Genomic DNA, 115,343 nt, shown 5'->3' on the forward strand with positions numbered 1-115,343 from the left:
GTGGCCGGTGAGTTCACGGGTCTGAGTGCCCGTGGTCAGGTCCCACACCCGCACCGTCCTGTCGTCGCCGCCGGTGATGGCGTGTGGCCGGCCGTCCAGCTCCACCACCCCCACCGCCCGCACCCCGTCGGAGTGGCCGGTGAGAGTGCGGACCAGTGCGGTGGAGACCTGGCTTCCGGTTGCCCAGCGCACCTGCCAGTCTGTGTCGCCGGGCAGTTCCGCTTGCAGCGGTGTGTTGCGGAAGCGTGCCGCGTCCAGGGCCAGGAGCTGGCGGCGTGCAGCGGGTGGAAGCCTCTGGTGAACGCCCCAGGATGCCCGGTAGACCGCGGCGTTGAGCCTGGCCTGCTCGGAGTGGGCGTGCCGGAGGGCGTCCGCGAGGGTGTGGGGGTCGGCGTGCTGGAGGTAGCCGCCGTCGTTGAGGAGTTCGTCCAGGCGTCCGGCTCTGATGGCGTGCTGGGCTGTGTGCCGCAGCAGGTAGGGGGTGGCCAGGTGCCACTGTCTGCGGCCCGAGGCGTCGCGGGGCACGGAGTCCAAGAGTCGCTCGTACAGAGGCCCGGCCGGGTCGAGCGGGGGTAGTGCTGCGGTGGGGGTGTCCTGATCGGGTGGCTGGTTGTCGGGGACGCGCAGCCATTCGGCGAGGCCCTCGTGGAAGAGCCGGTAGAGGGTGGTTCCGTCGTCGTCGACGTCGCGGCGCAGGTAGAAGCGGGCTTCGCCGTCCAGGAGCGAGTACAGGTCGGGCAGGGCCAGCGGGGTTGTGCTGTCGACGGGTGTGGTGAATGCCGTAGTGGTGTGGGCCAGGACGCTTTCCGGCATGCCGCGGCCCTGGGCGAAGGCGAGGGCGGTCAGCACGGGCCGCAGGAGAGGCTCCTGGTGGCGTTGCAGGTCGAGTTCGAGGAGCGCGGGCAAGCTGCGGGGTACGGCCCGGCCCAGCTCGGCGGCCTCCTCGGCGGTGCCGGGGGGTGGGCTGGCGAGGAGGTAGTGGGCGTAGAGTCCAGCGGTCAGGAACTCGCCCCAGTGCAGGGCATCGGTGTCCTGGGCTGGTCGGTCGCTGAGGCCCGGCCCGGTGAGTGTGTCGGCGATTGCCCTGGCCAGGGTGTCCCGGACCGGCCGTAGGGCATCTACGGCGTAGGGGCCGTCGGCCGCGAGGAGCTGTCTGACGTAGTCGGCCACGTCCTGGCAGACGACCTCGGGCACGATGGCGCTGAGGTCCGTGCACCCACTGGCGTCCCGCGCGAGGGCCAGCAGGCCGCGAAACCGCTCGTCGTCACGGGTGCCGACCAGCAGCCGCAGCCGGCTGCCCGGCCTGTGTGCCTTGCGGGCGAGGGGGAGCAGCAAGGCGGTGGTGATGTCCTGGGGCTGCAGGGCCTCGTCGAGGGCGTCGACGATCAAGGTGACCGGGCTCTCGTCATTGGGGAGTAGGCCCAGCAGATAGTCCGCCGGATTACCCACAGCCTGCTCACTCATCTCGCTCACATCACCACTGTCGTCTCGGCTGTGGATGTGCCGCAACTGGCGGGCGAGGGAGTGGACGATGTCGTCCAGGGCCAGGCGGCGCGCGTGGACCACCGCGAGTCGGTCGTTTTCCCCCGGGGCTCGGTCGCCCAGGCCCGCCCACAGGGCCCTGGTGTAGCGACGTAGGGCCGGGTGCGCGGCGCAGACCAGGACGCCGAGCAGTGCCGACTTTCCCGCGCCGGGCTTGCCCGTCACCACGCGCAGCCCAGGGGCGGCTGCTTCGTCGTCGAGCCAGCTGGCGAAGGTGTCCAGTTGTGCGGTTCGGCCGCTGAAGTAGCCCTCGGCCCAGGCGCGGTGCACCGGCTCAGCACCGCCGGCGCGCCGCATGAAGTGCATCGGGTCCGCGGCCCAGTCCGCCAGCCGAGCGACCTCCGGCGGCAGGCCCGGGGCCACGGCGGAGGAGCCACGATCAGGGGCATAGGATGGGTTGGGGAAGAACGTGAGGTGGGACAGGTCGGCGTGCCCGGGAACGAGGCTGGTCAGGACCGTCTGTGGCAGTCCGTCGGCCTGGTCGGCCAGCTCGTTGACTGTACGTCCGATGTCTCTCCAGACCGTGTGCGCCGGGATGTAGCGCACGGAGGGGTCGAAACGCACCTTCAAGTCACGGTATTTCTCCAGGACCTGTACCAGGGCCCGGCTCAGGCGGTAGCCGAACGCTTTCTGCCCGGGCCCAGTAGCGGCCAGCACCCAGGCCCGGCGCCGGTCCACGTCCATGCGAGCGTGCCAGGCGGTCACCGCGGCTTCGCCCGCATAGCAGACATCGAAGATGAAGAGTGTCATCGGCCGGTGCCGCTGCGGGTGGTCCTCGATCAGGTCGATCCATGCTCCCACCGGCCGACTCAGGCGCTGTCCATCGCTGTCCAGGACATACAGCTTTTCGCTACTGCCCTCGGCCAGTTCGCCGTGCCCAACGATGTGCACAATCAGCACATCGACGTCCTCGGCCACCACCGCCGCCTCGACCAGCCCCCCGTACCCACCCCCATCGTCTGACACGGTGGCCGGAAACGGCTTGTACTGAAACCCCGTCAGGATCTCCGCGACTCTCCCGGCATGAACGGGAGCCTCCTCCAGCACATCCAGCCCTGCCCGCGGAGAGTCACCGTCCTCGGTACGGGTCAACGCGATCCCCAACGACAGCGCTGCATGCCGTTGCGCCCCGCTCGCATTCCCCACCGGCTGTCCACCCGCTGCCAACTCCCTCATCGGCCCTTCCCCCAGCACTCATCCCGATCAGTGGTCCGGGACCGACACTAGACACCTCGGGCTGTCCGGATGACCACATCATCAGGAACTTGGCGGACCTCCACGATGGGCAGCATGGTGGCAGTGGTGGGGAAACCGAGTTCCCGTGGTGTGGGGCCGGAGGGTGTGGGGGTGTCAGTAAGCCGGGCGAGGAGCGCCTCGATGGCGGTTTGGCCGTCGTCGACCGCAGCGCGTTCGTCATCGCTCAGGGGGATGGAGGCGAGCATGTGCTGCAAGTTCGACTTGGCTTCGAGGAGTTGAGCTCTGCTGGAGCCCTTGGGTGTGTAGAAGTCGCAGCGAGCGCAGGCCATCCGGTGCTGGCATTGTTCGAAGAAGGTGTAGGTGCACCAGCCGTGGCCCAGGTCGTAGTACTGCCAGGGCTCGCCGGCGGCCGCCGCCCCGGAAGCAACGGCGTCGCGGTCGACGAGAACCTCGATGGTGCGCACGTTCCGGGCAAAGTAGCCGGCTTCGCTGTACGCCTTGGCCAGCGTCTTGGGAGAGATCTTCGCGTAGAACTGAGTGGAGCTAGGTGACCGGTGTCCGAGCCATGCCTGCAGCTCGAATAGAGTCATCGGTTCCTTGGCGTTATAGAGCTGGCTGGCGATGGTGCTCCGGGCCCGGTGGCTGGTGATTTTGCCGCGAACGTCGCTGGCGGGGACCCCAGCCTTCGTGCACAGCGCCGGGATGATCGTGCGGTTGATGTAGTCCTTGGAGACGCGTTTGGCGCGGTGGGCGAACAAGAACTCCACGCGCTCGCCAGTCTTGGCGTCCAGCATCACCGGCTGCTCGGGGCGGACGGCCTGCCAGACCTCGATGGCCTGTCCGAGCAGGGGGTCGACCGGCTTGGTGAAACTCGTACCGGTTTTATGGGTCGGGACGTCCAGCAGGCAGACGGCGTCGCGTGCGAGGACGTCGGCGGCGTCCGGGCTGACGGCCGTGCCGTCATGCTGCCAGCGTACGCAGCCGGTGCGCAGGCGGCGGATCTCGTCGCTGCGCTGGCCGCTGAACAGCCAGGTTAGCGCCACGGCTCGGGAGAGTTCGAGGGGATAGCGCGGGCCGCTGCTGGTAGTGGGCAGGTCCTCGGAGGTGAGGTTGATGCCGGCCCACAGCAGCTTGGCCCATACCTCGTCGGCGATGACACGGGGATTGGGGCCCAGCAGGGCGCGGATGCTGCGGGGCGTCTCCAGCGCGCGCCCGGGATCGAACCGGCGTGGAATCCACTCCCATTCCTGAAGGTCGCGGAAGAACGCGCGGCTGGCGGTGAGCGCACTGTCCTTGGTGGAGGGGGACATCGGGTCGCCGAACACGCCGCGGGTGGCGGTGCGCTCGACGTAGTCGCCGATCCGCATCCGGTCCACCGTTGCCACCCAGGCCACGCAGGTCGCCCGGGTCCAGTGGGCAGGCTCGGTGATCTGCGGGTGCTCGGCGGCAAGCCACCGGCCCATGCGGGCCAGCGGCCCTTCGCCCCGGCCGTACTCGCCGAGGATTTCGCCACCTACTTCGGCCCGGAACCGGCGGTGTACTTCATGGAGCGCACGCTGCCGGTGCGGGACGAGGCGCGGAACCTCATCCCGGCCGCAGTCCACATCGACGGCACCGCCAGACCTCAGACCGTGACCGTGGACACCAATCCGCTCTTCCACCGGCTGATCACGAGATTCCGTGACCGGACCGGCGTCGCCGCGGTCCTCAACACCTCGTTCAACCTGGCAGAGGAGCCCATCGTGTGCAGCCCCCAAGACGCGATCCGCACCTTCTACTCTTCGGGGCTGGACTTGCTCGTCATGGGGAATCGGGTGCTGACCAAGTGACTACGACGATGGGCGCGGCGGAGCTGTCCGCGTGCCTGCGCCAGTACGGATTACAGGTGAGCGGACCTGCGCGGCTGCTTTCCGGCGGGCACGTCGGACAGTCCGCCGTGGTGCCCACGGCCCAGGGGCTGCTCGTCGTCAAACGGTGCAACCGGCGGTTCGACCCGGCACGCGTTCAACTCGCGGCTCAGGCTCATCAGCACGCGGCCCGGGGCGGCCTCGCCCCGCCCCTGAGACTGACTCGCGATGGCCAATGGACCGCCCAGGTCGAAGACGCCACGTACACCGTGGCCGAGTACGTCGATCATGCGGAGCGGGCTGGGCCAGCTGGCTTTGCCTCCGCTCTCGCCGCTCTGCACAACCACTTCGAAGGCTTCAGCCCGCAGGGTCGCTGCCCCAACTTCATTCAACTGCCCGACCCTCCCGCGGCAGACTTGGAGAGGATCCGGCGGCAGACTGACGATGCAGCCAGCCAGGAAGCGATCGAATGGCGAATCAAGATCCTCGCGGAGTTCGGGCTCGAAGCGCAGTCGCTGGCTGCCGCACCCCGAAGCTGGGTGCACGGCGACGCACGTCCGGACAACCTGCTCATCACGCGCGGCCCGGACCGTCGCCTGTTCATCGACTTCGATCAGGTCTCCCGCTTCCCGCGGCCCTATGAGATCGTCCGGGCCTTCATGGCCTGCATCAGCCCACGGCTGTCCGCGCACCTGTTGTGCTCGACGTTCCGGGACTATCTGAACGCGTACCACGCCGTCGCCCCGATCCGCGCAACGGACCGCGCAATCATGATCGACCTATACCTCACTGTTCAAGCGGCGGAGACGCGCACCTTCACCACGCCCCAGGGCGAGATCCGCGGCATGCCGGCTTTTGCGCGTGCCCGCCACCAGCAGTTGACCTGGATCATCGAACACCGCGGCCTCCTGCGCAGGGTCGCAGAGGAGGCTCAGCCGTGACCACCCTCGCGCTCTTCGGCGGGCCACCCATACGGGCCCGTGCCTTCCAAGCCTGGCCGCATTCCGACCAGGCGGAGCTCGGTGCGCTTGCCGGTGTCCTCGCCAGCCGCCGCTGGGGAGGGATCCACAGCGGATCACAAGGTGAGGTGTTCGAAAGAGCGCTCGGCGAGTACCTCGACGTGCCGCACGTGGCGGTGGTCTCGAGCGGCACTGCTGGACTGATGATCGCTCTGCGAGCACTGGGCGTCCGGGCCGGTGACGAGGTCGTCGTCCCCGCCATGACCTATGTGGCGACGGCCACCGCGGTGTCCGTGCTCGGCGGTGTGCCGGTGTTCGCGGACATCGACTCTGACACCCACACGATCGACCCTTCGTCCGTGGAAGCTGCGATCAGCGAGAAGACGAAGGCGATCATCGCCGTTCACCTGGGCGGGCACCCTGCCGACATGGACCGCCTCGGTCTCATCGCCGCCGAACACGGTGTCCCGATCATTGAGGACTGCGCCCAGTCTCTCGGCGCGACCTGGAACGGCACCCACACCGGATCGCTTGGTCGGGTCGGCGTGTTCAGCTTCGCCAGTACCAAGAACATATCCGCCGGAGAGGGTGGAGCGGTTGTCACACAAGATGGGGAGCTCGCGGCACGTATCGCATCGCTACGCGACCACGGGCGCCCCCTTGGTGTCACCGGTCACCACCCCGAACTGGGCTGGAACCTGCGGCTCAGCGAGTTTCAGTCCGCCATACTGGGCGTCCAGCTCGAACGCCTGGACCGCCAACTCGCAGCGAAGACAAAGGGCGCAGCGTTCCTCACCAGCGGACTGTCCAGCGTGCCAGGATTGCAGCCTGTGCCCGCCGATCTCGATCCACGGGTAACCAGACACGGCCGGTTCTCCCTCGCGTTCACCATCGGCGCCGAAGCATTCAGCAACATTTCGACCAACTCCTTCCGCTCCGCGCTGAGAGCGGAAGGCATCCCTGTCGGTCTCCGCGACCTCGTCGCCTGTCCCGACGAGCCGATCTACGCCGACGACGCAGCCCGGGACTATGGGCACTCACGAACCGTGTCGTGTACGCAGGCCCGTGCTGCCTGCACCAGGCTGGTGCTGTTGGGACAGGCAGCCGGGTCGGGCATGCTGCTCGAAGACCCATCGGAACTCGCCGATGTCGTACGTGCAGTGGAGAAGGTCCACGACAACTGCGGCCAACTCCGCGAAGCGGAACATCAGCGCGCCACGACCCGTATTCCATCCGATTCCTAGCCAAGGAGAGTCACATGCCCCGAGCACCATTCCAAATCCTCGTCGTACCCTTCCGCCATGTCGGCGAGCAGATCGAATACGCCGTTCTGCGCCGCCAGGACATGAATGTCTGGCAGGCAGTCGCCGGCGGCGGTGAATCAGGTGAGAGCCCGCAGCAGGCTGCCGTCCGCGAGGCGCGTGAAGAGCTCGGCCTCGATCGGACAGTTGCGCTCTACCCGCTCCAGACCACCGCCAGCATCCCAGCACGGTTCTTCGCTGATCGAGACAGCTGGCCGGCGGGAACCTACGTTGTGCCTGAGTACTCGTTCGCCGCGGACCTGACCGATGAGGAGATCAGGCTCTCTGACGAGCACACCGACCTCCAGTGGCTGGACTACAAGGCGGCCAGCGACCTGCTGCGATTCGACAGCAACCGCACAGCCCTGGGTGAGCTTCACGAGCGTCTGCTGGGCGCCGACCTGCCCCGACCGGTCGAGTGACAATGATCGACGCCCCCTCCGAACCGCTGCGCACGGTGATACTCGGCCAAGGCTACGTCGGCCTGCCGCTGGCCATCCGGGCAGCCCAAGTCGGCCACCAAGTCGTGGGATTCGACACCGACGCAGACCGCGTGAAACGGCTGCAAGCCGCAGAGTCATCGAGTCCTGACGTGCCGGCGGAGCTGATAGCGACAGCTCTGGCGAACGGGCTCTACGCGCCAACCACGCGCCCAGAAGACTTGGCCGGATTCGATGTCGCAATTATTGCGGTACCGACTCCGCTACACGACGGCGCACCAGATCTTTCCGCGATCGAGCATGCCGGTCTGGCGCTCGCGCCACACCTTCAGCCGGGCTGCGTCATCATCCTGGAATCCACCACGTATCCGGGAAACCGAATATGGACCCTCCAAAACACGCCGAAGATCGTCTCCGGGGTAGACGATGCGTCTCTGAAAGCCGTGAGTGACTTCTACCGGAGCCTCGTCGACACTGTCGTCGAAGTCGCCGCGGTGCGCGACGCCGAACTGGCGAAACTCCTGGAGAACACCTTCCGCCAAGTCAACATCGCCTTGGTCAATGAAATCGCTGTCCACGCCCAACAGCTCGGCACCGACATCTGGGCGGCACTCAATGCCGCATCCACCAAGCCCTTCGGTTTCATGCACTTCACACCCGGCCCCGGCGTTGGCGGGCACTGCCTTCCGGTCGACCCCACCTACTTGTCCTGGCAAGTCCGGAGGCAGACAGGCCAGGCACTGCGGCTGATCGAGGCGGCCGACGAGGTCAACTCCGCGATGCCCGCCTATATCGTGAAGCGCCTGACCGATGCACTCAACCGGAAGGGCCTGCCGGTCAACGGCTCACGCATACTCCTGCTCGGCATGGCCTACAAGCCCAACACCGGCGATACCCGGAACTCCCCAACGATCACCATCGCCAGGCTCCTGGCCGGACTCGGAGCTCACGTTGAGATCGTCGACCCTCACGCCGACGATCCGGTCGGCCTCGATGTCCGAGTGCACTATTCCCAGCCCACCGCGAACAATGCGGCGACGTCCGACGCGGTTGTCCTGCTGACCGACCACGATGCGTTCGATCTCCAACTCATCGAGGACCATGCGCCGTACGTCTTGGATTGCCGAGCACGCCTCAGCGGCGCGAACGTCGAACGTCTGTGACCTGTTGTCCGACTTGCTCCTACTCCGAGGACATGGCCATGCCCCACGCACCCTCAACATCGAGGGATTTCGCTTCGAGTGACCGCTGCCTGGTGAGCCTGCCGAAAGCCGACCTGCACCTCCATCTCAAGGGCGCCATGCGGCCCGGAACTCTCGCGGAACTGGCAAGCACCTATGCCAAGCCGATACCGCAGGTCGACTCCTACCGCTCGTTTGACGAGTTCCAGCACTGCTATCGAGCAGTCGTCAAGCTGATTCGAACACGAGGTGATATTCGGCGCCTGGTACGAGAGGTCGTCGAGGATGCGGCAGCCTCGGGAGCCGTCTGGATCGAGCCACATTTCAATCCGACGACCTACGCTCCAGCGCTCGGCTCGGCCCAAGACGTGCTTGACCTCGTCTTGGACGCCGGAACTGCATCGGGCAGAACCCTCGGCATCGGCTTCGGACTCATCCTCAGCGCAAGCCGCAACCGCGATCCGCGAGATGCCACTGTTCTCGCGAGACTCGCCGCCGACTATGCCGGCCGCGGCGTAGTTGCCTTCGGTCTTACCGGTGATGAAGCTGCCACTACTCCGGAAGCATTCAGCGAAGCCTTCGCAATCGCCCGGGACGCAGGACTGATCATCGCACCGCATGCAGGGGAACTCATGGGCGGACCGAGTATCCGCAGCACACTCGACGCATTGTCCCCCGATCGGATCGCCCATGGAGTCCGCGCCGCCGAAAACCCGGCACTCATGGAACACCTTGCCAACAAACGGATCGCCTTGGACGTGTGCCTGACGTCCAACCGCGTCCTGGGAGTCGTCAAGCACCTCGAAGAACATCCCCTACTGCACCTCCTGGAGAGCGGGGTGCCATGTTCCCTGGGTTCGGACGACCCTCTGCTGCTGAAGACCAGCATGCTCACGGAGTACCAGATCGCCCGGACCCAACTGTCGGTGACGGACTCGCAATTGGCAGCTATAGCCAGCACATCGATCCAATCCTCCGGGGCACCCACCGAGTTCATCACACACGCCTTGATCGGAATCGAGCATTGGATGAAACGAGATGCCCCAGATCCTGCCGAAGGACACCCCCACCGTGCCCGCGAGGACTGCGCCTCGCGTTGAATCCACGGAACCTCCAGGGACGTCAGTATGGCGCCCGCCTGCTGGGTCGGGATGTGCCGCACATTCCGGGTCCAGGCCGGCCGATGTCCTACGAGCCAGACGTGCCGGTGCGGAAGGTGGGCGACCCAGCTCCGCAGGGCGTACCGGAGCTGTTCGTTCGCCGCGCCTACCCTCACCGGCACGACGATGTCGACCTCGGGTGTGGTCATCGCCGGGCTCCGGTCAGGCCGACGCGCCGCACAACGCCGGCGTGTAATCGCACACCGGGTCGGGCGGCGCGACGGAGGTGACGAGAGTCCGGCGGTGGCACGTCGGGCCGAGCGGGGTGAGGAGCGGGCCCGGCGTACCGGCCAGGTTGGTAGGCATGACGTTGTAGGGGCCGCGGCCCCAGCCGCCGCCGGCCCGCGTCGCTCCGTTCAGTGTGAGGCTCACGGCCTCGTTGCCGATTTCGAGGTCCCCGAGCATCCCGTTGATGACCCACGGCAGGAGGAAGTAAATCCACGCCCCCTCGCCGCCGTCCGAGTCGCACACGTCCTCGCCCAGCACCTCGGCCCACAGCTCCAGCGCGAACCCCGAATCGCACTTCAGCGAGCAGTCGTCGTAGCCGATCGGCTTCCCGTCGAAGCCGTACACGACCGGGTTGCCCGTCGTGATCTCGATGAACTCAGGGCTCACAGAGAAGAAGTTCAGCTCGATGTCGTAGCCGTTGTCCTCGCCGCAGACTGGCCTGCCGCAGCGGTCGAGACGGGTCACGCGGATCGCGTCCGCGTTGGCGATCAGGGGGCAGGGCATCTGGGCCTCCAACACACGGCGTGGTGTCGGCCCGGCCCACAACCAGCGGCTACACAGCAGTCTATCCACGGGGAAGCGGCCACCGGGCGGTGACGCTACGCCGAAGAGGAAATGGTTCCCTCAAGTTCAGCACGAACCGCAGCGATGAATTCCATGCGTTCAAGGGCAAGTTCACCGCTCCGGCGGTGATAGCTCTCATCGAGAATGAGGTCCGGCGTCAAATAGTCAAGCAGCACATTGATCTCAGAGGTCTCGTACAAGGCGGTGGCAATTAGGGCACCTGACGCCGCCACCTTAGTCCGCTCCATCGCGCCACGAGACTCGGCAGTTTGCGCCTCGTCATACATCCATGCCGCGTACTCAAACTCCCTAAGTGCAGTGAGAGCGACGCTTTGCACAGGTACGGAAACATCGAGCTTCTCCCGAAAGATAAATCGAAGCTCAGTAGCCTGGGCACGGTGCCTATCCTAAAATCCCTTGAAACCCGCATGATCACAGATGCTCTGCGCGATCCGCGCAACCCGATCCGGGCCTTCCAACTCAACGATGACGGTTGCGGAGAGCATTGCCTGCTCAGCGTCCGCGAAAGCAGCCATTAGCTCCGCCATTCTCTCTTCTCCAGGGGCGTCTTCGCTCTCCTTGAGGAGCCGTTCAGAAGCGATGACGAACCGTTGCAGCGCCAGCAGAAATGTCGCATACGCCTCTCGCTGCACTTCCCGACGCCACTGCCTTTGAGCAGCGGACGCTTCAGTACGTACCGCATCAACGGCAGCCTTGTATGTGGCCTCGGCTTGTTGGATTCCAGACCGGGCGGTTGCCTCGGCCTGAGCGACCCCTGCCCGCCCAGTCTCATCTGCCGACCGCACAGCCGCCTTCATCTGCCAACGCCCCACCAGTAGCGCGGCCGGAACGCCTACAGCGGCAACACTGGCGGCGGCAATCGCGCCGATCCCTTGCGAGTCCACGGCACGATGATGTCCGAGCAGGGGGTGCTGCGCTGGGGGTTCTGCTGCAAAGCCGGTGATTCGCGCGAGATCGGCTCATGGTTCCGCCCGACCTCGTCCTCTGCTTGCTGCGGAGACAGCTATCGCGTTTGGTGGACCTGGCGACGGCGGGTTTTCACCGCGCTCGTTTTTGAAGCCCCGAAGCGCAGTCCGAGCACTCCAGCTATCCCGACGCCTCGTCGACCGCAGGGGCCGTGTCCCTGCTGTCTCCTTCAGGAATGGCGGCAGGCTCAGGCGGCTGTGGCGGTGTCGGCACAGGGGTGTTCGCCGACACGGGGACATCCGCAGCGGGTGTGCCCGGGTTGCCCTCGGCATACTTGCGGTACTTGTTCACCCCATACGCCACCCCCGAGACCGCAGCGAAGCAGGCCATGTACGCGACCGCCGACTTCTGCCCCTGCGCCCGGTAGAATGCCCTCAGGGCATCAGGGCCGCCGCGTTCTCCCGCTTCCTGAGTAAGCCTCGTCCAGGCGTTGCCCATGCGTCCATTCCGATCCCCGAGATAGCCTTCGGCTCCGCGCCACGCCGGTTGATGCTGCGGTGCCCGCCGTCGGCTGGATGCTACTGACATCCGGTGCGCGCTGACCGCCACTTCGCGTACCTGGGGAAGCCGCAGGCGGTCGGCCGGGGGCCGGCCACCCCCAAAGGCTCGCTCACACCTATTCGACGGAGTAGACCTCCGGCTTCGGATGACCCACGGGATGACGCCACTGGTGCCGTTGGGCGTTGTACTCCGTGTCGGCCCTGATGTCAGAGCCGCGAGACTTAGCGCCGCACTCGCAGCGCCAGCTGTAGATCATCGGGTTGCCGGGGCGGTTGGACGCGGTGTCTGGCTGCTGTGATGCAGCCCTGGCGAGGCCACGCAAAATGTTCTTGATCACGGTTGGTCTCCCGCTTCCCAAACCAAAGGTCGACAGCCCGGCAACGCAGCACATGTGTGCCGACGCCCCCTATGGCCGCTCCCGCCACCGGTCAACCTTCAGTGGCAGAAACCTAGTGGCCGTCAAAGTTCGGTGGCAAACGATCCAGATTCGGTGTCACAGGATACCCAGCCGCTGCTGTCCCGTCTCCGTCGATATGGTCCGCGTCTCAAGTGATCTGGTCCGATTCGCCTCTGTTCTCAGGTGATCCGGTGCATCAGATTGATGGAGACACCGGTTCTGGCCCCGTCTCAAGCAATCCGAGGTAACACGCCGTTTCCGGACGGAGAGGGCGATCGTGGTCGGGCGCTCGCGTCAGAGCCGTCCGTGAACCTGCGCTTCGGGGAGCCTTGGCCATCGGTTGCCATGGATCTGGCGGTGGGCCGATGCTCCGGTGTGGGGCTGGGGCTTGTCGTCGACAGAAGGAGTGCCGCGATCTGGGCCGCACAGGGCTGTCATGCCCAATGTGGGGAGCGCAGTCGGCAGCAGTTCGCGGGGATCGTGCCCGAGCCGCGGGAAGCGGTGACCAGGAGTCCAAGGGCCGGTGTCCTGCCCGCCATCACGGCATTCTCAAGTCGCGGGGCACGTCTTCCTCTTGAGGATGGGTTATTAGAATGACGCCTCATGCTCCGCAAACTCTTCTGGCTGCTCTGCGGCATCGTGGCGCTCCTCCCAATCGTGGCCGCACTGCTCGCGCATTACCGCCTCGTGGACGGCGACACGTCCAGCACACTGGTCATAGTCGCTCTGATAGCCGAGGGCCCCGTGATCCTTCTCTCGTGGGCCCTCTCCCGCCAGAGGACTCGCGAGCGCCACGCTCGATACAAGCGGGCGTAACCGACCCGCGAGGCGGTCCTGCAAGCCGTGGACAGTGCGGCTGTCCGCGATGTCCGGGACAGCAAGGGCAGCGCGCACGCCGTGCGCATGATGCGCAAGCAGGCCCCCGAGATCCCACTCGCCGAGGCTACGAAGCTGGTCATGAGCCTCTAAAGCGTGTTGCAGAAGTGTGAGCGTGGGCAGGCCAGGGGTGGGGTGGTCCCTGGCCTGCCCACGCTCACACTTCTGCAAAGCCCCGTCGTTCGCCCGCAGGGCGGGCCTCGCGGCGTCTGGTGCGTGCGATCGCAAGGCGGAGGGTCGTCCGCGTAATGGGTCTACGTGGGCGATCCCGACAACGCAGCGAGCGTGCGTGCCAGACGCCGCGAGGCAGACGGGACTTTGAAGACAGGCCCTACGGTCTTAACGCCGAGGACATCGACAGCGCCGTATCGGTGATCTTGAAGTTACGCGGTGAGACCTGCGACATCGCCTGTCTGCTACGAGAAAAGCAAGGAGGCCCCGCGAGGAGCCCGGATCGGCGCCAGCCAAGTGCGTCGGCTCGCCGAGCTCTTCCAGGGGCGTCCGCTCGCCGTGGGGCTTCATGACGGTGAACCGCTGACCCGCGGGCCGCGACCACGTCGCCAACGTCCTGCGCGAGCTGGCCACTCAGCCCAGAGTGGTACGCCTCTCGATGCAGACGAACGGCGTACTGCTGAACGAGCAGTGGCGGGGACTTCTTCGACGCCCTCCCCCAGTGGCACGAGGCGATCGAGGCCGGAGTGCGGCGCCTGGTCGACGCCGTCACCCGCATGTGGGGACTGGTCACGTACGACAGCTGCCAGGTCACCCCTACGACGGCCTTGACCTGACGCCCGCCGAACGCAGGGTGGGGTGAGTCCTCCCACGCGACCTGGCCGAGTACGCCCAAATCTCTCCAGATGCCCGCCTGTGACACCGCGTGATCACTTCGCTCCTTTCGCGCAATGCCCGTCCGCCACACCACTACCGCCCAACCCTGCGGCCGCATCGACGCTGCAGAGCGCTTCGATGGCACGCTTCGGCGCCCCATCGTCAACAACGCAACTCAGAGCCCTCCCCCAAGTTGCCGCGTAGCCAAATCATCAACCCGAGCCCTCATTTGGCGCGGCCGGAATTCCGAGCTACAACAACACACCCTGGCGGGAAGACCCGTCGGTGACGCTCGGACGGATTGGCGCGAGATTTGGCGACGGTAGTAGACAAAGGCGTTGGGGCGCCCGGTAAGCGATGGCTCGTACGGTACCGGGAGCCCGGTGGGCGTAGCGCTCGGCAGCGTGAGAAGTCGTTCGACCGCAAGAAGGACGCGGTGGATTTCGCCACCAAGATGGAGAACGCCAAGCGGGAGAACAGCTACGTCGATCCTTCTGCCGGCAAGGTGTCGGTGCGGCGCTATTCGGCCGACTGGCTCGCTCTGAAGCCCATGGCGGCCGGCACGGAGGAGTCCTACGAGCGCATCATGCGTCTACACGTCCTCCCGCAGCTGGGGAAGAAGACCATCTCCCAGGTCACCGCGGCCGACGTGGAAGAGCTGTACGCGCTCTGGCGCCGGCAGGGCGCGATGCCCAACACGATAGATTCCCGCCGCATTGCTCTGTCAGGGATGTTCTCCCACGCAGTTCGCCACAAGAGGATCCGTGAGAATCCGGTCAAACAGGCTGAGAAGCCTGCCAACCCCATCATGCAAGTGGATGAGAGGGCGCTTCCCAGTTTCGATGAGATCTCAGCCTTGGCCAAAGAGATTGGTCCCCGCCTGGAGCCTGCTGTGTGGCTCATGGCGTGCTGCGGATTGCGTATCGGAGAGTCACTGGGAGTCTTTCCAGAGGACACCTTCGACGGCACGTTGCGTTGCCGGCGGCAGGTTGTGCGTATCAAGAATTCCTCAGGTAAGTACGTTGCCCGCTATGCTCCCTTGAAGCATCGAAAAGAGGGCGAATGGCGCGACATGCCGGCGCCCGCCACCCTGGAGCCGCTTGCCGAACGGCTGCCCATTCGGAATCAGGCCGGAGGCATGATCTACCCCGAGCTTTTCCGTAAGTCCTGGTACCGCGCCCTCAAGCGCCTCGGACTCCCCCGCTACAAACCCCACGACCTGCGGCACAAGTGGGCCACCGTAACCCTGAGCAATGGCGTGCCCATCCACGAGGTCTCGCGATGGATGGGCCACAGCTCCATCAAGATCACGGTGGACCGGTACGGCCACCTCACCTTCGACGGCAGTGACCGCTGCCGTCAGGTCATCGAGGCCACCTTCGGGGTGCACATGCTCAGCGGATTCCCAGCTCCGCGAGAACTCGGTGCTGAGTTGGTGCTGGCTTAGCCGGGAAGTAGAGGTAACAGACCCCTCCCGAACCGCTCCTGACCTGGCCGTTTGCATCGTGGCGCTTGGTGCGCAGCCAAATGTTTTCAAACTGCCGGCGCCTGTAAACGCGCCGGACCGCCGCGTCGTCGGGCGAGGCCGGGTCGTTGGCGATGATGTCGCCGTCCTTGGTGAAGCCGACGACGGTCATCAGGTGGCCGGCGGTGCCGTAGCCCGCGCCGTCGAGTTCGGTTTTGAGGAAGGACTGGGAGGTGATGACGGGAATGCCCGCGTGGATGAGGCGTTCGGCGTCCGTGAGGGAGGCGAGGCGGGTGACGACGCCCTGGAGGTCCCGGTAGGTGGCGGCGTAGGCGGCGTTGAAGGGCCAGTTGCCGCAGCCTTCGTACTGGTAGTCGAAGGTGTAGCGGGCGGCGTGGCAGACCTGGGGATCGGCGTAGTCGGGGTTGACCCAGGAGAGCTGGTCCCGGGTGGGCTTCCGGCCCCAGGATTCGATGATCATCTGGGACGAGGTGGGGCTGCACCAGGCCTCTCCCCCGTTGTCGTACTCCGGGTACTGGCCCTTGTGGATCTCCTGGGAGTAGTGCGGGACGACAAGCTCACGGCCGACCTGGCCGGGCCGCGACGCCGGCACCTCGAAGCGGTCGGGGAGGTCCGAGGCCATGGCGCCCAGCCGCCAGACGGTGGGGGTGAGGGCGGTGCCGGGCTTGCGGTGGAGGGTGACGCGCAGCTGGTACGAGGCCAGGCGGAGGCCGCTCGCGGGGGCGTCGATGGCGAAGGTGTCGGTCGAGATGCTGCTCTTGCCGTCCTTCTGGCCGTCGACGGAGGTACGGCGGATATCGGCGTCGCCGTCGCCGGCGGTCCAGCGGCCCATCACGTACCAGGGGGTGCGGCCGCCGTCCGAGTAGGTGCCGCGCAGTTCGACGGCGATCCAGGTACCGGGCGGGGTGTGGGCGTTCCAGGAGGCGACCGCCTCGGTGGCCGGGACCTTGAGGGAGTGCGCCGGGGACGTCCAGACGGCGTACTCCCAGGAGGTGGTCCGGCCGGTGTGCGGATCCTTGTAGTCGAGGGTGCCGACCGGGTGAACGAGGCGGATGCCGGGCCGGGCGCCGTGTGTGATGCCGGTGCCCTGGGCGTGGCCCTTGTTCCAGTCGGCGGTGGTGGTCCAGGCGTGATAGTTCACGAGGCTCTTCGATCGGCGCGCGGCGGCTTCCGGGGTGGCGGCGGCCGCGGACGCTTCGGGCGTACGGGCGGCGTCGGCCTGCGCCGAGGGGGTGGCGGCACCCGCCGCGGCGGCGAGCGCGGCGGCCAGGACGGTGCGCCGGGGTGCGGAGCTGGTCATGGTGGAGGTCCCCCAGTGGGATGCGGACGAGCGGGCGGGGAGTCGGGCCGGGGCGGCGGACGGGCGGCTGAGCAGTGGCTCAACTATTCCCGTTCCGGGCCTGCTTCGGAAGGCGGTGCGGGGCGCGTCGCGGCACCAATATTGGTGTGGACCACCGGCGTCGGAGTGGTGGGGCCGGCGGCGTACGCTGGCGCAATGGACCGTGATCTGGCCTCCCTCGCCGCCCGGCTGCGCACCGTGCCGCCCTCCTGCGGCCCGGTGCGGCTGATCGCGGTGGACGGACACGCCGGCTCGGGCAAGAGCACCTTCGCCGAGCGGCTGGCCGGCGCGCTGGGCGGGGTGCCGGTGGTGCACACCGACGATCTCGCCACCCATGAGGAACTGTTTGCCTGGAGTGAGCGCTTCGACGCCCAGATCCTCGGGCCGCTGTCCCGGGGCGAGACGGCGCACTACGGCGTTTACGACTGGGTGCGCGGCGAGTTCACCGAGGAGCGTGCGCTGGCGCCCGCGCCGCTGGTGCTCGTCGAGGGCGTGGGCGCGGGCAGGCGGGCGCTGCGGCCGTTTCTGGCGTGCCTGCTGTGGATGGAACTGACGAGCGAACACTCCTGGGAAAGGGGTCAACTCCGGGACGGGCCGGGGCTTTCCGCGTTCTGGAGTGGCTGGATTCCGGCGGAGCGCGCGCACTTCACGGCGGATCCTTCGCGCCCCTTTGCCGATTTCCTGGTCCACCAGGGGCAGATGGGGTACGAGGTAGTCGTGGGACCTTCCGCGGCACCGTGATCCGCCCCGCTTCTCACGCTCCGTAGTGGACCATGGCCGAGGCACTCGGCAACGCCGACAGGGTCCCGCCGAGTACCTCAACTCGGCTTGACCTGGGGGGCGTACAGGACTTACGTTCTCAATGTGCGGTTCAACGGACCGCCCACAGATGCGAAGCCCCCGGTTGTTCCCCCGTGATCGGGGGCTTCGTTCTGTCTGAAACCGCCCCGCACCGCCGCCGGGCGCCCGCTCTCCCTCACCCTGGGTCACCGCATTCTTCGCGCCGCCGCGCCCTGCCCGGTCGCCCACTGTTGCCCGGTACCGCCCTCTACGGCCTGCACCGATCCCGCAGGTACCATGCGAGTCCGTGCCACCGCAGGCCAGGACCGAGGTGCGCGCGGAGACGGTCAACTCCCGCCCGCGCCATGCCGGTTAGGGAGCCGCCGCCGGGCACCGCCCGGCGCCGCACGGGGGACGCTTTGTGGGGGGACGGGATGGATTTTGGCACTCAGGGTTCGCCCGCCCCGGCCGAGCTCGCCTGGCTGCGCGCGGTCGACGCCTACACCGTGGGCGCGTATCCGCAGGCCGAGGAGGAGTTCCGGGCCGCGGTACGACTCGATCCGACGATGGCCGACGCCTGGCTCGGTCTGCACGCGCTGCGCGCCGACACCTCCATCGCGCTGCTGCGGATGCACCGACACCGCGACCGCTTCGGTGAGATGCGCGCGCGTCACCGACGCACCCTCAACTCCTGGTACTGGCTGGGCTGGTGGGTTCAGCCGGTGCTGGAGACCGGCCGCGATCTGCTGCTCGCGCACGCCTCCCACTGGCTCGACGGCCGCCATGTCGCCGAACTGGACCAGGCACTGGCCGGCTGCCCGCCGGTCGACACCGACCCCCAGGTGCGGTTTCTGCACGCCTGCCGCGCCTATCTCGTCAAGGACTGGGACCAGCTCGTACGGCAGACCGAGCCGCTGCTCGCCGATCCGGTGCTGGGCATCGAGGCGGGGCTGTTCGGCGGGATGGCGCGGGTGCGGCTGGAGATGTACGGGCAGGCCGAGCCGCTGCTGTCCGCCGCGCTGATGCGCTGCCGCAGTGAGCAGCCGCAGCGCAAGGAGCTGCGCTACTGGCTCGCCCGCGCCCATGAGGGCACCGGCCGCAGCGCCGCGGCACTCCCCCTCTACCGGGCCGTGCACCGGGTCGACCCGGCGTTCATGGACACCGCGGCGCGGCTCGCCGCCATCGCGGAGGGCGACGGCCTGGACGAGGGCTCCGACCTCGCGACGGTCTCCGCCGCCGGCCTCGGCCAGGAGGCGGGCGGCGATCCCGATCCGCTGGCCCCGCTCGATCCGGTCGACGGGCGTGAGCTGCTGGTGACCGGCGAGGCGGACGGGCCGGAGGGCGAGCCGGGTGGGGTGCCCGCCGGGGGCGACGCGGCGGCGCGGGTCAAGGCGACGGCCCCGGTGCCGCGCGGCGCCGAGCGGCTGCCCGCCGGGCCCGCCGATCCGGTGCTGCTGGAGAAGGCGCTGGCGGAGCTGGAGCGGATGGTCGGCATGGAGCCGGTCAAACGACAGGTGCGGGCGCTGTCGGCCCAGCTGCGGATGGCCAGGCTGCGGGCGAGTCAGGGACTGCCGGTGCAGCCGCCGAAACGACACTTCGTCTTCTCCGGGCCCTCCGGCACCGGCAAGACGACCGTGGCCCGCATATTGGGGCGGGTCTTCTACGCCCTGGGGCTCCTCGGCGGCGACCATCTCGTGGAGGCCCAGCGGTCCGATCTGGTCGGCGAGTTCCTCGGCCAGACCGCCGTCAAGGCCAATGAGCTGATCGACTCGGCACTGGGCGGAGTGCTCTTCGTCGATGAGGCGTACAGCCTCTCCAACTCCGGCTACAGCAAGGGCGACGCCTACGGCGACGAGGCGCTTCAGGTGCTGCTCAAGCGTGCCGAGGACAACCGCGACCGGCTCGTGGTCATCCTGGCGGGCTACCCGGAGGGCATGGACCGGCTGCTGGCCGCCAACCCGGGCCTGTCCTCCCGCTTCACCAGCCGCGTCGACTTCCCCAGCTACCGGCCGCTGGAGCTGACCGCCATCGGTGAGGTGCTGGCCGCGGAGAACGGCGACCGCTGGGACGAGGAGGCCCGCGACGAACTGTGCAGCATCAGCGGTCATGTCGTCGAGCAGGGCTGGATCGACGAGCTGGGCAACGGCCGCTTCCTGCGCACCCTGTACGAGAAGAGCTGCGCCTACCGCGACCTGCGGCTCGCCACCTGGCTCGGCACGCCCACCCGCGACGACCTCGCCACCCTCCGGCTGCCCGACCTGATGCAGGCCTACGGCGAGGTGCTCTCCGGGCGCGGGCCGGATCCGCAGGGGCGGCCGGAGTACTGACCGTCGCGGGCCGAGCCCCGGCCGGCCGCCGCCGTCGGCGCCTCGGGGCAGCGCGTCAGCCCCTCGGCGCCCCGGCCCGGCGCCGCACGCTCAGCCCGCCATCGCCCGGTTCTCCGCCGGCAGCGAAGCCTCCTCGCGGGGCTCGCTGACCCGCTCGTCGGGCTCCCGCCGGCCGGTGCGGGCCGCCGGGGTCCGCCGGTGGGCCGGGTCGCGGACCTCGCCGACCAGCATTTCGAGGACGTCCTCCAAGGCGACCAGACCGAGCACCCGGCCGGTCGCGTCGGCGACCGCTGCCAGGTGGGAGGCCGCCCGGCGCATCGCCGTCAGGGCGTCGTCCAGGGGCAGCTCGGCGCGCAGTGTGGTCATCGGGTGCCAGATGCGCTGGGGTACCGCACGGTCCCGTTCCTCCAGGTCCAGGACGTCCTTGACGTGCAGATAGCCCATGTACGCACCGCCGGGGGCGCACACCGGGAAGCGGGAGTAGCCGGTCCGTACGGTCAGCTCCTCCACCTGGCGGGGCGTCACGGTCGGTTCGACGGTGACCAGCGCCGCCCGGTCGAGCAGGACATCCGTGACGGGGCGGCTGCCCAGTTCCAGGACGTCCGAGAGCTGTTCCTGTTCGGCCGGCTCCAGCAGGCCCGCCTGCCCCGCGTCCTCGACGAGGTGGGTCAGCTGCTCGCTGGTGAAGACCGCCTCGACCTCGTCCTTCGGCTCCACCCGGAAGAGCCGCAGCACGCCGCGGGCGCAGGCCCCGAGCAGCGCGGTGACCGGGCGGCACAGCCGCGCGAAGGCGACCAGGCCGGGGCTGAACCACAGGGCGGTCTTCTCCGGCGCCGCCATCGCCAGGTTCTTGGGCACCATCTCGCCGATGACGAGGTGGAGGAAGACCACCAGCGCCAGGGCGATGACATAGCCGAGGGGGTGGACCAGGGCGGCGGGGAGGTGCACCGCCGCGAAGAGCGGTTCCAGCAGATGGGCGACGGTCGGCTCGGCGACCGCACCGAGCGTCAGGGAGCAGACGGTGATGCCGAACTGCGCGGCGGCCATCATCTGCGGGAGGTTCTCCAGACCGTGCAGCACCTGCCGGGCCCGGCCGGAGCCCTCCGTCGCCAGGGGTTCGATCTGGCTGCGGCGTACGGAGACCAGGGCGAACTCGGCGCCGACGAAGAAGCCGTTGGCGAGCACGAGCAGTACCGCGAAGAGGAGCTGGACCAGCGTCACCGGGCCACCTCCGCGCCGACCACGACGGGTTCACGGGGCGCTCCGGGGGCGGCGGGCGCCGTGACGGTCGCGGTCCGTACGAGCCTTATCCGCTCGGCGCGGTGGTGCGACACCAGCCGCACCCGCAGCCGCCAGCCGTCGAGTTCCGCGATGTCGCCGGGGGCCGGGATCCGGCCGAGTATGTGTGCCACCAGTCCTGCCACCGTCTCGTACGGTCCTTCGGGGGCGTCCAGGCCGATCCGCCGCAGAGTGTCCACCCGGCAGCCGCCGTCGGCGTCCCAGGCGGGGCGGCCCTCCTCGGGCGGGGCCTGGCCCAGTTCGGGCAGGTCGACCCCGTCGTGCTCGTCGCGGACCTCGCCGACCAGCTCCTCGATGATGTCCTCCAGGGTGACCACACCGGCCGTGCCGCCGTATTCGTCGACGACGACCGCGATCGGCTGTTCGCTGCGCAGCCGCTCCAGCAGCGGCTGCACCGGCAGCGTCTCGGGCACCAGCAGCGGCGGTACCGCGATCCGTCCAGCCGGGGTGCGCAGCCGGTCGTGCTCCGGGATGGCCAGCGCGTCCTTGAGGTGCACCATGCCGACGATCTCGTCGAGGCGGGTGCGGTAGACGGGAAAGCGGGAGAGGCCGGTGGCGCGGGTGAGGTTGACCACGTCCTCGGCGGTCGCGGAGGACTGGAGGGCGCTCACCCGCACGCGCGGCGTCATGACGTTCTCCGCCGTCAGATCGCCCAGCGAGAGGGTGCGGACGAACAGGTCCGCGGTGTCCTGCTCGATCGCGCCCGCGCGGGCGGAGTGCCGGGCGAGCGAGACCAGTTCGCCGGGGGTGCGGGCGGAGGCCAGCTCATCGGTCGGCTCCACGCCGAGGGCGCGCACCAGGCGGTTGGCGACGGTGTTCAGCAGGGTGATCACCGGGCGGAAGAAGCGGGAGAAGGCCCGCTGCGGGCCGGCCACGACGCGGGCGACGGGCAGCGGCTTGGAGACCGCCCAGTTCTTGGGGACCAGCTCACCGATCACCATCTGGACGCCGGAGGCCAGCAGCATGCCGGTCACCACGGCCGTGCCGGGGACCGCGCCCCGGGGCAGACCGGTGGCCAGCAGCGGGCCGGACAGCAGCTCGGCCAGCGCGGGCTCGGCGAGCATACCGACCACCAAGGAGGTGATCGTGATGCCGAGTTGGGTGCCGGACAGCTGGAAGGAGAGTTCCCGGAGTGCGGAGACGACGGTGTGGGCGCGGCGGTCGCCGTCGGCCGCGGCGCGCTCGGCGTCCGCCTTCTCGACGGTGACGAGTCCGAACTCGGCGGCGACGAAGAAACCGTTGGCCAGGATCAGGACGAGTGCCGCGGCGAGCAGCAGCAGGGGGCCGGTCATGCCGCCGCCTCCGTGGTATGCGGGGGTTGGGGAGGGGCGGCGCAGGTACTACAGGACGATCCGTCCATTGCCGGAGGGAGTCACTCCTCGGGTCGCAGTGGTCCCACTGAGGGGCGGGGCGCAGGGTGCGTCCCGGAGAACAGAGTAAACAGCGGGGCCCGGATTAGGGCAGGCTCACCCGGCCGTGTGGTCGACAGCACCATGCTTCTCGGTGAGGTCGCGCAGCGCACGGGCGTCCCGGATGGCCTGGTCCCGGGCGATGCCGGGCTGGATGCCCATGGCGGGCAGGCTGGTGCCGTCGGCGAGGTCGAGATGGACCCAGGGGTCGCCGGCCCGGAGGTTGACGCGTACGACCTGAGCCCAGGCCAGTTCGCGCTTGGTGGTGAGGTTGACCACCGTGACGCCCTCCTGCCGCGCGACCACCTTCGGGCGGGCGAGCAGCAGGAGGACGGCGAGCACCAGCAGTCCGGTGAGGACGAAGCTCAGCCGTTCGCCGCCGCTCAGCTTGGGCAGCGCCAGCGCGATCGCCGTGAGGGCGGCGAGCTGGGCGAGGCCCACGGAGTACAGGACGACCCGGGTGCGGGTCGGCCGGAAGGTCACCGGCAGGCTGGGCAGGGGCGCGGACACGTCGTCGGTCTTCCGTCGTGGTGATGCGGTGCGTACGGGTGGGTGGCCGGGGGCCGCGGGTCAGAGCCGGCAGGCGTGGATGCCGGTGGTCAGGATCGCGCGGGCGCCGAGGTCGTAGAGCTCGTCCATGATGCGCTGGGCGTCCTTGGACGGGACCATCGAGCGGACCGCGACCCAGCCCTCGTGGTGCAGCGGGGAGACGGTCGGCGACTCCAGCCCCGGGGTGAGGCCGACGGCCTTCTCGACGTGCTCGACCCGGATGTCGTAGTCCATCATCACGTACCGGCGGGCCACCAGGACGCCCTGCATACGGCGCAGGAACTGGCGCACCTTCGGGTCGTCGTCCGGCGCGCCGGTGCCGCGGATGACGACGGCCTCGGACTTCAGGATCGGCTCGCCGATGATCTCCAGTCCGGCGTTGCGCAGAGTGGTGCCGGTCTCCACGACATCCGCGATGATCTCGGCGACGCCGAGCTGGATGGCGGTCTCCACCGCGCCGTCGAGGTGGACGACGGAGGCGTCCACGCCGTTGTCGGCGAGGTGCTGGCGGACCAGGCCGGCGAACGAGGTGGCGATGGTCATGCCGCCGAACTCGCTGACGTCCTTGGCCGTGCCCGGCCGGGTGGCGTAGCGGAAGGTGGAGCCGGCGAAGCCGAGCTGGAGGATCTCCTCGGCCGGCGAGCCGGAGTCCAGCAGCAGGTCACGGCCGGTGATGCCGATGTCGAGCTTGCCGGAGCCCACGTAGACCGCGATGTCGCGCGGGCGCAGGAAGAAGAACTCGACCTCGTTCTCGGCGTCGACCAGGACCAGTTCCCTGCGGTCCTTGCGCTGGCGGTAGCCGGCCTCATGGAGCATCGCCGACGCAGGCTCGGACAGTGAACCCTTGTTGGGGACAGCGATGCGCAGCATGAGAGCGAGTTCCTTTGCAGGTGAAGGGTGTTGGGGTGCGGTGGTGGATCAGAGGTGGGCGTAGACGTCGTCGAGGGAGATGCCCTTGGCGACCATCATGACCTGGAGGTGGTAGAGGAGCTGGGAGATCTCCTCGGCGGCGGCCTCGTCGGACTCGTACTCGGCGGCCATCCAGACCTCGGCGGCCTCCTCGACGACCTTCTTGCCGATCGTATGGACACCTGCCTGCACCAGCTCGGCGGTACGGGAGGTGGTGGGGTCGCCGGTGGCGGCCTTCTGCTGGAGCTCGGCGAAGAGCTCCTCGAACGTCTTCTTGGACATGATGGTGACCACCCTACGCGGTTGCCCCCTCGGCTCAGCGCCAGGGCTCGGACACGGTCCGCAGCGTCGCGGCGGTGGCGACGGCCGCGGTGACCGCTTCGTGGCCCTTGTCCTCGGTGGAGCCTTCCAGGCCCGCGCGGTCCAGGGCCTGCTGCTCGGTGTCGCAGGTCAGCACGCCGAAACCGACCGGTACGCCGGTGTCCACCGAGACCTGGGTCAGGCCCTGGGTGACGCCCTGGCAGACGTAGTCGAAGTGCGGCGTGCCGCCCCGGATGACCACACCGAGGGCGACCACCGCGTCATAGCCGCGGCCGGCCAGGACCTTGGCGACGACAGGCAGCTCGAAGGTGCCGGGCACCCGCAGCAGCGTCGGCTCGTCGATCCCGAGCTCGGTGAGGGCGCGCAGCGCGCCGTCCACGAGGCCGTCCATCACTTGCTGGTGCCACTGCGCCGCGATGACGGCCACCCGCAGGTCGCCACAGTTCTTCACGGTCAGTTCGGGTGCGCCCTTGCCGCTCACGGTTCTCCTCGTTCGGGTGATGGTGCCGGTTGGTGGTGACGTGGTGCCGGGTGGCTACTGGTTGTCGCAGGTGGTGGCGGAGGCGGGCCCGGTGTGGGCCGCTCCGTTGGCGCCGGGGTCCAGCCAGGGCAGGTCGTGCCCCATCCGGTCCCGCTTGGTGCGCAGATACCGCAGATTGTGTTCCCCGGCCTGGACCGGCATCGCCTCCCGGCCGGAGACCCGCAGGCCGTGCTGTACCAGGGCGGCGGTCTTCTCGGGGTTGTTGGTCATCAGGCGCACCGAGCGCACCCCGAGGTCCTGGAGCATCTGGGCGCCGGCCGCGTAGTCGCGGGAGTCGGCGGGCAGCCCCAGTTCGAGGTTGGCGTCGAGGGTGTCCCGGCCGCGCTCCTGGAGTTCGTAGGCGCGCAGCTTGGACAGCAGGCCGATACCGCGTCCCTCGTGGCCGCGGAGGTAGATCACCACACCGCGTCCGGCCTCGGCGATCCGCCGCTGCGAGGCCTCCAGCTGGGGGCCGCAGTCGCAGCGCAGCGAGTGGAAGATATCGCCGGTCAGGCATTCGGAGTGCACCCTGACCAGGACGTCCTCGCCGTCGCCGAGCTCCCCGGCGACCAGCGCGATGTGCTCGACGCCGTCGACGGTGGAGCGGTAGCCGTAGGCGGTGAACTCGCCGTGGGCGGTGGGCAGCCGGGTCTCGGCCTCGCGGCGGACGGTGGGCTCGGACGACTGCCGGTAGGCGATCAGGTCCTCGATGGAGATGATCGACAGTCCGTGCTTACGGGCGAACGGCACCAGCTCGGGCAGCCGCAGCATCGTGCCGTCCTCACCGGCGATCTCCACGATGGCGGCGGCCGGGCGCAGTCCGGCCAGCCGGGCGAGGTCGACCCCGGCCTCGGTGTGGCCGTTGCGGACCAGCACACCGCCGGGCCGGGCGCGCAGCGGGAAGATGTGGCCGGGCCGGACGAAGTCACCGGCGGTCGATTCCCCGGCGGCGAGCAGCCGCAGGGTGGTGGCGCGGTCGGCGGCGGAGATGCCGGTGGTCACGCCGTGCGCGGCGGTGGCGTCGACGGAGACGGTGAAGGCGGTCCGCATCGACTCGGTGTTGTGCTCGACCATCTGCGGGAGTTCCAGCCGGTCCAGCTCCGGGCCCTCCATGGGGGCGCAGATCAGCCCGCGGCACTCGCTCATCATGAACGCGATGATCTCGGGGGTGGCCTTCTCCGCGGCGATGACGAGGTCGCCCTCGTTCTCGCGGTTCTCGTCGTCGACGACGACCACGGGGCGGCCGGCGGCGATATCGGCGATGGCCTGCGCGACGGGGTCCAGCGCCAGGGCCGCGGCGTCCTCGTCGTACCAGCTCTGCAGTGCGGTCATGCCGCTGCTCCTTCCAGGACGGGGCGGCCGCTCGCACGCGAGCGCAGCCACCAGTCGCGCAGTCCCCACACGACGAGGGCGAGATAGACGACGTAGACAAGGCCGGAGAAGGCGAGCCCGCTGCTGAAGGCGAGCGGGACGCCGACGATGTCGACCAGCAGCCAGGCGAACCAGAACTCGACCAGTCCGCGGGCCTGGGCGACCATCGCGGCGAGCGTGCCGACGAAGATGTAGGCGTCCGGCCAGGGGTTCCAGGACAGCTGCGGGATCAGGGTGAAGAGGGTGCCGACGGCCGCGGTGCCGACGGCGGTGCCGCCGAGCAGCAGGCCGCGCTCGCGCCAGCCGGCGAAGCGTACGGCGATGGAGCCGTCCTGGGCCTGCTGCCGGCCGCGCTGCCACTGCCGCCAGCCCCACAACGCCACGCCGATGACGAGCAGTTGCTTGCCGACGCCGCCGCTGAGATGGGCGGAGGCGTAGGCGGCGACGAGGACGACACCGGAGAGGAGCTGGGCGGGCCAGGTCCAGAGGGAGCGCCGCCAGCCGAGCGCCAGCGCGGCCAGACCGATGGTGTTGCCGATCATGTCCGACCAGATGACGTGCTGCCCGAAGGCCGTGAAGGCCTCGCCGTTCAGCGTGTCGAGGACGCTCACCGGTCCATCTCCTTGATCTCCGCAAGGTCCCTGAGGTCCGCGCCGGTGCCGGCACCTCGCCCGAGCAGCCGCTCGACGTACTTGGCGAGGACGTCGACCTCCAGGTTGACGGGATCGCCGGCCTTCTTGATGCCCAGCGTGGTCAGGGCGAGGGTGGTGGGAATGAGGCTGATGGTGAAGTAGTCGTCCGCCGCGTCGACGACGGTGAGGCTGACACCGTCGACGGTGATCGAGCCCTTCTCGACGACGTAGCGGGACAGCGCGGCCGGCAGCGCGATCTTGACGATCTCCCAGTGTTCGCCGGGGGTGCGTTCGAGGATCGTGCCGGTGCCGTCGACATGGCCCTGGACGAGGTGCCCGCCGAGCCGCCCGCCGAGCGCCATCGGGCGCTCCAGGTTGACCCGCGAGCCGGCGGCCAGCGCGCCGAGGCTGGAGCGGTTGAGGGTCTCGGCCATCACATCGGCGGTGAATTCACCGTCGGCGGTGTCCACGACGGTCAGACAGACGCCGTTGACGGCGATCGAGTCACCGTGCTTGGCGTCCTCGGTGACGACGGGCCCGCGGAGCCGGAACCGGGAGGCGTCACCGAGGTTCTCCACGGCGACGACCGCACCCAGCTCTTCGACGATTCCGGTGAACACTTCAGTTCTCCTCGTGGAGGGCGTGGCGGATGGGAGTGGCGGTGATGCGCAGGTCGGGGCCGAGCCGTTCGGTGTCGGTCACGTCGAGCCGCAACGCCTGGGCGATGGTGGTGATTCCGGCGTCGCCGACGGCGGCCGGTCCGGCGCCGAGCAGTACCGGCGCGAGGTAGCCGACGACCTTGTCGACGGCTTGGGCGGCGAGGAAGGCACCGGCGAGCGTGGGGCCCCCTTCGAGCAGCACGGAGCGCACCTCGCGCTCGTACAGCGCCTGGAGCAGTGCGGGGATGTGCAGTCCGCGCCCGTCGGCGGCGCGCGGCAGCCGGACGATCGGGGCGAGCCCTTCGAGGTGGCCGGTGTCGGCGTCCTCGGCGACCGCGATGAGGGTGGGCGCGGTGCCGTCCAGCACGCGGGCACCGGCCTTGACGGCGGTGGCGCCGGAGTCGACGACGACCCGTAGCGGCTGGCTGATCTCGTCGTCGGACAGCCCGCTGATCCGGGCGCCGAGCTGCGGGTCGTCGGCGCGGGCGGTGCCGGAGCCGACGATCACGGCGTCCGCGGCGGCGCGCAGCCGGTGCACATCGGCCCGCGACTGGGGCGAGCTGATCCAGCGGCTGGTGCCGTCCTCGGCGGCGATCCGGCCGTCGAGGGTCGCGGCGTACTTCCACAGCACGAAGGGGCGGCGGCGCAGCACCGAGGTCAGCCAGGCCTCGTTGCCGGCGGCGGCCTCGTCGGCGAGCAGTCCGCCCTCGACGTCGATCCCGGCCTCGGCCAGGGTGACGGCGCCGCCGGTGGCGGTCGGGTTGGGGTCGGAGACGGCGTAGACGACGCGGGCGATGCCGGCGTCGATCAGCGCCTGGGCGCAGGGGCCGGTGCGGCCGGTGTGGTTGCAGGGTTCGAGGGTGACCAGTGCGGTGCCGCCCCGGGCTCGTTCGCCCGCGGCACGCAGGGCATGGATCTCGGCGTGCGGCCCGCCGGCCCGCTGATGCCAGCCCTCGCCCGCCGTCCGGCCGGCGGAGTCGAGGACGACGCAGCCGACCACGGGGTTGGGGCTGGTGTGCCCGAGCCCGCGCGCGGCGAGCTCAATGGCTCGGCGCATCGCCGCGATCTCGACGGGGGCTGCGGTGGCCACCGGGTCCTCCTGCCTCTCAGGGCACGGACTCCGGGGCTGTCTGGACGACAGAAGCGGAAACGACGCCACGGGAACACCGCGGCCGGAAATACGCGGACCGTCCGGGAAACAGCCGGACGCGCCGCCGACGGCGGTGTACCGAAGCTCGCCCGCCGCGCACTGCCTCCCATCCGGACTTTCACCGTCGGTGCAGGAATTTCACCTGCTCAACCGGCCGCTGGCTGCGGACGGGTCGCGGACTGTTACCGCCGGTTCGGAATTACACCGACCCCGGAGTGCGCTGCTGCTTTTATGTCAGTACAGCTTCAGTGTGCCACGCCGGGTCGTGGCCCATGCGAGCGAAGCCCTGTGGGCTGCCTCACAGCCCCCGGCGCGCCGCCCGTGTCACACACGGCGTGCGTAAGGCGTCATAGCGGGGACGCACCGTCCCTTCTCCTCTCAAGGACTGATCCGCGATGGCGACAATTCTGGTGACCGGCGGCACGGGCACACTCGGGCGGCCCCTGGTGCACCGGCTGCTCGACGACGGCCATGACGTCCGGTCACTGAGCCGGCGTCCGCACACCGGCGCGGAGCGCCCCCGGCCGCAGTCGTACGCGGTCGATCTGCGCGACGGCACGGGGCTTCCCGAGGCGCTGTCGGGTGTGGACGCGATCGTGCACTGCGCCACGACACCGGCCGGCGGCGACATGGAGGCGGCCGGCCGGCTCGTCCAGGCGGCGAAGGCGGCGGGCGTCCCGCACCTGGTGTACATCTCGATCGTCGGGGTGGACCGGGTGCCGCTCGGCTACTACCGCACCAAGCTCGCCGTGGAGCGGCTGATCGAGGACTCCGGCATCGGCTGGACGGTGCTGCGCACCACGCAGTTCCACCATCTGGTGCTCCAGCTCATCAAGGCGGGCGCCCGGTCTCCGGTACTGCCGGTACCGACCGGGGTACGGGTCCAGCCGGTCGAAGTACGCGAAGTCGCCGCCCGCCTCGCGGAGTTGGCAGCCGCCCCACCGGCCGGCCGGGTCCCGGACCTGGGCGGCCCCGAGGTACTGACCGCCCGGGAGCTCGTACGGACCACACTGGAGGCGGGCGGACGGCACCGTCTCCTGATGCCGCTCCGGCTACCGGGCCCCACCGCCGCCGCACTGCGCCGGGGCGAAAACCTGACACCGGAGCATGCCGAGGGCCGGCGGACTTACGCGGAGTTCCTGGCGGAGCGGGTGGGCGGGGACCCAATGGGCGGCTGAGACAGGCCCGTTCGCGTGCCGGGCGCTGGCGCGAGCCCTCGTCCCGCCCGTTCGGGTGCCGGCGGCTGGCGGGAGTCCTCGTCCCGCCCGTTCGCGTGCCGGCCGCTGTCGGGAGTCCTCGTCCCGCCCGTTCGCGCGTCGGCCGCTGCCGGGAGTCCTCGTCCCGCTCCGGCGCCCGCGCCCGTCGGGAACACCGTTGTCCCCGGGGCTCGTCGGGAACATCCTTGCCCCCGGCGCTCGTCGGCACCCTTGCCTCGGTGCTCATCGGGACCACCCCGGCCTGACTCTCGTCCGGGAATCCCCCCGGCCCCCTGGCCTGACTCTCCTCATCCGGGAATACGCCCACCCCCCGGCACGTTGTGGCCCGCAAGGGGCGCCCGTACCCCCTACGGGATCTGTTCCCACCCCCCTGAAGGGACGCCTCAGGGTCGAGGCACCGCCTCCGGGCCCGCGGCTCCGAACAGGTCGTTCTGGGCGGCGTCCCGTGCGGCGAGCACCGCGCCGAGCAGTACCGCCCGTCCGCCCACCGCCCCGGCGCGTACGTCGGTACGCAGCGGGGAGAGCCGGGCCAGATGACCGGTGACCCGGTCGGCGAGCTCGGCGCCGCCGCCGCGGCCGACCTCACCGCCGAGCACGACACACCCGGGGTCGAGTACGGCGCTCACGGCCGCCACGCCGAGGGCGATCCGTGCGGCCAGCGCATCGAGGAAGGCGGCACCGGCGTCGCCGGCGGCCACGGCGGCCCGGACGAGGGACTCGGCGGGCGGGCCGTCGGTGGCCTCGGCGCCGGGCGTTGGCTCGTGCATCCCGTCGGCCCCGGCGGCATTGCGGGACGACGGCTCGTTCGCCCCGTCGGCCCCGGCGGCATTGCCGGACGACGGCTCGTTCGTCCCTTCCGACCCGGCGGCATTCCCGGGCGACGGGTCGTTCACTCCGTCCGCCGGCCGGGTGGCGTCCCCGGGCGACAGACCGTGTTCCGCCGCGAGGGCGCAGATCGCGGCGGAGCCGGCCAGGGAGTGGAAGCCGCCGTCGCAGCCGCTCGCGGAGGGCAGCGCGCCGGTGCCGGGGACCGGCAGAAAGCCGATCTCGCCGGTGCCGCCCGAGGCGCCGCGCCGCAGCGCGCCGTCCAGGACCACGGCGGCGCCGGTCCCATGGCCGAGCCAGAGCAGGACGAAAGTGTCGCGGTCGCCGGCCGCGCCGTGGCGCTGCTCCGCGATGGCGGCGAGATTGACCTCGTTCTCCAGCAGGACCGTTACGCCCGTGCGTGCGCGCAGCGCGCCGACCAGTCCGACGTGCCAGGACGAGGTCCAGTCGGTGCCGGCGAGCCGCCCGGTGGCGGGGTCGACCAGGCCGGGCGCGCCGACGGCGATGGTGTGCGGCGCGTGTGCGCCCGCCGTGGCGAGCGCCTTGTCCACGGCGGCGAGGGCGGTGGCGACGGCCGTATCGGGGGTACCGTCCGGGCCGATGGCGACGGTGTGCTCGGTGCGTACCCGGCCGAGGAGGTCGGCGACCGCGACGGTGATGCTGTGCGTCCGCAGATCGAGGCCGACGAGATGGGCCCGGTCGGCGACGATCCCGTAGAGCCGGGCATTGGGCCCGCGCCGCTGCGCACCGCTCTCGCCGACCACGGCGATCAGCCCGGCCTCCTGGAGACGTTCGACGAGATCCGCCACGGTCGGCCGGGACAGTCCGGTCAGCGACTTGAGCTGACCTGCCGTCAAGGGACCCTCGGACTGGAGGAGTTGGAGCGCGAGCCGATCGTTGATCAACCGTGCCGTGGTCGGGGAGGCGGTGCGGCCGGCCGCTGCCGCGCGCGGTGCATGCATGGCGGGATTCTTTCATTCGGTCGGACCAACCCCCTTATTATCAGGCAGGGTTCCTGATAATTTACCGCGCATGGCTGGCATCAGCGTCCCCGACGGCGCCAACCCACTCCCCCGCACCGAGCTGCGCCGGGCGCGCCGGTCCGTTGCCGCCGTGTTCCTCATCCACGGCTCGGTCACCGGAAACTTTGCGACCCGCATCCCCTGGATCCAGGACCACACCGCCATCTCACCGGGCCAACTCGGTCTGGCGCTCGCCTTCCCCGCGATCGGCGCGTCCCTGGCGATGCCGCTGGCCGGCCGGATCAGCCACCGCTTCGGCGCCCGCACCGCGCTCCGCGGCCTGCTCGCCCTGTGGACCCTGTCGCTGATCCTGCCCGCCCTCTCCCCCGGCCTCTACGCCCTGTTCCCGGCGCTGCTGATGTACGGCGCGGCCTCCGGGATGTCGGACGTCGCAATGAACGCGCTGGGCGTGGAGACCGAGGACCGGCTCGGCAAACCGATCATGTCGGGGCTGCACGGGATGTGGAGCGCGGGCGCCCTGCTCGGCTCGGCGGCCGGCACCGTCGCCGCGCACGCCGGCTGGGACGCCCGGCTCCATCTGGCCGGCGCCGCCCTCGTGTTGACCCTGCTCGGCGCGCTCGCCTGCCGGGGCGTACTGGATCTGCGCAGCACCCCCGAGGAGCATCCGCCGCCGCGCTTCGCGCTGCCGCCGAGGTCGGCGCTGATCATCGGGGCCATAGGGTTCTGCGCGGTGTTCGCCGAGGGCGCCGGCCTGGACTGGTCGGCGGTCTACCTCCGCGACGAACTGGGCACCGACGCGGGCCTGGCGGCCGCCTCGACGACCGCCTTCGCCTGCACGATGACGGTCGCGCGGCTGGCCGGGGACAAGGTGGTGGCCCGGTTCGGTGCGGTGCGTACGGTGCGGGCCGGTGGCGTACTGGCCACGGCCGGCGGTCTGCTGATCGTCACGGCGCGGCATCCGGCCATGGCGATGGGCGGGTTCGGCCTGATGGGCCTCGGCATCGCGGTGGTGGTCCCGCTGGCCTTCGCGGCCGCCGCGCGCAGCGGCCCCGCCCCCAGCCAGGCGATCGCGGGCGTCGCCACGATCACCTACACCTCCGGCCTCATCGCCCCGTCCGCGATCGGCGGCCTGGCCCAAGCGACCTCGCTGCCGGTGTCGTTCATGCTGGTCACGACGCTGGCATGCGGGCTGGTGGCGGGCGCGCGGGTGCTGGGGATGCCGAGTCGTACGGCGTCGGGGAGCGCTCCGGCGGTGGCTGGGGAACTGGAGAAGTCTTGAGCGGCGGGTGGTGAGCACGGGGGGCGGGCGGGGAGGTCGTGAGTGCCGGGCACGACGGCCGGCCGGCACGGAGGGGCTGAGCAACGACTCGCCGACGGCCGGCGTGTGCCGTCGGCAGCGATCAGCCTGCGTGTGCCGCCAGCGGCGATCAGCCTGTGCGTGCCGGCGTCGGCGGTCAGCCTGTGTGGGCCGCCATCGGCGATCAGTCTGTGTGGGCCGCCGTCGGCGATCAGCCTGTGTGGGCCGGCGGCACCGGCCGGGCCTCGCGGTCGACGGAAGCACCCCGGGCAGGAGCGCCCACCCACGGCCCGGCGAGGCTCAGGCCGCCTCCGCCTCCGCCTCCCTGCCCGTCTCGGTGCCCGTGTCCACGGCCTCCGGCCGGAGCAGCCGGCCGGCGATGGCGCGGGCGCGGTCGGACCACGGGGTGGGGCGCAGCGTCTGCGCGTCGACGCGGACGAGCACCCTGTGGCCCTGGGCGAAGGTCTCGGTGCCGTCGGCCGAGCAGAGCCGGAAGCCGTAGGTGAGGCCGGTACGTCCGAGGCGTTCGACCCAGAGGTGCGCCGCGTAGCGGCCGGGCCGGGTAATCGGGCGCTCGTAGGAGACCTTCATCTCCTTGATGACGTTGCACATATCGCCCGCGGCGGCCCAGTCACCGTCGAAGGTGAAGCCCTGACCGTGCCAGTACTCCGCCCAGGCGCGCTCGGCGAGCAGCGGGTAGCGGGAGTTGTGGAGCATGCCGAGCGCGTCGAGGTCGTCGAAGTGGACGGTGACGGGCACCAGTTCGCCGTACGGGACGGTGCTGGCCTGAAGGGGTTCGACGCTCACGAAAGGTGCTCCTGGTGTTCTCGCGCTGCCGGCGCTGTTGGTGCGAATGGTGCTGTAGGGGCGGGTGAGGCCCGCATGGCGAGCCGGGGCAATGGTAAGCGGCTGCTTAGAATGCCCGTTCGCCGGGATACCCGGAGGGAGCGGAGGACCGCGAGTGGCCTCCCACCGTACGCATCAGCCGCGAGCGATCGGCCTCCCCGAGGCCGCATGGGCCGAAGGGGTGCGGCGCCGCCCCGGCCCCTTGGAATCCCATCGGGTCTGCACGCCGACGACACCCGGAGAGTCCCCCCAATTCCCCACCCCATCCCGGCCTTTGACTCAGACTTGCTCTCGTCTCCCACTCAGGAACGGACGGTGAGCAAGCATGGCGAACAGCGCCCTCCTCGTGATGGACGTCCAACAGGACATCGTCGATATCGCCGATGACGGCTCCGGATATCTGCCGCGCCTGCGCAGAGCCATCGACGGTGCCCGGGCGGCGGGCATCCCCGTGATCTACGTGGTCATCGGCTTACGGCCGGGCCATCCTGACATCGACCCTCGCAACAAGGTGCTCAACGCCATCGTGCAGGCCGGCCTCTTCACCGAGGGCGCCCCCGGCACGGCGATCCACGGGGATGTCGCGCCCCGGCAGGACGACATCGTGGTCACCAAAAGGCGGGCGAGCGCGTTCTCGGGCAGCGACCTCGATGTGGTGCTCCGGGCTCGCGACATCGACAGCCTCGTTCTCACCGGCATCGCCACCAGCGGCGTGGTGCTGCACACCCTGTGCCAGGCCAACGACCAGGACTTCGGCCTCACCGTCCTGGCGGACGCCTGCCTCGACACCGACCCCGAGGTCCACCAGTTCCTCACCGAGCGGCTGTTCCCGCAGTGGGCGGATGTCGTCGCCGTCGAGGACTGGGTCCAGGCCATCGCGCCGTAGTAGCGGGAGACCGCACGGGCCTCGCGCGGTCTCGCAGGCGGCATCGCCTCCGCCTGCGAGACCTTCCCGGAGCAGGATGAGCCCACCGGAGCGGTCGCCCCCGCCCCGGAAATTGCGTCGAACGCGGAGTCGATCCTTGAGAAGGTCATGGGCGTCCCGGATCCACCGCGAAAGGAATGCCCGTGCCACGCGCCGTCACGTTGATTCGCTCCGCATCGCTGTCCGACGTTGCCGAGTACGCCTATGCGGCCACAGCCCCGGCCGAGGCGCGGCTGATCTTCCTCGCCGGTGCATGTCCGCTGAACGAGGACGGCTCCACCGCGGCGATCGGGGACGTCGCGGGGCAGGCCGCCAAGGCCGTGGAGAACCTGCGGACCGCTCTGGCGGACGCCGGTGCGTCACTGCACGACGTCATCAGCACCCGCGTCCTCGTGGCTTCCACCCGGCAGGAGGACCTGGTGACGGCGTGGGAGGTGGTCCGGGACGCGTTCGGTGACCATGACGTGCCCAGCACGTTGATGGGAGTCACCGTGCTCGGCTACCACGACCAGCTGGTAGAGATCGAATCCGTCGCCGCCGTACTCGATTCCTGAGCCGCCGGAACGTCGTTGCCAGGACGGCCGACCCTCCTGAACGTGCAGGACGGCCGGCGGCGGCATCAGCCCTCCCCCTCACCACGCTCCCCGTACTCGCTGGTCCCGGCGTCGAGGAGTGGTGTGCGGGGCCGGCCCGCCGCGCTGGAGAGCCAGCGCAGGGAGTGGTAGCCGGTGAGCACGGTGAGCGTGCCCAGCGCGATGCCGCTGAGTTCGAAGTTGTCGGTGAACTTCAGCGAGACGCCGCCGATGGCGATGATGATCCCGGCCGCGGCGGGGATGAGGTTCAGGGGGACCGAGAAGTCCACCTTGTTCCGCACCCAGATCTGGGCTCCCAGCAGGCCGATCATGCCGTACAGGATGACGGTGATACCGCCCAGCACCCCGCCGGGGATCGCCGCCACCACCGCGCCGAACTTCGGGCACAGGCCGAAGAGCAGGGCGAAACCGGCCGCCGCCCAGTAGGCCGCGGTGGAGTAGACCCTGGTGGCCGCCATGACGCCGATGTTCTCGGCGTAGGTCGTGGTGGCGGGGCCGCCCACCGCGGTCGACAGGACGGTCGCCGTGCCGTCGGCGACGATGGCCATGCCCATTTTGTCGTCCAGGGGGTCACCGGTCATGGCGCCGACCGCCTTGATGTGGCCGGCGTTCTCCGCGATCAGCGCGATGAGGACGGGCAGCGCGACAAGGATCGCGGAGGCCGAGAAGTTCGGTGCGTGAAAAGTGGGAACGCCGATCCAGTCGGCCTTTTCGACGCCGGAGAAGTCGATGCGCCAGTGGTCCGTGAGCTTGCCCGCGCCATTGACGGAATGAATCTTTCCGACGGTGCGGTCGAGAATCCAGGACAGTGCGTAGCCGAAGACCAGGCCCAGGAAAATGGCGATCCGCGACCAGAAGCCCCGGAGCACGACGAGCGCGAGTCCGGTGAACATCATCGTCGCCAGGGCCGTCCACTGGTCCTGGGGCCAGTACGTGGAGGCCGTGACGGGGGCGAGGTTGAAGCCGATCAGCATCACGACCGCGCCGGTCACGGTCGGCGGGAGCACCGCGTGGATCACCCGGGCCCCGACGACATGAATGGCGATGCCGCAGCCGGCCAGGCAGGCACCCACCACAAGCATCGCGCCCGTAAGGGTGCCGGCGTCGCCCCCCTGGCCCGCGATCACGACGGAGACGCCCACGAAGGAGAGCGAGGAGCCGAGGTAGCTGGGGATGCGTCCACGGGTCATCACCAGGAACAGCGCGGTGGCGACGCCCGACGCCATCAGGGCAAGGCTGGGGTCCAGCCCCATCAGCACGGGGGCGACGAAGCACGCCCCGATCATCGACACCACATGCTGGGCGCCGAGCGCGATCGTCCGGCCCCACGTCAGGCGTTCGCCGGGCCTGACCACCTCGCCGGGCTTCAGATGGCGCCCGTCCCCATGCAGTTTCCACCCGAAGCCGGCCATGATCACTCTCCACTCTGCAACGCCCTGCACGTCACAGAGCCGAGGTGATTCATAGTCGAACGACTGCGTCTGGACAAACTGAAGCGAGGGGCCTTCGGGCGGCTGGGGGGAGGTACGTATTTCAGCCGCTCTCCGCGCGGGGATTCCGCGGTATGCGGAGGTCGCCGGAATCTGTGCGAGAAGAGCTGACCGGCCGGTTTCCGGGGCGCGGCGGAGCAGGGCACGCCACAAGCGGGCGCGCCGCCGATTACCCCGTTTCGGTCATCGCCGACCGGCGTACCTCACTATCCGCAATTCCACTGTCACGCTGAGTCGATGACGACAACTCAGGAATACGGCGGTCCCGGCAGCCGTACGGACCCGGCCGGGGAATCCACCGCCCGCCCCCCGACCGCCGCGGGGCCCGTGGCGAACACGGGTGTGGCAGAGGTGCTGGCCCGGATGCGGGCGCTGGCCGCGGGGCTGCCCGCCGATGACGGGGTGGCGGTCTTCAACGAGGTCTATCTCGCCGTCACCGAAGCGGTGGCACGGCGCATCGGGGACGGTATGTTCCAGGCTCCGGCGGCCACCGGCGAGCTGGACATCCGCTTCGCGCGGCGCTATTTCGACGCGGTGGAGGCCGCCGCCGCCGGACTGCGGCCACCGGCCTGCTGGCGGCCGCTCTTCCAGCTCCGCCGCCACCCGGGGGTGCGTCCGCTCCAGTTCGCACTGGCCGGGATCAACGCCCACATCGGCCACGATCTGGCACTGGCCGTAGTGGACACCTGCCGGGCGCTGGAGTGCGAACCGGCGGCGCTGGAGCACGACTTCGACCGGGTCGGCGGAGTGCTGACGAGCCTGGAGGAGCGGATCCGTGAGCTGCTGATGCCCGGCCCCGATGCGCTGGACGTCGCCGATCCGCTGACGCATCTGATCGGGTCATGGAGCCTGGACAAGGCCAGGGACGGTGCCTGGGTGGCGGCCCGGGCACTGTGGAGCGTACGCCGCCTGCCGGATGTGACGGAGGAGCTCACCGAACGGCTGGACGCCGGGGTGGGGCTGGTCGGGCGGATGCTGCTGACTCCGCTGCCGGGCTGATCCGGGCCCCGGCCATCGGCGCCGTCCCACCCCCGCACGGGCCGCCGCCGCGCCGCGCTCCGGCCGTACGAGCAGGCAGGCTTCCGCGAACGGTGCGGCTACCGCACCGCGGGGTGAGCCGAAGGCGCAGGAGTGGATCACCGCGGGGTGACCCACTCCTGCCATACGCCCTAGTCCTCCGGCAGTTCCACCGGTGCGATCTCGTCGTAGACATCGCCCGGGCCCGGGTTGGTGGCGTCCGTCGTGCCGCCGAAGTGGTGCATCACGCCCCACACCGCGTTCAGTGCGGTCTGCACCGCGCCCTCGGCCCAGCCGGCCGTCCAGGAGATGTCGTCGCCCGCGAGGAAGAGACCGCGCTTGTCCTCGGGGAGGCGGTCCTGCATGAAGTGCGTGAACAGGCGTCGCTGGTAGCGGTAGTGGCCGGGCAGGTTCGCCTTGAAGGCGCCCATGAAGTACGGCTCGTTCTCCCAGGAGACGGTCACCGGGTTGCCGATGATGTGCTTGCGGATGTCGACCTTCGGATAGATCTCCGAGAGCGACTTCAGCATGACCTCCATCCGCTCGTTCGCCTCCAGCGGCAGCCACTTGAGGCTGTCGTCGCACCAGGTGTAGGAGAGGCAGATGACGGCGGGTTCGTCCGGGCCGTTGTCGAGCAGGTAGGTACCGCGGGTCATCCGGTCGGTCAGCGTCATCGACATGACGTCCCGGCCGGTGTCCTCGTCCTTGTCGAGCCAGAAGGGCCGGTCGACGGGGACGAAGAGCTTGCTGGACTCCATGTAGTGGGTGCGCTCCATCGCCGTCCAGTGGTCGATGGGGAAGAGCGAGTCGTCGCAGGCGATCTTGCTCAGCAGCATCCAGGACTGCGCGGTGAAGACGGCGGCCTCGTAGGTGCGGATGTCGCCGTGGGCGTCGGTGACGGTGATGCGGTTGCCGGCGGTGCGGTTCAGGCGGGTGACCGCGGGCCGGGGCGTACCGTCGTGCAGCGACGACAGCGAGGTGCCCGGCGCCCAGTGCACGATCTTCGCCGGCTCGCGCTCCCACAGGCGCAGCGGCAGCTGCTGGCTGCCGCCGACGATGCCGCGGTGGTGGTCGTCGGCCTCGGTGTAGACGACCCGCAGGATCTCCAGGATGGAGTTGGGGAAGTCGGTGTCCCAGCCGCCGGTGCCGAAGCCGACCTGGCCGAAGATCTCCCGGTGGCGGAAGGACTTGAAGGCCGTCGAGTCGCAGAGGTAGCCGTAGAAGGTCTGGTTGTCGAGCTTCTCGACGAGCCGGGACCAGATCTCGCGGATGCGCGGGACATCGCGCTCGCGGATCGCCTGGTTCATGTCGGAGAAGTCCGCGCCCTCTTCCAGGCAGGCGTTCCAGGCGTCCATGACCTGGTGGTAGACCTCGGGAAGGTCCTCGACGGTACGGGCGTAGTGCGACTCGCCCTTGAGGTCGACGACGGTCGACGGGGTGTCCGCGGCCAGCGGGTTGGGGAACGGCGTGGTTTCCAGGCCCACCAGGTCGATGTAGTGCTGGAGCGCCGTCGAGGACGGCGGGAAGCGCATCGCGCCCATCTCGGCGGTCAGGCCCGCGGCATCGGCCGGGGTGCCCTCGAAGCCGACGGTCCGCAGCCGGCCGCCTATTCGGTCCGCCTCGTAGACGACGGGCTTGAGGCCCATCTTCATCAGCTCGTAGGCGGTGACGATGCCGGAGAGGCCGCCGCCGATGACCGCGACCTCCTTGCCGTGCTCGGTCGCGGGGATCTGGCCGAGGCCCGCCGGGTGGGCGAGGAAGTCGTCGTAGGCGTACGGGAAGTCCGGGCCGAACATGGTGATCGGCGGCTGGGCATCCGCGTGGTGGGCGGCGGTGGGCACCGTGGACGTCATCGGGGACGAGCTCCTTGCAGACAGGGCACAGCAGGCAGGGCAGCGCAGGCCGGGTGGGCCGGCCTGCGGCGGATCGGTGGGGGCGGGGGGTCAGGTCACGTCAGCGGGCCGTACAGCTCCGGCCGGCGGTCGTGCAGATACGGGTTGTCCGCGCGGGACTGCTTCAGGAAGGCGGCGTCGACCTCGGCCCGGACCAGCTGCTCGGTGCGGCCGGCGCGGGTGCGGACCACACCGTCCGGGCCGGCCAGGCAGCTGAGGCCGACGAACTCGAACTCGCCCTCCGCGCCGACCCGGTTGACGTACGCGACGTACATCTGGTTCTCGAAGGCGCGGACCGGGATGACGGACTCGGCGACGAACTGGAAGGGGTGCATCTGCGCGGTGGGCACCAGCAGCAGATCGGTGCCGGCCAGCGCATGCGCCCGGACGTTCTCCGGGAACTCCACGTCGTAGCAGATCAACAGACCGACCCGGAGGCCGGCCAGCTCGGCCTGGACGACGGTCCGCTCGCCCGGGGTGAACCATTCGTGCTCGAAGCAGCCGAAGAGATGGGTCTTGCGGTAGTTCGCGAGGCGCTCGCCCGAGGGGCCGATGAGCTGCGCGGAGTTGTACACGGCGGCGCTGTCGGGCTCGTCGTGCGCGGCGCGCTCGGGGTAGCCGTAGAGCACCGCGATGCCGTGCTCGGCGGCGATCTTCCCGATGGCCTGCGCGCTGTCGCCGTCGGCGGTCTCCGCGAGGCGGTGCACGTCGCCGCCGATGGCATAGCCGGTGAGGAAGAGCTCGGGGCAGGCGAGCAGTCCGGCGCCGGTGGCCGCCGCCGAGCGGGCCGCGTCCTCGATCACCCGCAGATTGTGTGCGACATCGCCGGGCCGGCCCGAACTCTGGAGCAGGGCGGTGTGCAGCGACGTCATGGGACCCCTCGGCGAGACGGTGCGGGCGGACGCATTGACGGTACGGGCCGCCGGTGATCCGGGACAAGGCGCCACCGTTGCGCGCCGATGGACGATTCGTTGCGCGTTCAAGGGGCTGTGCGGTGATTCGTTGCGCCGGCGCCGGGGCGGCTCGGGCGGGGCACCGGGGCTGCTCGGCGGCCGCTCCCCGGAGGGTGGATACCAGCCTGGTCAGCGCCCGGGTCAGGTTGCTCGTGCGCACCCGGGGTCAGGTTGGCGGTCATCCGGTCGAGGACGGTCACGGTGCGGAGGTAGTCGTCGTCGGTCAGCCCGCGCATCAGGCGGGCGCGGCCGGCCTCGACCAGGCTCGCGACCTCGGCATGGGTCCGTCGGCCGGCCTCGGTGAGCGTGAGGGTGTCAGCGTCGGCGGCGAGCAGGCCATGCGTGATCAGCACGCCGGCGACCTCGTCGAGGGTGCGCGCTCCGGGCTCCCAGAAGGGCCGCAGCAGCCGGCTCAGCGCCGGCCGGGTGAGCGGTCCCTGGAGCGCCAGGCTGTTGAGCACCTGCCAGTCACGGCGGGTCAGTTCATACGCGGACAGGGTGCGGGCGAAGTCCTCGGTGATCAGGGCGTCAAGGGCCTTGAGGTAGTAGCCGATGGGTTTCAGCGGGGTGGTCATGACGGCTTCCTCGGAAAGGCTGGCGAGAGCGGGCTGCCGCTCCGGCGAGAGCGGGCCCCAGGGCAAGTGCATGCACAATGACAAGTACTTGTCTCTGAGTATCCTTCTGCCCGGGTCGAGGGACAAGACATTTACGGCGAGGAGCGGGAGGGGGGGCCGGGTGCGATGAGCGAGAGGGAGTGCGTACCGATGCGCAAGGCAGAGCAGGACAAAACGGATGCCGACGCGGACGTTGTGGCGATCGAGCGCGCCATGGTGGCCCTGCGCCGGAGCGCCGCCCGCCGCACGCTGGCCCGGCAGGCGGCGCGGGAAGGCGGGCGGCCGGTGCCGGAGGGCGCCGCGTTCGAGGTGCTGGATGTCGTGGAGGCCGCCGGGGAGCGCGGGGAGCGGGCGGGGGTACGGGAGGTGGCGGACGCCCTGCGGGTGGACCAGCCGCGGGCGAGCAAGCTGGTGGCGGCCGCCGTACAGGCCGGACATCTGCGCCGCGAGGCCGACCAGGCGGACGGGCGGCGCACCCTGCTGGCCGTGACGGCGGACGGACGGGAGCTGCTGGAGGCCGCGCATGCCTTCCGCCGCTCCGTGGTGGCGCGGGTGACCCGGGACTGGCCGGCCGCCGAACGCACCGCGTTCGCCCGGCTGTTCACCCGCTTCATGGACGATTTCGGCTCGGTGAACGGGCCCTCCGGGGAGGACTGACCGGCGGCGGGCCACGGCGCCGCGCGGGTCAGCCCTCGTCGGGCGGCACGTCCCGCAGGCTCTCCTGCACCGTCTCCCGCACCACCCCGCGCAGCCAGCGGTGTCCCGCGTCGGCCTCCTGGCGCGGGTGCCAGGCCATCTCCATGGTCATCGGCGGCAGTTCGAGCGGGATCGGCAGCGTGCGCAGTCCCAGACCGCGGACCGTCGCCATGCCGGCCCGCTCGCCGGTCAGCCCCACCGCGTCGCTGTCGCGGACCATCATCAGCGACGCGGCGAAGGTCGGGACGGTGGCGATCACCTTGCGCCGCAGTCCGCGGGCCGCGAGCGCCGCGTCGACCGGCCCGGTCAGCCGGCCGCGGCGGGAGAAAATGAGGTGTGACGCGTCGGCGAAGCGGCGCGCGGTGAGTTTCCCGGTGGTCAGCGGGTGGCCCTCGCGCACCACCGCGACACTGCGGTCGACGAACAGCTCCTCCCTGCGGATCTCCGGCTCACGGCTGTCGATGACACCGAGCTCCAGGTCCGCGGCGCCGTCCCGCAGCAGCGGCACATCGATATGGCTCTCGCCGATGAAGCGCAGCACGACCTGCGGCGCCTCCTCGGCGACGCGGGCGACCAGGCGCGGCCCGAGGGAGGTGACGAAGAGGTCGTTGGCGTTGATGGTGAACACCCGGGCCAGCTGGGCCGGGTCGGCCGGCGCGGTCGGGGCCAGGATGTTGTGTGTGGCCTCCACCAGCCGGCGCACCTCGGCCCTGATTTCCAGGGCGCGTGGGGTGGGCACCATATGGCGGCCGGCGCGTACCAGGACGGGGTCGCCGATCGTGCGGCGGATGCGGCCGAGGGCGCGGCTCATGGCCGGTCCGGAGAGCCCGAGCCGGTCGGCGGCCGCGGTCACACTCTGCTCTTCGAGCAGGGCGTCCAGCGCCGTCAGCAGATTGAGGTCGATGTTTGCGTTTCGCGCAATCATGGAGTGCACCCCTTGCATTTGAGGTCAACTGAACGGGACCTTAGCGTCCCGGTCATGACCTCCACCGTTTCCCCTCCGGACTCCCCTCCCGCGTCCGCCGGCCCCCTGGCCCGACGGCGCTCGGTGACGGCCGCGATGTGCGCCTGTGTGCTGGTGGCGCAGTCGCTGGTGGCCGCGATGAACCTGGCGATACCCAAGATCGCCGCAAGCGCTCTGCACCCCTCCCCCGCCCAGCTGTTGTGGATCGTCGACACCTACGTGCTGGTCTTCGCGGGGCTGTTGATCCCGGCCGGCGCGCTCGGCGACCGGATGGGCCGCAAGGGGGTGCTGCTCACCGGGCTCGGTGTGTTCGCCGCGGGCGCGCTGCTGTGCGCGCCCGCGACCACGCTGCCGGTGCTGCTGGCGGGCCGGGCCCTCTCGGGCGCGGGCGCCGCGCTCCTGGTCCCCGCGACCATGTCCGTACTCCTGCACGCCGCGCCGCCCGACCGCCGGGCCGGGGCCGTCGCCGCCTGGAGCACGGCGGTCGGTATCGGCGGGCTGGCGGGCAATGCCGGCGGCGCGCTGATCCTGCAATTCCTGCCGTGGCAGGGGCTGTTCTGGGCGTATGTGCCCCTCGCCCTGGCCCTGTCGGCCTGGGTGGCGAGGGTCGCGCCCCGGGTCCCCCGGCAGACCGCGACGCTCGATCTGCCGGGCTCGGCGCTGCTGGTCCTCGGGGCGGCAGCGCTGCTCTTCGGCATCATCGAGGGCCCGGGGCGCGGCTGGACCTCGGCCACGGTGACCGGCGCGTTCGCCCTGGCGCTGGTGGTGTTCGCGCTGTTCGTCCGGCACGGGCTGCGGGCCGCGCACCCGGTGCTGGATCCCGGGCTGTTCCGGCTGCCGCGGCTGCTCGCCGGGAGCCTCGGTATCGCCGTCACCTTCTTCGGGATGTTCGCGCTCTTCTACGTCAACGCCCAGTTCCTTCAGTACGTGAAGGCGTACTCGCCCCTCCAGACGGGCTGCGCCATCGCGCCCCTCGCCCTCGGGATGATGGCGGTGACGAAGTACGGCATGCGCTGGGCGCAGCGGGCCGGCGAGGCCAGGACGGTCGGTGCGGGGCTGGCGCTGATCGCGGCCGGTCTGCTGCTGCTCGCCACCGCGGACGCCCGCACCCCCTACCTCTGCTACCTGGCGTTCCTGCTGGTGATGGCGGCCGGTGCGGGGCTGGCGATGCCCACGCTGTCGCATGCGATCGTGGCGTCCGTACCGGCCCACCGCTCCGGGATGGGGTCGGGACTCCAGGGCGCGGCGCGGGAGTTGGGCGCGGCACTGGGTATCGCCGTGGTGGGCACCGTGCTGTCCGTGCGCTTCGCCGCGGGGACCGGGTACGGCGCCACGACGGTCACCGCGTTCGCCGACGCCACGGCGCTGGGCTACCGGATCGCGGCGGGGGTGGTGCTGGTGGTGGGATGTGCCGTGGTGTGGGGTCTGCGGGCCGGGGCCCGGGCCGGACGCGGCGGGTCCTGAGCGGGGGGCTAGCCCGGCGCTCCGGAGCTGTAGCGCCGCAGCAGCGGGGAGAGCACCAGCACGGACTTCGTCCGCTCCACGAACGGCTCGCCCGCGATCCGCTCCAGCACCCGCTCGAAGTGCCGCATGTCGGCGGCGAAGACCTGGACGACGGCGTCCGCCTCACCGGTGACGGTGGAGGCGGACGCCACTTCCGGGTAGCGCGACAGGCCGCGGTGGATCGCCTCGGGCGAGGTGTTGCGGCGGCAGTAGATCTCGATGAACCCCTCGGTCTCCCAGCCGAGCGCGGCCGGATCGACCCGTACGGTGAATCCGGTGATCGCGCCGTCCGCCCGCAGCCGGTCCACCCGGCGTTTGACGGCCGGTGCGGACAGCCCGACCTCCTGGCCGATGTCGGCATAGCTGCGGCGGGCGTCCTCGGCGAGGGCGTGGACGATGCGTTCGTCGAGATCGTTCAGTCGCACTGCGGGTGGATCACTTCTCTGCGGTGGCCAATCGGGAGCGGCGCATGCCGTATCCGAAGTAGACCACAAGGCCCACGGCCATCCAGACACCGAAGACCACCCAGGTCACGGCGCCGAGGCTGCCCATCATGTAAACGCACAGCACGAAACCGATCGCCGGGAAGAGCGGCGAGAGCGGGGTGCGGAAGCTGCGGGGCATGTCGGGCCGGGTGCGGCGCAGCACGATCACCGCGACATTGACCAGCGCGAAGGCGAACAGGGTGCCGATGCTGGTGGCGTCGGCCAGCTCGCCCAGCGGCACCGCCGCGGCGAGCACCCCGCAGAACAGCGAGACGATGATGGTGTTGGCACGCGGCGCACCGCTCTTCGGGTGCACCTTGGAGAACACCTTCGGCACCAGCCCGTCCCGGGACATCGCGAAGAGGATGCGGGTCTGGCCGTAGAGCACGGTCAGCACGACGCTGGCGATGGCGATGACCGCGCCGAAGGCGAGCAGCACGGCCCACCAGCTCTGTCCGGTGACCGCCTTCATGATCCCGGCCAGCGCGGCTTCCGAGCCCTCGAACTTCTGCCAGGGCATCGCGCCCACGGCGATCGCGGCGACCAGGCAGTACAGCGCCGTGACGATCACCAGCGAGAGCATGATCGCGCGCGGCAGGTCACGCTGCGGGTCCTTGGCCTCCTCACCGGCCGTGGAGGCGGCGTCGAAGCCGATGTACGAGAAGAACAGGGTCGCGCCCGCGGCGCTGACGCCCGCCATGCCCATCGGCATGAAGTTCGCGTAGTTGCCGGACCGCACGCCCTGGACGGCGACACCGCAGAACAGCAGCAGCGCGGCGATCTTGACGACGACCATGATCGTGTTGGCGCGGGCGCTCTCCTTGGCGCCGCCCAGCAGGAACACCATCGCGAGCAGCACGACCAGCAGGGCCGGCAGGTTGAACACGCCGCCGTCACCGGGCGGCTGGGACAGCGCGTCCGGGATGGTGAAGCCGAAGACGCCGCTGAGCAGCTCGTTCAGATACTGGCCCCAGCCCACGGCGACGGCCGCGACCGAGACGCCGTACTCCAGGATCAGGCACCAGCCGCAGACCCAGGCGACCAGCTCACCGAGGGTGGCGTAGGCGTAGGAGTACGACGATCCGGAGACCGGGATGCTGCCGGCCAGCTCCGCGTAGGACAGTGCGGAGAACAGGGCGGTGACCCCGGCGATCACGAAGGCGAGGATGACCGCAGGACCGGCGTCCGGGACGGCCTCGCCGAGGACCACGAAGATGCCGGTGCCGAGCGTGGCCCCGATGCTGATCATGGTCAGCTGCCACATGCCCATCGAGCGGCGGAGCGTTCCCCCCTCCCCCTTGCCGCCCTCGGCGACCAGCCGCTCGACGGGCTTGCGCCGCATCAGCCGAGTGGCCAGGCCTCCTGACGAGGGGGGCCGGGGGTCGCTGGCCCCTGCGGGCGGGGCTGCGCCGTGCTCCAACACTGGGGTGGCTCCTTTATCGCTGCCGATCACATGACGGGTACGGATGACGGCGACCGGCAGCGGTCGGTACAGGGCATGCCGGAGCACACCGCAGCAGGAGACCGCCGAGCAGACGGTCTCCGCCACTCCACGTACAGCGCTTGACCTTACGGCCCGCCGCTGACCTGCCGTAATGCAGGTTCCTTGCGCAACAGTGCACGATCGTTGCGCACCGGCGCGGCGGGCGGTCGTTCGTTGCGCGCCAGGTTCCGATCGTACGGGTTCCCCCGCGTGGCACCGACCGGGACCCCGGGTTCCACTTGCGCGAACGGCCCCGCACCGAGTCGGTGCGGGGCCGTTGAGCGGCGGTGACGACGGCCGATGAGCGGCCGTGTGCGCGTCAGTTCCAGCTGTCGTGCAGCGGCTTCCCCTCGGCGTAGCCGGCGGCGCTCTGCACACCGACCACGGCCTTCTCGGCGAACTCGGCCAGGGAGGCCGCGCCCGCGTAGGTGCACGAGCTGCGGACGCCCGCGATGATCGAGTCGATCAGGTCCTCGACGCCGGGACGCGCCTGGTCGATGAACATCCGCGACGTGGAGATGCCCTCCTCGAAGAGCCCCTTGCGGGCCCGGTCGTAGGCGGACTCGTCGCTCGTACGGTTGCGCACCGCACGGGCCGAGGCCATCCCGAAGCTCTCCTTGTACGGCCGGCCGTCGGCGGTGTGCTGGAGATCACCGGGCGATTCGAGGGTGCCGGCGAACCAGGAGCCGATCATGACGTTGGACGCGCCCGCGGCCAGCGCCATCGCGACATCGCGCGGGTGCCGGATACCGCCGTCGGCCCAGACGTGCTTGCCGAACTTCTTGGCCTCGGCGGCGCACTCCAGCACCGCGGAGAACTGCGGCCGGCCGACACCGGTCATCATCCGGGTGGTGCACATCGCGCCCGGTCCGACACCGACCTTGATGATGTCCGCGCCGGCGTCGATCAGATCGCGGACGCCCTCGGCGGAGACGATGTTGCCCGCCACGATCGGGACCTGCGGGTCCAGCGCCCGGACCGCCTTGATCGCGCTGATCATCGACTCCTGGTGACCGTGCGCGGTGTCCACGACGAGGGTGTCCACACCGGCCGCCAGCAGGGCCTTGGCCCGGCCGGCCACATCGCCGTTGATGCCGACGGCGGCCGCGATCCGCAGCTTCCCGTCGGCGTCGGTGGCGGGGGTGTACAGGGTGGCGCGGAGCGCGCCCTTGCGGGTGAGGATGCCGATCAGCATGCCGTCCGCGTCGACCGCGGGCGCGAGCTTGCGGTTGGCGGCGTCGAGACGGTTGAAGGCGTCCCGCGGGTCGATGTCCGCGTCCAGGACCAGCAGGTCCCTGGACATGACCTCGGCCACCTGGGTGAAGCGGTCCACCCCGGCCAGGTCGTGCTCGGTGACGACGCCGACCGGGCGGCCGCCCTCGACGACGATGCCCGCGCCGTGCGCCCGCTTGGGCAGCAGCGCCAGGGCGTCCGCCACGGTCGCGACGGGGGACAGCACGATCGGCGTGTCCAGTACCAGATGACGGCGCTTGATCCAGGTCACGACGTCGGTGACGACATCGAGCGGGATGTCCTGCGGAATCACGACCAGGCCACCGCGGCGGGCCACGGTCTCGGCCATCCGGCGGCCGGCGATCGCCGTCATGTTGGCGACCACGAGCGGGATGGTGGTCCCGGTCCCGTCGTGCGAGGACAGGTCCACGCCCTGGCGGGAGCCGACGGCGGAGCGGCCGGGCACCATGAACACATCGTCGTAGGTCAGGTCGTAGGGCACCGAAGAACTCTCTTCGAGCGCGCCGTTCTTCGGGTTCAGGAATCGCATATGGCCAGGATACGGGCCCTGACCAGGGGTCATATGATTGTCCGAGCGTCTTGTCGGGCGTGTGTGCGATCCCCCAAGCCGCCTCGCGGCGCCCGGTGCGTCCCTGCGGCGCGGGGATGCTCCGCGCGGGCGGCCGGCCGCATGACATCGTGGCTGGTCGGGCCGCCGCGGCCGCCGCTACGCGCCCTGCCGGGCCCGCCCCCTGGCCATGATCACGGCCAGTCCGGCGTCCGTGTCACGCCAGTAACCCACCGCATCCGCCAGCACCCCCTCGACGATGCTCCACTCGTCGGGCGCCGCGGCCGCGTACCCCTGCCAGCCCGTCACCACGAGCAGCCGGCCGCGGTCGGCCGGGCACCAGGACAGATCGGTGAGGCAGTCGGCGAGCGCGTCCCAGTTGCGGCCGAACCACTCCGGCAGCCGCAGCGCGCGGGCACACCGCTCCATGAAGGCCGCCTTGTCCGCGACCCCGTCGAGATCCAGGGATGAAGCGGTCCAGCCGGCGTCCCGGGCGGCGGCCAGCGCGTCCGCCACCGCGCGCTCCGCGGGCCAGGGCAGCACCCCCGGGGGAGTGCTGCCGTCGAGCACCGCGGCGAGCGGCCGGGGTACGGGAGCCGTCATCGGAGCACCGCCTTGAAGGACCGGTAGTGATCTTCGGTGTAGTACGTCTCCTGGCTCCGGCCGGTGACCAGCCGGCGGGCGCCGCGGTCCGGTGCGCCCGGCGTGGGAACGGTGTACTCGTGGTAGTAGCCACGCGGCTGACGGGGCAGCAGTCGCTCCCGGTTGCCGAAGACCGTGCCGTCCTGGGCGTACGGGAAGGGGCCACCGGCGTCGATGAGGCGCAGGGTGTCCCGTGCCTGGGAGGGCAGCTCGCCGACCGGCACGACCGGCATGCCCTGCGACCGGTCCGGTACGCCGGAAGCGCGGGGCGTACCGTCCACGGCCGTGGCGGTGGACCGCGGCACCACCGGTGAACTCCCGTTGACGCCACCGTCCGTGGAGCACCCGGTCAGCACCAGGAGCAGCCCGGCGAGCAGCGCGCCGACGACGACGGCCGCGCGGCGCGGGGAGGAGCGGATCACCATGCGCCGATGCTGTCACAGGGCCGCGCAGGCTGCTCGTCGATGACCGCGCCCCGGGTGCCCGCCGGGGGCCGCGGTCCCGGGCTCACGCGGGCCGCCCCGCGCGGCCTCCGGCTCCGGCCCGGCGTACGTCACGCACCGGGTCCGGCTCCGGGTCCGGCTCCGGCTCCGGCTCCGGCTTACGTCATGCCCCGTCAGGGTCCGCCCGGTCCAGTGCGGGGCGCGGCCCCGGGCCGGTCTCCAGCAGCAGATGGTCGGCGGCGGCGGTGTCCGTGACCAGGCTCGTCACCAGCCCGGAGCGCAGCACCGCACCGATCGCGGCGGCCTTGCGCCGGCCGCCCGCGATGGCGACGACCTCCGGGATACGGCGCAGCCGGTCCGCCTCGACCGTGATGCACCGCTCGCCGAGGTCCCGGCCGATCCGCCGCCCCTCGGCGTCGAAGAGGTGAGCCGACATCTCGGCGGCGGCACCCAGCGAGGCGTAGTGCTCCCGCTCCTGGTCCGTCAGCATGTCGTAGACGGTCGAGACGCCCGGCTCCCAGGAGCCGATGGAGACACAGGCGACGGTGACCTTGTCGAAGTAGTCGAACGCGCGGGCGATGCCGGTCTGGCGGCGCAGCGCCTCGGCCGTCGCCGAGTCGGGCAGCAGCATCGGCGCGTAGATCGGGTGCGCCTCGCCACCGGCGACATCGGCCGCGCGGCGCACCGCCTCGACGGAGCCGCGGTCGGCGGTCCCCGCGTCGTAGACACCGGTCAACTGCACGACGGTGCACGGCGGGAGGCGGTGCAGCGCGGCGGCCATGTGAATGGTCGACCGGCCCCAGGCCAGCCCCAGCACATCGCCCTCGGCGACCAGCTCGCCCAGCAGGTCGGCCGCGACCTCGCCGAGGTTCTCCGGGTCGGCGGCGTCCTCCGGCGGGGTCTGGCCGCCGAAGGCGGGGGGAGCGTCGGCGGGCGACTCGACGACGACCGCGTGCCGCAGGCCGTAGCGGGCCCGCAGGGCGTCGGAGCGCTCGGCGTCCAGCTCGGAGGGCACCCGGATCTCGATCCGTACGAGATCACGCTCCAGCGCCGTCTCCAGCACCCGCGCGACCTTGAACCGGCTGACGCCGAATTCCTCCGCGATCTGAATCTTCGACTTGCCCTCAAGATAGAAACGGCGGGCCATGGCCGCGGCCTGCACCAGCTCGGCAGGGCCCATTCCGGACTGTGGGCGGCTGGCTACCACGAAATTCTCCCCTTTTGCGCATCTGATCGAGTCTTTGCTCATCCTTTCAGAAACCCGGCGGCAACGGGGACCATCAGCGCCCCGACCCTCATGAACGCTCGGTGGCGCCACGCACAAGGGGCGGCGCGGCCGCGCCACGAGGAGATTCCCGTGGCCGGAATGGGCCGGGCCGCCCGCGTCCCCGCTCCGGAACTCAGTGCGCGCAGCCCCAGCCCGCCGCCGCGGTCGCCGTCTCGGCCTTCTCGCGCAGGTCCCGGACCGCCTTCGCCGGATCGTCCGCGCCGTACACCGCGGAGCCCGCGACGAACACATCAGCGCCCGCCTCCGCGCACCGCTCGATGGTGGCCGCCGAGACGCCACCGTCCACCTGAAGCGCCAGCTGAAGGCCGTGCCGGGAGATCAGCTCACGGGTACGGCGGATCTTCGGCAGCATGATGTCCAGGAAGGCCTGGCCGCCGAAGCCGGGCTCCACGGTCATGATCAGCAGCATGTCGAGCTCGGGCAGCAGATCCTCGTACGGCTCGATCGGCGTGGCCGGCTTCAGCGCCATCGACGCCCGCGCCCCCTTGGCCCGGATCTCCCGCGCCAGCCGCACCGGCGCGGCCGCCGCCTCCACATGGAAGGTCACGGAACCGGCCCCGGCCTCGATGTACTGGGGCGCCCAGCGGTCCGGGTCCTCGATCATCAGATGCAGATCGAGCGGGGTGTCCGTCGCCTTGCTCAGCGACTCGACCACCGGCACACCAAGGGTCAGGTTCGGCACGAAGTGGTTGTCCATGACGTCGACGTGCAGCCAGTCGGCGCCCTCCACCGCCTTCGCCTCCTCGGCGAGCCGAGCGAAGTCCGCGGACAGAATGCTGGGGTTGATCAAGGCCATGCCCCCAGTATGGCGTGCGGTCCGGGGGGCCAGGGAGGCGGGACGGCCGTCCCTCAAGCCACCCGGCGCAGCAGGGCCAGGTACATCGCGTCCGTGCCGTGCAGATGGGGCCACAGTTGGACGTCCGGGCCGTCGCCGAGGGCCGGGACGCCGGGCATCAGGGGGCGGGCGTCGATCCATTCCGTCTCGAACGGTTCGCCGCCCCGGCCCTTGAGGACGTCGTCCACCACGGCGCGGGTCTCGGCCGGATGCGGTGAGCAGGTCGCGTAGCCGACGACGCCGCCGATCCGGACCGCCGCGAGCGCCTGCCGCAGCAGCTCGCGCTGGAGGGGGGCGAAGCCGTCCAGGTCCTCGGGGCGGCGGCGCCAGCGGGCCTCCGGGCGGCGGCGCAGCGCGCCCAGGCCGGTGCACGGCACGTCCACCAGGACCCGGTCGAAGGCGCCGGGCCGCCAGGCGGGGCGGGTGCCGTCGGCCGCGATGACCGCGTACGGGCCGGGGTTGCCCTCCAGCGCCCGGGCCACCAGACGGGCGCGGTGCGGCTGCTTCTCCGACGCCAGCAGGGCGGCGCCACGCTCCGCGGCGAGCGCCGCCAGCAGCGCCGCCTTGCCGCCGGGGCCGGCGCAGCCGTCGAGCCAGGCACGGTCGGGGCCCTCGACGGGCGCGTTCGCCAGCGCCAGGGCGACGAGCTGGCTGCCCTCGTCCTGCACCCCGGCACGCCCCTCGCGCACCGGGTCCAGCGCGCCCGGCTCACCGCCCTCCGCGAGCCGCACCGCGTACGGGGACCAGCGCCCGGGGAGCGCGCTCTCCTCGCCGGCCACGGTCAGCAGTTCCTCGGCGGTGCTCCGGCCGGGCCGGGCGACCAGGGTCACCTCGGGGCGCTCGTTGTCCGCCTCCAGCAGGTCCTCGATGCCGGCCCGGCCGCCGCCGAGCGCGTCCCACAGGGCCGAGACGATCCAGCGGGGGTGTGCGTGCACGAGGCCGAGGTGGTCCTCGGGGTCCTTGTCGTACTCCGGGGCGACCCGCTCCAGCCAGCCGTCCAGGTCATGGGCCGCGACCTTGCGCAACACCGCGTTGACGAACTTCGCCCGGCCGTCGCCGAGCACCACCCGCGCCAGTTCGACGCTGGCGCTGACCGCGGCGTGGCTGGGGATACGGGTGCCGAGCAGTTGGTGCGCGCCGAGCGTCAGCACGTCCAGGACCGGTGGGTCCACCTCGCGCAGCGGCCGGTCCACGCACTGCGCGATGATCGCGTCGTACGTGCCCTGCCACCGCAGCGAGCCGTACACCAGCTCCGTCGCCAGCGCCGCGTCCCGGGCGTCGAAGTCACCGCCCTCACGCGCCTTGCGCAGCAGGGGCGGCAGGACCAGATTCGCGTAGGCGTCGCGCTCGTCGACGGCCCGCAGCGCCTCGAACGCGAGGATCCTGACCGGGTCCTTCTGCGGACGGCGATAGGGCTTGCTGGGGCGACGGCCTGGCTGCTGACTCACAGAAAAGGTGCTCCGGATACGGGAAGAAGGATCCCTCCCAGCCTACGCGGACCCGGTGGCGGCGTCCCCGGGGGAGGGATGGGGGTGCAGTGGGCGGCACGGCGGCCGCCCCTCGGGAATACCGGCCCGCCCCCGTCACGTTGTGGGCCCGTAGGGGGCGCTTGCACCCCCTACGGGATGTGTTCGCCCGCCCCCTAAGGCCTGTCCCCCAGCCGCTCCCCGCCCTCGATGCGCACCCCGCGCGCCCAGTCGGCGGCCTTCATCGGCTTCTTGCCCTGCGGCTGGACCCAGATGAGTTCCACGGGGTGGCTGCCCGTGCCGACGTGCACCGCCTTCTTGGTGACGGCGAGTTCGCCCGGCGCCAGGCCCAACTCCGCGTGGTCCGCGGCGGAGACGGCCGACATCAGCTTGAGGCGCTCACCGCGGAAGACCGTCCAGGCGCCGGGCGCGGGCGCGCAGCCGCGGATCACCCGGTCGACCCGCAGTGCGGGCGCCGCCCAGTCCACCTTGGCGTCCTCGACCTCGATCTTGGGGGCGAGCGTGACGCCCTCGGCCGGCTGCGGCACCGCCTGGAGCGTGCCGTCCTCGATGCCGTCCATCGTCGCCACCAGCAGCCCGGAACCGGCGAACGCCAGCCGGGTCAGCAGATCGCCGCTGGTGTCCGTCGGCCGGACCTCCTCGGTGAGCACCCCGAAGACCGGGCCGGAGTCCAGGCCGGTCTCGATCTGGAAGGTCGAGGCGCCGGTCACCTCGTCCCCCGCCAGCACCGCATGCTGCACGGGCGCCGCGCCCCGCCAGGCGGGCAGCAGCGAGAAGTGCAGATTGACCCACCCCTTGGCGGGAATGTCGAGCGCGGCCTTCGGGAGCAGCGCACCGTAGGCGACCACCGGGCAGCAGTCCGGCGCGATCTCCCGCAGCCGGGCCAGAAAGTCCTCGTCGCGTGGCTTGGCGGGCTTGAGCACCTCGATGCCCGCCTCCTCCGCCCGCTCCGCGACGGGGCTGGCGACCAGCTTCCGGCCGCGTCCGGCGGGGGCGTCGGGCCGGGTCACCACGGCCACGACCTCGTGCCGGTCCGAGGCGATCAGGGCATCGAGGGCGGGTACGGCGACCTCGGGGGTGCCGGCGAAGACAAGCCTCATGGGTGGCGAACTACCTCTCACACGCAGCGGAACGACGCACCAGTCTATGGGTCCAGCAGGAGGCCATGGGCGGTGGTTCGAGGGGGCGTACACGATTTCCCGCGCCTTGTAGGAAAGCTCGTACGCCCCCATACCGTGACCAGAGCCGCTGCTGTCGCGTTGGTCAAACAGCATTGACCCGGGCCGGGCCGCTCTGGCGGCCCGCTCGTATCACTTCCTTCCTATTTCACGCCGGTTCGAGAGGCTTGCTCATGGCCGACCACGCAACCCACGACGCCCAGGCGCGCGCCAGCCTGCATCTCCTGGTGCGGGACATCGAGCGGGTGCGCCGGCAGGTGGACGCACTGCGCACGCTGACCGCTCAGCTCGGCAACGTCTACCGGCCTCGGCGCACGGGCCCTTCCGCGGGCTTCGTCGTCTACGGACGCGCGCCCGCTCCGACGGTGCGCCTCGCCCAGGAACTGCGGGACAGCATCGAAACCCTCGTCACGGCCGCGGTCGACTTCGACCGTTCGCTGGGATTCTCGTGGGACGCGGTGGGTTCGGCGCTCGGCGTCACCAAACAGGCGGTACACCGTCGTTACGGTGCCCGCAGAGCCGCGGCCCAGCCCGCCGCGGAGGCCAACGGCGCCGAGCCGACGGTGCGTTCGCCCGAGTCCACCGCGACCCGTGCGGTGACCGTGGCCGCGGGGCTGCCCGGCGCGCCGTCCGTCCCGGCCGCCCGGTCCATGCCCGCCCAGCCCTCCGCGGCCGCCCGCGACGAACCGGCCCGGCCGGGCGCCTTCCCCGGCCCCCGCAACGGCTGAACCACCCGCGACACCGGGCGCCTTCGCCCCCACGCCGCTCGCCAACGCCCCGGGACGCCGCCCTCGGTCCCGGGGCGGCGCCATGTCCGGGGTGGGGGCTTACGACGGCTCACCCAGGCGGACGCTCACCCCAGGTCGGGTGGATCGATCCGGACCCGTACGGCCTCCCCCTCCCGCTTGACCAACCGGGCCGCGCGGGCGGCCTTGAGCGCGGCGGCGAGGGCCGCACCCTGACCGGGGCGGACCCGGACCAACGCACGCTCCCACTGCTCGCCCGGCGGCGGGTCACCCGGCCGGCGCGGGCGGGCGGGGTCCGGCACCGGAAGCGGTACGGGGCCCAACACCTCGGCGCCCGCAGGGAGTTCGGCGGAGTTCAACAGCTCGGTGACATCCTCGACGCGGCCCGCCACGGAGGCCATCCGCGACACCGGCGGGAAACCCAGCTCGGCCCGCTCGGCCAGCTCACGGACCGCATGGCCGACGGGATCCCAGCGCACCAGCGCCTGCACCGGCCGCAGTGTCGGCTCCGCGATCACCGCGACCGTGCCGCCCGCCGCCTGGCCGCGGACCAGCGCGGCGGCACCCAGCCAGCGGCGCAGCGCCTCCTCCCCCGCCCGCAGGTCCGGCCGCCCCAGCAGCGCCCAGCCGTCCAGCAGCAGCGCGGCCGCATACCCGTCGCCCTCGGCCACCGGCTCCGCGCCCGGGGTGCTCACCACCAGAGCGGGGACACCGGGCACCGTGGCCAGCACATGGTCCCGCCCCGAGGTCCGCACCGGCACCGCCGGGAACACCCGGCCCAGCTCCTCCGCCGTCCGCCGCGCGCCCACGATCTGCGCCCGCAGCCGCGCGCCGCCGCACTCGGAGCAGTGCCAGTCCGGCTCCGGGCGGCCGCACCACGCGCAGCACAGCTCGCCGGCCTCCCGCGCCTCCAGCGGGCCCGCGCAGGACCGGCAGCGCGCGGGGGTACGGCACCGTTCGCACGCCAGCCGGGGCGCGTATCCCCGGCGCGGGACCTGGATGAGCACCGGTCCGCGCTGAAGGCCCTCCCGCACCACCTGCCAGGCCATCGACGGCAGCCGGGCGGCCCGCGCGGCGGCATCCCGCGCCTCGTCACCGTCGCCGACCGTACGCACCAGCGGCGCCGCGGCCCGCACCTGTTCGCGCTCGGCGGTCAGCGGGCGCGCCCAGCCCGTCTCGACCAGCTGGGCCGCCTCGACCGTGCAGCTCAGCCCGCCCAGCAGAAATCCCGCCCGCTCATGGACCGACCGCTGGATGAGCACCTCACGGGCATGCGGCTGCGGCGCATGCGGATCGCTGTGGCTGGCGTCCCCGTCGTCCCAGAGGGCGACCAGGCCCAGGTCGGCGACCGGCGCGAACATCGCCGCCCGGGTCCCGACCACGGCGCGCACCGCGCCCCGGCTGACCGCCAGCCAGCGGCGATAGCGCTCCTCGGGCCCGGCGTCGGCGGTCAGCAGCACATGCCGACCGGCACCGATCAGCTCGCCGAGCGCCGCGTCCACCCGCGCCGCGGCCCGCCCGTCCGGCACCACCACCAGCGCACCGCGGCCGCCCGCCAGCGCCGCGGCCGCCGCCCGCGCCAGCTCCTGCGGCCAGGTCGCCCCGGGCAGCGCCGTCCACACCGCACGCGGCGCGTCCCCCCGGGTGAGCGCCGCGAGGAATCCGGCGCCGGCGCCGTAGCGCTCCCAACTTCCGGCTTCCGGGGGCGGGTTCGGCGGCAGAGGGGCGGGCGAGGGCTTGGCCTCCGCGCGTGCCCGTCGGGGCGGGACCGCCAGCTGCACCACATCGGCGAGCGTCCCGGCATAGCGGTCCGCGACCGACCGGCACAGTGCCAGCAGCTCGGGCGTCAGCACCCGCTCGGACGACAGCACCTGCGCGATCGGGGCGAGCACCCCCCGGTAGTCGCTCTCCGCGACCCGCTCCACGATGAATCCGCTGACCAGCTTGCCGCCCTCGCGCCGACCGCCCTTCTCCCCCGCCCCGAAGCGCACCCGGACCCGGACCCCGGGCTGTGCCTCGTGATCCATCGCCGCCGGGACCGCATAGTCGAAATACCGGTCGAGGTGCACCAGCCCCTTGTCGACCAGCACCCGCGCCACCGGCAGCTCGGCGGCCAGCTCGGCCCCCCGCCAGGTCCGCGGTCTGGCCCGCTCGGCCTTGGTCTCCCGCACGGCCTCCCGGATGAGGGCCAACTGCTCGCCCGCATCCGCCGCCCCCGCCTCCGGTCGCCCGTTCTCCCTGCTCACAGCATCAGTCTTAGCAGACCGCACGGACAGTGCCCGGCGGGCTGTGGACAACCGACGGCCCCGGACCGCCGAGCGGTCCGGGGCCGTGGTACCTCACACGGGCGCTACGGGACTTACAGCCCCGCGGCCGCCTTCAGCGCCTCCACGCGGTCCGTGCGCTCCCAGGTGAAGTCCTCCAGCTCACGGCCGAAGTGGCCGTAGGCGGCGGTCTCCGCGTAGATGGGACGGAGCAGGTCGAGGTCGCGGATGATGGCCGCCGGGCGGAGGTCGAAGACCTCGCCGATGGCCTGCTCGATCTTGTCGGTGTCGACGGTGGCGGTGCCGAAGGTCTCGACGAAGAGACCGACCGGCTCGGCCTTGCCGATCGCGTAGGCGACCTGGACCTCACAGCGGGCCGCGAGGCCGGCCGCGACGACGTTCTTGGCGACCCAGCGCATCGCGTAGGCGGCCGAGCGGTCGACCTTGGACGGGTCCTTGCCGGAGAAGGCGCCGCCACCGTGGCGGGCCATGCCGCCGTAGGTGTCGATGATGATCTTGCGGCCGGTCAGACCGGCGTCACCCATCGGGCCGCCGATCTCGAAGCGCCCGGTCGGGTTGACCAGCAGACGGTAGCCGTCGGTGTCCAGCTTGATGCCGTCCTCGACCAGCTGGTTGAGGACGTGCTCGACGACGAACTCGCGGATGTCGGGCGCGAGCAGCGAGTCCAGGTCGATGTCGCTGGCGTGCTGCGAAGAAACCACGACGGTGTCGAGGCGGACGGCCTTGTGGCCGTCGTACTCGATGGTGACCTGGGTCTTGCCGTCGGGACGGAGGTAGGGGATGGTCCCGTTCTTGCGGACCTCGGACAGACGGCGGGAGAGCCGGTGCGCGAGGTTGATCGGGAGCGGCATCAGCTCAGGGGTCTCGTCGCAGGCGTAGCCGAACATCAGGCCCTGGTCGCCGGCGCCCTGCCTGTCCAGCTCGTCGTCATCGCCCTCGACGCGGTTCTCGTACGCGGTGTCGACACCCTGGGCGATGTCCGGGGACTGCGCGCCGATGGACACCGAGACGCCGCAGGAAGCGCCGTCGAAGCCCTTCTTGGACGAGTCGTAACCGATGTCCAGGATCTTGTTGCGGACGAGGTTGGGGATGTCGGCGTACGCCTTCGTCGTCACCTCGCCGGCCACATGCACCAGGCCGGTGGTGATCAGCGTCTCCACGGCGACCCGGGACGTCGGGTCTTCCTTGAGGAGAGCGTCGAGGATGGTGTCGCTGATCTGGTCAGCGATCTTGTCGGGGTGGCCCTCGGTGACGGATTCCGAGGTGAACAGGCGGCGGGACACATCGCTCCCTGGGGTTGCAGCGGCTGCTGGCTGATCATTGGCGGACGGGCCGAGAGCTGCGCTCGGCCCGATCCACTCGCCAGTTTATCGGTCGGATGCGGCGTTCGGGCACACGGTCTCGATTTATGGACCCCCCGTGACCTGGGACACCGCGGCTTACGCTAGGACGATCACCTTGAGAATGGTCCGGGTCAAGGGGACATGCCCGATTTTGCAGGGCTGACGGAGTGATTCCGGGGCCGCTTCGGCGCTTCAGCGACGAGTCTCGGCCAGGCGGGGTGCGACCAGGTCCCAGACCGTGTCGGCCAGGGTTTCTTTGGGCCCGTACGGCACCGGGGTCTCGGTTCCGTCGGCCGCGAGGATCACCGCTTCGTTCTCCGCCGAGCCGAAGGCCTTGTGCTCGCCGACCTCATTGACGACGAGCAGGTCACAGCCCTTGCGGGCGAGTTTGGCGCGTCCGTTGGCCAGCACGTCGTCGGTCTCCGCGGCGAAGCCGACCACGAGCTGGCCCGGGTGGGCCCGCTCGGCGGAGAGCTCGGCGAGGATGTCCGGATTTCGCACCAAGGCGATGGGTTCCGGATCCTGGCCCTCGACCTTCTTGATCTTGCCGGAGGCGTAGACGGCGGGACGGAAATCGGCGACGGCGGCGGCCATGACCACCGCGTCGGCATCCGCGGCGGCCTTCACCATCTCCTCACGGAGCCGGTGGGCCGTACCGACGGGGATCACGTCCACACCGGCCGGATCGGGCAGCTCGGTGTTGCCGGCGACCAGGGTGACCCGGGCACCGCGTGCCACCGCCGTACGGGCGAGCGCGTAGCCCTGCTTGCCGGAGGAGCGATTGCCCAGGTAGCGGACGGGATCCAGCGGCTCGCGGGTGCCGCCCGCGCTGATCACGACATGGCGCCCGGCGAGATCCTGCTCGGTCGCCCGGGCGCCACGGGCCAGTACCTGGCGACAGAAGGCGAAGATCTCGACCGGGTCGGGGAAGCGGCCCTTACCGGTGTCGACGCCGGTCAGCCGGCCCACCGCGGGGTCGATCACCAGCGCGCCGCGGCGGCGCAGGGTGGCGACGTTCTCCTGGGTGGCGGGGTTCTCCCACATCTCGGTGTGCATCGCGGGCGCGAAGATCACCGGACAGCGGGCGGTGAGCAGCGTGTTCGTCAGCAGATCGTCGGCGAGGCCGTGCGCGGCCTTGGCCAGCAGGTCGGCGGTGGCGGGCGCGACCACGACGAGATCGGCGGCCTGGCCGATACGGACGTGCGGGACCTCGTGGACGGACTCCCAGACCTCGGTGCCGGCCGGGTTCCCGGACAGCGCCGACCAGGTGGCCTCCCCGACGAAGTGCAGCGCCGAAGCGGTCGGCACCACGCGTACGTCGTGGCCGGACTCGGTCAGCCGCCGCAGCAGTTCGCACGCCTTGTACGCGGCGATCCCGCCGCTGACCCCCAGGACGACCCTGGGCCGCTCCCGCTCCCGCTTGTCCATCGCTTCGCCGCTCCCCGGGCTAGGTCCCTACGTATGCCCCTATGACACACCAAGGGCCCGGCTGGGCCCCTCCCAGCGTTAGCTGGAGGAGCTCCGCCGGGCCCTTGGTATCTCGCTGCGCTGCTTACTGGGCGGGGCCCTCGATGGCCTCCGAGGTCAGCAGACCCGCGTTGATCTCGCGGAGCGCGATCGAGAGGGGCTTCTCGTGGACGTGCGTGTCCACGAGGGGACCGACGTACTCGAGCAGGCCCTCGCCGAGCTGCGAGTAGTACGCGTTGATCTGGCGCGCGCGCTTGGCGGCGTAGATCACAAGGCTGTACTTCGAATCGGTGGCCTCGAGAAGCTCATCAATGGGCGGGTTGATGATGCCCTCGGGTGCAGTGATGGAAGAGGACACTCTCTACCTTCCGAAGGGGGATGAAGCGTGGGTGTAACGCAGAAGTCCTGGTCGTCCGGGGAGCTGCGCGGTCAGCCGCTGGTGTTCCGGTCCCCGGATCGATTCAGCATCAAGGCTAGCAGCTCGCGGCTGACGTCCTCGACGGAGGTGTTGACAAGCGTCACATCGAACTCTTTCTCCGCTGCCAGCTCGACCCTGGCAGCGGCCAGCCGGCGCTCGATGACCTCCGGCGCCTCCGTGCCCCGTCCGGTGAGCCGGCGGACCAGCTCGTCCCAGCTCGGCGGGGCCAGGAAGACCAGCTCGGCCTCCGCCATGGACTCGCGGACCTGGCGGGCGCCCTGGAGATCGATCTCCAGCAGGACCGGTTCCCCGGACGCCAGACGGTCCAGCACCGCCTTGCGGGGGGTGCCGTAGCGGTTGCCCGCGAACTCGGCCCATTCGAGCAGCTCACCGTTGGCGATGAGCTTGTCGAACTCCTCGTCCTCGACGAAGAAGTAATGGATGCCGTGCCGCTCCCCGGGCCGTGGCTTGCGGGTGGTGGCCGACACCGAGAGCCAGACCTCGGGGTGGACCTTGCGCATATGCGCGACGACCGTGCTCTTGCCGACCCCGGAGGGGCCGGAGAGCACGGTCAGCCGCGGCTGTCTGGCCGGGGGCGCGGGGGTCGTCCCCCGGGAGACGTCAGAACTCATGCAGCGATTATTCCAGCTTCCCGGTGATGCCGGAAAATTCAGGAAGCGGTGCTGCCGAACTCGCGCTCCAGCGACGCGATCTGGTTGGAGCCAAGACCCCGGACTCGGCGGCTTTCGGAGATGCCGAGCCGCTCCATGATCTGCTTGGCGCGGACCTTGCCGACGCCCGGCAGGGACTCCAAGAGGGCGGAGACCTTCATCTTGCCGATGACGTCGTTCTCCTGGCCCTGCTTGATGACCTCATGGAGGGAAGCACCGGAGTGCTTGAGCCGATTCTTGACCTCGGCGCGCTCCCGGCGAGCCGCGGCGGCCTTCTCGAGCGCGGCTGCGCGCTGTTCAGGGGTAAGGGGCGGAAGAGCCACGCCTACGTCACCTCGGATGTCGAACTGTCGGATACGGACCAGTGTGGAACCTAGTCACCCCACACGTGCGGAGCAACGAGCAACGCGCTTACGTGCAGTGCTCTCGACGGAGACTAGCGGCCGAGGGCGCCAGAGTCAGCGAGAACAGACGAAAAGTCCTGGTCAGACTCTGCTGACCAGGACAATTCGGGACTAAAGTCCCCGTCTTTCGAGTCCTAGGCGAGCGCGGTGCGCACTTCGTCGGCGAATCGGTCCGCCGCCGCGCGCAGCGCAGCGGGGTCCGGACCGTGCCGCAGCACCCCCCGGCTGACGCTCGGCACGACGTTGTGCACGGCGTTTCCGAAGACCTTCGGCAGGTCGGCGGGCGTGGCGCCCTGTGCGCCGATGCCGGGGGCGAGCAGCGGACCGTTGATCGCCAGATCGAACGAGGAGAGATCGCCGAGCGTGGCGCCGACGACCGCGCCGAAGGAACCCAGCGGTTCGGCTCCGGCGTTCTCGGCGGCAAGATGGCCGAGCATCGTCGCCGCGAGGGTGCTGCCGTCCTCGCGCACCGCCCGCTGGACCTCCGCGCCCTCCGGGTTGGAGGTGAGGGCGAGGACGAAGAGGCCGGCGCCGCTCTCGCGGGCCAGGTCGACGGCCGGCCGGAGCGAGCCGTATCCGAGGTACGGGGAGACCGTCAGCGCGTCCGAGAACAGCGGGGAGTCCTGGCGCAGGAAGGTCTCGGCGTAGGCGGCCATGGTGGAGCCGATGTCGCCGCGCTTGGCGTCCATCAGGACCAGGGCACCGCGTTCGCGCGCCTCGACGACGGCGGTCTCCAGGACGGCCAGGCCGCGCGAGCCGAAGCGCTCGAAGAACGCGGACTGCGGCTTGAAGACGGCGACCGTCTCGCCGAGGGCCTCCACTACCGTGCGGGTGAAGCGGGCCAGGCCCGCGACATCGTCGTTCAGGCCCCAGTCGGCCAGCAGCGAGGCATGCGGGTCGATCCCGACGCAGAGCGGGCCGCGCTCGTCCATGGCCCGACGCAGGCGCGCGCCGAAGGGGGCGGCCGGCTGGGCGGCTTCCCGGGTCATCCGGTCACCTTCTTGTGCTCGGCGCCGACCGCGTCGGCGAGGGTGGCGTAGGGGCTGTTGCGCAGGCGGGCGGCCAGCCCCTTGTGGATCGCGCGGCACCAGAACGGGCCCTGGTAGATGAAGGCGCTGTAGCCCTGGACCAGGGTGGCGCCGGCGAGGATGCGCTGCCAGGCGTCCTCGGCGTTCTCGATGCCGCCGACCCCGATGAGGGTGATCGTGTCGCCGACGCGGGCGTAGAGGCGGCGCAGGACCTCCAGGGAGCGCTCCTTGACGGGCGCGCCGGACAGTCCGCCGGTCTCGGCGATCAGCTTCGGGTCGGAGGTCAGCCCGAGGCCGTCGCGGGCGATGGTGGTGTTGGTGGCGATGATCCCGTCCAGGCCGAGCTCGACGGCGAGGTCGGCGACCGCGTCCACGTCCGCGTCGGCGAGGTCCGGGGCGATCTTGACCAGCAGCGGGACCCGGCGGTCGGTGACCGTACGGTCGGCGGCCTCGCGGACCGCGGTCAGCAGCGGGCGCAGATGCTCGACGGCCTGGAGGTTGCGCAGCCCCGGGGTGTTCGGGGAGGAGACATTGACGACCAGGTAGTCGGCGTGCGGGGCGAGCCGCTCGGTGGAGGTGACGTAGTCCGCGGTCGCCGCGTCCTCCGGTACGACCTTGGTCTTGCCGATGTTGACGCCGACGGTGGCCGGGAACACCGGGTTACGGGCCGCCAGACGGGCCGCCACGGACGCGGAGCCGTCGTTGTTGAAGCCCATCCGGTTGATCAGCGCGCGGTCCGGTACGAGCCGGAACAGCCGCTTCTTGGGGTTGCCGGGCTGCGGCTGCGCGGTGACCGTGCCGATCTCGACATGGTCAAAGCCGAGCATGGTCATCCCGTCGATGGCGACGGCGTTCTTGTCGAAGCCGGCGGCCAGGCCGAAGGGGCCGTGCATCCGGCGGCCCAGGGCCTCGGTGCGCAGCTCCTTGTAGCGGGGCGCGAGGGCGGCCGCGAGGAAGGTGCGCAGCACGGGGATGCGCACGGCCAGCTGGATCCAGCGGAAGGCCAGGTGGTGGGCCTTCTCGGGGTCCATGCGCTGGAAGATCAGTTGGAAGAAGAGGCGGTACATCGTCGGTGGTGCCTTCCGCACGGGGGAGGGATGGGGGCTCATGAAGAGGGGGACACCGTTTCGGTGTCCCCCTCCTGGCCGCTACTCCTGGCGGGCCGCGGTGAGATGTTCGGCGTGTTCCTGGAGGGAACGCACGCCCACGTCTCCGCGGGACATGGCCTCGATGCCCTGCACGGCGGCGGCCAGCGCCTGGACCGTGGTCAGGCAGGGGACGCCGCGGGCGACGGCGGCGGTACGGATGTCGTAGCCGTCCAGCCGGCCACCGGTGCCGTAGGGGGTGTTGACGATCAGGTCGACCTGGCCGTCGTGGATCAGCTGGACGATGGTCTTCTCACCGTCCGGCCCCTCGCCCTCGGACTGCTTGCGCACCACGGTGGTGTTGATGCCGTTGCGGCGCAGCACCTCGGCGGTGCCGGAGGTGGCGAGCAGCTCGAAGCCGTGGGCGACCAGCTCACGGGCCGGGAAGATCATCGAGCGCTTGTCCCGGTTGGCGACCGAGACGAACGCGCGGCCCTTGGTGGGCAGCGCCCCGTAGGCGCCGGCCTGGGACTTGGCGTACGCGGTGCCGAAGACCGAGTCGATGCCCATGACCTCGCCGGTGGAGCGCATCTCCGGGCCGAGGACGGTGTCCACCCCGCGGCCGTGGATGTCACGGAACCGCGACCAGGGCATCACGGCTTCCTTGACGGAGATCGGCGCGTCCAGCGGCAGGGTGCCGCCGTCGCCGGTTTTGGGCAGCATGCCCTCGGCGCGCAGCTCGGCGATGGTGGCGCCCAGCGAGATCCGGGCGGCGGCCTTGGCGAGCGGTACCGCGGTGGCCTTCGAGGTGAAGGGCACCGTACGGGAGGCGCGGGGGTTCGCCTCCAGGACGTAGAGGATGTCCCCGGCCATCGCGAACTGGATGTTGATCAGTCCGCGGACGCCGACGCCCTTGGCGATGGCCTCCGTCGAGGCGCGCAGCCGCTTGATGTCGAAGCCGCCGAGGGTGATCGGGGGCAGCGCACAGGCGGAGTCGCCGGAGTGGATACCGGCCTCCTCGATGTGCTCCATGACGCCGCCGAGGTAGAGCTCGTGGCCGTCGTAGAGCGCGTCGACGTCGATCTCTATGGCGTCGTCGAGGAACCGGTCGATGAGGACCGGGTGGCGGTCGATCAGGCCGGCGTGCCGGGTGAGGTACTCCCCCAGCGAGGGCTCGTCGTAGACGATCTCCATACCGCGGCCGCCGAGCACGTAGGACGGGCGGACCATGACCGGGTAGCCGATCTCGGTGGCGATCTGCTTGGCCTCGGCGAAGGAGAACGCGGTGCCGTACTTGGGGGCCGGCAGTCCGGCCTCGGTCAGCACCCGGCCGAAGGCGCCGCGCTCCTCGGCGAGGTCGATCGCCTCGGGCGAGGTGCCGACGATCGGCACACCGTTGTCCTTGAGCGCCTGTGCCAGGCCCAGCGGGGTCTGCCCGCCGAGCTGGACGACGACACCGGCGACCGGACCGGCCTGGGTCTCGGCGTGCACGATCTCCAGGACGTCTTCCAGCGTCAGCGGCTCGAAGTACAGACGGTCGGAGGTGTCGTAGTCCGTCGAGACGGTCTCCGGATTGCAGTTGACCATCACGGTCTCGTAGCCGGCGTCGCTGAGCGCGAACGAGGCGTGGACGCAGGAGTAGTCGAACTCGATGCCCTGGCCGATGCGGTTGGGGCCGGAGCCGAGGATGATCACGGCCGGCTTCTCGCGCGGGGCGACCTCGGTCTCCTCGTCGTAGGAGGAGTAGAAGTACGGCGTCTTCGCGGCGAATTCGGCGGCGCAGGTGTCGACCGTCTTGTAGACCGGGCGGACCCCGAGGGAGTGCCGGACCTCGCGGACGACGTCCTCGCGCAGCCCGCGGATCGCGGCGATCTGGGCGTCGGAGAAGCCGTGGCGCTTTGCGTCCGCGAGGATCTCCGGGTCGAGCTTGTCGGCCGCGGCGATCTCGTCGGCGATCTCCTTGACGAGGAAGAGCTGGTCGACGAACCACGGGTCGATCTTCGTGGCGTCGAAGACCTCCTGCGGGGTGGCCCCGGCCCGGATCGCCGCCATGACCGTGTTGATCCGGCCGTCGGTCGGGACCTGGGCCTTCTCCAGCAGCGCGGCCTTGTCCCCCGGCTCGGAGACGAAGTCGAACTGGCTGCCCTTCTTCTCCAGGGAGCGCAGGGCCTTGTTGAGCGCCTCGGGGAAGTTACGGCCGATGGCCATGGCCTCGCCGACCGACTTCATGGTCGTGGTCAGCGTGGCGTCGGCGGCCGGGAACTTCTCGAAGGCGAAGCGCGGCACCTTGACGACGACATAGTCGAGGGTCGGCTCGAAGGAGGCCGGGGTCTTCTCGGTGATGTCGTTGGGGATCTCGTCGAGGGTGTAGCCGACGGCGAGCCGGGCGGCGATCTTCGCGATCGGGAAGCCTGTGGCCTTGGAGGCCAGCGCCGAGGAGCGCGAGACGCGGGGGTTCATCTCGATGACGATGACCCGGCCGTCCTCGGGGTTGACCGCGAACTGGATGTTGCAGCCGCCGGTGTCGACGCCGACCTCACGGATCACCGCGATGCCGATGTCCCGCAGGATCTGGTACTCGCGGTCGGTGAGCGTCATGGCCGGCGCGACGGTGATCGAGTCGCCGGTGTGCACGCCCATCGGGTCGAAGTTCTCGATGGAGCAGACGACCACGACGTTGTCGTTCTTGTCGCGCATCAGCTCCAGCTCGTACTCCTTCCAGCCGAGGATGGACTCCTCCAGGAGCACCTCGGTGGTCGGCGAGAGCGTCAGGCCCTGGCCGGCGATCCGGCGCAGCTCCTCCTCGTTGTGGGCGAAGCCGGAGCCGGCGCCGCCCATGGTGAAGGAGGGGCGGACGACGACGGGGTAGCCGCCGAGCTCGTCGACGCCCTTCAGGACGTCGTCCATGGAGTGGCAGATGTACGAGCGGGCGGACTCGCCGTGGCCGATCTTGCGGTTGACGGCCTCGACGACCTCCTTGAAGAGGTCGCGGTCCTCGCCCTTGTTGATCGCCTCGACGTTGGCGCCGATCAGCTCGACGTCGTACTCGGCGAGGGTGCCGGACTCGTGCAGCGAGATCGCGGTGTTCAGCGCGGTCTGGCCGCCCAGGGTCGGCAGCAGCGCGTCGGGGCGCTCCTTGGCGATGATCTTCTCGACGAACTCCGGGGTGATCGGCTCGACATACGTCGCGTCGGCGATCTCCGGGTCGGTCATGATCGTCGCCGGGTTGGAGTTCACCAGGATGACGCGCAGGCCCTCGGACTTGAGGACCCGGCAGGCCTGGGTGCCGGAGTAGTCGAACTCGGCGGCCTGGCCGATGACGATCGGGCCGGAGCCGATGACCAGGACGGACTGGATATCGGTGCGCTTAGGCACGCTGGCCCTCCATCAGGGATACGAAGCGGTCGAAGAGGTACGCGGCGTCGTGCGGACCCGCTGCTGCTTCGGGGTGGTACTGGACGCTGAAGGCCGGCTGGTCGAGGAGGTGCAGACCCTCCACCACGTTGTCGTTGAGGCAGACGTGGGAGACCTCGGCACGGCCGAAGGGGGTGTCGGAGACCTTGTCGAGCGGGGCGTCGACGGCGAACCCGTGGTTGTGCGCGGTGACCTCGACCTTGCCGGTCGTACGGTCCTGCACCGGCTGGTTGATGCCGCGGTGGCCGTACTTGAGCTTGAAGGTGCCGAAGCCCAGGGCGCGGCCCAGGATCTGGTTGCCGAAGCAGATGCCGAACAGCGGCGTCTTGCGCTCCAGCACTCCGCGCATGACGGAGACCGGGTGGTCGGCCGTGGCCGGGTCACCGGGGCCGTTGGAGAAGAACACGCCGTCCGGGTTCACCGCGTAGACGTCCTCGACGGTGGCGGTGGCGGGGAGCACGTGCACCTCGATGCCGCGCTCGGCCATCCGGTGCGGGGTCATGCCCTTGATGCCCAGGTCGATCGCGGCGACGGTGAACTTCTTCGTACCGATCGCCGGGACGACGTAGGACTCCTTGGTGGCGACCTGCGTGGACAGGTCGGCGCCCTGCATCTCGGGGGCCTGGCGCACCTTGGCCAGCATCGTGCCCTCGTCGGGCAGCGCCTCGCCGGAGAAGATGCCGACCCGCATGGCGCCGCGCTCCCGCAGATGCCGGGTCAGCGCGCGGGTGTCGACGCCGCTGATGCCGACGACGCCCTGGGCGACCAGCTCGTCGTCCAGGGAGCGCACCGAGCGCCAGTTGGACGGGAGCCGGGCGGGGTCACGGACGACGTAACCGGCGACCCAGATCCGCTGCGACTCGGGGTCCTCGTCGTTCACACCGGTGTTGCCGATGTGCGGGGCGGTCATGACGACGACCTGGCGGTGGTACGAGGGGTCGGTCAGCGTCTCCTGGTAGCCGGTCATGCCGGTGGAGAACACCGCTTCGCCGAAGGTCTCCCCCACGGACCCGTAGGCGCGGCCGCGGAAGGTGCGGCCGTCCTCCAGGACGAGTACGGCGGGGATCTTGGCGGTCCCCCTGGTGGAGGTCGTCATCGTGCGCCTTCCGTTTCGGTGTGCTCGGTGGTGCTGGTGTGGTGCTCGGTGGTGCTGTGCTCGGTGGTGCTCAGCCGGTCGATGGCCGCGACCCAGGCCGGGTGCTCGCCCGCACGGTCGGAGCGGAAGCCGGAGTCGATCTCCTTGTCCCCGTGCCGCCAGGTGACGATCAGCAGGCCGCCCTCGGGGAGGACCTTGCCGGCGATGCCCTTGTCGAGGCGGGCGCCGCGCAGTGCGGCGGCCGGCACGAAGAAGTCCTGGGCGCCCGGCCGTACGACGTCCAGGCCCTGGTCGGTCAGGGTCAGCTCGACGCGGCTGCGGGTGCCCAGACCGCGGGCCACGATCCGGTCGAGCCACTGCCCGGCGGTGGTGGAGCCGTGGTAGCGGCCGCTGAGGGTCAGCTCGGGCCTGCCGGGGTCTTCCGGGGTGGCCGGCAGCTCGGGCAGATCACCCTGGAGCGTGCCGCGCCACTTCCAGCCCTGGCGCATCAGCCAGTAGACGAAGGCGACGAAGGCCAGCAGGCCGACGACCCAGGAGATCCGGGCGGCCCAGTCGGTGACCGGCGCGGATTTCTGCGCTTCGGCCAGGTGGATCAGTGGAGGAATCACGCCAGCTTCCCGTCGACGACCGTTGCCCGGCCCCGCAGGAAGGTGTGGGTGACGCGTCCCGGCAGCTCACGGCCCTCGTAGGGGGTGTTGCGGCTGCGGGAGGCGAAGCCCGCGGGGTCCACCTCTCCACGGTAAGCGGAATCGAGCAGCGTGAGGTTGGCGGGCTCACCAGCCGAGACGGGACGGCCGTGGCCCTTGGCCTGCCCGATCCGCGCGGGCGCGTAGGACATCCGGTCCGCGACGGCCGCCCAGGTCAGCAGGCCGGTCTCGACCATCGTCTGCTGCACGACCGACAGCGCGGTCTCCAAGCCCACCATGCCCATGGCGGCCGCGGCCCACTCGCAGTCCTTGTCCTCGTGCGGGTGCGGGGCGTGGTCGGTGGCGACGATGTCGATCGTGCCGTCGGCGAGGGCCTCGCGCAGGGCCATCACGTCGCGCTCGGTGCGCAGCGGCGGGTTGACCTTGTAGACGGGGTTGTAGGTGCGCACCATCTCGTCGGTGAGGAGCAGGTGGTGCGGTGTGACCTCGGCGGTGACGTCGATGCCGCGGGACTTGGCCCAGCGGACGATCTCGACGGAGCCGGCGGTCGACAGGTGGCAGATGTGCACCCGCGAGCCCACGTGCTCGGCCAGCAGGACATCCCGGGCGATGATCGATTCCTCGGCCACCGCAGGCCAGCCGCCGAGCCCCAGCTCCGCCGAGACGATGCCCTCGTTCATCTGGGCGCCCTCGGTGAGCCGCGGCTCCTGGGCGTGCTGCGCGACGACGCCGCCGAAGGCCTTCACATACTCCAGCGCCCGGCGCATGATCACGGCGTCGTGCACGCACTTGCCGTCGTCGGAGAAGACGGTGACCCCGGCGGCGGACTCGTGCATGGCGCCCAGCTCGGCGAGCTTGCTGCCCTCCAGGCCGACGGTGACGGCACCGATGGGCTGCACATCGCAGTAGCCGTGCTCCTTGCCGAGGCGGTAGACCTGCTCGACCACGCCGGCGGTGTCGGCGACGGGGAAGGTGTTGGCCATGGCGAATACCGCGGTGTAGCCACCGGAGGCGGCCGCCCGGGTACCGGTCAGCACGGTCTCGGAGTCCTCGCGGCCCGGCTCGCGCAGGTGAGTGTGCAGGTCGACGAGGCCCGGCAGAAGGATCTTGCCCTCGGCCTCGATGACGTCGGCGCCCTCGGCGGACAGCCCGGCGCCGACGGCCTCGATGGTCTCGCCGTCGATCAGGACGTCCTGGGCCTCGCCGCCGAGCACCTTCGCACCACGGATCAGGATCTTGCTCATGTACTTACTTCTCCTCGGTACGGGTGTGGGTCACGGCGGGCTCGTTGCCACCGAGCAGCAGGTACAGGACGGCCATGCGGACGGAGACGCCGTTGGTCACCTGCTCGACGACCGTGCAGCGGTCGGAGTCGGCGACCTCGGCGGTGATCTCCATGCCGCGGACCATCGGGCCGGGGTGCATCACGATGGCGTGCTCGGGCATCCGCGCCATCCGCTCGCCGTCCAGGCCGTAGCGGCGCGAGTACTCCCGCTCGGTCGGGAAGAAGGCGGCGTTCATCCGCTCGCGCTGCACCCGCAGCATCATCACGGCGTCGGTTTTCGGCAGGACGCGGTCGAGGTCGTAGGACACCTCGCACGGCCAGGTCTCGACGCCGACCGGCACCAGGGTGGGCGGGGCGACGAGGGTGACCTCGGCGCCGAGGGTGTGCAGGAGGTCGACGTTCGAGCGCGCGACGCGGCTGTGGAGCACGTCGCCGACGAGGGTGATGCGCCGCCCGCTCAGGTCCTGGCCGAGCCCGGCGTCCGGGCCGGTCAGCCGGCGCCGCATGGTGAAGGCGTCGAGCAGGGCCTGGGTGGGGTGCTGGTGGGTGCCGTCGCCGGCGTTGATGACGGGAGCGTCGATCCAGCCGGAGTTGGCGAGCCGGTAGGGGGCGCCGGAGGCGCTGTGCCGTATGACGACGGCGTCGACGCCCATCGCCTCCAGGGTCTGGGCGGTGTCCTTGAGGGACTCTCCCTTGGAGACGCTGGACCCCTTGGCGGCGAAGTTGATGACGTCCGCGGAGAGCCGCTTCTCGGCGGCCTCGAAGGAAATCCGGGTCCGGGTGGAGTCCTCGAAGAAGAGATTGCAGACCGTGCGTCCCCGCAGGGTGGGGAGCTTCTTGATCGGCCGGTCGGCGACCCGGGCCATTTCCTCGGCGGTGTCGAGGATCAGGACGGCGTCGTCGCGCGTGAGGTCGGCGGCCGAGATGAGGTGACGCTTCATCCGGTGTTCTCCGTGGGTGAAGGAGGTGTACGGGAATGTCCGTTGAGCGGGCATGCCTGCGGGCCCGGGGTCACCGGGTCCGTGCGCGGTGCGCTATCGCTCGCCGGCCGGGGCGGTGTGCTTCACGCCGAGCAGCACGGCGTCCCGGCCGTCCTCCTCGGTGAGCTGGACCTTGACCGTCTCCCGCAGCGACGTGGGGAGGTTCTTGCCCACGTAGTCGGCGCGGATCGGCAGTTCGCGGTGGCCCCGGTCGACGAGGACCGCCAGCTGTACGGCGCGCGGCCGGCCGATGTCGCCCAGCGCGTCCAGCGCGGCGCGGATCGTGCGCCCGGAGAAGAGGACGTCGTCGACGAGCAGGACGACCCGGCCCTCGATGCCGTCGGCGGGGATGTCCGTGCGGGCGAGCGTGCGGGCGGGGCCCAGGCGCAGGTCGTCGCGGTACATCGTGATGTCGAGCGAGCCGACCGGGACCGTACGGCCGGTGATCTCTTCGAGCTTCTCGGCCAGTCGCCGGGCGAGGAAGACGCCGCGGGTGGGGATCCCCAGGAGCACCACATCGTCCGCGCCCTTGGCGCGCTCGACGATCTCGTGGGCGATACGGGTGAGCATGCGCGCGATGTCCGGGCCTTCGAGCACCGGCCGCGCGGGGAGCTGAACCCTCGTGTCGGAGTTGCTTGCGTCCATACGAAACGGACCTCCTTCTCCGCCTCACGGGACGGACCTTAAAGGACGTCGGAATTACGCGCCCCAGGCTACCAGGGGGCCCGCCACGGCCCGTCCGCACCCCTGACGGGTGAGGGTCTGCCCCGTTCCGCTTGACGAAGTCAGATTACGCTGCGTAACCTCACAGTGAGTTACCAGCCCGCGGCGGAGCCGCATGTCGATAGAGCCGTCTGGGGAGTTTTATGTCCAGCGAATACGCCAAACAGCTCGGGGCCAAGCTCCGCGCCATCCGCACCCAGCAGGGCCTTTCTCTCCATGGCGTCGAGGAGAAGTCCCAGGGCCGCTGGAAGGCCGTGGTGGTGGGTTCGTACGAGCGCGGCGACCGCGCCGTGACCGTGCAGCGCCTTGCCGAGCTGGCGGACTTCTACGGCGTCCCGGTGCAGGAACTGCTGCCGGGCACGACACCGGGCGGAGCGGCCGAGCCGCCGCCGAAGCTGGTGCTCGACCTGGAGCGCCTCGCCCATGTCCCGCAGGAGAAGGCCGGCCCGCTTCAGCGCTACGCCGCCACCATCCAGAGCCAGCGCGGTGACTACAACGGCAAGGTGCTCTCGATCCGCCAGGACGATCTGCGCACCCTCGCGGTCATCTACGACCAGTCGCCCTCGGTGCTGACCGAGCAGCTGATCAGCTGGGGCGTGCTCGACGCCGACGCACGCCGTGCCGTGTCACACGAGGAGCTCTGACCCCTCGCACCGCAGAAACGTACCGCCGCTCCGGGCTTCCGGGGCGGCGGTTCTGTATTCCGGGGCCTCTCCTGACCACTCCGGACGCGCCGGTCGCCTGCGAGGTACCCCCACGAGGCCGCTGACGGCGTTCTGCGGGCATGCGAAGGGCCCGGAGCCCAACCCTTGGCTCCGGGCCCGTTCGCACGCTCTGCCGACCGCCTGCTACGCCTCGCGCCGCAGGCTCGGCTTCAGCTCCTTGAGCCGGCCGAGGAGGCCGTTGACGAAGGCCGGGGAGTCGTCCGTGGAAAACTCCTTGGCGAGCTGCACGGCTTCGTCGATCGCCACCGCGTCCGGCGTGTCGTCCACCCAGAGCAGCTCGTAGGCACCGAGCCGCAGGATGCTGCGGTCGGCCGCCGGCATCCGGTCCAGGTCCCAGTCGACCGCGTAGGTGGAGATCAGCTCGTCGATGCGGGTGACATGGTCCGCGTATCCCTCGACCAGCTCCAGGGTGTATTCGTTCACCGGCGGCTGTCGTGGATCGGTCCGGGCGTGCCGCATCCAGTCCGCGAGCACGGACTGCACATCGGCACCGCGCTGGTCGGCCTCGAAGAGTATCTGGAAGGCGCGCTTACGGGCCTTGGTGCGGGCAGCCACGGTTAGCTGTTCACCCGGCCGAGGTAGTCGCCCGTGCGGGTGTCGACCTTGATCTTCTCACCGGTGGTGATGAAGAGCGGCACCTGGATGGAGTAGCCGGTCTCCAGCTCGGCGGGCTTGGAGCCGCCGGTGGAGCGGTCGCCCTGCACACCGGGCTCGGTGTGCTTGATGGTCAGCTCGACCGCGGCCGGGAGCTCGACGTAGAGCACCTCGCCCTCGTGCTGCGCCACGACCGCCTCGAAGCCCTCGATGAGGTAGTTCGCGGCGTCACCGACGGCCTTGCGGTCGACGTGCAGCTGGTCGTAGGTGTCCATGTCCATGAAGACGAAGTAGTCGCCGTCCATGTACGAGAACTGCATTCCGCGCTTGTCGACGGTGGCCGTCTCGACCTTCACGCCGGCGTTGAAGGTCTTGTCCACCACCTTGCCGGACAGCACGTTCTTGAGCTTCGTGCGGACAAAGGCGGGGCCCTTGCCGGGCTTGACGTGCTGGAACTCGACGACGGACCAGAGCTGGCCGCCTTCGAGCTTGAGCACCATGCCGTTCTTGAGGTCGTTCGTGGATGCCACGGTTGCGGAATCTCCTGGACTGCCAGTGGTGGGACCCCGGAGCGGCGCACGCCGAAACCCTACGGCTCAGAGTGCGAGCAGCTCCTTGGTCGTGATCGTGAGTAGCTCGGGCCCGCCGTCCGCCTCGGGGCGGACGACGAGTGTGTCGTCGATCCGGACACCCCCACGGCCCGGGATGTGAACCCCCGGCTCGACGGTGACCGGCACGCAAGCGTCCAGTTTACCCATGGCGGCAGGGGACAACTGAGGGTCCTCATCGATTTCGAGTCCCACACCGTGCCCGGTCCACGGTCCGAGCCGCTCCCCGTACCCCGCGGCGTCCAGGACATGGCGGGTCACCCGGTCCACCTCGCGGCACTCCACACCCGGCGCGAGCGCCTCGCGGCCGGCGCGCTGGGCTGCGAAAACGAGATCGTACAGCTCGATCTGCCAGTCCGAGGGCGTGGTGCCGATGACGAAGGTCCGGCCGATCTCGCAGCGGTAGCCGCGGTAATTGGCGCCGAGCCCGACGCTGAGGAAGTCGCCCTCCTCGACCCGCCGGTCGGTGGGCAGATGCCCGGGGCGGCCGGCGTTCGGGCCGGTCGCGACGGAGGTGGGGAAGGCCGGGCCGTCCGCGCCGTGGTCGACCAGCCGGCGCTCCAGCTCCAGCGCGAGATGCCGCTCGGTACGGCCGACCAGGATCGATTCCAGGAGCTCCCCCAGGGCCTGGTCGGCGATCTCCGCGGCGATCCGCAGACAGGCGATCTCGTCGTCGTCCTTGACCAGCCGCTGCGCCTCGACCGCGCACGCCATATCGGTCAGCCGCAGTTGCGGCGCGACCTGCGAGAGCGCCCGGTGCCGGGTGACGGTGAGGTGGTGCTCCTCGACGGCCAGGGTGTCCGCGCCGGCCTTCGCGGCCAGGTCGGCGCCCGCCACCACCGGGTCGCCACCACGGGTCGGCAGCACCGAGACCCGTACGTCCTCGGCCGGGCGCCCCTCGGAGGGATCACCGCTCAGCGGGCTGCCACAGAGCAGCACATCGTCGGCCGGTCCCAGCAGCAGCGCGGCGCCCGGCGGGGCACAACCGGTGAGGTAGCGGACGTTCGCGGGGCGCGAGATCAGTGCGCCGGCGCTTCCGGCCCCGGCTACGCGGTCCCGCAGACGCGTGCGTCGGGCCGCGTACAACTCGGACATATCACGAGCGTACGGCGACTCCCCCGAGGCGGCCGGTCGAGCGGGGCCGCCCGGGGTACCGGTGCCGTCCTACCAGTTGGGCGGGCTGGCGATGCTGCGGGCGACGACGTCGTCCAGCACCCGCACCGTGGTGGCGACGTCGTGCTGGGAATTGTCGATGATCGGCAGGCCGGAGCCGTACCAGCCGGCCATCCGCCCGTGGATCCTGGCCACCTCTTCGTCGGAGAGCCGGCGGTTGCCGCTGCGCCGGGCGTTGCGCTCCAGCACGATCTCCAGGCCGGGCAGCAGCACGATCGGCAGCAGCCCGGGGCCCACATGCCGCTTCCAGCCGCCGAGGCCGACGACCGGCCGGTCGGGGAAGACGGCGTCGTCGAGGATGCAGGAGATGCCGTTGGCGAGGAAGTTACGGGCCGCGAAGCCGCAGGTGCGGCGGGCGAGGCGGTACTGCGCCTCGGAGTGGTCGTTCCAGCCGGACTGCGGGTCGGCGAAGCCCGAGCGGACCCATTCGCGGACATCGTCGAGGCTGATGTGCGCGGTCGGCACCCGCCGGGTGTCGGCCCAGTGGCGCGCCACGCTCGTCTTGCCGGCCCCGGCCGGGCCGATGAGCAGCACCGCGACGGCCGCGTGCGCGGCGTCCGGTGCGGCATCGGTGGGCGGGCTGGGCAGCGGCACCGGGGCGCCCGGGGGCAGCGGCACATGGCCGGTGACGTCCATGCCGTGCTGAGTGGGCGGGGCCTGCTGGGGTGCGGGCCCGTGCCAGCCCTGGCCGGCAGCCGGGGCGGGCTGCTGCACGGGCGGCTGCGGAGCGGCGGGTGCCTGCGGCGGGGGCGAAGGGGCCGGGGGCGAGGCGGGCGGATTGTGCCCACCCGGTGCGTGCCCTCCCGGGTGGGGCGTCCAGTGCATGGATGCCCCGGGTCCTGATGCCTGCCCGCGGGGCGGTGGCAGCGGAGCCCCCACTGCGTACTGCATCCGGTGGCTCTCCGTCTCGTGCGGTCGACGTGGTGCGGTGCTCCCGGCTCACGCCGGATGGCGCCCGGGCGCCGGGCTCGGCTGCCCGGTGCCCCGTGCGGTAACCCACCGGCCCGGAGGGGCCGTTGTGCCCCACAGCCGTCGGCGTGGGTGGTGCTGCTGCGAACGGTACCCTCCCGGACACGGCCGGTGGGTCTCCTGCCCCCGGCGCTCGCTGCGGGAACGGCCGGGGGCGCCGTACGAGCCGAGAGGCGTCAGTCGCCCAGTTCCTCGGCCAGCGCGCGGAGCGCGAGCCGGTAGGAGCCGATACCGAAGCCGGCGACCGTACCGCTGGCGATGGCCGCGATGACCGAATTGTGGCGGAACTCCTCGCGGGCATACGGGTTGGAGATGTGCACCTCGATCAGCGGGGCGGTGCGCTGGGCGGCCGCGTCCCGCATGCCGTACGAATAGTGCGTGAAGGCACCGGGGTTGATGATGACCGGAATCGATCCGTCGGCGGCCTCGTGCAGCCAGCGGATCATCTCGCCCTCGTCGTTGGTCTCCCGGACCTCGGCGTCGAACCCCAGCTCCTTGCCGAGCCCGGTGCACTCCTCGACCAGGCCGGTGTAGGAGGTGGCGCCGTAGACATCGGGCTCACGGGAGCCCAGCCGGCCGAGGTTGGGCCCGTTGAGGACGAGCACCCGACGGGGCTTGCCGCGCGCAGCACTCATGCCGCTCACGCCGCGATCTCGGCGTGTGCGGCGAGCAGCATGGCCGGGTCCGGGCCCTCCAGGACGGTCGGCTTGGCGAGGCCGTCCAGGACGATGAAGCGCAGCCGGTCACCGCGGGACTTCTTGTCGACCTTCATGGTCTCCAGCAGCTTGGGCCACTGGTCGCCCCGGTAGGTCAGCGGCAGCCCGACGGACTCCAGGACGGAGCGGTGCCGGTCGGCGGTGGCGTCGTCCAGGCGGCCGGCGATCCGGCCGAGTTCGGCGGCGAAGACCATGCCGACGGAGACGGCCGCGCCGTGCCGCCAGTTGTAGCGCTCGTTCTTCTCGATGGCGTGCGCGAGGGTGTGGCCGTAGTTGAGGATCTCCCGCAGTCCGGACTCCTTGAGGTCCGCGGAGACCACCTCGGCCTTGACCCGGATCGCCCGCTCGATCAGCTCGGCGGTGTGCGCACCGTCCGGGCGCTTGGCGGCCTCCGGGTCCGACTCGATCAGGTCGAGGATCGCCGGGTCGGCGATGAAGCCGGCCTTGATGACCTCGGCCAGCCCGGAGACGTAGTCGTGCACCGGCAGCGAGTCCAGCGCGGCCAGGTCGCAGAGCACCCCGGCCGGCGGGTGGAAGGCGCCGACGAGGTTCTTGCCCTCGGCGGTGTTGATGCCGGTCTTGCCGCCGACCGCCGCGTCCACCATGCCGAGCACGGTGGTCGGTACGGCGATCCAGCGCACCCCTCGCAGCCAGGTCGCGGCGACGAAGCCGGCCAGGTCGGTGGTGGCCCCGCCGCCGACGCCGACGATGACATCGCTGCGGGTGAAGCCGGACTGGCCGAGCGCCTTCCAGCAGTAGGCCGCGACCTCGGCGGTCTTGGACTCCTCGGCGTTCGGCAGCTGGATGGCGATCGCCTCGTAGCCCTGGGAGGCCAGGTCCTCGCGCAGCGCCTCTCCGGTGGCGGCCAGCGCCTCCGGGTGCAGCACCGCGACCCGCCGGACACCCTCACCGATCAGGCCCGGGAGTTCACCGAGCAGCTGCCGCCCGACGAGCACCTCATACGGATCGGTGCCCGCCGTGCCGCCTACCTGGATCCGGGTGGCCTGCTCCGTCATGCCTGTTCCTCCCTGTGGGCGGCCTGCGGGGCGTCTCCCGCGGCCTGGCGTAGCTCCAGCGCGTCCAGGATCGCCTCGACGACCTGCTCGGGGGTCCGCTCCCCCGTGGCGATCACGGCGCGCGCGACCTCGGTGTACAGCGGGCGGCGGCGCTCCATCAGCTCGCGCCACTGCTTGCGCGGATTGACGGCCAGCAGCGGGCGGGGCGCGTCCAGGCCCACCCGCTTGACGGCGTCCGCGAGTTGGACGTCCAGGAAGACCACCGGCAGTCCGGTCAGCAGCTTGCGGGTGCCCTCGTCGAGGATCGCGCCGCCGCCGAGCGCGAGCACGCCCGGATGGCCGTCGAGCGCGTCACGCACCGCGGCCCGCTCCAGCTCGCGGAAGTGCGGCTCGCCCTGGTCGATGAAGATCTCGGCGATCGGCCGGCCGGCCGTGGCGACGATGTCGGCGTCGGTGTCCCGGTAGCCGACGCCCAGCCGCTCGGCCAGCAGCGCGCCCACCGTCGACTTACCGGCCCCGGGCGGGCCGATCAGCACGACGACCGGGGACGTCATTTGATCGCCAGGTTGTCGAGGAAGTTCCGCACATTGCGGCGGGTCTCCGGCACGCTGTCGCCGCCGAACTTCTCCACCACCGCATCCGCCAGCACGAGCGCCACCATGGCCTCGGCGACGATACCGGCGGCCGGCACGGCGCAGACGTCCGAGCGCTGGTGGTGCGCCTTGGCCGCCTCGCCGGTGGTCACATCGATGGTCGCCAGCGCCTTCGGCACCGTCGCGATCGGCTTCATGGCGGCACGCACCCGCAGCAGCTCGCCGGTCGTCAGCCCCCCCTCGGTGCCGCCGGAGCGGCCCGAGCTGCGCTTGATGCCGTCGTCGGTGGCGACGATCTCGTCATGGGCCTTCGAGCCCGGCACCCGCGCCAGGTCGAAGCCGTCGCCGACCTCGACGCCCTTGATGGCCTGGATGCCCATGAGGGCGGCGGCCAGCCGGGCGTCCAGACGCCGGTCCCAGTGCACATGCGAGCCGAGGCCCACCGGCACGCCGTAGGCCAGCACCTCGACCACACCGCCGAGGGTGTCACCGTCCTTGTGGGCCTGGTCGATCTCGGCGACCATCGCCTTGCTCGCGTCCGCGTCCAGGCAGCGCACCGGGTCGGCGTCCAGCTTCTCGACGTCGGAGGGCTTGGGGTGGACGCCGTACGGGGCCTTGGCCGAGGCCAGCTCGACGACATGCGAGACGATCTCGATGCCGGCCGTCTCCTTGAGGAAGGACCGGGCGACCGTGCCGAGGGCGACCCGGGCGGCGGTCTCGCGGGCGGAGGCGCGCTCCAGGATCGGGCGGGCCTCGTCGAAGCCGTACTTCTGCATACCGGCGAGGTCGGCGTGGCCGGGGCGGGGACGGGTCAGCGGCGCGTTACGGGCCAGCGCGGCCAGCTCCTCCGGGTCCACCGGGTCGGCCGCCATCACCTGCTCCCACTTGGGCCACTCGGTGTTGCCGACCATGATCGCCACGGGCGAGCCCATCGACAGACCGTGCCGCACCCCGCCCAGGAAGGTGACCTCGTCCTGCTCGAACTTCATCCGGGCACCGCGGCCATAGCCGAGCCGGCGCCGGGCCAGCGCGTCCGCCACCATCTCCGTGGTGATCGGCACGCCGGCCGGAAGGCCCTCCAGCGTCGCCACGAGTGCGGGGCCGTGCGACTCCCCCGCCGTCAGCCAGCGCAACCTGCTCAACGGTGCTCCTCATGTACTGCTCATCCGCGTACGGTCTCTCCCTGATCCTCCCACGTCGCGCGGGACGACCGGCGCCCAGTCCAGGGTGCGGACCGGGCGCGCGGGGACGGACGGGACGGACCGGGCGGAAGGGTCCGGTGCGGAGGGTCAGCGGGCGGTGAGCGCCGCCTCGCCCGCCGTGCGCATCGCGGCCAGCGGCGCCGGGGACCGGCCCGTCATCCGCTCCACCTGGAGCACGGCCTGGTGGACCAGGAGGTCGAGGCCGCCGACCACGGCGCCGCCGCGGTCGGACCAGGCCGTGGCCAGCGCCGTCGGCCAGGGCTCGTAGAGCACGTCGAAGAGCGTGCCGGGCCGGTCGGGGACCGCGGCGGCGAGCGCGTCGGTGGTCCCCGCCGGGGTGGTCGCGATGGTCAGCGGTGCCTCGAAGGCCGCGGCGGCGTCCTCCCAGGCGGCGGTGCGGACCGTGACGCCGAGCCGCTCGCCCCAGCCGCGCATCTCGTCGGCACGCGCCGCGCTGCGGACGTACGCGGTGACCTCGCCGGTGCAGATCCGGGAGAGCGCGGCGAGCGCGGAGGAGGCGGTGGCACCGGCCCCCAGGACCGACGCCCGCTCGACCTGTTCCACCCCGCGCTCACGCAGCGCCGCGAGCATGCCGGGGATGTCGGTGTTGTCGCCGACGCTCCGGCCGCCCTCGGTGAAGACCACCGTATTGACGGCCTCCACCGAAGCAGCGACATCGCTGACCTCGTCCAGCAGCGGAATCACCGCGCGCTTGAGCGGCATGGTCAGCGACAGACCCGCCCACTCGGGGCCGAGCTTCTCCAGAAAACCGGGCAACGCCGCCTCGTCGACCTCGTAGCGGTCGTACGCCCAGTCCTCCAGCCCCAGTTCCGCATACGCGGCGCGGTGCAGCACCGGGGAGAGGGAATGGGCGATCGGGGAGCCGAGTACCGCAGCCCGACGGGTGGTGCTCATTGCTTGGCTTTCTCTTGTTCCTTGAGGTAAATGCGGCGGTTGCGTTCGTGCTCTTCGTTCGTCTCGGCGAACAGCGTCTTTTCCGGATTGATCGAGACGAAGTAGTACCAGTTGCCCTTGGTCGGGTGGATCGCCGACTTCAGCGCCTCTTCACCCGGGTTACCGATCGGTCCCGGCGGCAACCCCTTGAACTTGTAGGTGTTGTAGGGATCGTTGAAGTTCCGCAGGTCGTCGACGGAGCCCGTGTCGAGCGTGCTCTGGGACCTGGCGTAATTCACCGTCGAGTCGAAATCCAGCAGACCGTAGGTCTCGGTGTTGTTCGGCTTGAGACGGTTGTAGACGACCCGTGCGACCCGGTCGAAGTCGTGCTTGTACTTGCCCTCGGCCTGCGTGAGGCTGGCGACGGTGAGCAGCTGCGTCGGCGAATCGAGGTGCAGCTTCCGGGCATTCCCCTCCAGGTCGTACTTCCCGTAGACCTGGTTCGCGCGCGCCACCATCTGCTTCAGGACCGCCGCCGGCTTCGTGTTCTCCCCCACGCTGTACGTCGACGGATAAAGGAACCCCTCCAGCGGGTCCTTTATCTTCGCGGAGGCGTTGGCCCACGAGGGCAGGCCGAGGCTCTTGGACTCGGTCTTGGCGATGCCCTTGGTCGTGCCCGTCTTGAGGTGGAGCTTTTTGTCGATGAGTTTGTAGACGTCGCCGGAGCGCAGCCCTTCACGGATCGTGAGGCCGTTGCGGCTCTTGGGGTCCGCCATCAACTCGACGGCCGAGGCCGCGGACATGTGCTTGCGCAGGGAATATGTCCCCGGCTGAAGGACTTTGTCCTTCTTGCTGTCGACGGCCGCCTCGGAGAACGCGTCGGCGCTCTTGACCACACCGGCTTTCTTGAGGGCCAGACCCATCTGAAGGATCGTGGAACCGTCCGGGACCTCGACCTGGACCTCACCGGTTCCTTCGCCCTCGTAGTCGGGGGCCGAACCGAGGTGGCTCATGATGAAGTCATAGCCGAAGTAGCCGACGACACCGACGGCTCCGGCGAAGAACAGGGTGACGACCAGGCAGGTCCGGCCGCTGTGCCGTTTGTTCTTCTTGTCCTTCTTGTTCTTCTTGCCGCGGCGTTCGCGGCCGCCGCGGCCCTCCTCGCGCGGGTCGTGGTCGTCGCGGTCGTCGTCATCGCCGTGGTCCGCGAAGAACGCGTGCTCCGGCTCCGGCTCGCGCGGCTCCGGCTCGGCCCGCCAGTCGTCGCCGGCCCCGGTGCCCTCGTCGTAGTAGGGCTCCCGCTGCTGGGGATGCGGCGGCTGCTGGTACTGCTGTTGCTGATGCAACCCCTGCTGGGCCTGCTGCCGCGGATGCTGGGGCTGCGGCGGATAGGCCTCGGGAGCGGCGTAGTAGTCGGGGCTCGCCCCGCCGTACGGGTCGGCCGGTGGCTGCTGCCCGTAGGGGTCGTACGGGTCGTAGGGCGCCTGCCCGCCCTGCGTCCCGTCCCAGCCGCCGTTGTAGTGCTGCTGGGCGTACGGGTCAGCCTGCTGCTGGGGATACCGGTGGGCCTGCTGTCCGTCCCACTGAGGCTGCTGGTCCTGGCCTCTGGAGGAACCGTCTCCGTAGAGCGGGTCCTCGGGATGCCACGGTTCGGAGCCGTAGCCCCGGCCATACTCGGTCATCGATCCCCTAGAGCCAAGAGGCGGTGCACTCCGGCCCGGCAGTGCGCTTGCGGTAACCCGGTCCGCCTCTACTTGCACGCGCGGCTGTTCGAACGCCGCACATCGCGCGGAACGTTACCGTACCGCGATCAGATGACCACTTCGACGCTCTCGCCAGGAGGTTCCCCGGAGACGCGTTCGGTCTCCAGCGCGCTCTGCAGGATCACCACCGCGGCGGCCTGGTCGACCACCGAGCGGCCCTTCTTGCTCCGGACCCCGGAGGCCCGCAGCCCCTGGGTGGCGGTGACCGTCGACATCCGCTCGTCGACCAGCCGGACCCCTACGGGGGCGATGTTCCGGGCCATCTCCTGGGCGAAGGCCCGGACCTTGGCCGCGGCCTGCCCCTCTCCCCCACTGAGGGAGCGGGGCAGGCCGACCACGACTTCGAGGGGCTCGTACTCCTCGACGATCGCCTTGAGCCGACGGTGTGCTGACGGGACATCACGTCCCGGCACGGTCTCGACGGGGGTGGCGAGGACCCCGTCGGGGTCGCACGAGGCGACCCCGATACGGGCGTCCCCGACATCCACGGCGATGCGCCGGCCGCGTCGCATCTCACTCACGCGCGTCAGGCCGCCTCGGCGACGAGGCGCTCGACGGCCTCGATGGCCTCGGGCACCGCGGCGGGGTTCTGACCGCCGCCCTGGGCGACGTCCGGCTTGCCGCCGCCACCGCCGCCGAGCGTCTTGGCGGCCGTACGGACCAGGTCACCGGCCTTGATACCGCGCTCGCGGGCGGCCTCGTTGGTGGCGATGACCGTCACCGGGCGGCCGTTGGCGACCGAGAACAGCGCCACGACGGCGGCACGGTCGCCCTGGATCCGGCCGCGGACGTCCAGCACCAGCTTGCGCAGATCGTCGGCGGAGGTGCCGTCCGGGACCTGCCCGGCGGCCAGCGCCACCCCGCGCACGTCCTTGGCGCCCTCGGCCAGCCCGGCGGCGGCCTGGAGCACCTTCTCGGCGCGGAACTTCTCGATCTCCTTCTCGGCGTCCTTCAGCTTGGCCAGGACACCGGAGATCTTCTCCGGCAGCTCCTCCGGGCGGCCCTTGACCAGCTCGGTGAGCTGGGAGACGACAGTGTGCTCCCGGGCCAGGAACTTGTAGGCGTCCACGCCGACCAGCGCCTCGACCCGGCGCACGCCGGAGCCGATGGACGACTCGCCGAGCAGCTTCACCAGGCCCAGCTGAGCGGTGTTGTGGACGTGGGTCCCGCCGCACAGCTCCTTGGAGAAGTCGCCGATGGTGACGACCCGGACACGGTCGCCGTACTTCTCACCGAATTCGGCGATGGCGCCCTGCTTCTTGGCGTCCTCCATGCTCATGACCTCGGCATGCACATCGAGCTCACGGGCGAGGACGTCGTTGATCTTCTGCTCGACGTCGGTCAGCACCGTGCCGGGCACGGCGGCCGGCGAGCCGAAGTCGAAGCGGAAGCGGCCCGGGGAGTTCTCCGAACCGGCCTGGGCGGCCGTCGGGCCGAGGGCGTCGCGCAGCGCCTGGTGGGTGAGGTGGGTGGCGCTGTGGGCGCGGGCGATGGCGCGGCGGCGGCTGACGTCGATGGTGGCGAACGCGGCCGAGCCGAGCACCACCTCGCCGACCTGGACGACGCCCTTGTGGACCGTCACGCCGGGCACCGGCTGCTGGACGTCGCGGACCTCGACGACGGCGCCGGAGTCCAGCTTGATCCGGCCGGTGTCGGCGAGCTGGCCGCCGCCCTCGGCGTAGAAGGGGGTGCGGTCCAGGACGACCTCGACCTCGTCGCCCTCGTGGGCGGCGGGGGCCGGGGCGCCGTTGACCAGGAGGCCGACGATGGAGGACTCGCCCTCGGTGGCGCTGTAGCCGGTGAACTCCGTGCTGCCGGACTTGTCGGCGACCTCACGGTAGGCGGACAGGTCGGCGTGGCCGCTCTTCTTGGCCTGGGCGTCGGCCTTGGCGCGGTCCCGCTGCTCCTTCATCAGACGGCGGAAACCGTCCTCGTCCACCGAAAGGCCCTGCTCGGCGGCCATTTCGAGGGTGAGGTCGATCGGGAAGCCCCAGGTGTCGTGGAGCAGGAACGCCTTGTCGCCGGGCAGGACCGAGGAGCCGGCGGCCTTGGTGTCCGTGACGGCGGTGTCGAGGATGTTGGTGCCGGCCTTCAGCGTCTTGACGAAGGCGGCCTCCTCGGCGAGGGCGACCGTCTCGATGCGGCGGCGGTCCTCCAGCAGCTCCGGATACTGCTGGCCCATGGTCTTGATGACCACGTCCAGCAGCTCGCCGATGACCAGCCCGGTGGCGCCGAGCAGCCGCATGTTGCGGATGGCTCGGCGCATGATGCGGCGCAGGACGTAGCCACGGCCCTCGTTGCCCGGGGTGACGCCGTCGCCGATGAGCATCGTGGACGTGCGGATGTGGTCGGCGACGACGCGGAGCGAGACATCGGTGGCGTCGGAGTCGCCGTAGCGCACCCCGGAGAGCTCGGTGGCCTTGTCGATGACGACGCGCAGGGTGTCCGTCTCGTACATGTTCGGGACGTCCTGGAGGATCATCGCCAGGCGTTCGAGACCGAGGCCGGTGTCGATGTTCTTGCTGGGCAGCTCGCCGAGGATCTCGAAGTCCTCCTTGCCGGTGCCCGCCCCCCGCTCGTACTGCATGAAGACCAGGTTCCAGATCTCCACATACCGCTCGTCGTTGACGGCCGGGCCGCCCTCGACGCCGAACTCCGGGCCGCGGTCGTAGTTGATCTCGGAGCACGGGCCGCAGGGGCCCGGGACGCCCATGGACCAGTAGTTCTCCTTCTTGCCCAGGCGCTGGATGCGCTCCTTGGGCACCCCGATGACCTCGTGCCAGATGCGCTCGGCCTCGTCGTCCTCGAGGTAGACGGTGATCCAGAGGCGCTCGGGGTCGAGGCCGTAGCCGCCGTCGGCCTGCGAGCCGGTCAGCAGCTCCCAGGCGTACTTGACGGCGCCTTCCTTGAAGTAGTCGCCGAAGGAGAAGTTGCCGCACATCTGGAAGAACGTGCCGTGCCGGGTGGTCTTGCCGACCTCTTCGATGTCCGGCGTACGGACGCACTTCTGCACGCTGGTGGCGCGCGGGGCGGGCGGCTTGACCTCACCGAGGAAGTACGGCTTGAAGGGGACCATGCCCGCGTTGACGAGGAGCAGCGTCGGGTCGTCCGCGATGAGCGACGCCGACGGCACGACGGTGTGCCCGCGCTCCTCGAAGAAGCGCAGCCAGCGGCGGCGGATTTCAGCCGACTCCATCAGTGGTCCTCTTTTCCAGTCGGTCCGGTCAGACCGGTGTGTCCGGTTGTTCTCGTGGTTCGGTACTGCGGTTCGAGCACCGCACGGCGCGGTGCCGGCAGCTCGCGCACCCCGTCCGGCTCGCCGAGCCCCAGGGCGTCGTGCAGCTGCTCTTCACGGTCCGCCATTCCGGTGCGTACGTCCAATGCAAATTGGCGCAGCCGGTGTCCGGTCTCGACGGCCTTGTCCGCGGCCTGTGCGGCGAGGCTGTCGGGCTGTAGCTTGCGCAGCTTGCGGTGGACCTTGTTGGTGGCCCACACGCCGGCGGCGGCGCCGGTGGTGAACCAGAATGCGCGGCGGAACATCGCTGTGATCAGTCCTTGGAGCGACGGTTGCGGCGCCCGCCGCGGCGGGCGCCGGGCAGGGTACGGCCGAGGACGACGGTGCGCTTCGGCTCCGGTTCGCCCTTCTTGCCGATCGCGCGGCGCACGCCGTAGCCGAACGCCGCCACCTTGACCAGCGGGCCGCCGAAGGCGGAGGACACGGTCGAGGAGAGCGCGGAGGCGTTGGCGGTGACCTCTTGGACGTCGGCGGCGATGGCATCGACGCGGGCCAGCTGGGTGTGCGCGGAGCGGACCGTTGCGGAGGCGTCGGCGAGGAGTGGCACGGCCTTCTCGGACACCTCGGCCACCATCTTGGTGGTCGCCTTGAGCGTCTGTGCGAGCCTCACCAGCACGAGGGCGAGGAACGACACAAGGATCGCCCAGAAGACGGCCACGAGGATCCCGGCCACCTCTCCACCGGACACGTTGGCACCACTCTCCGACTGGTTTGGTCTGGTTCTCGTCCTGCTCGAACGGCAACCTTGACCTTATCGCGCCGTGACTGTCCGTCCGTACCCCGTTCCCGGTCACACGGGGCGGGCGCCGGGGGAATCCCGCGGGGTGATTGTACGGTCCGCATCCTGCCGAGTACGCTCCGTGTGCCATGCGACGCCTCACGCGCCCCGGTCCCCTCTCCCGCCCTTCCCCCGAGCGTCTGCGGGCACCGGGCGGGCCGGGGAACCTTCCCGCGGAACTCAACCGCTTCATCGGCCGCGACGACGAACTGGCCACGCTGGCGCGGCAGCTGGAATCGGCCCGGCTGGTGACGCTCACCGGGCTCGGCGGCATCGGGAAGTCACGCCTTGCCCGCCAGGGCTCAGCGATCTTGCAGGATCGCTTCTGCGATGGGGTGTGGCTGGTCGAACTCGCGTCCCTGCGCGAACCGCACCTCCTGGACCACGCCGTCGCCGAGGCGCTGGCGCCGGCCGACCGCGGCGGCCGGCCGGTGCGCGCCGCGCTCTGTGACCACCTCGCCGGCCGTGAACTGCTGCTCGTCCTGGACGGCTATGAGCACCTGGTCGACGCCTGTGCCGAGCTGACCGCGGAGCTGCTGCGCCGCGCGCCCGGGCTGCGGGTGCTGGCCGCCGGACGACGCCCGCTCGGACTCCCCGGCGAGCAGAACATGGCGCTGGCACCGTTGAACACCGCCGATGCGACCGCCCTGTTCGCCGACCGCGCGGCGGCGGTGCTCGGTGCCTTCACCGTCGAGGAGGCCAACGAGGCCGCGGTCACCGAGCTCTGTGAGCGGCTCGACGGGATTCCGCTCGCGCTGGAGCTGGCCGCCGGGCGGCTGCGCGCGCTCTCCGTCGACCAGGTGCTCCAGCGGCTCGACGACCGCTTCCGGCTGCTGACCGGCACCGGCCGCGGTGCCCTGCCGCGCCACCAGACGCTGCGTACCGCGATCGGCTGGAGCCATGAGCTGTGTACGCCCGGGGAGCGGCTGCTGTGGGCGCGGCTGTCGGTCTTCGCCGGGCAGTTCGACCTGGAGGCGGTGGAGTACGTCTGCTCCGGCCCGGAGCTGCCGGCCGGGGAACTCCTCGATGTCATCGCGGAGTTGGTCGCCCAGTCGGTGCTGGTGCGGGAGGAGACCGCGGCCGGGGTGCGCTACCGGATGCTGGACACCGTACGGGCCTACGGCGCGGACTGGCTGGCGGCGACGCACGACGGTGACCGGCTGCGGCGCCGGCACCGCGATTGGTACCTGGGGCTGGCCACCTGGTGCGAACTGGACTGGTTCAGCTCCCGGCAGGCCGAGATCGCCGCCCGGATCGAGGCCGAGCTGCCCAATCTGCGGGTGGCGCTGGAGCAGAGCCTGGAGTGCCCCGCCGATACCCATCTGGGCCAGTATCTGGCGGGCACCCTGTGGTTCTACTGGGTGGGCTGCGGCCGGCTCTCCGAGGGCCGGCACTGGCTGGACCGGGCCCTGGAGCTGGAGAGCGACCACGACGACGCACGGCTGAAGGCGCTGTGGGTGACCGGCTATGTCGCGGTGCTCCAGGGGGACACCATCGGCGCGCTGGGGGCACTACAGGAGTGCCGGGACGAGGCCGAGCGGACCGGCAACGCCACCGCGGCCGCGTACGCGCTGCACCGCACCGGCTGTCTGGCGCTGGTCTGCGACGACATGCCGCGCGCCGAGGAGCTGCTGCGCGGGGCGCTGCGGCGCTACCGGGAGATCGGCGAGCTCAACGGCACCGTGCTGCTGGCACAGGTCGAGCTGGCGATGGCGGTGGCCTTCCGGGGCGAGCCGGCGGACGCGGTGCGGCTGTGCGAGGACGTCGTGGAGGTGTGTGCGGACCACGGGGAGCGCTGGACGCGGGCGTACGCCCAGTTCGTGCTGGGGTACGCGGCCTGGTCACGGGGCGACGGCGAGCGGGCCCGGGCCCTGCTGGAGGAGTCGCTGGCCGTCCATCACACCTTCCACGACCTGCTGGGCGTGGTACTGGCGCTCGAACTGCTGGCGATGGTGACGCTCGGCGAGGGGGACGCGGAGGCGGCGGCGGTGCTCCAGGGCGCCGCGGGGCGGATCTGGCCGTCGGTGGGGCTGCCGCTGTTCGGCTCGCGCCACTTCCGCCGGCCGCACGTGCTGTGCGAGGAACAGGCGCGGCAGCGGCTGGGGGCCGAGCGCTACGAGCGTGCCCGGCGCAGGGGCGAGCGCCTCGGCCTGGACGCGGCGGTGGCCCGGGGGCTGCGGACCGATGGTCCGGCGCCCACCCGGCCCCGGACGGTGCGGATCGCGCCGCCGGGCACGAGCGAGCCCGCCGCCTCCCCCTCCGCGAGCGGCGGGGAGACGGCGGGCTGAGCGTGGTGCTGCGCCTGCGGTGGTGCTTAGCGGGCGTAGTACTCGACGACGAGCTGCTCGTCGCAGATCACCGGGATCTCCTTGCGGTTCGGGTCCCGGTCGAGGCGGAACGCCAGAGCCTGGAGGTTGACCTCGAGGTAGCGCGGGGTCTCGCCGTCGGGGGCGTAGCCACCCTCACGCGCGACCTGGAAGGGGTGCTTCTCGCGGCTGCGCTCGCGGACCATCACGACGTCGCCGGGGCGGACGCGGAAGGACGGCTTGTCGACCTTGCGGTCGTTCACCGAGATGTGGCCGTGGACGACCATCTGGCGAGCCTGGTAGATCGTGCGGGCGATGCCCGAACGCAGGACGAGCGCGTCCAGACGGCGCTCAAGCTCGATGATCAGCGCTTCGCCGGTCTTGCCTTCGACCTTCCGAGCGCGGTCGTAGGCACGCGCCATCTGGCGCTCGCTGATGTCGTACTGCGCACGCAGGCGCTGCTTCTCGAGCAGACGGACCTTGTAGTCACTGGTCTGCTTGCGGCCACGGCCGTGCTCGCCGGGCGGGTAGGGACGGGCCTCGAAGTACTTGACGGCCTTCGGCGTCAGCGCGATGCCGAGCGCGCGGGACTTCTTGACCTTGGGACGCGACTGGTTCACGTGGAACGGACCTCCGTGTAAGTTAGGTGAGGCTTACCTTAGCGCGAGGAGAACGCATGTTTCGACCTGGGATCCCCCTGCCCAGTGCACACCGCACCGAGGCGGGTCAGCCGCGTCCCGTGGAAGGCGCCCAGCAGCCCACTGCCGCCGAGCGCATACGAACCCTCGTCGAATCCAATGGTATGGCGTCTCTGAGCATCCCCGGTGTCGAGGACCCCGACGAGACCGGACTCTCGGCACCGGTCTGCCGGACCGTGACACCCGACGGAGACGTGCTGTTGCTGGTTTCCGGGGACTCTGCGGCGGCTCGGGCGGCGGCACACGCGCAGGACGACGACCTCACGGTCGTGATGGAGATCACGGATGTCGCGCCCGTTTCGGTGCCCCATCGCATCCGCGGACGGGCCTGGGTGGCCGGCTGGCTCACCCCCGTCCGCAATGAGCAGCGGGCCGAGGCGGCGCTGCTGCTCGCGGAGCGGCACCCGGTGGGCGAGCTGCTCGGCCTCGGGGAGGCGCTCCAGCCGGACCCCGCACCGGGCCTGTACGGGCGGACCGCCTGGATGATGCTGCGCCTGGAGGTCGGCGAGGGCGCGGTGGACGATCTGTGGGGCGCCGAGTCCGTCGAACCGGACGACTTCGCCGACGCGGCCGCCGATCCCCTCGTCGCCCACGAGGCGGAGCTGCTCCAGCATCTGCACGCCGCGCACAGCGACCAGGTACGCGGGCTGTGCACCCTGCTCGGCGACCGCAGGGACGTCTGCGGGCTGCGCGGCCGGGCCGTGCCGGTGGGCCTGGACCGCTTCGGGCTGCGGGTCCGCTTCACCGACGCCGAGGAGCACACCTTCGACGCGCGGTTCGACTTTCCCGAGCCCGTGCGGGACGTGGCGGAGCTGCGGCGGGCGATGCATCTGCTCTTCGAGGCGGCGGCCGAGTAGTCACCGGGCGCCGTCCCGCGGAGGGCTACTCGGCGGCGTTCTCACCGGAGTCGGCGCGCAGGCGCGTCCGCACCCGCTCGACGACATCGGCGTAGCGCGCCTCCGCACCATGGCGGGTGGGCTCGTAATAGCGCTTGCCGTGCACCTCGTCCGGCGCGTACTGCTGGGCGGCGATACCGCCCGGCAGGTCGTGCGGATATTGATAGCCCTGGCCGTGGCCGAGCTTCTGAGCGCCCTTGTAGTGGCTGTCACGCAGATGCAGCGGCACCGCCCCCGCCTGACCGGCGCGGACGTCCGCCAGGGCGGCGTCGATGGCCATATACGCGGCGTTCGACTTCGGCGCCAGGGCGAGCGCGATGGTGGCCTGGCTCAGCGTGATCCGCGCCTCCGGGAATCCGATCATCGCCACGGCCTGGGCGGCGGCGACCGCGGTCGGCAGCGCCGTGGGATCGGCCAGGCCGATGTCCTCGCTCGCCGAGATCATCAGCCGGCGGGCGATGAACCGCGGGTCCTCCCCCGCCTCGATCATGCGCGCCAGGTAGTGCAGCGCGGCGTCGACGTCCGAGCCACGGATGGACTTGATCAGCGCGCTGGCGACGTCGTAGTGCTGGTCACCGTCCCGGTCGTACTTCACCGCCGCGCGGTCGACGGACTCCTCCAGCGTCTGGAGGGTGATCTCCTTCTCGCCCTTGGCCAGCGCGGAACCGGCACCGGCCTCCAGGGCCGTCAGCGCACGCCGGGCATCGCCGCCGGCGATCCGCAGCAGATGCCCCTCGGTGTCCTCGGGCAGGGTCACCGCGCCCGCCAGCCCGCGCGCATCGGTCAGCGCACGCCGCAGCAGCCCGCGCAGATCGTCGTCCGTGAGGGGTTCGAGCGTCAGCAGCAGGGAGCGGGAGAGCAGCGGCGAGATCACCGAGAAATACGGGTTCTCGGTCGTCGCGGCGATCAGGGTGACCCAGCGGTTCTCCACGGCGGGCAGCAGGGAGTCCTGCTGGGCCTTGCTGAAGCGGTGGATCTCGTCGAGGAAGAGGACGGTCTCCTTGCCGTAGCCGCCCGAGGCCCGCCGTGCGCCGTCGATGACCGCGCGGACCTCCTTGACGCCCGCCGTGATCGCCGAGAGCTCCACGAAGCGCTTGTTCGTCGCCTGGCTGACGACATAGGCGAGGGTCGTCTTGCCGATTCCGGGCGGCCCCCACAGGAACACCGAGGACGGCCCGGCGGGCCCTCCTCCGCCCTCGCCGACGAGGCGGCGCAGCGGCGAGCCCGGCTTGAGCAGATGCTGCTGGCCCACGACTTCGTCGAGGGTGCGCGGGCGCATCCGGACGGCGAGCGGGGACCCCGCGGGGTCCTTCTCCTGGCGGTCTTCGGCAGCGGCGGTGAACAGGTCGGGCTCCACGATCACGAGCCTAAGCCACCCCACTGACAACGCCCCGGCCGCCGTCATGGACGGGGCCGGGGCACGGGCAACGCGGCGGGCGGGACCTCAGATCAGGCTGCTCCAGTACGACCACCACTTGGTGAGGATCAGCAGCGCGATCACGCCGTACCAGAGCACCGGCACGACCCAGTGGAACTCCAGCACGGTCCGGCGCAGCCCCGCGGGGGCCGGGATGATGCCGTGCTTGAGGTTGTGCACGGTGGTGTACCAGAACATCAGGATCGTGATCATCCAGGTCAGCGTGCACCACAGACACAGGGAGTTGATCACGTACAGCGACTGGGACATCAGCCACATGCAGAAGACCGTGCCGAGCAGCGTGCCGATGTTCAGCCCGATCCAGTACCAGCGGCGGAAGCGGCCGCCGGCCAGCAGGGCCACGCCGATCGCGATCACCACGCCGAAGCAGACCAGGCCGGCGAGCGGGTTCGGGAAACCGAAGGCCTCCGCCTGCTTGCTCTGCATGACGTTGCCGCAGGAGACGATCGGGTTGAGGCTGCAGGCGGGCTTGTAGTTCGGGTTCTTCAGCAGCTCGAACTTGTCCAGGGTGATGACCCAGGCCGCCAGCAGACCCAGCGCGCCGGTGATCACCAGGAGCAGGGCGTATCCGCGACCCGAGCCGATGGTGCCCGGGCCGCTCGCGCGGTCGTCGTCGGTGGACACGTCGTCAAGCGCTGTCGTCGTCATATCGCCGTTCCGTCGATCCCTGCTAGTAGGGGCTGAGCGCGGGCCCGATCGCGGCCACGCCGTTCATTCTGCCCCAACTCCACCATGCCCCACCGTGCGATGAGCATAAAGAAGAGCCGCCCGCACACAGCGTTCTCTCAGTATTCGCCGGGCCACCGCCCCCTCTGCCGCCCGCCACCACCGGTGCGGCCGTGCCGGAAACCCTTCGCCGGGATGACGGCGCCGCAGCCGTTGACACCGGGCGCCCGGCGGCACGGAGGACCCGGCACGCACGAAGGGCCCGGCCGGCCGATCGCCGTCCGGGCCCCTCGGGGTCCGCCGTCCCGCGGCCTCAGCCCAGCGTGCGCCGGACCTCGTCGGCCACGGTGTCCAGCGCGACCGCGGTCTGCTCACCGCTCTCCAGGTCCTTGAGCTGGACGACGCCCTCGGCCAGGTCCCGCTCGCCCGCCACCAGCGCCAGCCGCGCGCCGGAGCGGTTGGCCGACTTCATGGCGTTCTTCAGGCCCTTGCCGCCGAACGCGAAGTCGGTGGCGACGCCGGACCGGCGCAGCTCGGTGACCACGCCGAACAGCACCCGGCGGGCCTCCTCGCCGAGCGGTACCGCGTAGACGGCCGTGGCGGCGGGGATGTCGAGCGTGACGCCCTCCGCCTCCAGCGCCAGCACCGTGCGGTCGACGCCCAGCGCCCAGCCGACGGACGGCAGCGCGGGGCCGCCGATCATCTCCGAGAGTCCGTCGTAGCGGCCGCCGCCGCCCACCGCGGACTGCGAGCCGAGGCCGTCGTGGACGAACTCGAAGGTGGTGCGGGTGTAGTAGTCCAGGCCGCGGACCAGCTTCTCGTCGTCCTCGAAGGCCACGCCCGCCGCGGTCAGCAGCTCACGCACCTGCTCGTGGTACGCCTTGCAGGCCTCGCAGAGGTAGTCGCGGAGCTTGGGCGCCCCGTCGAGCTGCTTCTGCACCGCCTCGCGCTTGTCGTCCAGGACGCGCAGCGGGTTGATGTCGACCCGGCGCCGGGTGTCGTCGTCCAGGTCGAGGCCGCGCAGGAAGTCCTGGAGGGCGGCCCGGTAGACGGGGCGGCACTCCTTGTCGCCCAGGGAGTTGAGCAGGATGCGGAAGTTCCGCAGCCCCAGTGCGCGGTAGGCCTGGTCGGCCAGGATGATCAACTCGGCGTCCAGCGCCGGGTCTTCGGCACCGATGGCCTCGGCGCCGACCTGGGAGAAGTGGCGGTAACGGCCCTTCTGCGGACGCTCGTAGCGGTAGTACGAGCCGGAGTACCAGAGCTTGACCGGGAGGTTGCCCGCCTTGTGGAGGTTGGCCTCCAGTGCGGCACGCAGCACGGACGCGGTGCCCTCGGGGCGCAGCGCGAGCTGGTCGCCGCCCTTGGTCTCGAAGGCGTACATCTCCTTGGTCACGATGTCGGTGGACTCACCGACACCGCGCGCGAACAGCTCGACATTCTCGAAACCGGGCGTCTCGATGTAGCCGTACCCGGAGTTCTTCAGCGGCGCGGCGATCGCCTCGCGCACCGCGAGATAGGTGGCGGACTGCGGCGGAATCAGGTCGTACGTGCCCTTGGGGGCCTTGAAGGTGCTCACGGAAGGTCTCGTCACATTCCTCGTCGTGGAGCGGCGCTGAAGCCGTCTCCGAGGCCGGCGGCCACCTCCCGCAGGAAGGGGTTGGTGGCGCGCTCGCGGCCGATGGTGGTCTGGGGGCCGTGGCCGGACAGGACGACGGTCGAGTCCTCCAGCGGCAGGCACACGCGCGCCAGCGACTGGAGGATCTCGGCGTGGTCGCCGCCCGGCAGGTCGGTGCGTCCGATGGAGCCGGCGAAGAGCAGGTCGCCGGAGAAGAAGACCGGCGGAATATCGGCCTGCTCGGGCATCCTGAACGTCACCGACCCCTTGGTATGGCCCGGGGCGTGCGCGACGGAGAACTCCATCCCGGCGAGTTCCAGGGCGGCACCGTCGCTCAGCTCCTTGACGTCGTCCGGCTCCCCCACGGTGAGTTCGCCCATGAGCTGCTGACCGATGGAGATGCCCAGGGCCTTCTCCGGGTCGCTCATCATGAAGCGGTCCTCGGGGTGGATCCAGGCCGGGACGTCGTGCGCGCCGCACACCGGGACCACGGAGGCGACATGGTCGATGTGGCCATGGGTGAGAACGACCGCGACGGGCTTGAGCCGATGCTTTGCGACCGCGTCCTCGACGCCTTGGGCCGCCTGGTGGCCCGGGTCGATGATGACGCACTCCTCGCCGGCGGCGGGGGCGACCAAGTAGCAATTGGTGCCCCAGGCCCCGGCGGGGAACCCGGCAATCAGCACGTTCGTCCTTAAAGGTCGGTGGTGGGACTCGGTCCACGGGACCGCTCCCGGAACATCTCGGCAGCTCCAGAGCCTACCGGCGGGACTCCCGGCAGAGCGAACCCGTATACGGTACGGCCACGGCGACGACAGCGATCGGTGATCGGACGAAGGAGACGACCGGTGGTCAGCAGAGATCAGCGGCGGCGGCAGCTCGCCAGGGAGAAGTACGAGCGCCAGCAGCAACGGCGGTCCGCAGCACAGCGGAAGACCAAACGCCGCAATGTGGTCATCGCGTCCGCCATGGCCGTCGCCCTGGCCGCCGGCGTCACCGCGTATGCCACCACCGGGCTGGCGGGCGCCGGCCAGGACGCCGACCGGGCTGCTCCCCCGTCCCCCTCCAAGGCGCCGGACCCGTGCGGCAAGCCTGCCAAGGGCACCCCGTCCACCAAGACCTGGAAGAAGGAGCCGGCGATGTCCGTGGACACCTCGGCCTCCTACTCCGCGAAGCTGGCGACGACCTGCGGCACGATCGGGCTGAAGCTGGACGCCGGCAAGGCACCGCACACCGTCAACTCCTTCGCCTTCCTGGCCGGTCAGGGCTACTTCGACCACAGCAAGTGCCACCGCCTGGTCGACCAGGGCATCTACGTCCTTCAGTGCGGCGACCCGAAGGGCACCGGCCAGGGCACGCCCGGCTACACCATCCCGGACGAGAACCTCAAGGACCCCCGGCTCAAGGGCGGCGTCTATCCGGCGGGCACGGTCGCGATGGCCAACCGCTACGACGGGCAGAGCGACAAGACCCGGGACTCCGGCGGCAGCCAGTTCTTCCTCGTCTACCAGGACAGCAAGCTGCCCCCCAACTACACACCGTTCGGCACCGTCACCGGCGGTATGGACGTGCTGCGGAAGATCGCCAAGGCCGGTTCGACGCCCGACCCGCAGACCGGCAACACCGCGCCGAACGCCACCGTCGTGATCGACCGGGCAACCGTCAAAAAGTCCTGACCTGCCGGGCGACCTGGGGCGGTGCGGCGGCCCCCGCCACGCGAACCGCGGAATTTCGGTCGTGCTGGATGCGGACAGCCGACCGCCGGTCGCCTAGATTGGCGTTGGGTAGGGTGCCTGCTCCGACGGCTGCCACCCTCACCCGCAATTCAGCCCGTCGGACCGGTCAGGGCGCGGCTCTGCCGGACAGAAACTGTGGACGATGCCGGGGGGCCGCACGCCCCCGTCGGCATCATGTGGAGGAGGCGCTGTGAGCAGCGACCCATGGGGCCGCGTCGACGAGACGGGGACCGTGTACGTGCGTACCGCCGATGGCGAGCAGGTCGTCGGATCGTGGCAGGCGGGCACTCCCGAGGAGGCCCTCGCCTACTTCGAGCGCAAGTATGAGGGCCTGGTCGTCGAGATCGGCCTCCTCGAGCGCCGGGTCAAGACCACCGACCTGTCGGCGAAGGACGCCACGACCGCGATCGAGCATCTGCGCACCCAGGTCGACGAACACCACGCGGTGGGCGACCTGGACGCGCTGAAGAAGCGGCTCGACAAGCTCGTCGAGGCCGTCGAATCGCGCCGCGAGGAGCGCAAGGCACAGAAGGCACGGCAGAGCCACGAGGCCCGGGAGGCCAAGGAGAAGCTGGTCGCCGAGGCCGAGGAGCTGGCCGCCAGTGAGCAGTGGCGGGCGGCCGGTGAACGGCTGCGCGCGCTGGTCGACACCTGGAAGAGCCTGCCGCGGCTCGACCGCAAGGCGGACGACGAACTCTGGCACCGCTTCTCGCACGCCCGCTCGGCGTTCTCCAAGCGGCGCAAGGCGCACTTCGCGTCGCTGGACGCGCAGCGCGAGGAGTCCCGTAAGGCGAAGGAGAAGCTGGTCGCCGAGGCCGAGGCGCTGTCGAACTCGACGGACTGGGGGGCCACCGCGGCCCGCTACCGCGAGCTGATGGCGGACTGGAAGGCGGCCGGCCGCGCGCAGCGCGAGCACGAGGACGATCTGTGGAACCGCTTCCGCGGCGCCCAGGACATCTTCTTCCAGGCGCGCGGCGAGGTCTTCGCGGAGCGCGATGCCGAGCAGCGGGAGAATCTGACCCGCAAGGAGGAGCTGGCCGTCGAGGCCGAGAAGCTGCTGCCCGTCTCGGACCTCAAGGGCGCGCGGGCCGCGTTCCGCTCGATCAATGAGCGGTGGGAGGCCATCGGCCATGTGCCGCGGGACGCCCGCCCGAAGATCGAGGGCCGGATGCACGCCGTCGAGCGGGCCATCCAGGAGGCCGAGGAGAGCGAGTGGCGCCGGACGAACCCTGAGGCGCGGGCCCGCGCCGCGGGGCTGACCGGCCAGCTCCAGGACGCGGTCGACAAGCTGGAGAAGCAGATCGACACGGCGCGGGCGGCGGGCAACAACGCCAAGGCCGACAAGCTCGGCCGGGAGCTGGAAGGCCGCAAGGCGCTGCTGGACCAGGCGCTCAAGGGCCTGGAAGAGTTCGGCGGATAGCACGGAACAGCGGGCGGCCCCGGTACGGATTCCGTACCGGGGCCGCCCGCTGTGTACGCCGTTACGGCCTTCTGGCCGACGTCACCCGGTACACGTCGTAGACGCCCTCCACGCTCCGTACGGCCTTCAGGACGTGGCCCAGGTGCTTGGGGTCGCCCATCTCGAAGGTGAAGCGGGAGGTGGCGACGCGGTCGCGGGAGGTCTGGACGGCGGCCGACAGGATGTTGACGTGCTGGTCGGACAGGATCCGGGTGACGTCCGACAGCAGGCGGGAGCGGTCCAGCGCCTCGACCTGGATGGCGACCAGGAAGACCGAGGACTGGGTGGGCGCCCACTCGACGTCGAGTATCCGCTCCGGCTGCCGGGACAGCGAGTCGACATTGACGCAGTCGGCGCGGTGCACCGAGACGCCGTTGCCGCGGGTGACGAAGCCGATGATGGGGTCGCCCGGCACCGGAGTGCAGCAGCGGGCCAGCTTGACCCACACATCGTCGACGCCCTTGACGACCACCCCGGGGTCGGCGCTGGAACGGCGCTTGGAACGCGGCCGGATCGGGGTCGACTCGGCGATGTCCTCGGTGGCCTCGTCCTGGCCGCCGAGCGCCTGCACCAGCTTCTGGACGACGCCCTGCGCGGCGACATGGCCCTCGCCGATGGCCGCGTAGAGCGAGGAGATGTCGGGGTAGCGCATCTCGTGCGCGAGGGTGACCAGGGAGTCGCCGGTCAGAATCCGCTGGATCGGCAGGTTCTGCTTGCGCATGGCGCGCGCGATGGAGTCCTTGCCCTGCTCGATGGCCTCGTCGCGGCGCTCCTTGGAGAACCAGCCGCGGATCTTGTTGCGGGCCCGCGGGGACTTGACGAAGCCGAGCCAGTCACGGGACGGCCCGGCGCCCGGCGCCTTGGAGGTGAAGACCTCCACCAAGTCGCCGTTGTCCAGGGTCGATTCGAGCGGGACGAGGCGCCCGTTGACCCGCGCCCCTATCGTGCGGTGGCCGACCTCGGTGTGCACCGCGTACGCGAAGTCGACGGGGGTGGCACCGGCCGGCAGCGCTATGACGTCGCCCTTGGGCGTGAAGACGAAGACCTCGTTGCGGGACAGGTCGAAGCGCAGCGACTCCAGGAACTCGCCGGGGTCCTCGGTCTCCTTCTGCCAGTCGAGCAACTGCCGCAGCCAGGCCATGTCGTTGACGGTGTCCTGGCCCTTGCCGGCGTTCTTCGGCACATCCGTACGGATCTTGGAGGCGCCGGCCACCGCTTCCTGCTTGTACTTCCAGTGCGCGGCGATGCCGTACTCGGCGCGGCGGTGCATGTCGAACGTACGGATCTGGAGCTCAACGGGCTTGCCGCTGGGGCCGATCACGGTCGTGTGCAGCGACTGGTACATGTTGAACTTCGGCATCGCGATGTAGTCCTTGAACCGGCCGGGGACCGGGTTCCATCGCGCGTGGATGGTGCCGAGTGCCGCGTAGCAGTCGCGGACGGTGTCGACGAGGACGCGGATGCCCACCAGGTCGTAGATCTCGGCGAAGTCGCGGCCGCGGACGATCATCTTCTGGTAGACGCTGTAGTAGTGCTTGGGCCGCCCCGTGACGGTGGCCTTGATGCGCGCGGACCGCAGATCGGCCTGGACCTCGTCGGTCACTATGGCCAGATACTCGTCCCGCTTGGGCGCCCGCTCGGCGACCAGCCGCACGATCTCGTCGTACATCTTGGGGTAGAGGATCGCGAAGGCGAGGTCCTCCAGCTCCCACTTGATGGTGTTCATGCCCAGGCGGTGGGCGAGCGGAGCGTAGATCTCCAGCGTCTCGCGGGCCTTCTTCTCCTGCTTCTCCCGCTTGAGGTAACGCATGGTGCGCATGTTGTGCAGCCGGTCGGCGAGCTTGATGACCAGGACACGCGGGTCCTTGGCCATCGCGACGACCATCTTGCGCACGGTCTCGGCCTGCGCGGCCTCGCCGAACTTGACCTTGTCCAGCTTGGTGACGCCGTCGACCAGCAGCGCGACCTGGTCGCCGAAGTCACGGCGCAGGGTGTCCAGGCCGTATTCGGTGTCCTCGACGGTGTCGTGCAGCAGGCCCGCCATCAGCGTGGCCGGGTCCATGCCCAGCTCGGCGAGGATCGTCGTCACCGCGAGCGGGTGGGTGATGTACGGGTCGCCGCTCTTGCGCTTCTGGCCGCGGTGCCAGCGCTCGGCGACCTGGTAGGCCCGCTCGACCTGGCGCAGCGTCGCGGTCTCGATCTTGGGGTCATTGCCGCGGACGGCCCGCAGCAGCGGCTCCAGGACCGGGTTGTACGGGCTGGAGCGCTGGACGCCCAGCCGGGCCAGCCGGGCCCGTACCCGGTTCGGGGAGCCGGAGCGGCCGGCGGGGGCGGGCGGCAGCGGCTTGGTGGCGGCGGGCTGGTCGGCCTTGGCGGGCGGCTTGGGCGCCCGGGACGGCGTGGAGCCCGGCTGGGACGAGGAGGCGGCGGGCCCCGGCTTGGGCGCCGTACGGGGCCGCTCGGCGGGCGCCGGTGACGCGGAGGTCGGGCCGGCCGGCGGCCGGGGCGTGGCGGTGCCGTCGGGCGCGCCCTGCCGCTCGGGCTGGGGCGCGTCCGAGGAAGCCACGTCCGTGGGCTTCGGCTCGTCCGGGCGCGCGGCGTCGGATCCCGTCGGACGCAGTCCGGGGGAGAGCGGCTGGGCCTCGTCTGGCAAGAGCACTCCTCAGGCGGTTCCGGACCCCAGAACCTCTCACGGGTCGGGGTGCCATGGTATCGACCCCGGGGCCGCGACTCCCCCGCGGCCATGGGTCCGTACATGACACAGCAGCGGGGGCACCCGGATTCTTCCGGATGCCCCCGCTGCCGAGGTGCTGTGTGCGACCGGCTCAGACCGTGATCAGGGCCTCCAGCGGAGCGCCCTTGAGCCCCGGCTCCAGCCGCTGCCGCCCGGCCAGGAAGCCGAGCTCCAGCAGCACGGCCAGGCCCGCGACCTCGGCACCCGCACGGCGGATGAGCTGAAGCGAGGCGTCGGCGGTCCCGCCGGTGGCCAGGACGTCATCGATCACCAGCACCCGGTCGCCCGGGACCAGCGCATCGCTGTGGATCTCGATCTCGGCCGTGCCGTACTCCAGCTCGTAGGCCTGCCCGAGCGTCGTGCCGGGCAGCTTGCCGGCCTTGCGGACGGGGACGAAGCCGACGCCGGCCCGGACCGCGACCGGAGCGGCGAGTATGAACCCGCGCGCCTCCAGGCCCACGATCTTGTCCACGCGGTGCCGTCCGCACAGCTCGGCGAACGCCTCGGTCAGCGCGCCGAAGGCGGCCGGATCGGCCAGCAGCGGGGTGATGTCCTTGAACATCACACCCGGCTGCGGGTAATCCGGGATGTCCGTGATCCGGCTGAGCAGGAGCTCGCGCAGTTCCGCCGGGGCGCTCACCGGCGCTTGCCCGAGGGGCGACCACGTCCGCGGTTACGGGAGGCGGGCTGCTGGCGCGGTCCGACGACCGCGGCACCGTCCTCGGCATCGGCCGGGGCCGAGTCCTCGGTGTCCTCCTGGCTCGCCTCCTTGGCCGCGGCCGCGGCGCGCTTCGCCTTCACTCGCTTGGCCAGTGCCTTGATCTGCGGCTCGCGGTTCTTCAGGTCGGCGACCAGCGGCGTCGCGATGAAGATCGACGAGTACGCACCGGCGGCGAGGCCGACGAACAGGGCCAGCGAGATGTCGTTGAGCATGCCCGCGCCCAGGAAACCGCCGCCGACGAACAGCAGACCGGCGACCGGGAGCAGCGCCACGACCGTGGTGTTGATCGACCGCACCAGGGTGCTGTTGATCGAGCGGTTGGCGATCTCGCTGTACGTGAAGCGGTTCTGCTTGGTGAGGTCCTTGGAGGCTTCCTTGAGGCTGTCGAAGACGACGACCGTGTCGTACAGGGAGTAACCGAGGATCGTGAGCAGACCGATGACCGTGCCAGGGGTGACCTCGAAGCCGACCAAGGCGTAGACACCGACCGTGATCGTGAGGTCGTGGATCAGCGCGATCAGGGCGGCGAGTGCCATCCGCCACTCGAAGGCGATCGCCAGATAGAGCACCACGAGGACCATGAAGATCCCCAGACCCAGCCAGGCCTTGTTGGCGATCTCCTCACCCCAGCTCGGGCCGACCAACTGGGTGTTGACGTCCTTGACCGGGATGTTCAGGTCCTTGGCGAGCTCTTCCTGGACCGGCACCGCCTGCTTGGTGTCCAGACCGCTGATCTGGATGCGCAGGGCGCCGCTGCCGAGCTTCTGCACCACGGCCTGGTGGCCGCCCGAGGCCGACTCGGCCTGGTGCTGGGCCGCCGAGGCGGACACGGAGGTCTCCGGGGTGCTGAAGACCGCGCCGCCGGAGAACTCGATGCCCATGTTCAGGCCGCGCACCGCCAGGCCGACGATGGCCGTGATGGTGATGAGGATCGAGATGCCGTACCAGATCTTCCGCTTGCCGATGAAGTCGTAGCCGACCTCGCCGCGGTAGAGCCGGGCGCCGAGGTTTCCGAGCTTGGACATCTCACGCCTCCTTCGTCTGGGTGGGGGCGGCGCCGCGACGACGGCGCAGCGGCGGCTTGGCGCCCAGGCGCTTGGGATCGAGGCCGGACCAGGAGTGACCGTCGGCGAAGAACTTCCGCCGGGCCAGCATCGTCATCAGCGGCTTGGTGAAGTAGAAGACCACGACGACGTCGAGGACGGTGGTCAGGCCGAGCGTGAACGCGAAGCCCTTCACCTTGCCGACGGTGACGATGAACAGCACCGCGGCGGCCAGGAACGACACGAAGTCGGAGACCAGGATCGTACGGCGGGCCCGGGGCCAGCCGCGCTCGACGGCCGGGCGCAGGGTGCGGCCCTCGCGGATCTCGTCCCGGATGCGTTCGAAGTAGACGATGAACGAGTCGGCGGTGATACCGATGGCCACGATGGCGCCGCAGACCGCCGGGAGGTTCAGCGCGAACCCGATGGTCGGGCCGAGCAAGGTCATGATCGTGTACGTCAGGATCGCCGAGACCAGGAGGCTCGCCAGCGCGACCAGCGCCAGTCCCCGGTAGTAGGCGACGAGGTAGATCACGACCAGCGCGAGGCCGATGGCACCGGCGATCAGACCGGCGTGCAGCTGCTCGCCGCCCAGCGCCGCGGTGACCGTGGTCTCGTCGTCGATCTTGAAGGAGAGCGGCAGGGAGCCGTAGGACAGCATGTTGCCGAGGTCCTCGGCGGACTGCTGGGTGAAGCCGCCGGAGATCGTGGCGTTGCCACCATTGATCGCGCTGCTGACCGACGGAGCGGAGACCACCGCACCGTCCAGCACGATCCCGAACTGGTTCTGCGGCTGCGCCTTGGTGGCGAGCTTGCCGGTGACGTCCGCGAACTTCTTGCCGCCCTCGGAGGTGAAGTCCATCTGGACGATCCAGCCCTGGCCACCCTGGCTGTCGAAGACGGCCTTGGCGTCGCTGACGTCCGTGCCCTCGACGCCGATCGGGCCGAGCGCGTACTTCTGCGTGCCGTCGTCCTTGCACGCCACGATCGGGTCGGACGGCTTGGAGTTCGCGGCCTTCTCACCGGCGGTGGCGCGGCTCTGCTTGGTGGAACAGTCCAGCGCGTTGAGCTGCTTCTGGAGGGCCGGCGGGATGTCCGCGCCGGGCGTCGGCGGCACCGCGGGGGCGGAGGGCTTGGCCGGGCCGGAGGGGGTGGGCTTGGCGGACGGTGCCTTCTTCAGCGCGTCCGTCACCGCCCGGCCCTGAGTGGTCGGCTTGTCGCCCGGCGACTGCGAGGCCTGCTGCTCGGTGCCCGGCTGGTCCTTGGCCGGGTCACCCGCGGCCTTGTCGCCCTTGGCCTTGCCGTTCGCGCCGCCCTTGGAGGGGCTGGGCTTGGGCTCGGGGGTCTTGGTGCCGGCGGTGGTGGTCAGCACCGGCCGGAATCCGAGCTGGGCGGTGGTGCCGACCTGCTGGCGGGCCTGCTTCGCGTCCGTCCCCTTGGGGATGTTCACGATGATGTGGTTGTCGCCCTGTGTCTGGACCTCGGCCTCGGACACACCGAGACCGTTGACCCGTCGCTCCATGATGCCGGCGGCGGTCTTCATGTTGGTCTCGTTGATCGCGTTGGGCTTGCCCGGCTGGTTCTGGGCCGCCAGCGTGAAGCTGGTGCCGCCTGCCAGGTCGATGCCCAGCCGGGGCGTCAGGGTGCCGGAGTAGAACATGCCTCCGATCAGCCCCACGATCGCGATGAGGACCAGGATCAGGGCGCGGCCCGGATGCCCCTGGCTCGCGGGCGCCCTGCGGCCCTTCTTCGGTGCTGCCACCTTCTCGTATCTCCCTGTCCAACCCCTCGGACCGGGATGCCGGCCGAGGGGCCACGAAGTCTTGTGGGGACGTGCCCCCGCCGGAGCCTAGACCGTCCCGGAACCGCGGTGCACGACACACCACGCGTGCTCCGCGGTTCCGTAGGGGTGGACTACTTCGCGTCGTCGCCGGACTTCTTGTCGTCCTTCGCGGCGTCGGCGTCCGCCTTGACGGTGTCCTTGACCTCGTCGGCGGGCTTGGCGTCCTTGGCCTCGTCGGCGGCGGGCTTGTCCGCGGCGGGCTCGGCGTCGGCCGGGGCGGCGGTCTTGCCCAGGTCGATCTTGTCGTCCTTCTCGGCCTCGGCGGTGTCGCCGGTCAGCGAGGAGGCGTCGTCCGGAACGACCGGCTCGCCACCGTGGATCGGGTCGGCACCGTCCAGGATGCGGTTGTACTCCTCGTCCGCGAGCACGGCGCCGATGGCGTTCTTGGCGTAAATGGCGTGCACGCCGGGGGCGACCTCCAGGAGGACGGTGTCCTCGTGGACCTCCTTGACCGTGGCGTACATGCCGCCGATGGTCCGGATGCCGGTGCCGGCCTGCATTTCATTGCGCATCTGCGCGGCCGCCTGCTGCTTCTTCTTGGCAGACCGAGTCATCAGGAACATGGCCCCGATGAGGACGATGAAGGGGAGGAGAGTCACGATATTCACGGGACGGAAATTCCTTCGCACGACCGCTGATGCGCGATCTCATATACGGGGGTGGGTATGCCGCCCATACGAACGGCATCGGCGGAGTCTAGGCGAGTCCCCACCAGTGGAACAACGCACAGCATCCCACCGCAGTTCCTGACCGGGCGAGTCCCCGCGCCGTCACGCCCCGAACAAGCCCTGCTGCCCGCCGGCGCCCGCCTGCTGCTGCGGCGGGACGAGCCCCAGATGCTCCCAGGCCGCCGGGGTCGCGATCCGGCCCCTGGGGGTCCTGGCCAGCAGTCCTTCCCGTACGAGGAACGGCTCGGCGACCTCCTCGACGGTCTCCCGCTCCTCCCCCACCGCGACCGCGAGGGTGGACAGGCCCACCGGGCCGCCGCCGAACAGCTTGAGCAGGGCCGTGAGCACCGCGCGGTCGAGGCGGTCCAGGCCGCGGGCGTCGACCTCGTAGACCCCGAGGGCCTGGGAGGCGATCTCGCGGGTGATCACGCCGTCGGCCTTCACCTGGGCGTAGTCGCGTACCCGGCGCAGCAGACGGTTGGCGATACGGGGCGTGCCGCGGGAGCGGCCGGCGATCTCGGCGGCGCCCTCGGGTTCTATGTCGACGTCGAGCAGCCCGGCGGAGCGGTGGATCACCCGCTGTAGCTCGGCGGGGGCGTAGAACTCCATATGGGCGGTGAAGCCGAAGCGGTCGCGCAGCGGCGGCGGCAGCAGACCGGCCCGGGTCGTGGCGCCGACCAGGGTGAATGGAGGGAGTTCGAGCGGGATGGCGGTGGCGCCCGGGCCCTTGCCGACGATCACGTCGACGCGGAAGTCCTCCATCGCCATGTAGAGCATTTCCTCGGCGGGCCGGGACATCCGGTGGATCTCGTCGAGGAAGAGGACCTCGCCCTCCTGGAGGGAGGAGAGGATCGCGGCGAGATCACCGGCGTGCTGGATGGCGGGGCCGGAGGTGATGCGGATGGGGGCACCCATCTCGGCGGCGATGATCATCGAGAGGGTCGTCTTGCCGAGGCCCGGCGCCCCGGACAGCAGGACGTGATCGGCGGTGGCACCACGGGCGCGGGCGGCGCGCAGCACCAGGTCGAGCTGTTCGCGCACCCGCTCCTGGCCGACGAATTCCTCCAGGTCCTTGGGCCGCAGCGCGGCCTCGACGGCGGTGTCCTCACCGTCCGCGTCGGCCCCGACCAGCCGGTCGGGCGCGCCCGTGGCGGGGTCCTCGGTGGTGGGCGGTGCGGTGTCGTCCCAGTTCACTGCGGTGTGCCTCGCGGGGTCGGGGCGGCCGGGCCGCCTGTGTGGTCGAACGGTCGGGGGCGCGGGGCCGGGCGGGCGGCGGTCATCGGGCGCGGTTCAGGGTCTGGAGGGCGGCCTTGAGCAGCTGTGGCACCTGGGGCGCTCCGCCGTCGGCGACGGCCGCCTCGGCCTGCGGGGCGACCGCGGTGACCGCTTCGTCCGCCTCGCGGGTGGCATAGCCCAGGCCGATCAGGGCGGCGTGCAGCTGATCGCGCCAGCCGGGTGTGACGGCGCTGCCGACGCCCGCGCGGCCGGTGCCCACCGGTTCCCCGAGCCGGTCCTTGAGCTCCAGGAGCAGCTTCTGCGCGCCCTTCTTGCCGATGCCGGGCACGGCGGTGAGGGCCTTCTCGTCACCGGTGGCGACGGCCAGCCGCAGCGCGTCCGGGGAGTGCACCGCGAGCATCGCCTGGGCGAGCCGGGGCCCGACACCGCTGGCGGTCTGGAGCAGCTCGAAGGTCTGCCGCTCGTCGTCGTCGGCGAAGCCGTAGAGGGTGAGCGAGTCCTCGCGGACGACGAGGGAGGTGGCGAGCTTGGCCTGCTGTCCGATGCGCAGGCCGGAGAGGGTGTCCGGGGTGCACTGGACAGCCATGCCGATCCCGCCGACCTCGACGACGGCGGAGTCCGGTGCGAGGGCCGCGACCGGGCCGGAGACGAAGGCGATCATCGGGTGCCCTTCTGGGGTGTCGCCCGGCGGACGCCGGGAGCGCGGACGGGGGCGGCGCGGCGGGCCGCGGCATGCGCCTGCTGGAGGCGGTTGACCGCGGGGGCGCGCCAGATGTGACAGATGGCGAGGGCCAGGGCGTCGGCGGCGTCGGCCGGCTTCGGCGGTGCGTCGAGCCGCAGCAGACGGGTCACCATCGCACCGACCTGGGCCTTGTCGGCCCGGCCGGAGCCGGTGACGGCGGCCTTGACCTCACTGGGGGTGTGCAGCGCGACCGGCAGCCCACGGCGGGCCGCGCACAGCATGGCGACCGCGCTGGCCTGGGCGGTGCCCATGACCGTACGGACGTTGTGCTGGCTGAAGACCCGCTCCACGGCGACGAATTCGGGGCGGTACTCATCGAGCCAGGCGTCTATCCCGCGCTCGATCTCGACCAGCCGCCGGGCGATGTCCAGGTCCGCCGGTGTGCGGACGACGCCGACGCCGACCATCGTCAGCGGACGCCCCGCGACGCCGTCGACCACCCCGACCCCGCAGCGTGTCAGCCCGGGGTCCACCCCCAGCACCTTCATCGGTCCCCGCCCCTCGCCTGTCGGTCGGCTGTGCCTGCCTCGGAAGCGCATGCCCCCTGATCAGCACAGTAGTGGCTGCCACTGACAAACCGACGGGCCGACGGGGTGTGTCCCCGTCGGCCCGTCAGACGACCGAGCATGCGGCGCCGGTCAGGCGTCGACCTTGGCCATGACATCGTCCGAGACGTCGAAGTTGGCGAAGACGTTCTGCACGTCGTCGCTGTCCTCCAGCGCGTCGATCAGCTTGAAGATCTTGCGTGCGCCCTCTTCCTCCAGCTCGACCTGCATGGTCGGGACGAAGTTGGCGTCGGCCGAGTCGTAGTCGATGCCGGACTCCTGGAGGGCCGTGCGGACCGCGACCAGGTCGGTGGCCTCGCTGAGCACCTCGAAGGACTCCCCGAGGTCGTTGACCTCTTCGGCGCCCGCGTCCAGGACCGCGCCCAGGACGTCGTCCTCGGACAGTTCGCCCTTGGGGACGATCACCACGCCCTTGCGGTTGAACAGGTACGACACCGAACCCGGGTCGGCCATCGAACCGCCGTTGCGGGTCATGGCGACGCGGACGTCCGAGGCGGCGCGGTTGCGGTTGTCGGTGAGGCACTCGATGAGCACCGCGACACCGTTGGGGCCGTACCCCTCGTACATGATGGTCTCGTAGTCGGCGCCGCCGGCTTCGAGGCCCGCACCGCGCTTGACCGCGGAGTCGATGTTCTTGTTGGGCACCGAGCTCTTCTTGGCCTTCTGGATGGCGTCGAAGAGCGTGGGGTTACCGTCCGGGTCGGCACCGCCGGTACGGGCCGCGACCTCGATGTTCTTGATCAGCTTCGCGAAGAGCTTGCCGCGCTTGGCATCGATCACGGCCTTCTTGTGCTTCGTCGTAGCCCATTTAGAGTGGCCGGACATCCGCCTGTCTCCTTCGCGTAACCAACGTCTGAAACGAACGCCTCAGATCCTACCGGGGCCAGGTCACACGGTGTCACTCCCGCCCGTCACCCGGCCACGACCCCGATCAAGAGCCGTGGCCCGCCCCTGGGATCAGTCCCGGGCCCGCCGCACCATGTCCACGAACAGGGCGTGGACCCGGTGGTCGCCGGTGAGCTCCGGGTGGAAAGACGTGGCGAGGACGTTACCCTGCCGCACGGCCACGGTGTGCCCGTCGTACGTCGCCAGGACCTCGACCGCGCCACCGACCGACTCGACCCAGGGCGCCCGGATGAAGACGCCCTCGACCGGTCCGCCGGGAATCCCGGCGACGTCGATGGCCGCCTCGAACGACTCGTTCTGCCGCCCGAAGGCGTTACGGCGCACGATCATGTCGACGCCGCCGAACGTCTCCTGGTCGTCCCGGGCGTCCAAGAGCTTGTCGGCGACCATGATCATGCCGGCGCAGGTGCCGTAGACCGGCTTGCCCGCGCGCACGAAGGCGCGCAGCGGCTCCAGCATGCCGAAGACGACCGCCAGCTTGGACATCGTGGTGGACTCGCCGCCCGGGATGACCAGGCCGTCGATCTCGTCCAGTTCCTCGGGACGGCGTACCGGCCTGGCCAGGGCGTCCGCCTCGGCGAGCACGGCGAGGTGCTCGCGGACGTCGCCCTGGAGGGCCAGCACACCGATGGTGGGGGTGCTCATCCGGTGTCCTACCAGCCGCGGTTGGCGTAGCGCTCGGCCTCGGGGAGGGTGTCGCAGTTGATGCCGACCATGGCCTCGCCCAGGTTGCGGGAGACGTCCGCGATCACCTTCGGGTCGTCGTAGAAGGTGGTGGCCTTCACGATCGCGGCGGCGCGCTTGGCGGGGTCACCGGACTTGAAGATGCCGGAGCCCACGAACACGCCCTCGGCACCGAGCTGGCGCATCAGTGCGGCGTCGGCCGGGGTGGCGACACCACCGGCGGAGAACAGCACGACCGGCAGCTTGCCGAGCTCGGCGACCTCCTTGACCAGCTCGTACGGGGCGCGCAGCTCCTTGGCGGCGGCGAACAGCTCGTTGTTGTCACAGCCGCGCAGCTTGGCGATCTCGCCCTTGATCTGGCGCAGGTGACGGACCGCCTCGACGACGTTGCCGGTGCCGGCCTCGCCCTTGGAGCGGATCATGGCGGCACCCTCGGCGATCCGGCGCAGCGCCTCGCCCAGGTTGGTGGCACCACACACGAAGGGGGTGGTGAAGGCCCACTTGTCGGAGTGGTTGACCTCGTCGGCCGGGGTGAGGACCTCGGACTCGTCGATGTAGTCGACACCGAGCGACTGGAGGACCTGCGCCTCGACGAAGTGGCCGATCCGGGACTTGGCCATGACCGGGATGGAGACGGCGCTGATGATGCCGTCGATCATGTCGGGGTCCGACATCCGGGCCACGCCACCGTCCTTGCGGATGTCGGCGGGGACCCGCTCCAGGGCCATGACGGCGACGGCGCCCGCGTCCTCGGCGATCTTCGCCTCTTCCGGCGTGACGACGTCCATGATCACGCCGCCCTTGAGCTGCTCGGCCATCCCGCGCTTGACGCGCGCGGTTCCGGTCTCGGGGTTCTGGGGCGTGGTAGGCGTGCTGGACACGGTTTGACCTCACTCAGTGCGGGTGGCTGTACTGCTGCGCCCACACAACCGTTTGTGAGCGGACCGGGAAAAGGGCCAATTAGAGGTCAGTGGCTCGTCACCGCTGGGAGTCGCAGCCACCCGCTCCGCGCTCCCGGCCCGCGGCCGGGCTCAGTTCCCGGCCGAGCGGTCGTCCAGAACGGCCGGCGGCTCGTCATCCATCTCGAAGGCCAGCGGGAACGGCGCATGACCGGCCAGCCGAAAATACCGCACCACCCGGTGCCGGCGGACGGCGCGGGCGGCCCGTACGGCGTCGTTGTGAAAGCGACGGGCCATCGGGACCCGGCGCACCGCGGCGGTGAGCTCGGCGACCGTCTGCTCGCCACCGGGCGCCTCCCGTACGGCCTCCAGCTGTGCCTCCTCCGCGAAGATCGCCCGCAGCGCCTGGCTCAGCTCACTCTCCGCGACCTCACGGTGGTCCTCCTCTGCCTGCCGCGCCTCGTGCGCGGCCTGGTAGAGGACGATCGAGGCGGCCGGATCGAGGACCCCCGACGTCCCCACCTCCTGCGCGACGGACGCCCGTCGCAGCAGCTGGGCGTCGAGCGCCGCCCTGGCCGCGTCGATACGGGCGTGCAGGCGGTCGAGGCGGCCGGCCGTCCAGCTGAGGTAAATACCGATGAGGACGATCGCGACGGCGATCCAGATGAACGTGGTCACGGGCGGTCACGATACGCGCTGCCGCGCTTTGTCTTCGCCCCACGTTTTTGGCTTTCCCGCCGTGGGTGTTGCTCGCCGTTTGTTGCCCGCTTGCGCGGTGCCCCCGCCGTTGCGCCTGCGGCGGGCGGGGCCGCTGCGCGGGGCTGTCGGGTGCGGTGACGGGTGGGAAAAACCTTGGTGGGTGGACCCGTAGGTGGTCCGGTGCGGCTCGCAGGGCCCGTTTATGGCTTACGGCGGCCAGCCCCCACCCACCGTCACTCACTCCCCCCACGGGAGGGGACGGGCCGGAGGGGCCGGTGTGTGGGACGTAAAGCGAAGCAGTCCCACACACCGGCCCCGGAGGCCCGTCACCGCACCCACAGCCCCGCGCAGCGGACCCGGCCCGCCGCAGGCGCAACGGCGACCAACAACCACGACGGGACGGCCAAAAACGTGGGAAGTCAATCCTTCTGCCAGAGGCGATTCCGTGGACCGACCCGCTCGTCCGTGGCCACGGACGCCGCGCCGGTGGTGACCGTCTCGTAGACGGCGAGGATGTCGGCGCCGACAGTCGACCAGTCGAAGCGGCGCACATGACGGGCGCCGCGTTCGCGCAGTTCGGCGAGGCGCGCCGGGTCACCGAGGAGTCGTACCGCCCCAGCGGCCAGCGCATCGGCGTCCTCGTTGGTGAAGAGTGCGCCGGCTTCGCCCTGGTCGAGGACCTGGGCGAAGGCGTCGAGGTCGCTGGCCAGGACGGGCGCCCCGGCCGACATGGCCTCCACGAGGATGATGCCGAAGGATTCGCCGCCCGTGTTGGGCGCGACATAGAGGTCGACGCTGCGCAGCAGGCGGGCCTTGTCCTCGTCGCTGACCATGCCGAGGAATTCGACCCGGGAGCGCAGGTCGGCGGGCAGCTCCGCGACCGCCTCCGCCTCGTCGCCGCGGCCGGCGACCAGCAGCCGGGCGTCCGGTACCGCGGCGAGGATCGTGGGCAGCGCCTTCATCAGGACCGGCAGGCCCTTGCGCGGTTCGTCGATCCGGCCGATGAAGCCGATCGTGCGTCCCTGCCATTCGGCCTTGGGCTCGGCGGTGGCGAAGAAGTCGACGTCGACGCCGTTGGGGATGACCACCGCATCGCCGCCGAGGTGTTCGACGAGGGTGCGGCGGGCGTATTCGCTCACCGCGATCCGTGCGCTGATCTTCTCCAGCGCGGGCTGGAGGATCGGATACGCGGCGATCATCGCCCGCGAGCGCGGGTTGGAGGTGTGGAAGGTCGCCACGATCGGGCCCTGGGCCGCCCAGCAGGAGAGCAGGCCTAGCGAGGGCGAGGCCGGCTCGTGGATGTGGATGACGTCGAAGGCGCCGTGCTGGAGCCAGCGGCGGACCCGGGCGGCGGAGAGGAACCCGAAGTTGAGGCGGGCGACCGAGCCGTTGTACGGGACGGGGACGGCGCGGCCGGCGGAGACGACGTACGGCGGCAGGGGGGTCTCGTCGTCCGAGGGGGCCAGGACGGAGACCTCGTGGCCGAGGCGGATCAGGTGATCGGCCAGGTCCCGGATGTGGAACTGCACGCCGCCGGGGACGTCCCAGGCGTACGGGCAGACGATGCCGATCTTCACACGGACTCCGTTCCGGAGGTTCCGGAGGTCTCGGTGCCGCCCGGGGCGCCGGGCTGCTCGCGCGGTTCCAGGTCAGCGAGCCAGAGCCGCTGGAGCATGTGCCAGTCCTCGGGGTGGTCGGCGATGCCGGAGGCGAAGGCGTCGGCGAGCTCCTGGGTCATCAAGGCGGCCTTCTCGGCGCGGGTGCCGGTCTCGGGGACCTCGATCTCCGGGTGGACCCGGCCGCGCATGACGGGGGTGTCGTCGTACCAGAGGGTGACGGGCAGCAGCATGGCGCCGGTCTGGACGGCGAGTACGGCGGGGCCGGCCGGCATCTTCGTGGCCTCACCGAAGAACTTGACCTCTATGCCGGAGGCGGAGAGATCGCGGTCCGCGACCAGGCAGACCAGCCCGCCGGCCCGCAGCCGCCGGGCGAGCGTGCCGAAGGCGGCGCCGCCGGTGTGCGGCAGGACCTCCATGCCCAGGCCCTCGCGGTAGGCGACGAAGCGGTCGTAGAGGGTTTCCGGCTTGAGGCGCTGAGCGACGGTGGTGAAGGGGACCCCGAGCTTGGTGGTGACCCAGGCGCCCGCGAGGTCGTAGTTGCCCATGTGGGGCAGCGCCAGGATGACGCCACGGCCACTTTTGAGCCCGTCCTCCAGGTAGTGCACGTCCTCGGGGATGAAACCCGTCCTTATCCGGTCCTTGCTCCAGGCCGGCAGCCGGAAGGACTCCATCCAGTAGCGCATGTACGAGCGCATCCCGGCCCGGGAGAGCTCGGCGAGCCGCTGCGGTGTGGCGTCCGGCACGACCCGGGCGAGGTTCGCCTCCAGGCGGCGGACCCCCTTGCCGCGGCGCTTCCAGGCGGTGTCGGCGATCCGGCGGCCGAGCCGTACGGCAGCGCCCTCGGGCAGTTTCTTGACGGTGCTCCAGCCCAGCGCGTAGAGCGCCTCCGCCAGCTTCTCCGTATCGATCAACGACCGGCCGTTCCTGCGCGGGCTCATGCGCTGTTCCCCCCTTGTGCCATGGCGTCGGCCTCGGCCGACTCCCGTCGTACCGTCACCACGCGCTGGCCCAGGGTGACGGCGCTGCCGATGCCGACGATCCACAGGGCGATCGGCAGCAGGATCTCGACGCCGGGCACCCCGAAGGCATGCAGCCCCGACAGGCCGCAGGCGACCAGCGTGATGACCAGCCGCTCGGCGCGTTCCACCAGGCCGTTGACGTCCACCGGCAGCCCGATGGCCTCCCCGCGGGCCTTGGTGTACGAGACCACCTGGCCGCTGGCCAGGCAGAAGATCGCCATCCCGCAGAGCATCAGGCTGTCGCCCCGGCCCGCGTACCACAGGGCGAGCCCGCCGAAGATCGCCGAGTCGGCGACCCGGTCGAGGGTGGAGTCGAGGAAGGCCCCCCAGCGGCTGGAGCGGCCCAGCTGCCGCGCCATGTTGCCGTCGACGAGGTCGGAGAAGACGAACAGCGTGATGACGATCGTGCCCCAGAAGAACTCGCCCAGTGGGTAGAAGATCAGGGCGCCGGCCACCACGCCCCCGGTGCCGACCAGAGTGACCGCGTCCGGGCTGACGCCGATCCGGATGAGCAGGGCGGCGAACGGCGTGAGAACACGCGTGAAGAACGCACGCGCGTACTTGTTCAGCATGGCCTTCCCGGGAGTCGATACGGGCCGTGCGGTCTAGCGGCCACCGGCGGGCCCATCGTAGCCAGGAGGTCACGGGGCACCACGAACGCATCGCGGCGCGGGGTGCGTCCCGCGGCTCGGCACCCCCGACGCGCGCCGGTGGCCGCGCCCACAGGCCCCACCAGGGACGTCCGGACCCCTTGGGAGCACCGGGCCCGTGTGCCATGTATGGACGCGGCATGGCCGCGGTGGAAAGCTCGAATCACCGCAAAGTGTCGACCTGGAGGCGAGACACATGAGCGAGAAATCGAGTACACACCCGGGAGCCGCCGGCAGGGCATCAACGGCCGACCAGCCCACGGCCCTGCGCAATGTGGTGCTGGTCGGCCACAGCGGCTCGGGAAAAACCACACTGGTCGAGGCCCTCGCGCTGGCATCCGGCGCGGTCAACCGGGCGGGCCGGGTCGAGGACGGCGGCTGCCTCTCCGACTACGACGACATCGAGCACCGGCAGCAACGCTCCGTACAGCTCTCCCTGGTCCCGGTGGACTGGGGAGAAGTCAAGATCAATCTCTTGGACACCCCCGGATACGCCGATTTCGTCGGGGAACTCAGGGCCGGTCTGCGCGCCGCGGACGCGGCCCTTTTCGTTGTCTCGGCGGCCGACGGCGTGGCCGGCGCGACCCGTATGGTCTGGGACGAGTGCGCGGCCGTCGGAATGCCGCGCGCGCTGGTCATCACGCACCTGGAGGCGTCCCGCGCCGACTTCGACGAGATGACCGAGCGCTGCCGCTCCGCTCTCGGCGGCGAGGACCCGGACGCCGTCCTCCCCCTCTACCTCCCGCTGTACGGGACGCCGGGCGCCGACGGCCACGCCCCCGTGCACGGCCTGATCGGCCTGCTCTCCCAGCGGGTCTTCGACTACTCCTCCGGCGAGCGCACCGAACGCGCACCGACGGAGGACGAGCTGCCGCTGATCGAAGCGGCCCGCAACCGCCTCATCGAGGGCATCATCGCCGAGAGCGAGGACGAGTCCCTGATGGACCGCTACCTCGGCGGCGAGGAGATCGACATCAAGACCCTCACCGGGGACCTGGAGACGGCGGTCGCCCGGGGCACCTTCCACCCCGTGCTGGCCGCGGCCCCGGCCGCCGAGGGCGCCAAGCAGGGGCTGGGCACCGTGGAGCTGCTGGAGCTGATCACCGGTGGCTTCCCGACGCCCGTGGAGCGCGAGGCGCCGGCCGTGACCACCCCGGACGGCGCCCCGCGCCCGGCGCTGAGCTGCGACCCCGACGGTCCGCTCGCGGCCGAGGTGGTCAAGACCTCCTCCGACCCGTACGTCGGCCGGATCTCGCTCGTCCGCCTGTTCTCGGGCACCCTGCGCCCGGACGAGACGGTGCATGTCTCGGGCCACGGCCTACAGGACCGCGGGCACGAGGACCATGACGTGGACGAGCGGGTCGGCGCGCTGTCCACCCCGTTCGGCAAGCAGCAGCGGCCGCTGTCCAAGGCGATCGCCGGCGATCTGGCCTGTGTGGCGAAGCTGTCCCGGGCCGAGACCGGCGACACCCTCTCCGGCAAGGACGACCCGCTGCTGATGGAGCCCTGGACGATGCCGGACCCGCTGCTGCCGGTCGCCATCCGGGCACACAGCAAGGCCGACGAGGACAAACTCTCGCAGGGCCTGGCCCGGCTGGTCGCCGAGGATCCGACGATGCGTCTGGAGCACAACCAGGACACCCATCAGGTGGTGCTGTGGTGCCTGGGCGAGGCACATGTCGATGTCGCCCTGGAGCGGCTGCGGACCCGCTACGGCGTCCAGGTGGACACGGTCGCGCACCAGGTGTCGCTGCGGGAGACCTTCGGTGCCCACGCCGCCGGCCGCGGGCGGCATGTGAAGCAGTCCGGCGGACACGGCCAGTTCGCGATCTGCGAGATCGAGGTGGAGCCACTGCCCGGCGGCTCCGGTATCGAGTTCGTGGACAAGGTCGTGGGCGGTGCGGTGCCCCGGCAGTTCATCCCGTCCGTGGAGAAGGGCGTACGCACCCAGGCCGCCCGCGGGGTCGCCGCCGGGCATCCGCTCGTCGACATCCGCGTCACGCTGCTCGACGGCAAGGCGCACTCCGTCGACTCCTCGGACGCCGCGTTCCAGACGGCGGGCGCGCTGGCGCTGCGGGAGGCCGCCGGTGAGGTCCGGATCGATCTGCTCGAACCGGTGTCCGAGGTGAGCGTGATGGTTCCGGACGATTTCGTCGGCCAGGTGATGAGCGATCTGTCGGGGCGCCGCGGCCGGGTCGTGGGCACCGAACAGTCAGGGGCGGGACGCACCGTGGTGCGCGCCGAGGTGCCCGAGATCGAGATCGACCGCTACGCCATCGATCTGCGCTCCCTCTCGCACGGCACCGGGCGGTTCTCCCGCGTCCACCTGCGGCATGAGCCGATGCCGCCGCAGCTCGCCGACAAGT

104 protein-coding genes and 1 riboswitch (1 of these 105 running past the window's edge) are annotated in these 115,343 nt (G+C 70.8%); of the genes, 24 read left to right on the forward strand and 80 right to left on the reverse strand.

Annotated elements, in window-relative coordinates; all coding sequences use genetic code 11:
• On the reverse strand, window positions 1-2,508 hold a 2,508-nt coding region (locus tag TU31_RS20350; RefSeq protein ID WP_370682750.1), incomplete at its 3' end, for a WD40 repeat domain-containing protein.
• Between the two features lie 257 nt (window positions 2,509-2,765).
• Entirely contained in the window at window positions 2,766-4,106 is a 1,341-nt protein-coding gene (locus TU31_RS20355; RefSeq protein WP_245698622.1) for a tyrosine-type recombinase/integrase, read from the reverse strand.
• Window positions 4,107-4,151: 45 nt separating this feature from the next.
• Here TU31_RS20355 and TU31_RS20360 point away from each other — a divergent pair, with 45 nt between their 5' ends.
• From TU31_RS20360 to add, 6 genes are read left to right on the forward strand one after another with little or no spacing between them, the layout of a single operon-like run.
• The gene (locus tag TU31_RS20360) at window positions 4,152-4,568 is read left to right on the forward strand and encodes a carbamoyltransferase C-terminal domain-containing protein (protein WP_158894580.1); all 417 of its coding nucleotides are present in this window, start codon (window positions 4,152-4,154) and stop codon (window positions 4,566-4,568) included.
• Entirely contained in the window at window positions 4,565-5,527 is a 963-nt protein-coding gene (locus tag TU31_RS20365) for a phosphotransferase (protein WP_042156749.1), read from the forward strand. The genes TU31_RS20360 and TU31_RS20365 overlap by 4 nt, the downstream gene beginning before the upstream one ends.
• Window positions 5,524-6,789 carry a DegT/DnrJ/EryC1/StrS family aminotransferase gene (locus TU31_RS20370; protein ID WP_042156751.1) on the forward strand — a complete coding sequence of 422 codons (1,266 nt, stop codon included), beginning with the start codon at window positions 5,524-5,526 and terminating at the stop codon, window positions 6,787-6,789. The genes TU31_RS20365 and TU31_RS20370 overlap by 4 nt, the downstream gene beginning before the upstream one ends.
• A 14-nt stretch (window positions 6,790-6,803) precedes the next feature.
• On the forward strand, window positions 6,804-7,268 hold the full coding sequence (locus TU31_RS20375; protein ID WP_042156753.1) for an NUDIX hydrolase: 465 nt from the start codon (window positions 6,804-6,806) through the stop codon (window positions 7,266-7,268).
• Window positions 7,269-7,270: 2 nt separating this feature from the next.
• Window positions 7,271-8,449: a nucleotide sugar dehydrogenase gene (locus tag TU31_RS20380; RefSeq protein ID WP_042156755.1), complete on the forward strand. Its 1,179-nt coding sequence runs from the start codon at window positions 7,271-7,273 to the stop codon at window positions 8,447-8,449.
• Between the two features lie 38 nt (window positions 8,450-8,487).
• Window positions 8,488-9,567, forward strand: coding sequence for an adenosine deaminase (gene add, locus TU31_RS20385; protein WP_042156757.1), 1,080 nt, complete (start codon window positions 8,488-8,490; stop codon window positions 9,565-9,567).
• Between the two features lie 222 nt (window positions 9,568-9,789).
• Here add and TU31_RS20390 read toward each other — a convergent pair whose 3' ends face one another.
• The 3 genes from TU31_RS20390 to TU31_RS38725 all read right to left on the reverse strand — a co-directional run bounded on the left by TU31_RS20390 (window position 9,790) and on the right by TU31_RS38725 (window position 11,324).
• Window positions 9,790-10,359, reverse strand: a complete 570-nt coding sequence (locus TU31_RS20390) for a hypothetical protein (protein WP_042156759.1) — start codon at window positions 10,357-10,359, stop codon at window positions 9,790-9,792.
• Between the two features lie 95 nt (window positions 10,360-10,454).
• Window positions 10,455-10,706 carry a hypothetical protein gene (locus tag TU31_RS20395; RefSeq protein WP_042156761.1) on the reverse strand — a complete coding sequence of 84 codons (252 nt, stop codon included), beginning with the start codon at window positions 10,704-10,706 and terminating at the stop codon, window positions 10,455-10,457.
• Between the two features lie 120 nt (window positions 10,707-10,826).
• Window positions 10,827-11,324, reverse strand: a complete 498-nt coding sequence (locus TU31_RS38725) for a hypothetical protein (RefSeq protein ID WP_158894583.1) — start codon at window positions 11,322-11,324, stop codon at window positions 10,827-10,829.
• A gap of 1,823 nt (window positions 11,325-13,147) precedes the next feature.
• Between TU31_RS38725 and TU31_RS40290 the strand changes: the two genes are divergently transcribed.
• The gene (locus TU31_RS40290; protein ID WP_275451840.1) at window positions 13,148-13,273 is read left to right on the forward strand and encodes a hypothetical protein; all 126 of its coding nucleotides are present in this window, start codon (window positions 13,148-13,150) and stop codon (window positions 13,271-13,273) included.
• A 1,171-nt stretch (window positions 13,274-14,444) separates the two neighbouring features.
• Complete coding sequence (locus tag TU31_RS20410) at window positions 14,445-15,455, forward strand: tyrosine-type recombinase/integrase (RefSeq protein ID WP_042156768.1); 1,011 nt, start codon at window positions 14,445-14,447, stop codon at window positions 15,453-15,455.
• On the opposite strand, the gene TU31_RS20415 is transcribed toward TU31_RS20410, so the two are convergent.
• A complete protein-coding gene (locus TU31_RS20415; protein WP_042156770.1) occupies window positions 15,403-16,794 on the reverse strand; it encodes a C39 family peptidase in 1,392 nt (463 codons plus the stop codon). The two genes, TU31_RS20410 and TU31_RS20415, sit on opposite strands and share 53 nt — an antisense overlap.
• A 195-nt stretch (window positions 16,795-16,989) precedes the next feature.
• On the opposite strand from TU31_RS20415, the gene TU31_RS20420 reads away from it, so the two are divergent.
• Window positions 16,990-17,574, forward strand: a complete 585-nt coding sequence (locus TU31_RS20420) for a uridine kinase family protein (protein WP_042156771.1) — start codon at window positions 16,990-16,992, stop codon at window positions 17,572-17,574.
• Window positions 17,575-18,047: 473 nt separating this feature from the next.
• Window positions 18,048-19,940, forward strand: coding sequence for an AAA family ATPase (locus tag TU31_RS20425; protein ID WP_042156773.1), 1,893 nt, complete (start codon window positions 18,048-18,050; stop codon window positions 19,938-19,940).
• A 90-nt stretch (window positions 19,941-20,030) separates the two neighbouring features.
• On the opposite strand, the gene TU31_RS20430 is transcribed toward TU31_RS20425, so the two are convergent.
• The 10 genes from TU31_RS20430 to ribD form a co-directional block, all read right to left on the reverse strand.
• A complete protein-coding gene (locus TU31_RS20430) occupies window positions 20,031-21,161 on the reverse strand; it encodes a hemolysin family protein (protein WP_042156775.1) in 1,131 nt (376 codons plus the stop codon).
• Entirely contained in the window at window positions 21,158-22,531 is a 1,374-nt protein-coding gene (locus tag TU31_RS20435; RefSeq protein WP_042156777.1) for a hemolysin family protein, read from the reverse strand. The genes TU31_RS20430 and TU31_RS20435 overlap by 4 nt, the downstream gene beginning before the upstream one ends.
• 174 nt (window positions 22,532-22,705) lie before the next feature.
• Entirely contained in the window at window positions 22,706-23,158 is a 453-nt protein-coding gene (locus tag TU31_RS20440) for a PH domain-containing protein (RefSeq protein ID WP_042156779.1), read from the reverse strand.
• 60 nt (window positions 23,159-23,218) lie between these two features.
• Complete coding sequence (hisG, locus tag TU31_RS20445) at window positions 23,219-24,067, reverse strand: ATP phosphoribosyltransferase (protein ID WP_042156780.1); 849 nt, start codon at window positions 24,065-24,067, stop codon at window positions 23,219-23,221.
• A 48-nt stretch (window positions 24,068-24,115) separates the two neighbouring features.
• Window positions 24,116-24,388, reverse strand: a complete 273-nt coding sequence (locus TU31_RS20450) for a phosphoribosyl-ATP diphosphatase (RefSeq protein WP_042157533.1) — start codon at window positions 24,386-24,388, stop codon at window positions 24,116-24,118.
• A 34-nt stretch (window positions 24,389-24,422) separates the two neighbouring features.
• The gene (gene ribH, locus TU31_RS20455; RefSeq protein ID WP_018087562.1) at window positions 24,423-24,908 is read right to left on the reverse strand and encodes a 6,7-dimethyl-8-ribityllumazine synthase; all 486 of its coding nucleotides are present in this window, start codon (window positions 24,906-24,908) and stop codon (window positions 24,423-24,425) included.
• A 54-nt stretch (window positions 24,909-24,962) separates the two neighbouring features.
• Complete coding sequence (locus tag TU31_RS20460) at window positions 24,963-26,279, reverse strand: bifunctional 3,4-dihydroxy-2-butanone-4-phosphate synthase/GTP cyclohydrolase II (RefSeq protein ID WP_042156782.1); 1,317 nt, start codon at window positions 26,277-26,279, stop codon at window positions 24,963-24,965.
• Window positions 26,276-26,929 (reverse strand): nicotinamide mononucleotide transporter family protein, encoded by a 654-nt coding sequence (locus TU31_RS20465; RefSeq protein WP_042156784.1) that lies wholly within the window; start codon window positions 26,927-26,929, stop codon window positions 26,276-26,278. The genes TU31_RS20460 and TU31_RS20465 overlap by 4 nt, the downstream gene beginning before the upstream one ends.
• On the reverse strand, window positions 26,926-27,570 hold the full coding sequence (locus TU31_RS20470; protein WP_042156786.1) for a riboflavin synthase: 645 nt from the start codon (window positions 27,568-27,570) through the stop codon (window positions 26,926-26,928). Before TU31_RS20470 ends, TU31_RS20465 begins: the two co-directional genes overlap by 4 nt.
• Window position 27,571: 1 nt before the next feature.
• On the reverse strand, window positions 27,572-28,699 hold the full coding sequence (ribD, locus tag TU31_RS20475) for a bifunctional diaminohydroxyphosphoribosylaminopyrimidine deaminase/5-amino-6-(5-phosphoribosylamino)uracil reductase RibD (RefSeq protein WP_042156788.1): 1,128 nt from the start codon (window positions 28,697-28,699) through the stop codon (window positions 27,572-27,574).
• A 152-nt stretch (window positions 28,700-28,851) separates the two neighbouring features.
• Window positions 28,852-28,982, reverse strand: a riboswitch (FMN riboswitch).
• A 172-nt stretch (window positions 28,983-29,154) separates the two neighbouring features.
• Between ribD and TU31_RS20480 the strand changes: the two genes are divergently transcribed.
• A complete protein-coding gene (locus TU31_RS20480) occupies window positions 29,155-29,937 on the forward strand; it encodes an SDR family oxidoreductase (protein ID WP_042156789.1) in 783 nt (260 codons plus the stop codon).
• Window positions 29,938-30,359: 422 nt separating this feature from the next.
• Here the strand turns inward: TU31_RS20480 and TU31_RS20485 are convergent, their stop codons facing one another.
• Window positions 30,360-31,763: an ROK family transcriptional regulator gene (locus TU31_RS20485; protein WP_042156791.1), complete on the reverse strand. Its 1,404-nt coding sequence runs from the start codon at window positions 31,761-31,763 to the stop codon at window positions 30,360-30,362.
• A 70-nt stretch (window positions 31,764-31,833) separates the two neighbouring features.
• Between TU31_RS20485 and TU31_RS20490 the strand changes: the two genes are divergently transcribed.
• Complete coding sequence (locus tag TU31_RS20490) at window positions 31,834-33,063, forward strand: MFS transporter (RefSeq protein WP_042156794.1); 1,230 nt, start codon at window positions 31,834-31,836, stop codon at window positions 33,061-33,063.
• Between the two features lie 318 nt (window positions 33,064-33,381).
• Here TU31_RS20490 and TU31_RS20495 read toward each other — a convergent pair whose 3' ends face one another.
• Window positions 33,382-33,888 (reverse strand): acyl-CoA thioesterase, encoded by a 507-nt coding sequence (locus tag TU31_RS20495; protein WP_042156796.1) that lies wholly within the window; start codon window positions 33,886-33,888, stop codon window positions 33,382-33,384.
• A gap of 364 nt (window positions 33,889-34,252) precedes the next feature.
• Here TU31_RS20495 and TU31_RS20500 point away from each other — a divergent pair, with 364 nt between their 5' ends.
• Together TU31_RS20500 and TU31_RS20505 are read left to right on the forward strand one after the other, a co-directional pair.
• A complete protein-coding gene (locus TU31_RS20500; protein WP_042156798.1) occupies window positions 34,253-34,813 on the forward strand; it encodes a cysteine hydrolase family protein in 561 nt (186 codons plus the stop codon).
• Window positions 34,814-34,995: 182 nt separating this feature from the next.
• Window positions 34,996-35,406, forward strand: coding sequence for a RidA family protein (locus tag TU31_RS20505; RefSeq protein ID WP_042156799.1), 411 nt, complete (start codon window positions 34,996-34,998; stop codon window positions 35,404-35,406).
• 65 nt (window positions 35,407-35,471) lie between these two features.
• On the opposite strand, the gene TU31_RS20510 is transcribed toward TU31_RS20505, so the two are convergent.
• Window positions 35,472-36,857, reverse strand: a complete 1,386-nt coding sequence (locus TU31_RS20510; RefSeq protein ID WP_042156801.1) for a uracil-xanthine permease family protein — start codon at window positions 36,855-36,857, stop codon at window positions 35,472-35,474.
• Between the two features lie 315 nt (window positions 36,858-37,172).
• Between TU31_RS20510 and TU31_RS20515 the strand changes: the two genes are divergently transcribed.
• Window positions 37,173-37,934 (forward strand): DUF5995 family protein, encoded by a 762-nt coding sequence (locus TU31_RS20515; RefSeq protein WP_275451841.1) that lies wholly within the window; start codon window positions 37,173-37,175, stop codon window positions 37,932-37,934.
• A gap of 170 nt (window positions 37,935-38,104) precedes the next feature.
• On the opposite strand, the gene TU31_RS20520 is transcribed toward TU31_RS20515, so the two are convergent.
• From TU31_RS20520 to TU31_RS20530, 3 genes are all read right to left on the reverse strand, one after another.
• Entirely contained in the window at window positions 38,105-39,805 is a 1,701-nt protein-coding gene (locus TU31_RS20520; RefSeq protein WP_042156803.1) for a flavin monoamine oxidase family protein, read from the reverse strand.
• A 95-nt stretch (window positions 39,806-39,900) separates the two neighbouring features.
• Window positions 39,901-40,716: a carbon-nitrogen hydrolase family protein gene (locus TU31_RS20525; RefSeq protein WP_042156805.1), complete on the reverse strand. Its 816-nt coding sequence runs from the start codon at window positions 40,714-40,716 to the stop codon at window positions 39,901-39,903.
• A 107-nt stretch (window positions 40,717-40,823) separates the two neighbouring features.
• A complete protein-coding gene (locus TU31_RS20530; protein WP_158894586.1) occupies window positions 40,824-41,372 on the reverse strand; it encodes a MarR family winged helix-turn-helix transcriptional regulator in 549 nt (182 codons plus the stop codon).
• A 189-nt stretch (window positions 41,373-41,561) separates the two neighbouring features.
• Between TU31_RS20530 and TU31_RS20535 the strand changes: the two genes are divergently transcribed.
• Window positions 41,562-42,068, forward strand: a complete 507-nt coding sequence (locus TU31_RS20535) for a MarR family winged helix-turn-helix transcriptional regulator (protein WP_042156807.1) — start codon at window positions 41,562-41,564, stop codon at window positions 42,066-42,068.
• A gap of 28 nt (window positions 42,069-42,096) precedes the next feature.
• Here TU31_RS20535 and TU31_RS20540 read toward each other — a convergent pair whose 3' ends face one another.
• Entirely contained in the window at window positions 42,097-43,032 is a 936-nt protein-coding gene (locus tag TU31_RS20540; RefSeq protein WP_042156809.1) for a LysR family transcriptional regulator, read from the reverse strand.
• Between the two features lie 54 nt (window positions 43,033-43,086).
• On the opposite strand from TU31_RS20540, the gene TU31_RS20545 reads away from it, so the two are divergent.
• Complete coding sequence (locus TU31_RS20545) at window positions 43,087-44,535, forward strand: MFS transporter (protein ID WP_052718994.1); 1,449 nt, start codon at window positions 43,087-43,089, stop codon at window positions 44,533-44,535.
• A gap of 8 nt (window positions 44,536-44,543) precedes the next feature.
• Here TU31_RS20545 and TU31_RS20550 read toward each other — a convergent pair whose 3' ends face one another.
• The 9 genes from TU31_RS20550 to fmt all read right to left on the reverse strand — a co-directional run bounded on the left by TU31_RS20550 (window position 44,544) and on the right by fmt (window position 54,138).
• A complete protein-coding gene (locus TU31_RS20550) occupies window positions 44,544-44,999 on the reverse strand; it encodes an Lrp/AsnC family transcriptional regulator (RefSeq protein ID WP_042156812.1) in 456 nt (151 codons plus the stop codon).
• A 10-nt stretch (window positions 45,000-45,009) separates the two neighbouring features.
• Window positions 45,010-46,482, reverse strand: a complete 1,473-nt coding sequence (locus TU31_RS20555) for an amino acid permease (protein WP_042156814.1) — start codon at window positions 46,480-46,482, stop codon at window positions 45,010-45,012.
• Between the two features lie 379 nt (window positions 46,483-46,861).
• Complete coding sequence (locus TU31_RS20560; protein WP_042156816.1) at window positions 46,862-48,325, reverse strand: GuaB1 family IMP dehydrogenase-related protein; 1,464 nt, start codon at window positions 48,323-48,325, stop codon at window positions 46,862-46,864.
• Window positions 48,326-48,502: 177 nt separating this feature from the next.
• Window positions 48,503-48,946, reverse strand: a complete 444-nt coding sequence (locus TU31_RS20565; RefSeq protein WP_042156818.1) for a barstar family protein — start codon at window positions 48,944-48,946, stop codon at window positions 48,503-48,505.
• Complete coding sequence (locus TU31_RS20570; RefSeq protein ID WP_042156820.1) at window positions 48,943-49,410, reverse strand: guanyl-specific ribonuclease; 468 nt, start codon at window positions 49,408-49,410, stop codon at window positions 48,943-48,945. The genes TU31_RS20565 and TU31_RS20570 overlap by 4 nt, the downstream gene beginning before the upstream one ends.
• 181 nt (window positions 49,411-49,591) lie before the next feature.
• Window positions 49,592-50,608: a sugar-binding transcriptional regulator gene (locus TU31_RS20575; RefSeq protein WP_042156821.1), complete on the reverse strand. Its 1,017-nt coding sequence runs from the start codon at window positions 50,606-50,608 to the stop codon at window positions 49,592-49,594.
• Between the two features lie 220 nt (window positions 50,609-50,828).
• Complete coding sequence (rpe, locus tag TU31_RS20580) at window positions 50,829-51,512, reverse strand: ribulose-phosphate 3-epimerase (protein ID WP_042156824.1); 684 nt, start codon at window positions 51,510-51,512, stop codon at window positions 50,829-50,831.
• Window positions 51,513-51,565: 53 nt separating this feature from the next.
• Window positions 51,566-52,999, reverse strand: a complete 1,434-nt coding sequence (locus TU31_RS20585) for an RsmB/NOP family class I SAM-dependent RNA methyltransferase (protein WP_042156825.1) — start codon at window positions 52,997-52,999, stop codon at window positions 51,566-51,568.
• Between the two features lie 194 nt (window positions 53,000-53,193).
• Window positions 53,194-54,138 carry a methionyl-tRNA formyltransferase gene (fmt, locus tag TU31_RS20590; RefSeq protein ID WP_042156827.1) on the reverse strand — a complete coding sequence of 315 codons (945 nt, stop codon included), beginning with the start codon at window positions 54,136-54,138 and terminating at the stop codon, window positions 53,194-53,196.
• A gap of 251 nt (window positions 54,139-54,389) precedes the next feature.
• Between fmt and TU31_RS20595 the strand changes: the two genes are divergently transcribed.
• Window positions 54,390-54,944, forward strand: coding sequence for a hypothetical protein (locus TU31_RS20595; RefSeq protein ID WP_042156829.1), 555 nt, complete (start codon window positions 54,390-54,392; stop codon window positions 54,942-54,944).
• A 125-nt stretch (window positions 54,945-55,069) separates the two neighbouring features.
• On the opposite strand, the gene TU31_RS20600 is transcribed toward TU31_RS20595, so the two are convergent.
• The 14 genes from TU31_RS20600 to pyrR all read right to left on the reverse strand — a co-directional run bounded on the left by TU31_RS20600 (window position 55,070) and on the right by pyrR (window position 71,730).
• Window positions 55,070-57,208 carry a primosomal protein N' gene (locus tag TU31_RS20600; protein ID WP_042156831.1) on the reverse strand — a complete coding sequence of 713 codons (2,139 nt, stop codon included), beginning with the start codon at window positions 57,206-57,208 and terminating at the stop codon, window positions 55,070-55,072.
• Between the two features lie 113 nt (window positions 57,209-57,321).
• Complete coding sequence (gene metK, locus TU31_RS20605) at window positions 57,322-58,530, reverse strand: methionine adenosyltransferase (protein ID WP_042156834.1); 1,209 nt, start codon at window positions 58,528-58,530, stop codon at window positions 57,322-57,324.
• A gap of 252 nt (window positions 58,531-58,782) precedes the next feature.
• Window positions 58,783-60,018 (reverse strand): bifunctional phosphopantothenoylcysteine decarboxylase/phosphopantothenate--cysteine ligase CoaBC, encoded by a 1,236-nt coding sequence (gene coaBC, locus TU31_RS20610; RefSeq protein ID WP_042156837.1) that lies wholly within the window; start codon window positions 60,016-60,018, stop codon window positions 58,783-58,785.
• Window positions 60,019-60,142: 124 nt separating this feature from the next.
• Window positions 60,143-60,415, reverse strand: a complete 273-nt coding sequence (gene rpoZ, locus TU31_RS20615; RefSeq protein WP_005319902.1) for a DNA-directed RNA polymerase subunit omega — start codon at window positions 60,413-60,415, stop codon at window positions 60,143-60,145.
• Between the two features lie 71 nt (window positions 60,416-60,486).
• Window positions 60,487-61,107 (reverse strand): guanylate kinase, encoded by a 621-nt coding sequence (gmk, locus tag TU31_RS20620; RefSeq protein WP_042156842.1) that lies wholly within the window; start codon window positions 61,105-61,107, stop codon window positions 60,487-60,489.
• Between the two features lie 38 nt (window positions 61,108-61,145).
• Window positions 61,146-61,469, reverse strand: a complete 324-nt coding sequence (locus TU31_RS20625; RefSeq protein WP_006607450.1) for an integration host factor — start codon at window positions 61,467-61,469, stop codon at window positions 61,146-61,148.
• 215 nt (window positions 61,470-61,684) lie between these two features.
• Window positions 61,685-62,539 carry an orotidine-5'-phosphate decarboxylase gene (pyrF, locus tag TU31_RS20630; RefSeq protein ID WP_042156846.1) on the reverse strand — a complete coding sequence of 285 codons (855 nt, stop codon included), beginning with the start codon at window positions 62,537-62,539 and terminating at the stop codon, window positions 61,685-61,687.
• Window positions 62,536-63,645, reverse strand: a complete 1,110-nt coding sequence (locus TU31_RS20635; RefSeq protein ID WP_042156848.1) for a quinone-dependent dihydroorotate dehydrogenase — start codon at window positions 63,643-63,645, stop codon at window positions 62,536-62,538. Before TU31_RS20635 ends, pyrF begins: the two co-directional genes overlap by 4 nt.
• 81 nt (window positions 63,646-63,726) lie before the next feature.
• Entirely contained in the window at window positions 63,727-67,038 is a 3,312-nt protein-coding gene (carB, locus tag TU31_RS20640) for a carbamoyl-phosphate synthase large subunit (RefSeq protein ID WP_042156850.1), read from the reverse strand.
• Window positions 67,031-68,173: a glutamine-hydrolyzing carbamoyl-phosphate synthase small subunit gene (gene carA / locus TU31_RS20645; RefSeq protein ID WP_042156852.1), complete on the reverse strand. Its 1,143-nt coding sequence runs from the start codon at window positions 68,171-68,173 to the stop codon at window positions 67,031-67,033. Before carA ends, carB begins: the two co-directional genes overlap by 8 nt.
• Window positions 68,170-68,781, reverse strand: coding sequence for a PH-like domain-containing protein (locus tag TU31_RS20650; protein ID WP_063770812.1), 612 nt, complete (start codon window positions 68,779-68,781; stop codon window positions 68,170-68,172). The genes carA and TU31_RS20650 overlap by 4 nt, the downstream gene beginning before the upstream one ends.
• Complete coding sequence (locus TU31_RS20655) at window positions 68,778-70,064, reverse strand: dihydroorotase (RefSeq protein ID WP_042156854.1); 1,287 nt, start codon at window positions 70,062-70,064, stop codon at window positions 68,778-68,780. Before TU31_RS20655 ends, TU31_RS20650 begins: the two co-directional genes overlap by 4 nt.
• Window positions 70,065-70,068: 4 nt before the next feature.
• Window positions 70,069-71,046 (reverse strand): aspartate carbamoyltransferase catalytic subunit, encoded by a 978-nt coding sequence (locus TU31_RS20660; protein ID WP_042156856.1) that lies wholly within the window; start codon window positions 71,044-71,046, stop codon window positions 70,069-70,071.
• A gap of 93 nt (window positions 71,047-71,139) precedes the next feature.
• On the reverse strand, window positions 71,140-71,730 hold the full coding sequence (gene pyrR / locus TU31_RS20665; protein WP_042156858.1) for a bifunctional pyr operon transcriptional regulator/uracil phosphoribosyltransferase PyrR: 591 nt from the start codon (window positions 71,728-71,730) through the stop codon (window positions 71,140-71,142).
• A gap of 221 nt (window positions 71,731-71,951) precedes the next feature.
• Between pyrR and bldD the strand changes: the two genes are divergently transcribed.
• The gene (gene bldD / locus TU31_RS20670; protein ID WP_018087605.1) at window positions 71,952-72,452 is read left to right on the forward strand and encodes a transcriptional regulator BldD; all 501 of its coding nucleotides are present in this window, start codon (window positions 71,952-71,954) and stop codon (window positions 72,450-72,452) included.
• Window positions 72,453-72,656: 204 nt separating this feature from the next.
• Here the strand turns inward: bldD and nusB are convergent, their stop codons facing one another.
• The 14 genes from nusB to TU31_RS20740 all read right to left on the reverse strand — a co-directional run bounded on the left by nusB (window position 72,657) and on the right by TU31_RS20740 (window position 86,044).
• On the reverse strand, window positions 72,657-73,088 hold the full coding sequence (nusB, locus tag TU31_RS20675; protein WP_042156860.1) for a transcription antitermination factor NusB: 432 nt from the start codon (window positions 73,086-73,088) through the stop codon (window positions 72,657-72,659).
• Window positions 73,089-73,090: 2 nt separating this feature from the next.
• Complete coding sequence (gene efp, locus TU31_RS20680; RefSeq protein WP_018087607.1) at window positions 73,091-73,657, reverse strand: elongation factor P; 567 nt, start codon at window positions 73,655-73,657, stop codon at window positions 73,091-73,093.
• 66 nt (window positions 73,658-73,723) lie between these two features.
• Entirely contained in the window at window positions 73,724-74,830 is a 1,107-nt protein-coding gene (locus TU31_RS20685; protein ID WP_042156862.1) for an aminopeptidase P family protein, read from the reverse strand.
• Between the two features lie 69 nt (window positions 74,831-74,899).
• Entirely contained in the window at window positions 74,900-75,799 is a 900-nt protein-coding gene (locus TU31_RS20690; RefSeq protein ID WP_063770813.1) for a Pro-rich N-terminal domain-containing protein, read from the reverse strand.
• A 254-nt stretch (window positions 75,800-76,053) separates the two neighbouring features.
• On the reverse strand, window positions 76,054-76,512 hold the full coding sequence (gene aroQ / locus TU31_RS20695; protein WP_042156866.1) for a type II 3-dehydroquinate dehydratase: 459 nt from the start codon (window positions 76,510-76,512) through the stop codon (window positions 76,054-76,056).
• A gap of 5 nt (window positions 76,513-76,517) precedes the next feature.
• Complete coding sequence (aroB, locus tag TU31_RS20700) at window positions 76,518-77,609, reverse strand: 3-dehydroquinate synthase (protein ID WP_042156867.1); 1,092 nt, start codon at window positions 77,607-77,609, stop codon at window positions 76,518-76,520.
• Window positions 77,606-78,163: a shikimate kinase gene (locus TU31_RS20705; protein ID WP_042156870.1), complete on the reverse strand. Its 558-nt coding sequence runs from the start codon at window positions 78,161-78,163 to the stop codon at window positions 77,606-77,608. The genes aroB and TU31_RS20705 overlap by 4 nt, the downstream gene beginning before the upstream one ends.
• Window positions 78,160-79,344: a chorismate synthase gene (gene aroC, locus TU31_RS20710; RefSeq protein ID WP_042156872.1), complete on the reverse strand. Its 1,185-nt coding sequence runs from the start codon at window positions 79,342-79,344 to the stop codon at window positions 78,160-78,162. Before aroC ends, TU31_RS20705 begins: the two co-directional genes overlap by 4 nt.
• A 147-nt stretch (window positions 79,345-79,491) precedes the next feature.
• Complete coding sequence (locus TU31_RS20715; RefSeq protein WP_042156874.1) at window positions 79,492-80,319, reverse strand: shikimate dehydrogenase; 828 nt, start codon at window positions 80,317-80,319, stop codon at window positions 79,492-79,494.
• Complete coding sequence (mltG, locus tag TU31_RS20720) at window positions 80,316-81,980, reverse strand: endolytic transglycosylase MltG (RefSeq protein WP_042156875.1); 1,665 nt, start codon at window positions 81,978-81,980, stop codon at window positions 80,316-80,318. Before mltG ends, TU31_RS20715 begins: the two co-directional genes overlap by 4 nt.
• Before the next feature lie 128 nt (window positions 81,981-82,108).
• Window positions 82,109-82,573: a Holliday junction resolvase RuvX gene (gene ruvX / locus TU31_RS20725; protein WP_042156877.1), complete on the reverse strand. Its 465-nt coding sequence runs from the start codon at window positions 82,571-82,573 to the stop codon at window positions 82,109-82,111.
• Between the two features lie 14 nt (window positions 82,574-82,587).
• Window positions 82,588-85,257 carry an alanine--tRNA ligase gene (gene alaS / locus TU31_RS20730; protein ID WP_042156878.1) on the reverse strand — a complete coding sequence of 890 codons (2,670 nt, stop codon included), beginning with the start codon at window positions 85,255-85,257 and terminating at the stop codon, window positions 82,588-82,590.
• Window positions 85,257-85,601 carry a DUF6167 family protein gene (locus TU31_RS20735; RefSeq protein WP_042156880.1) on the reverse strand — a complete coding sequence of 115 codons (345 nt, stop codon included), beginning with the start codon at window positions 85,599-85,601 and terminating at the stop codon, window positions 85,257-85,259. Before TU31_RS20735 ends, alaS begins: the two co-directional genes overlap by 1 nt.
• Before the next feature lie 8 nt (window positions 85,602-85,609).
• Window positions 85,610-86,044: a DUF948 domain-containing protein gene (locus TU31_RS20740; RefSeq protein ID WP_181018639.1), complete on the reverse strand. Its 435-nt coding sequence runs from the start codon at window positions 86,042-86,044 to the stop codon at window positions 85,610-85,612.
• Between the two features lie 179 nt (window positions 86,045-86,223).
• Between TU31_RS20740 and TU31_RS20745 the strand changes: the two genes are divergently transcribed.
• Window positions 86,224-88,422: an ATP-binding protein gene (locus tag TU31_RS20745; RefSeq protein WP_042156884.1), complete on the forward strand. Its 2,199-nt coding sequence runs from the start codon at window positions 86,224-86,226 to the stop codon at window positions 88,420-88,422.
• A gap of 26 nt (window positions 88,423-88,448) precedes the next feature.
• Here TU31_RS20745 and rpsD read toward each other — a convergent pair whose 3' ends face one another.
• Window positions 88,449-89,060, reverse strand: a complete 612-nt coding sequence (rpsD, locus tag TU31_RS20750) for a 30S ribosomal protein S4 (protein WP_045867327.1) — start codon at window positions 89,058-89,060, stop codon at window positions 88,449-88,451.
• A gap of 182 nt (window positions 89,061-89,242) precedes the next feature.
• Between rpsD and TU31_RS20755 the strand changes: the two genes are divergently transcribed.
• The gene (locus TU31_RS20755) at window positions 89,243-89,995 is read left to right on the forward strand and encodes a DUF2470 domain-containing protein (RefSeq protein ID WP_042156886.1); all 753 of its coding nucleotides are present in this window, start codon (window positions 89,243-89,245) and stop codon (window positions 89,993-89,995) included.
• A 25-nt stretch (window positions 89,996-90,020) separates the two neighbouring features.
• On the opposite strand, the gene TU31_RS20760 is transcribed toward TU31_RS20755, so the two are convergent.
• From TU31_RS20760 to TU31_RS20775, 4 genes are all read right to left on the reverse strand, one after another.
• Window positions 90,021-91,391 carry a replication-associated recombination protein A gene (locus TU31_RS20760; RefSeq protein ID WP_042157549.1) on the reverse strand — a complete coding sequence of 457 codons (1,371 nt, stop codon included), beginning with the start codon at window positions 91,389-91,391 and terminating at the stop codon, window positions 90,021-90,023.
• A gap of 87 nt (window positions 91,392-91,478) precedes the next feature.
• Complete coding sequence (locus TU31_RS20765; protein ID WP_042156888.1) at window positions 91,479-92,120, reverse strand: vitamin K epoxide reductase family protein; 642 nt, start codon at window positions 92,118-92,120, stop codon at window positions 91,479-91,481.
• 331 nt (window positions 92,121-92,451) lie between these two features.
• Window positions 92,452-93,714, reverse strand: coding sequence for a histidine--tRNA ligase (gene hisS, locus TU31_RS20770; RefSeq protein WP_042156891.1), 1,263 nt, complete (start codon window positions 93,712-93,714; stop codon window positions 92,452-92,454).
• A gap of 11 nt (window positions 93,715-93,725) precedes the next feature.
• On the reverse strand, window positions 93,726-94,439 hold the full coding sequence (locus TU31_RS20775) for an MBL fold metallo-hydrolase (protein ID WP_042156893.1): 714 nt from the start codon (window positions 94,437-94,439) through the stop codon (window positions 93,726-93,728).
• A 162-nt stretch (window positions 94,440-94,601) separates the two neighbouring features.
• Between TU31_RS20775 and TU31_RS20780 the strand changes: the two genes are divergently transcribed.
• Entirely contained in the window at window positions 94,602-95,429 is an 828-nt protein-coding gene (locus TU31_RS20780) for a peptidylprolyl isomerase (protein WP_042156895.1), read from the forward strand.
• A 250-nt stretch (window positions 95,430-95,679) separates the two neighbouring features.
• Window positions 95,680-96,909: a DUF349 domain-containing protein gene (locus tag TU31_RS20785; RefSeq protein WP_042156897.1), complete on the forward strand. Its 1,230-nt coding sequence runs from the start codon at window positions 95,680-95,682 to the stop codon at window positions 96,907-96,909.
• A gap of 61 nt (window positions 96,910-96,970) precedes the next feature.
• Here TU31_RS20785 and TU31_RS20790 read toward each other — a convergent pair whose 3' ends face one another.
• The 15 genes from TU31_RS20790 to pgsA form a co-directional block, all read right to left on the reverse strand.
• A complete protein-coding gene (locus TU31_RS20790) occupies window positions 96,971-99,601 on the reverse strand; it encodes a RelA/SpoT family protein (RefSeq protein ID WP_107070727.1) in 2,631 nt (876 codons plus the stop codon).
• Window positions 99,602-99,773: 172 nt separating this feature from the next.
• The gene (locus TU31_RS20795) at window positions 99,774-100,322 is read right to left on the reverse strand and encodes an adenine phosphoribosyltransferase (protein WP_042156900.1); all 549 of its coding nucleotides are present in this window, start codon (window positions 100,320-100,322) and stop codon (window positions 99,774-99,776) included.
• A complete protein-coding gene (gene secF, locus TU31_RS20800; protein ID WP_042156901.1) occupies window positions 100,319-101,428 on the reverse strand; it encodes a protein translocase subunit SecF in 1,110 nt (369 codons plus the stop codon). Before secF ends, TU31_RS20795 begins: the two co-directional genes overlap by 4 nt.
• 1 nt (window position 101,429) lies before the next feature.
• Window positions 101,430-103,208 carry a protein translocase subunit SecD gene (gene secD / locus TU31_RS20805; protein WP_042156904.1) on the reverse strand — a complete coding sequence of 593 codons (1,779 nt, stop codon included), beginning with the start codon at window positions 103,206-103,208 and terminating at the stop codon, window positions 101,430-101,432.
• A gap of 152 nt (window positions 103,209-103,360) precedes the next feature.
• Window positions 103,361-103,897, reverse strand: coding sequence for a preprotein translocase subunit YajC (yajC, locus tag TU31_RS20810; protein WP_042156907.1), 537 nt, complete (start codon window positions 103,895-103,897; stop codon window positions 103,361-103,363).
• Between the two features lie 162 nt (window positions 103,898-104,059).
• Entirely contained in the window at window positions 104,060-105,151 is a 1,092-nt protein-coding gene (ruvB, locus tag TU31_RS20815) for a Holliday junction branch migration DNA helicase RuvB (RefSeq protein ID WP_042156909.1), read from the reverse strand.
• Between the two features lie 82 nt (window positions 105,152-105,233).
• On the reverse strand, window positions 105,234-105,854 hold the full coding sequence (ruvA, locus tag TU31_RS20820) for a Holliday junction branch migration protein RuvA (protein ID WP_042156911.1): 621 nt from the start codon (window positions 105,852-105,854) through the stop codon (window positions 105,234-105,236).
• Window positions 105,851-106,423 carry a crossover junction endodeoxyribonuclease RuvC gene (gene ruvC, locus TU31_RS20825; RefSeq protein ID WP_042156913.1) on the reverse strand — a complete coding sequence of 191 codons (573 nt, stop codon included), beginning with the start codon at window positions 106,421-106,423 and terminating at the stop codon, window positions 105,851-105,853. Before ruvC ends, ruvA begins: the two co-directional genes overlap by 4 nt.
• A 150-nt stretch (window positions 106,424-106,573) precedes the next feature.
• Window positions 106,574-107,326 carry a YebC/PmpR family DNA-binding transcriptional regulator gene (locus TU31_RS20830; protein ID WP_042156915.1) on the reverse strand — a complete coding sequence of 251 codons (753 nt, stop codon included), beginning with the start codon at window positions 107,324-107,326 and terminating at the stop codon, window positions 106,574-106,576.
• Window positions 107,327-107,458: 132 nt separating this feature from the next.
• On the reverse strand, window positions 107,459-108,052 hold the full coding sequence (gene pdxT, locus TU31_RS20835) for a pyridoxal 5'-phosphate synthase glutaminase subunit PdxT (protein ID WP_042156918.1): 594 nt from the start codon (window positions 108,050-108,052) through the stop codon (window positions 107,459-107,461).
• Between the two features lie 8 nt (window positions 108,053-108,060).
• A complete protein-coding gene (pdxS, locus tag TU31_RS20840; protein WP_042156921.1) occupies window positions 108,061-108,972 on the reverse strand; it encodes a pyridoxal 5'-phosphate synthase lyase subunit PdxS in 912 nt (303 codons plus the stop codon).
• A 150-nt stretch (window positions 108,973-109,122) separates the two neighbouring features.
• On the reverse strand, window positions 109,123-109,668 hold the full coding sequence (locus TU31_RS20845; protein ID WP_042156923.1) for a LemA family protein: 546 nt from the start codon (window positions 109,666-109,668) through the stop codon (window positions 109,123-109,125).
• 440 nt (window positions 109,669-110,108) lie between these two features.
• Window positions 110,109-111,266 carry a glycosyltransferase family 4 protein gene (locus TU31_RS20850; RefSeq protein ID WP_042156925.1) on the reverse strand — a complete coding sequence of 386 codons (1,158 nt, stop codon included), beginning with the start codon at window positions 111,264-111,266 and terminating at the stop codon, window positions 110,109-110,111.
• Window positions 111,263-112,246, reverse strand: coding sequence for a phosphatidylinositol mannoside acyltransferase (locus tag TU31_RS20855; RefSeq protein ID WP_042156928.1), 984 nt, complete (start codon window positions 112,244-112,246; stop codon window positions 111,263-111,265). The genes TU31_RS20850 and TU31_RS20855 overlap by 4 nt, the downstream gene beginning before the upstream one ends.
• Window positions 112,243-112,899 (reverse strand): phosphatidylinositol phosphate synthase, encoded by a 657-nt coding sequence (gene pgsA / locus TU31_RS20860; protein WP_042156930.1) that lies wholly within the window; start codon window positions 112,897-112,899, stop codon window positions 112,243-112,245. Before pgsA ends, TU31_RS20855 begins: the two co-directional genes overlap by 4 nt.
• A 274-nt stretch (window positions 112,900-113,173) precedes the next feature.
• On the opposite strand from pgsA, the gene TU31_RS20865 reads away from it, so the two are divergent.
• Window positions 113,174-115,343 carry the 5' portion of an elongation factor G-like protein EF-G2 gene (locus TU31_RS20865; protein ID WP_042156933.1) on the forward strand. Its footprint extends 29 nt past the window's final position, so 2,170 of the gene's 2,199 nt are visible here — the first part of the coding sequence; its start codon is at window positions 113,174-113,176; the stop codon falls past the right edge of the window.

The sequence above is a fragment of the Streptomyces lydicamycinicus genome, from assembly GCF_000829715.2.
GTDB classification, from domain to species: domain Bacteria; phylum Actinomycetota; class Actinomycetes; order Streptomycetales; family Streptomycetaceae; genus Streptomyces; species Streptomyces lydicamycinicus.

Coding starts and splice junctions, on each gene's coding strand:
- TU31_RS20355 (WP_245698622.1), bottom strand. CDS start 4,106: ATGCGGATCGGCGACTACGTCGAGCGCACCGCCACCCGCGGCGTGTTC.
- TU31_RS20375 (WP_042156753.1), top strand. CDS start 6,804: ATGCCCCGAGCACCATTCCAAATCCTCGTCGTACCCTTCCGCCATGTC.
- TU31_RS20380 (WP_042156755.1), top strand. CDS start 7,271: ATGATCGACGCCCCCTCCGAACCGCTGCGCACGGTGATACTCGGCCAA.
- add (WP_042156757.1), top strand. CDS start 8,488: ATGCCCCACGCACCCTCAACATCGAGGGATTTCGCTTCGAGTGACCGC.
- TU31_RS20390 (WP_042156759.1), bottom strand. CDS start 10,359: ATGCCCTGCCCCCTGATCGCCAACGCGGACGCGATCCGCGTGACCCGT.
- TU31_RS20395 (WP_042156761.1), bottom strand. CDS start 10,706: ATGTATGACGAGGCGCAAACTGCCGAGTCTCGTGGCGCGATGGAGCGG.
- TU31_RS20415 (WP_042156770.1), bottom strand. CDS start 16,794: ATGACCAGCTCCGCACCCCGGCGCACCGTCCTGGCCGCCGCGCTCGCC.
- TU31_RS20420 (WP_042156771.1), top strand. CDS start 16,990: ATGGACCGTGATCTGGCCTCCCTCGCCGCCCGGCTGCGCACCGTGCCG.
- TU31_RS20425 (WP_042156773.1), top strand. CDS start 18,048: ATGGATTTTGGCACTCAGGGTTCGCCCGCCCCGGCCGAGCTCGCCTGG.
- TU31_RS20435 (WP_042156777.1), bottom strand. CDS start 22,531: ATGACCGGCCCCCTGCTGCTGCTCGCCGCGGCACTCGTCCTGATCCTG.
- hisG (WP_042156780.1), bottom strand. CDS start 24,067: ATGCTGCGCATCGCTGTCCCCAACAAGGGTTCACTGTCCGAGCCTGCG.
- TU31_RS20450 (WP_042157533.1), bottom strand. CDS start 24,388: ATGTCCAAGAAGACGTTCGAGGAGCTCTTCGCCGAGCTCCAGCAGAAG.
- TU31_RS20460 (WP_042156782.1), bottom strand. CDS start 26,279: ATGACCGCACTGCAGAGCTGGTACGACGAGGACGCCGCGGCCCTGGCG.
- TU31_RS20480 (WP_042156789.1), top strand. CDS start 29,155: ATGGCGACAATTCTGGTGACCGGCGGCACGGGCACACTCGGGCGGCCC.
- TU31_RS20485 (WP_042156791.1), bottom strand. CDS start 31,763: ATGCATGCACCGCGCGCGGCAGCGGCCGGCCGCACCGCCTCCCCGACC.
- TU31_RS20490 (WP_042156794.1), top strand. CDS start 31,834: ATGGCTGGCATCAGCGTCCCCGACGGCGCCAACCCACTCCCCCGCACC.
- TU31_RS20500 (WP_042156798.1), top strand. CDS start 34,253: ATGGCGAACAGCGCCCTCCTCGTGATGGACGTCCAACAGGACATCGTC.
- TU31_RS20510 (WP_042156801.1), bottom strand. CDS start 36,857: ATGGCCGGCTTCGGGTGGAAACTGCATGGGGACGGGCGCCATCTGAAG.
- TU31_RS20515 (WP_275451841.1), top strand. CDS start 37,173: ATGACGACAACTCAGGAATACGGCGGTCCCGGCAGCCGTACGGACCCG.
- TU31_RS20520 (WP_042156803.1), bottom strand. CDS start 39,805: ATGACGTCCACGGTGCCCACCGCCGCCCACCACGCGGATGCCCAGCCG.
- TU31_RS20525 (WP_042156805.1), bottom strand. CDS start 40,716: ATGACGTCGCTGCACACCGCCCTGCTCCAGAGTTCGGGCCGGCCCGGC.
- TU31_RS20530 (WP_158894586.1), bottom strand. CDS start 41,372: ATGACCACCCCGCTGAAACCCATCGGCTACTACCTCAAGGCCCTTGAC.
- TU31_RS20535 (WP_042156807.1), top strand. CDS start 41,562: ATGCGCAAGGCAGAGCAGGACAAAACGGATGCCGACGCGGACGTTGTG.
- TU31_RS20540 (WP_042156809.1), bottom strand. CDS start 43,032: ATGATTGCGCGAAACGCAAACATCGACCTCAATCTGCTGACGGCGCTG.
- TU31_RS20545 (WP_052718994.1), top strand. CDS start 43,087: ATGACCTCCACCGTTTCCCCTCCGGACTCCCCTCCCGCGTCCGCCGGC.
- TU31_RS20560 (WP_042156816.1), bottom strand. CDS start 48,325: ATGCGATTCCTGAACCCGAAGAACGGCGCGCTCGAAGAGAGTTCTTCG.
- TU31_RS20565 (WP_042156818.1), bottom strand. CDS start 48,946: ATGACGGCTCCCGTACCCCGGCCGCTCGCCGCGGTGCTCGACGGCAGC.
- TU31_RS20570 (WP_042156820.1), bottom strand. CDS start 49,410: ATGGTGATCCGCTCCTCCCCGCGCCGCGCGGCCGTCGTCGTCGGCGCG.
- TU31_RS20575 (WP_042156821.1), bottom strand. CDS start 50,608: ATGGGCCCTGCCGAGCTGGTGCAGGCCGCGGCCATGGCCCGCCGTTTC.
- rpe (WP_042156824.1), bottom strand. CDS start 51,512: ATGGCCTTGATCAACCCCAGCATTCTGTCCGCGGACTTCGCTCGGCTC.
- fmt (WP_042156827.1), bottom strand. CDS start 54,138: ATGAGGCTTGTCTTCGCCGGCACCCCCGAGGTCGCCGTACCCGCCCTC.
- TU31_RS20595 (WP_042156829.1), top strand. CDS start 54,390: ATGGCCGACCACGCAACCCACGACGCCCAGGCGCGCGCCAGCCTGCAT.
- coaBC (WP_042156837.1), bottom strand. CDS start 60,018: ATGGACAAGCGGGAGCGGGAGCGGCCCAGGGTCGTCCTGGGGGTCAGC.
- gmk (WP_042156842.1), bottom strand. CDS start 61,107: ATGAGTTCTGACGTCTCCCGGGGGACGACCCCCGCGCCCCCGGCCAGA.
- pyrF (WP_042156846.1), bottom strand. CDS start 62,539: ATGACCCGGGAAGCCGCCCAGCCGGCCGCCCCCTTCGGCGCGCGCCTG.
- TU31_RS20635 (WP_042156848.1), bottom strand. CDS start 63,645: ATGTACCGCCTCTTCTTCCAACTGATCTTCCAGCGCATGGACCCCGAG.
- carA (WP_042156852.1), bottom strand. CDS start 68,173: ATGACGACCTCCACCAGGGGGACCGCCAAGATCCCCGCCGTACTCGTC.
- TU31_RS20655 (WP_042156854.1), bottom strand. CDS start 70,064: ATGAGCAAGATCCTGATCCGTGGTGCGAAGGTGCTCGGCGGCGAGGCC.
- TU31_RS20660 (WP_042156856.1), bottom strand. CDS start 71,046: ATGAAGCGTCACCTCATCTCGGCCGCCGACCTCACGCGCGACGACGCC.
- pyrR (WP_042156858.1), bottom strand. CDS start 71,730: ATGGACGCAAGCAACTCCGACACGAGGGTTCAGCTCCCCGCGCGGCCG.
- bldD (WP_018087605.1), top strand. CDS start 71,952: ATGTCCAGCGAATACGCCAAACAGCTCGGGGCCAAGCTCCGCGCCATC.
- TU31_RS20685 (WP_042156862.1), bottom strand. CDS start 74,830: ATGTCCGAGTTGTACGCGGCCCGACGCACGCGTCTGCGGGACCGCGTA.
- TU31_RS20690 (WP_063770813.1), bottom strand. CDS start 75,799: ATGCAGTACGCAGTGGGGGCTCCGCTGCCACCGCCCCGCGGGCAGGCA.
- aroQ (WP_042156866.1), bottom strand. CDS start 76,512: ATGAGTGCTGCGCGCGGCAAGCCCCGTCGGGTGCTCGTCCTCAACGGG.
- aroB (WP_042156867.1), bottom strand. CDS start 77,609: ATGACGGAGCAGGCCACCCGGATCCAGGTAGGCGGCACGGCGGGCACC.
- TU31_RS20705 (WP_042156870.1), bottom strand. CDS start 78,163: ATGACGTCCCCGGTCGTCGTGCTGATCGGCCCGCCCGGGGCCGGTAAG.
- TU31_RS20715 (WP_042156874.1), bottom strand. CDS start 80,319: ATGAGCACCACCCGTCGGGCTGCGGTACTCGGCTCCCCGATCGCCCAT.
- mltG (WP_042156875.1), bottom strand. CDS start 81,980: ATGACCGAGTATGGCCGGGGCTACGGCTCCGAACCGTGGCATCCCGAG.
- ruvX (WP_042156877.1), bottom strand. CDS start 82,573: ATGCGACGCGGCCGGCGCATCGCCGTGGATGTCGGGGACGCCCGTATC.
- alaS (WP_042156878.1), bottom strand. CDS start 85,257: ATGGAGTCGGCTGAAATCCGCCGCCGCTGGCTGCGCTTCTTCGAGGAG.
- TU31_RS20735 (WP_042156880.1), bottom strand. CDS start 85,601: ATGTTCCGCCGCGCATTCTGGTTCACCACCGGCGCCGCCGCCGGCGTG.
- TU31_RS20745 (WP_042156884.1), top strand. CDS start 86,224: ATGCGACGCCTCACGCGCCCCGGTCCCCTCTCCCGCCCTTCCCCCGAG.
- TU31_RS20755 (WP_042156886.1), top strand. CDS start 89,243: ATGGCGTCTCTGAGCATCCCCGGTGTCGAGGACCCCGACGAGACCGGA.
- TU31_RS20765 (WP_042156888.1), bottom strand. CDS start 92,120: ATGACGACGACAGCGCTTGACGACGTGTCCACCGACGACGACCGCGCG.
- secF (WP_042156901.1), bottom strand. CDS start 101,428: ATGTCCAAGCTCGGAAACCTCGGCGCCCGGCTCTACCGCGGCGAGGTC.
- ruvA (WP_042156911.1), bottom strand. CDS start 105,854: ATGATCGCCTTCGTCTCCGGCCCGGTCGCGGCCCTCGCACCGGACTCC.
- ruvC (WP_042156913.1), bottom strand. CDS start 106,423: ATGAAGGTGCTGGGGGTGGACCCCGGGCTGACACGCTGCGGGGTCGGG.
- TU31_RS20830 (WP_042156915.1), bottom strand. CDS start 107,326: ATGTCCGGCCACTCTAAATGGGCTACGACGAAGCACAAGAAGGCCGTG.
- pdxT (WP_042156918.1), bottom strand. CDS start 108,052: ATGAGCACCCCCACCATCGGTGTGCTGGCCCTCCAGGGCGACGTCCGC.
- TU31_RS20855 (WP_042156928.1), bottom strand. CDS start 112,246: ATGAGCCCGCGCAGGAACGGCCGGTCGTTGATCGATACGGAGAAGCTG.
- pgsA (WP_042156930.1), bottom strand. CDS start 112,899: ATGCTGAACAAGTACGCGCGTGCGTTCTTCACGCGTGTTCTCACGCCG.